Annotated in this window: 112 protein-coding genes, 1 tRNA gene and 1 riboswitch (1 of these 114 only partly in view); of the genes, 57 read left to right on the top strand and 56 right to left on the bottom strand. The window is 71.9% G+C overall.

Translation table 11 applies throughout. The features are described from left to right. The 4 genes from groL to thrC all read right to left on the bottom strand — a co-directional run. Positions 1–659, bottom strand: the start of a protein-coding gene (groL, locus tag SCWH03_RS14385) for a chaperonin GroEL (protein WP_017946010.1). Its footprint begins 964 nt before the window's first position; 659 of the gene's 1,623 nt are visible here — the first part of the coding sequence; its start codon is at positions 657–659; the stop codon falls past the left edge of the window. A gap of 432 nt (positions 660–1,091) precedes the next feature. Next, positions 1,092–1,295, bottom strand: coding sequence for a cold-shock protein (locus SCWH03_RS14380; protein WP_003986833.1), 204 nt, complete (start codon positions 1,293–1,295; stop codon positions 1,092–1,094). Positions 1,296–1,761: 466 nt separating this feature from the next. Further along, positions 1,762–2,037 (bottom strand): MoaD/ThiS family protein, encoded by a 276-nt coding sequence (locus SCWH03_RS14375; RefSeq protein ID WP_173264628.1) that lies wholly within the window; start codon positions 2,035–2,037, stop codon positions 1,762–1,764. Further along, positions 2,034–3,326 (bottom strand): threonine synthase, encoded by a 1,293-nt coding sequence (gene thrC, locus SCWH03_RS14370; RefSeq protein ID WP_173264627.1) that lies wholly within the window; start codon positions 3,324–3,326, stop codon positions 2,034–2,036. Before thrC ends, SCWH03_RS14375 begins: the two co-directional genes overlap by 4 nt. 17 nt (positions 3,327–3,343) lie before the next feature. Further along, positions 3,344–3,490: riboswitch (SAM riboswitch) on the bottom strand. Between the two features lie 118 nt (positions 3,491–3,608). Between thrC and SCWH03_RS14365 the strand changes: the two genes are divergently transcribed. The 3 genes from SCWH03_RS14365 to SCWH03_RS14355 all read left to right on the top strand — a co-directional run bounded on the left by SCWH03_RS14365 (position 3,609) and on the right by SCWH03_RS14355 (position 7,482). Further along, the gene (locus SCWH03_RS14365; protein WP_173264626.1) at positions 3,609–4,568 is read left to right on the top strand and encodes a glucosyl-3-phosphoglycerate synthase; all 960 of its coding nucleotides are present in this window, start codon (positions 3,609–3,611) and stop codon (positions 4,566–4,568) included. A gap of 152 nt (positions 4,569–4,720) precedes the next feature. Next, positions 4,721–5,605 (top strand): DUF7927 domain-containing protein, encoded by an 885-nt coding sequence (locus tag SCWH03_RS14360; RefSeq protein ID WP_173264625.1) that lies wholly within the window; start codon positions 4,721–4,723, stop codon positions 5,603–5,605. Positions 5,606–5,964: 359 nt separating this feature from the next. Continuing rightward, positions 5,965–7,482, top strand: coding sequence for an alpha,alpha-trehalose-phosphate synthase (UDP-forming) (locus SCWH03_RS14355; RefSeq protein WP_173264624.1), 1,518 nt, complete (start codon positions 5,965–5,967; stop codon positions 7,480–7,482). Positions 7,483–7,617: 135 nt separating this feature from the next. Here the strand turns inward: SCWH03_RS14355 and otsB are convergent, their stop codons facing one another. Beyond that, the gene (gene otsB / locus SCWH03_RS14350) at positions 7,618–8,469 is read right to left on the bottom strand and encodes a trehalose-phosphatase (protein WP_173264623.1); all 852 of its coding nucleotides are present in this window, start codon (positions 8,467–8,469) and stop codon (positions 7,618–7,620) included. Between the two features lie 61 nt (positions 8,470–8,530). Continuing rightward, the gene (locus SCWH03_RS14345; protein ID WP_173264622.1) at positions 8,531–8,797 is read right to left on the bottom strand and encodes a DUF3263 domain-containing protein; all 267 of its coding nucleotides are present in this window, start codon (positions 8,795–8,797) and stop codon (positions 8,531–8,533) included. Positions 8,798–9,424: 627 nt separating this feature from the next. Here SCWH03_RS14345 and SCWH03_RS14340 point away from each other — a divergent pair. The 3 genes from SCWH03_RS14340 to SCWH03_RS14330 all read left to right on the top strand — a co-directional run bounded on the left by SCWH03_RS14340 (position 9,425) and on the right by SCWH03_RS14330 (position 12,558). Beyond that, positions 9,425–10,375 (top strand): ROK family protein, encoded by a 951-nt coding sequence (locus SCWH03_RS14340; protein WP_173264621.1) that lies wholly within the window; start codon positions 9,425–9,427, stop codon positions 10,373–10,375. Next, entirely contained in the window at positions 10,375–11,511 is a 1,137-nt protein-coding gene (gene nagA, locus SCWH03_RS14335) for an N-acetylglucosamine-6-phosphate deacetylase (protein ID WP_173264620.1), read from the top strand. The genes SCWH03_RS14340 and nagA overlap by 1 nt, the downstream gene beginning before the upstream one ends. 120 nt (positions 11,512–11,631) lie before the next feature. After that, entirely contained in the window at positions 11,632–12,558 is a 927-nt protein-coding gene (locus SCWH03_RS14330) for a 1-phosphofructokinase family hexose kinase (RefSeq protein ID WP_173264741.1), read from the top strand. Between the two features lie 116 nt (positions 12,559–12,674). Here the strand turns inward: SCWH03_RS14330 and SCWH03_RS14325 are convergent, their stop codons facing one another. After that, positions 12,675–13,643, bottom strand: coding sequence for a carbohydrate-binding protein (locus SCWH03_RS14325; protein ID WP_173264619.1), 969 nt, complete (start codon positions 13,641–13,643; stop codon positions 12,675–12,677). A 111-nt stretch (positions 13,644–13,754) separates the two neighbouring features. Continuing rightward, on the bottom strand, positions 13,755–15,530 hold the full coding sequence (gene cdgB / locus SCWH03_RS14320; protein WP_173264618.1) for a diguanylate cyclase CdgB: 1,776 nt from the start codon (positions 15,528–15,530) through the stop codon (positions 13,755–13,757). 366 nt (positions 15,531–15,896) lie between these two features. Between cdgB and SCWH03_RS14315 the strand changes: the two genes are divergently transcribed. Continuing rightward, positions 15,897–16,496, top strand: coding sequence for a flavin reductase family protein (locus SCWH03_RS14315; protein ID WP_371872677.1), 600 nt, complete (start codon positions 15,897–15,899; stop codon positions 16,494–16,496). A 73-nt stretch (positions 16,497–16,569) separates the two neighbouring features. Here the strand turns inward: SCWH03_RS14315 and arfB are convergent, their stop codons facing one another. After that, positions 16,570–17,004 carry an alternative ribosome rescue aminoacyl-tRNA hydrolase ArfB gene (gene arfB, locus SCWH03_RS14310; RefSeq protein ID WP_173264616.1) on the bottom strand — a complete coding sequence of 145 codons (435 nt, stop codon included), beginning with the start codon at positions 17,002–17,004 and terminating at the stop codon, positions 16,570–16,572. A gap of 149 nt (positions 17,005–17,153) precedes the next feature. Between arfB and SCWH03_RS14305 the strand changes: the two genes are divergently transcribed. Beyond that, positions 17,154–17,729, top strand: coding sequence for a TerD family protein (locus SCWH03_RS14305; RefSeq protein ID WP_173264615.1), 576 nt, complete (start codon positions 17,154–17,156; stop codon positions 17,727–17,729). A 230-nt stretch (positions 17,730–17,959) separates the two neighbouring features. On the opposite strand, the gene SCWH03_RS14300 is transcribed toward SCWH03_RS14305, so the two are convergent. Further along, a complete protein-coding gene (locus SCWH03_RS14300; protein WP_173264614.1) occupies positions 17,960–19,363 on the bottom strand; it encodes a M1 family metallopeptidase in 1,404 nt (467 codons plus the stop codon). A 184-nt stretch (positions 19,364–19,547) separates the two neighbouring features. Here SCWH03_RS14300 and SCWH03_RS14295 point away from each other — a divergent pair, with 184 nt between their 5' ends. Beyond that, positions 19,548–20,048 carry a hypothetical protein gene (locus tag SCWH03_RS14295; protein WP_173264613.1) on the top strand — a complete coding sequence of 167 codons (501 nt, stop codon included), beginning with the start codon at positions 19,548–19,550 and terminating at the stop codon, positions 20,046–20,048. A gap of 299 nt (positions 20,049–20,347) precedes the next feature. Here SCWH03_RS14295 and SCWH03_RS14290 read toward each other — a convergent pair whose 3' ends face one another. After that, positions 20,348–21,184 carry an alpha/beta fold hydrolase gene (locus SCWH03_RS14290; protein ID WP_173264612.1) on the bottom strand — a complete coding sequence of 279 codons (837 nt, stop codon included), beginning with the start codon at positions 21,182–21,184 and terminating at the stop codon, positions 20,348–20,350. 511 nt (positions 21,185–21,695) lie between these two features. On the opposite strand from SCWH03_RS14290, the gene SCWH03_RS14285 reads away from it, so the two are divergent. Further along, complete coding sequence (locus SCWH03_RS14285; protein ID WP_173264611.1) at positions 21,696–22,064, top strand: hypothetical protein; 369 nt, start codon at positions 21,696–21,698, stop codon at positions 22,062–22,064. 490 nt (positions 22,065–22,554) lie between these two features. Here SCWH03_RS14285 and SCWH03_RS14280 read toward each other — a convergent pair whose 3' ends face one another. After that, positions 22,555–23,616, bottom strand: a complete 1,062-nt coding sequence (locus SCWH03_RS14280) for a transposase (protein WP_173264610.1) — start codon at positions 23,614–23,616, stop codon at positions 22,555–22,557. Between the two features lie 543 nt (positions 23,617–24,159). Between SCWH03_RS14280 and SCWH03_RS14275 the strand changes: the two genes are divergently transcribed. The 7 genes from SCWH03_RS14275 (at position 24,160) to SCWH03_RS14245 (ending at position 29,346) form a co-directional block, all read left to right on the top strand. Then, complete coding sequence (locus SCWH03_RS14275; RefSeq protein ID WP_173264609.1) at positions 24,160–25,014, top strand: helix-turn-helix domain-containing protein; 855 nt, start codon at positions 24,160–24,162, stop codon at positions 25,012–25,014. Between the two features lie 10 nt (positions 25,015–25,024). Continuing rightward, positions 25,025–25,225 (top strand): DUF397 domain-containing protein, encoded by a 201-nt coding sequence (locus SCWH03_RS14270; protein WP_173264608.1) that lies wholly within the window; start codon positions 25,025–25,027, stop codon positions 25,223–25,225. A 287-nt stretch (positions 25,226–25,512) separates the two neighbouring features. Continuing rightward, entirely contained in the window at positions 25,513–25,953 is a 441-nt protein-coding gene (locus tag SCWH03_RS14265) for a hypothetical protein (protein ID WP_173264607.1), read from the top strand. Positions 25,954–25,957: 4 nt separating this feature from the next. Beyond that, the gene (locus SCWH03_RS14260; protein ID WP_216854747.1) at positions 25,958–26,797 is read left to right on the top strand and encodes a DNA glycosylase family protein; all 840 of its coding nucleotides are present in this window, start codon (positions 25,958–25,960) and stop codon (positions 26,795–26,797) included. Next, positions 26,760–28,253: a B12-binding domain-containing radical SAM protein gene (locus tag SCWH03_RS14255; protein WP_173264606.1), complete on the top strand. Its 1,494-nt coding sequence runs from the start codon at positions 26,760–26,762 to the stop codon at positions 28,251–28,253. The genes SCWH03_RS14260 and SCWH03_RS14255 overlap by 38 nt, the downstream gene beginning before the upstream one ends. Beyond that, the gene (gene tmk, locus SCWH03_RS14250; RefSeq protein ID WP_173264605.1) at positions 28,250–28,906 is read left to right on the top strand and encodes a dTMP kinase; all 657 of its coding nucleotides are present in this window, start codon (positions 28,250–28,252) and stop codon (positions 28,904–28,906) included. The genes SCWH03_RS14255 and tmk overlap by 4 nt, the downstream gene beginning before the upstream one ends. Then, positions 28,903–29,346 (top strand): NUDIX hydrolase, encoded by a 444-nt coding sequence (locus SCWH03_RS14245; RefSeq protein WP_173264604.1) that lies wholly within the window; start codon positions 28,903–28,905, stop codon positions 29,344–29,346. Before tmk ends, SCWH03_RS14245 begins: the two co-directional genes overlap by 4 nt. 66 nt (positions 29,347–29,412) lie before the next feature. On the opposite strand, the gene SCWH03_RS14240 is transcribed toward SCWH03_RS14245, so the two are convergent. After that, the gene (locus SCWH03_RS14240) at positions 29,413–29,652 is read right to left on the bottom strand and encodes an integrase (RefSeq protein WP_173264603.1); all 240 of its coding nucleotides are present in this window, start codon (positions 29,650–29,652) and stop codon (positions 29,413–29,415) included. 118 nt (positions 29,653–29,770) lie between these two features. Here SCWH03_RS14240 and SCWH03_RS14235 point away from each other — a divergent pair, with 118 nt between their 5' ends. The 3 genes from SCWH03_RS14235 to SCWH03_RS14230 all read left to right on the top strand — a co-directional run bounded on the left by SCWH03_RS14235 (position 29,771) and on the right by SCWH03_RS14230 (position 32,109). Next, entirely contained in the window at positions 29,771–30,487 is a 717-nt protein-coding gene (locus tag SCWH03_RS14235) for a hypothetical protein (protein WP_173264602.1), read from the top strand. Continuing rightward, positions 30,488–30,844: a hypothetical protein gene (locus tag SCWH03_RS29045; protein WP_254076757.1), complete on the top strand. Its 357-nt coding sequence runs from the start codon at positions 30,488–30,490 to the stop codon at positions 30,842–30,844. A 146-nt stretch (positions 30,845–30,990) separates the two neighbouring features. Next, positions 30,991–32,109, top strand: coding sequence for a site-specific integrase (locus tag SCWH03_RS14230; RefSeq protein WP_254076756.1), 1,119 nt, complete (start codon positions 30,991–30,993; stop codon positions 32,107–32,109). A gap of 40 nt (positions 32,110–32,149) precedes the next feature. Here SCWH03_RS14230 and SCWH03_RS14225 read toward each other — a convergent pair. Then, a tRNA-Thr gene (locus SCWH03_RS14225) sits at positions 32,150–32,226 on the bottom strand. Positions 32,227–32,406: 180 nt separating this feature from the next. On the opposite strand from SCWH03_RS14225, the gene SCWH03_RS14220 reads away from it, so the two are divergent. From SCWH03_RS14220 to SCWH03_RS14210, 3 genes are all read left to right on the top strand, one after another. Then, positions 32,407–33,543: an ABC transporter ATP-binding protein gene (locus tag SCWH03_RS14220; protein ID WP_173264601.1), complete on the top strand. Its 1,137-nt coding sequence runs from the start codon at positions 32,407–32,409 to the stop codon at positions 33,541–33,543. 197 nt (positions 33,544–33,740) lie between these two features. Next, entirely contained in the window at positions 33,741–34,166 is a 426-nt protein-coding gene (locus SCWH03_RS14215) for a hypothetical protein (protein ID WP_173264600.1), read from the top strand. A gap of 193 nt (positions 34,167–34,359) precedes the next feature. Next, entirely contained in the window at positions 34,360–35,076 is a 717-nt protein-coding gene (locus tag SCWH03_RS14210) for a nucleotidyltransferase family protein (protein ID WP_173264599.1), read from the top strand. 307 nt (positions 35,077–35,383) lie between these two features. On the opposite strand, the gene SCWH03_RS14205 is transcribed toward SCWH03_RS14210, so the two are convergent. From SCWH03_RS14205 to SCWH03_RS14175, 7 genes are all read right to left on the bottom strand, one after another. Beyond that, positions 35,384–37,138: a DoxX family membrane protein gene (locus tag SCWH03_RS14205; RefSeq protein WP_173264598.1), complete on the bottom strand. Its 1,755-nt coding sequence runs from the start codon at positions 37,136–37,138 to the stop codon at positions 35,384–35,386. Positions 37,139–37,326: 188 nt separating this feature from the next. After that, a complete protein-coding gene (rlmB, locus tag SCWH03_RS14200; RefSeq protein ID WP_173264597.1) occupies positions 37,327–38,277 on the bottom strand; it encodes a 23S rRNA (guanosine(2251)-2'-O)-methyltransferase RlmB in 951 nt (316 codons plus the stop codon). 121 nt (positions 38,278–38,398) lie between these two features. Continuing rightward, positions 38,399–39,799, bottom strand: a complete 1,401-nt coding sequence (gene cysS, locus SCWH03_RS14195; RefSeq protein ID WP_173264596.1) for a cysteine--tRNA ligase — start codon at positions 39,797–39,799, stop codon at positions 38,399–38,401. Positions 39,800–39,968: 169 nt separating this feature from the next. After that, positions 39,969–40,373 carry a PPOX class F420-dependent oxidoreductase gene (locus SCWH03_RS14190; protein WP_173264595.1) on the bottom strand — a complete coding sequence of 135 codons (405 nt, stop codon included), beginning with the start codon at positions 40,371–40,373 and terminating at the stop codon, positions 39,969–39,971. A gap of 143 nt (positions 40,374–40,516) precedes the next feature. Then, positions 40,517–41,047, bottom strand: coding sequence for a 2-C-methyl-D-erythritol 2,4-cyclodiphosphate synthase (gene ispF / locus SCWH03_RS14185; protein WP_173264594.1), 531 nt, complete (start codon positions 41,045–41,047; stop codon positions 40,517–40,519). Continuing rightward, positions 41,037–41,783, bottom strand: a complete 747-nt coding sequence (gene ispD, locus SCWH03_RS14180) for a 2-C-methyl-D-erythritol 4-phosphate cytidylyltransferase (RefSeq protein WP_173264593.1) — start codon at positions 41,781–41,783, stop codon at positions 41,037–41,039. Before ispD ends, ispF begins: the two co-directional genes overlap by 11 nt. 509 nt (positions 41,784–42,292) lie before the next feature. Beyond that, positions 42,293–42,775 (bottom strand): CarD family transcriptional regulator, encoded by a 483-nt coding sequence (locus SCWH03_RS14175; RefSeq protein WP_017945956.1) that lies wholly within the window; start codon positions 42,773–42,775, stop codon positions 42,293–42,295. A gap of 983 nt (positions 42,776–43,758) precedes the next feature. Between SCWH03_RS14175 and SCWH03_RS14170 the strand changes: the two genes are divergently transcribed. Then, on the top strand, positions 43,759–44,403 hold the full coding sequence (locus tag SCWH03_RS14170; RefSeq protein ID WP_173264592.1) for a DUF461 domain-containing protein: 645 nt from the start codon (positions 43,759–43,761) through the stop codon (positions 44,401–44,403). Positions 44,404–44,624: 221 nt separating this feature from the next. On the opposite strand, the gene phoP is transcribed toward SCWH03_RS14170, so the two are convergent. Beyond that, positions 44,625–45,296: a two-component system response regulator PhoP gene (gene phoP / locus SCWH03_RS14165; RefSeq protein WP_503827451.1), complete on the bottom strand. Its 672-nt coding sequence runs from the start codon at positions 45,294–45,296 to the stop codon at positions 44,625–44,627. A 5-nt stretch (positions 45,297–45,301) separates the two neighbouring features. After that, complete coding sequence (locus SCWH03_RS14160) at positions 45,302–46,804, bottom strand: sensor histidine kinase (RefSeq protein ID WP_173264590.1); 1,503 nt, start codon at positions 46,802–46,804, stop codon at positions 45,302–45,304. Between the two features lie 197 nt (positions 46,805–47,001). Between SCWH03_RS14160 and phoU the strand changes: the two genes are divergently transcribed. Then, the gene (phoU, locus tag SCWH03_RS14155) at positions 47,002–47,679 is read left to right on the top strand and encodes a phosphate signaling complex protein PhoU (protein WP_173264589.1); all 678 of its coding nucleotides are present in this window, start codon (positions 47,002–47,004) and stop codon (positions 47,677–47,679) included. Between the two features lie 467 nt (positions 47,680–48,146). Here the strand turns inward: phoU and SCWH03_RS29035 are convergent, their stop codons facing one another. Together SCWH03_RS29035 and SCWH03_RS14145 are read right to left on the bottom strand one after the other, a co-directional pair. Continuing rightward, the gene (locus SCWH03_RS29035; protein WP_173264588.1) at positions 48,147–48,503 is read right to left on the bottom strand and encodes a hypothetical protein; all 357 of its coding nucleotides are present in this window, start codon (positions 48,501–48,503) and stop codon (positions 48,147–48,149) included. Between the two features lie 257 nt (positions 48,504–48,760). Continuing rightward, positions 48,761–49,522 carry a phosphoglyceromutase gene (locus SCWH03_RS14145; RefSeq protein ID WP_173264587.1) on the bottom strand — a complete coding sequence of 254 codons (762 nt, stop codon included), beginning with the start codon at positions 49,520–49,522 and terminating at the stop codon, positions 48,761–48,763. 134 nt (positions 49,523–49,656) lie between these two features. Here SCWH03_RS14145 and SCWH03_RS14140 point away from each other — a divergent pair, with 134 nt between their 5' ends. Next, positions 49,657–51,051, top strand: coding sequence for an MDR family MFS transporter (locus SCWH03_RS14140; RefSeq protein WP_254076755.1), 1,395 nt, complete (start codon positions 49,657–49,659; stop codon positions 51,049–51,051). 386 nt (positions 51,052–51,437) lie between these two features. Here SCWH03_RS14140 and SCWH03_RS14135 read toward each other — a convergent pair whose 3' ends face one another. Together SCWH03_RS14135 and mshA are read right to left on the bottom strand one after the other, a co-directional pair. Next, positions 51,438–51,929 (bottom strand): type III secretion system chaperone family protein, encoded by a 492-nt coding sequence (locus SCWH03_RS14135; protein ID WP_173264586.1) that lies wholly within the window; start codon positions 51,927–51,929, stop codon positions 51,438–51,440. Then, positions 51,922–53,265: a D-inositol-3-phosphate glycosyltransferase gene (gene mshA / locus SCWH03_RS14130; RefSeq protein ID WP_173264585.1), complete on the bottom strand. Its 1,344-nt coding sequence runs from the start codon at positions 53,263–53,265 to the stop codon at positions 51,922–51,924. The genes SCWH03_RS14135 and mshA overlap by 8 nt, the downstream gene beginning before the upstream one ends. A gap of 242 nt (positions 53,266–53,507) precedes the next feature. On the opposite strand from mshA, the gene SCWH03_RS14125 reads away from it, so the two are divergent. The 3 genes from SCWH03_RS14125 (at position 53,508) to SCWH03_RS14115 (ending at position 57,765) form a co-directional block, all read left to right on the top strand. Beyond that, entirely contained in the window at positions 53,508–54,350 is an 843-nt protein-coding gene (locus SCWH03_RS14125; RefSeq protein ID WP_173264584.1) for a class I SAM-dependent methyltransferase, read from the top strand. 660 nt (positions 54,351–55,010) lie between these two features. Next, positions 55,011–56,051, top strand: a complete 1,041-nt coding sequence (locus tag SCWH03_RS14120; protein ID WP_173264739.1) for a C40 family peptidase — start codon at positions 55,011–55,013, stop codon at positions 56,049–56,051. Between the two features lie 244 nt (positions 56,052–56,295). Then, on the top strand, positions 56,296–57,765 hold the full coding sequence (locus tag SCWH03_RS14115) for a PP2C family protein-serine/threonine phosphatase (RefSeq protein ID WP_173264583.1): 1,470 nt from the start codon (positions 56,296–56,298) through the stop codon (positions 57,763–57,765). Between the two features lie 156 nt (positions 57,766–57,921). Here SCWH03_RS14115 and SCWH03_RS14110 read toward each other — a convergent pair whose 3' ends face one another. The 9 genes from SCWH03_RS14110 to SCWH03_RS14070 form a co-directional block, all read right to left on the bottom strand. Next, positions 57,922–58,254 carry a DUF2516 family protein gene (locus tag SCWH03_RS14110; protein WP_173264582.1) on the bottom strand — a complete coding sequence of 111 codons (333 nt, stop codon included), beginning with the start codon at positions 58,252–58,254 and terminating at the stop codon, positions 57,922–57,924. A 157-nt stretch (positions 58,255–58,411) separates the two neighbouring features. Beyond that, positions 58,412–59,158, bottom strand: coding sequence for a hypothetical protein (locus SCWH03_RS14105; protein WP_173264581.1), 747 nt, complete (start codon positions 59,156–59,158; stop codon positions 58,412–58,414). Positions 59,159–59,192: 34 nt separating this feature from the next. Then, positions 59,193–59,627, bottom strand: a complete 435-nt coding sequence (locus SCWH03_RS14100; protein ID WP_173264580.1) for a helix-turn-helix domain-containing protein — start codon at positions 59,625–59,627, stop codon at positions 59,193–59,195. A 195-nt stretch (positions 59,628–59,822) separates the two neighbouring features. Continuing rightward, a complete protein-coding gene (locus SCWH03_RS14095) occupies positions 59,823–59,960 on the bottom strand; it encodes a hypothetical protein (protein WP_173264532.1) in 138 nt (45 codons plus the stop codon). A 14-nt stretch (positions 59,961–59,974) separates the two neighbouring features. Then, positions 59,975–60,394, bottom strand: a complete 420-nt coding sequence (locus SCWH03_RS14090) for a PIN domain-containing protein (RefSeq protein ID WP_173264579.1) — start codon at positions 60,392–60,394, stop codon at positions 59,975–59,977. Beyond that, on the bottom strand, positions 60,391–60,612 hold the full coding sequence (locus tag SCWH03_RS14085) for a type II toxin-antitoxin system VapB family antitoxin (RefSeq protein WP_173264578.1): 222 nt from the start codon (positions 60,610–60,612) through the stop codon (positions 60,391–60,393). Before SCWH03_RS14085 ends, SCWH03_RS14090 begins: the two co-directional genes overlap by 4 nt. 248 nt (positions 60,613–60,860) lie before the next feature. Beyond that, positions 60,861–61,709 carry a putative RNA methyltransferase gene (locus SCWH03_RS14080; protein WP_173264577.1) on the bottom strand — a complete coding sequence of 283 codons (849 nt, stop codon included), beginning with the start codon at positions 61,707–61,709 and terminating at the stop codon, positions 60,861–60,863. 252 nt (positions 61,710–61,961) lie between these two features. Continuing rightward, positions 61,962–62,555 (bottom strand): hypothetical protein, encoded by a 594-nt coding sequence (locus SCWH03_RS14075; protein WP_173264576.1) that lies wholly within the window; start codon positions 62,553–62,555, stop codon positions 61,962–61,964. 449 nt (positions 62,556–63,004) lie between these two features. Continuing rightward, the gene (locus SCWH03_RS14070; RefSeq protein ID WP_173264575.1) at positions 63,005–63,745 is read right to left on the bottom strand and encodes a helix-turn-helix domain-containing protein; all 741 of its coding nucleotides are present in this window, start codon (positions 63,743–63,745) and stop codon (positions 63,005–63,007) included. Positions 63,746–63,965: 220 nt separating this feature from the next. Here SCWH03_RS14070 and SCWH03_RS14065 point away from each other — a divergent pair, with 220 nt between their 5' ends. From SCWH03_RS14065 to SCWH03_RS14055, 3 genes are read left to right on the top strand one after another with little or no spacing between them, the layout of a single operon-like run. Beyond that, the gene (locus SCWH03_RS14065; RefSeq protein ID WP_173264574.1) at positions 63,966–64,634 is read left to right on the top strand and encodes a DUF4097 family beta strand repeat-containing protein; all 669 of its coding nucleotides are present in this window, start codon (positions 63,966–63,968) and stop codon (positions 64,632–64,634) included. 29 nt (positions 64,635–64,663) lie between these two features. After that, on the top strand, positions 64,664–65,620 hold the full coding sequence (locus SCWH03_RS14060; RefSeq protein WP_173264573.1) for an ATP-binding cassette domain-containing protein: 957 nt from the start codon (positions 64,664–64,666) through the stop codon (positions 65,618–65,620). Beyond that, positions 65,617–66,393: an ABC transporter permease gene (locus SCWH03_RS14055; protein WP_173264572.1), complete on the top strand. Its 777-nt coding sequence runs from the start codon at positions 65,617–65,619 to the stop codon at positions 66,391–66,393. Before SCWH03_RS14060 ends, SCWH03_RS14055 begins: the two co-directional genes overlap by 4 nt. Positions 66,394–66,498: 105 nt before the next feature. On the opposite strand, the gene SCWH03_RS29770 is transcribed toward SCWH03_RS14055, so the two are convergent. Further along, positions 66,499–66,645, bottom strand: coding sequence for a hypothetical protein (locus SCWH03_RS29770; RefSeq protein ID WP_308788872.1), 147 nt, complete (start codon positions 66,643–66,645; stop codon positions 66,499–66,501). A 438-nt stretch (positions 66,646–67,083) separates the two neighbouring features. Beyond that, on the bottom strand, positions 67,084–67,737 hold the full coding sequence (locus SCWH03_RS14045; protein WP_173264571.1) for an RsiG family protein: 654 nt from the start codon (positions 67,735–67,737) through the stop codon (positions 67,084–67,086). 146 nt (positions 67,738–67,883) lie between these two features. Between SCWH03_RS14045 and dtd the strand changes: the two genes are divergently transcribed. Next, positions 67,884–68,309 (top strand): D-aminoacyl-tRNA deacylase, encoded by a 426-nt coding sequence (gene dtd, locus SCWH03_RS14040; protein WP_173264570.1) that lies wholly within the window; start codon positions 67,884–67,886, stop codon positions 68,307–68,309. Positions 68,310–68,733: 424 nt separating this feature from the next. Here the strand turns inward: dtd and ygfZ are convergent, their stop codons facing one another. From ygfZ to SCWH03_RS14025, 3 genes are all read right to left on the bottom strand, one after another. Continuing rightward, entirely contained in the window at positions 68,734–69,699 is a 966-nt protein-coding gene (gene ygfZ / locus SCWH03_RS14035; RefSeq protein WP_173264569.1) for a CAF17-like 4Fe-4S cluster assembly/insertion protein YgfZ, read from the bottom strand. 10 nt (positions 69,700–69,709) lie between these two features. Then, positions 69,710–70,147: a Fur family transcriptional regulator gene (locus SCWH03_RS14030; RefSeq protein WP_173264568.1), complete on the bottom strand. Its 438-nt coding sequence runs from the start codon at positions 70,145–70,147 to the stop codon at positions 69,710–69,712. Positions 70,148–70,372: 225 nt separating this feature from the next. Further along, positions 70,373–70,945 carry a heme-binding beta-barrel domain-containing protein gene (locus tag SCWH03_RS14025; RefSeq protein WP_173264567.1) on the bottom strand — a complete coding sequence of 191 codons (573 nt, stop codon included), beginning with the start codon at positions 70,943–70,945 and terminating at the stop codon, positions 70,373–70,375. Between the two features lie 245 nt (positions 70,946–71,190). Between SCWH03_RS14025 and SCWH03_RS14020 the strand changes: the two genes are divergently transcribed. Further along, entirely contained in the window at positions 71,191–71,553 is a 363-nt protein-coding gene (locus SCWH03_RS14020; protein WP_173264566.1) for a DsrE family protein, read from the top strand. Positions 71,554–72,038: 485 nt separating this feature from the next. Here SCWH03_RS14020 and SCWH03_RS14015 read toward each other — a convergent pair whose 3' ends face one another. The 7 genes from SCWH03_RS14015 to SCWH03_RS13990 all read right to left on the bottom strand — a co-directional run bounded on the left by SCWH03_RS14015 (position 72,039) and on the right by SCWH03_RS13990 (position 76,911). Further along, positions 72,039–72,344, bottom strand: a complete 306-nt coding sequence (locus SCWH03_RS14015; RefSeq protein ID WP_173264565.1) for a DUF3099 domain-containing protein — start codon at positions 72,342–72,344, stop codon at positions 72,039–72,041. Between the two features lie 152 nt (positions 72,345–72,496). Beyond that, on the bottom strand, positions 72,497–72,784 hold the full coding sequence (locus SCWH03_RS14010; RefSeq protein WP_173264564.1) for a DUF1416 domain-containing protein: 288 nt from the start codon (positions 72,782–72,784) through the stop codon (positions 72,497–72,499). 116 nt (positions 72,785–72,900) lie between these two features. Continuing rightward, on the bottom strand, positions 72,901–73,746 hold the full coding sequence (locus SCWH03_RS14005; RefSeq protein ID WP_173264563.1) for a sulfurtransferase: 846 nt from the start codon (positions 73,744–73,746) through the stop codon (positions 72,901–72,903). 150 nt (positions 73,747–73,896) lie between these two features. After that, positions 73,897–73,977, bottom strand: a complete 81-nt coding sequence (locus SCWH03_RS29880; RefSeq protein ID WP_371872679.1) for a putative leader peptide — start codon at positions 73,975–73,977, stop codon at positions 73,897–73,899. A 402-nt stretch (positions 73,978–74,379) separates the two neighbouring features. Then, positions 74,380–75,069: an LmeA family phospholipid-binding protein gene (locus SCWH03_RS14000; protein ID WP_173264562.1), complete on the bottom strand. Its 690-nt coding sequence runs from the start codon at positions 75,067–75,069 to the stop codon at positions 74,380–74,382. A 206-nt stretch (positions 75,070–75,275) separates the two neighbouring features. Further along, positions 75,276–76,646, bottom strand: a complete 1,371-nt coding sequence (locus SCWH03_RS13995; protein WP_173264561.1) for a hypothetical protein — start codon at positions 76,644–76,646, stop codon at positions 75,276–75,278. A gap of 10 nt (positions 76,647–76,656) precedes the next feature. Then, positions 76,657–76,911, bottom strand: a complete 255-nt coding sequence (locus tag SCWH03_RS13990; protein ID WP_173264738.1) for a MoaD/ThiS family protein — start codon at positions 76,909–76,911, stop codon at positions 76,657–76,659. A gap of 721 nt (positions 76,912–77,632) precedes the next feature. On the opposite strand from SCWH03_RS13990, the gene SCWH03_RS13985 reads away from it, so the two are divergent. From SCWH03_RS13985 to SCWH03_RS13965, 5 genes are all read left to right on the top strand, one after another. Beyond that, on the top strand, positions 77,633–78,406 hold the full coding sequence (locus tag SCWH03_RS13985; RefSeq protein WP_173264560.1) for a response regulator transcription factor: 774 nt from the start codon (positions 77,633–77,635) through the stop codon (positions 78,404–78,406). A 136-nt stretch (positions 78,407–78,542) separates the two neighbouring features. Next, positions 78,543–79,568 (top strand): LacI family DNA-binding transcriptional regulator, encoded by a 1,026-nt coding sequence (locus SCWH03_RS13980; RefSeq protein WP_173264559.1) that lies wholly within the window; start codon positions 78,543–78,545, stop codon positions 79,566–79,568. 395 nt (positions 79,569–79,963) lie between these two features. Next, the gene (locus SCWH03_RS13975) at positions 79,964–81,115 is read left to right on the top strand and encodes a S1C family serine protease (protein ID WP_173264558.1); all 1,152 of its coding nucleotides are present in this window, start codon (positions 79,964–79,966) and stop codon (positions 81,113–81,115) included. Between the two features lie 20 nt (positions 81,116–81,135). Beyond that, the gene (locus SCWH03_RS13970) at positions 81,136–81,864 is read left to right on the top strand and encodes a response regulator transcription factor (RefSeq protein WP_173264557.1); all 729 of its coding nucleotides are present in this window, start codon (positions 81,136–81,138) and stop codon (positions 81,862–81,864) included. Further along, complete coding sequence (locus SCWH03_RS13965; protein ID WP_173264556.1) at positions 81,861–83,333, top strand: sensor histidine kinase; 1,473 nt, start codon at positions 81,861–81,863, stop codon at positions 83,331–83,333. Before SCWH03_RS13970 ends, SCWH03_RS13965 begins: the two co-directional genes overlap by 4 nt. A gap of 273 nt (positions 83,334–83,606) precedes the next feature. On the opposite strand, the gene SCWH03_RS13960 is transcribed toward SCWH03_RS13965, so the two are convergent. After that, entirely contained in the window at positions 83,607–85,433 is a 1,827-nt protein-coding gene (locus tag SCWH03_RS13960; RefSeq protein WP_173264555.1) for a bifunctional metallophosphatase/5'-nucleotidase, read from the bottom strand. A 137-nt stretch (positions 85,434–85,570) separates the two neighbouring features. Here SCWH03_RS13960 and mshD point away from each other — a divergent pair, with 137 nt between their 5' ends. From mshD to pstB, 9 genes are all read left to right on the top strand, one after another. Further along, on the top strand, positions 85,571–86,497 hold the full coding sequence (gene mshD, locus SCWH03_RS13955) for a mycothiol synthase (protein WP_173264554.1): 927 nt from the start codon (positions 85,571–85,573) through the stop codon (positions 86,495–86,497). Positions 86,498–86,619: 122 nt separating this feature from the next. Then, complete coding sequence (locus SCWH03_RS13950) at positions 86,620–87,243, top strand: hypothetical protein (protein WP_173264553.1); 624 nt, start codon at positions 86,620–86,622, stop codon at positions 87,241–87,243. Between the two features lie 186 nt (positions 87,244–87,429). After that, entirely contained in the window at positions 87,430–89,652 is a 2,223-nt protein-coding gene (locus SCWH03_RS13945) for an RNA degradosome polyphosphate kinase (RefSeq protein ID WP_173264552.1), read from the top strand. A 220-nt stretch (positions 89,653–89,872) separates the two neighbouring features. Continuing rightward, on the top strand, positions 89,873–91,174 hold the full coding sequence (locus SCWH03_RS13940) for a CHAD domain-containing protein (protein WP_173264551.1): 1,302 nt from the start codon (positions 89,873–89,875) through the stop codon (positions 91,172–91,174). Further along, positions 91,171–91,599, top strand: coding sequence for an NUDIX hydrolase (locus SCWH03_RS13935; protein ID WP_173264550.1), 429 nt, complete (start codon positions 91,171–91,173; stop codon positions 91,597–91,599). The genes SCWH03_RS13940 and SCWH03_RS13935 overlap by 4 nt, the downstream gene beginning before the upstream one ends. Before the next feature lie 473 nt (positions 91,600–92,072). Beyond that, entirely contained in the window at positions 92,073–93,206 is a 1,134-nt protein-coding gene (gene pstS, locus SCWH03_RS13930) for a phosphate ABC transporter substrate-binding protein PstS (RefSeq protein ID WP_173264549.1), read from the top strand. 136 nt (positions 93,207–93,342) lie between these two features. Continuing rightward, complete coding sequence (gene pstC / locus SCWH03_RS13925; RefSeq protein ID WP_173264548.1) at positions 93,343–94,335, top strand: phosphate ABC transporter permease subunit PstC; 993 nt, start codon at positions 93,343–93,345, stop codon at positions 94,333–94,335. Further along, positions 94,335–95,414, top strand: a complete 1,080-nt coding sequence (pstA, locus tag SCWH03_RS13920) for a phosphate ABC transporter permease PstA (RefSeq protein ID WP_173264547.1) — start codon at positions 94,335–94,337, stop codon at positions 95,412–95,414. Before pstC ends, pstA begins: the two co-directional genes overlap by 1 nt. 29 nt (positions 95,415–95,443) lie before the next feature. Further along, positions 95,444–96,220: a phosphate ABC transporter ATP-binding protein PstB gene (gene pstB / locus SCWH03_RS13915; protein WP_173264546.1), complete on the top strand. Its 777-nt coding sequence runs from the start codon at positions 95,444–95,446 to the stop codon at positions 96,218–96,220. Positions 96,221–96,637: 417 nt separating this feature from the next. Here the strand turns inward: pstB and SCWH03_RS13910 are convergent, their stop codons facing one another. Together SCWH03_RS13910 and SCWH03_RS13905 are read right to left on the bottom strand one after the other, a co-directional pair. After that, positions 96,638–97,636 (bottom strand): inorganic phosphate transporter, encoded by a 999-nt coding sequence (locus SCWH03_RS13910; RefSeq protein WP_173264545.1) that lies wholly within the window; start codon positions 97,634–97,636, stop codon positions 96,638–96,640. Positions 97,637–97,642: 6 nt separating this feature from the next. Beyond that, the gene (locus SCWH03_RS13905; RefSeq protein ID WP_173264544.1) at positions 97,643–98,263 is read right to left on the bottom strand and encodes a DUF47 domain-containing protein; all 621 of its coding nucleotides are present in this window, start codon (positions 98,261–98,263) and stop codon (positions 97,643–97,645) included. A gap of 188 nt (positions 98,264–98,451) precedes the next feature. On the opposite strand from SCWH03_RS13905, the gene SCWH03_RS13900 reads away from it, so the two are divergent. Further along, complete coding sequence (locus tag SCWH03_RS13900; protein ID WP_254076754.1) at positions 98,452–98,802, top strand: metal-sensitive transcriptional regulator; 351 nt, start codon at positions 98,452–98,454, stop codon at positions 98,800–98,802. 49 nt (positions 98,803–98,851) lie between these two features. Here the strand turns inward: SCWH03_RS13900 and SCWH03_RS13895 are convergent, their stop codons facing one another. Then, positions 98,852–99,019 carry a hypothetical protein gene (locus SCWH03_RS13895; protein ID WP_173264543.1) on the bottom strand — a complete coding sequence of 56 codons (168 nt, stop codon included), beginning with the start codon at positions 99,017–99,019 and terminating at the stop codon, positions 98,852–98,854. Between the two features lie 99 nt (positions 99,020–99,118). Further along, complete coding sequence (locus tag SCWH03_RS13890; RefSeq protein ID WP_173264542.1) at positions 99,119–99,946, bottom strand: SCO4651 family lipoprotein; 828 nt, start codon at positions 99,944–99,946, stop codon at positions 99,119–99,121. Positions 99,947–100,006: 60 nt separating this feature from the next. Here SCWH03_RS13890 and SCWH03_RS13885 point away from each other — a divergent pair, with 60 nt between their 5' ends. Further along, positions 100,007–100,162 (top strand): hypothetical protein, encoded by a 156-nt coding sequence (locus SCWH03_RS13885; RefSeq protein WP_173264541.1) that lies wholly within the window; start codon positions 100,007–100,009, stop codon positions 100,160–100,162. 140 nt (positions 100,163–100,302) lie between these two features. Here the strand turns inward: SCWH03_RS13885 and SCWH03_RS13880 are convergent, their stop codons facing one another. After that, a complete protein-coding gene (locus SCWH03_RS13880) occupies positions 100,303–101,013 on the bottom strand; it encodes a phosphatase PAP2 family protein (protein ID WP_173264540.1) in 711 nt (236 codons plus the stop codon). A 271-nt stretch (positions 101,014–101,284) separates the two neighbouring features. Beyond that, positions 101,285–102,295 carry a C40 family peptidase gene (locus SCWH03_RS13875; protein WP_173264539.1) on the bottom strand — a complete coding sequence of 337 codons (1,011 nt, stop codon included), beginning with the start codon at positions 102,293–102,295 and terminating at the stop codon, positions 101,285–101,287. Positions 102,296–102,683: 388 nt separating this feature from the next. Between SCWH03_RS13875 and SCWH03_RS13870 the strand changes: the two genes are divergently transcribed. The 7 genes from SCWH03_RS13870 (at position 102,684) to SCWH03_RS13840 (ending at position 111,586) form a co-directional block, all read left to right on the top strand. Continuing rightward, positions 102,684–103,475 (top strand): thioesterase family protein, encoded by a 792-nt coding sequence (locus SCWH03_RS13870; RefSeq protein ID WP_173264538.1) that lies wholly within the window; start codon positions 102,684–102,686, stop codon positions 103,473–103,475. Positions 103,476–104,034: 559 nt separating this feature from the next. Continuing rightward, positions 104,035–104,343 carry a DUF8827 family protein gene (locus tag SCWH03_RS13865; RefSeq protein ID WP_017945892.1) on the top strand — a complete coding sequence of 103 codons (309 nt, stop codon included), beginning with the start codon at positions 104,035–104,037 and terminating at the stop codon, positions 104,341–104,343. A gap of 178 nt (positions 104,344–104,521) precedes the next feature. Next, positions 104,522–105,352 (top strand): DUF8175 domain-containg protein, encoded by an 831-nt coding sequence (locus SCWH03_RS13860; RefSeq protein WP_173264537.1) that lies wholly within the window; start codon positions 104,522–104,524, stop codon positions 105,350–105,352. A gap of 133 nt (positions 105,353–105,485) precedes the next feature. After that, a complete protein-coding gene (locus SCWH03_RS13855; RefSeq protein ID WP_173264536.1) occupies positions 105,486–106,814 on the top strand; it encodes a hypothetical protein in 1,329 nt (442 codons plus the stop codon). Beyond that, the gene (locus tag SCWH03_RS13850; protein ID WP_173264535.1) at positions 106,811–108,364 is read left to right on the top strand and encodes an SCO6880 family protein; all 1,554 of its coding nucleotides are present in this window, start codon (positions 106,811–106,813) and stop codon (positions 108,362–108,364) included. Before SCWH03_RS13855 ends, SCWH03_RS13850 begins: the two co-directional genes overlap by 4 nt. A gap of 43 nt (positions 108,365–108,407) precedes the next feature. After that, entirely contained in the window at positions 108,408–109,829 is a 1,422-nt protein-coding gene (locus tag SCWH03_RS13845) for an ATP-binding protein (protein WP_173264534.1), read from the top strand. Positions 109,830–109,906: 77 nt separating this feature from the next. After that, a complete protein-coding gene (locus tag SCWH03_RS13840; protein WP_173264736.1) occupies positions 109,907–111,586 on the top strand; it encodes a type VI secretion protein in 1,680 nt (559 codons plus the stop codon). Positions 111,587–111,611: 25 nt separating this feature from the next. Here SCWH03_RS13840 and SCWH03_RS13835 read toward each other — a convergent pair whose 3' ends face one another. Beyond that, on the bottom strand, positions 111,612–112,163 hold the full coding sequence (locus tag SCWH03_RS13835; protein WP_173264533.1) for a GNAT family N-acetyltransferase: 552 nt from the start codon (positions 112,161–112,163) through the stop codon (positions 111,612–111,614). Positions 112,164–112,254: the final 91 nt, after the last annotated feature.

Genomic DNA, 112,254 nt, shown 5'->3' with positions numbered 1-112,254 from the left:
ATGAGGATGTACGGGTCCTCGAGGGCGGCCTCCATGCGCTCCATGTCGGTCGCGAAGTACGCCGAGATGTAGCCCTTGTCGAAGCGCATGCCCTCGGTGAGCTCCAGCTCGAGACCGAAGGTCTGGGACTCCTCGACGGTGATGACGCCTTCCTTGCCGACCTTGTCCATCGCCTCGGCGATGAGCTCGCCGATCTGGGTGTCGGCGGCGGAGATGGAGGCGGTGGAGGCGATCTGCTCCTTGGTCTCGACCTCCTTGGCCTGGTCGAGCAGCGCACCGGAGACGGCCTCGACGGCCTTCTCGATGCCGCGCTTCAGGGCCATCGGGTTGGCACCGGCCGCCACGTTGCGCAGGCCCTCGCGGACCAGCGCCTGGGCGAGGACGGTCGCGGTGGTCGTACCGTCACCGGCGACGTCGTCCGTCTTCTTGGCGACTTCCTTGACCAGCTCGGCGCCGATCTTCTCGTACGGGTCCTCGAGCTCGATCTCCTTGGCGATGGAGACACCGTCGTTGGTGATCGTGGGGGCGCCCCACTTCTTCTCGAGGACGACGTTCCGGCCCTTGGGGCCAAGGGTGACCTTGACGGCGTCGGCGAGCTGGTTCATCCCGCGCTCGAGACCGCGCCGTGCCTCCTCGTCGAACGCGATGATCTTGGCCATGTGAAGTGGTCCTCCCGGACTGGGGTGGATGCTCCGGACCGCGCTGGTGCCCGCGACGGACGGCCTGCGTGCCTTGTGGTTCCTTGCCCCACCCGGCCTGCGGACCTCACCGACCCGGTCCTTCGTTGTCACTCTCACTCGTAGAGTGCTAACGCCAATGATTAGCACTCGGACCCGGCGAGTGCAAGACGCGACCGCGACTCGGGCTTCCGTCCGAAGGCCGCGCCGCGTCGCCCCGGGGGCGCGTCGGCGCGTCCCCCCGGGGCGAGGGCGCACCGTCCATCCCGGCGGCAGGAGCCCCGACGCGGCCCTCGCACCCGGGCGCCCTCGCGGCGCGGGACGGGCACACCACGACGGAGGGTCCGTGCCCCTGGCACGGACCCTCCGTCGCTTGTGCTGCAGTCAGTCGGCTTTGCTGCAGTCAGTCGGCGCTCAGCCGGCTACGCGGACCATGTCCGCCTGCGGCCCCTTCTGGCCCTGCGAGATCTCGAACTCGACTCGCTGCCCCTCCTCCAGGGTGCGGTATCCGTCCATCTGGATCGCGCTGTAGTGGACGAAAACATCCGCACCACCGTCGACCGCGATGAAGCCATACCCCTTCTCCGCGTTGAACCACTTGACGGTGCCCTGAGCCATGCCTAACTCCCCTATTACTGGCCCTTGCACAGGACCGCACTTCGCGGACCCGGGTCAGACCTCACCCAGGGGCGGCTCCCCGTGCCCGGAGGGGCATGGGGACGACCCCATGGGCGTGCGCCGGAACGCGTCGACCGCGGCTGAATGTATCTGTCCAACTGCCGTCTGCAACAGGTCAATCGGACGAGAATTCCGGGCAGGGCCGAAAGAAGGATTCAGGAGAAATGCGAGCATTCCCGGGCAAGTCGGGCCGGACAAAGCGCACTTACGGCGCACAATGCTCAAGCACTTTGGCTGTTTCTTGTCGCGCGGGACGGCGTTCTCATATGCGCCCGGCACGCGCGGCGGGGAGGGTTTCCCCGATTCTATCGCGCTCAACCCTGCAGAAACGCCCCCTCCGCAGAGCTTGCGGAGGGGGCTCTTCTGCTGACTCTGTGTGGCGACCAGCCGCCGGCTCGGCGCGCGATCAGCCGCCGGCCACCGCGGGGATGATCGACACGCCGGCGCCGTCCGGGGTCGCCGTCCCCAGGCCCTGCTCGAAGCGCACGTCGTCGTCGTTGACGTACACGTTGACGAAACGGCGGAGCCGGCCCTGGTCGTCCAGGACCCGGGCCGCGATGCCCGTGTGGTTCTTCTCCAGATCGGCGATGACCTCCGCGAGGGTGGCGCCCTCGGCCGGGACCTCTGCCTGCCCGCCGGTGTAGGTGCGGAGGATGGTGGGGATGCGGACGTTGACGCTCATACGAGGCCAGCCTCTCGGAAGGAGTCCAGGTTGGGGCGGATGACTGCGGACATACCCGTGGTCGGGGCCACCGCGTCGAGGGTCTTGAGGCCGTCCCCCGTGTTGACGACCACCGTGGTGAGGGCCGGGTCGATCACCCCGGCCTCGATCAGCTTCCTCGCCACCCCGAGGGTCGTACCGCCCGCGGTCTCGGTGAAGATCCCCTCGGTGCGGGCCAGCAGCTTGATCGCGTCCACGATCTCCTCGTCGGTGACGTCCTCCACCGCGCCGCCGGTGCGCCGGCAGATGTCCAGCACATACGGGCCGTCCGCCGGGTTGCCGATCGCCAGCGACTTGGCGATGGTGTCCGGCTTCTGCGGCCTGACCACCTCGTGGCCGGCCTTGAAGGCCGCGGACACCGGTGAGCAGCCCTCGGCCTGGGCACCGAAGATCCGGTAGGGCCGGTCCTCGACCAGGCCCAGTGCGATCAGTTCCCGGAGCCCCTTGTCGATCTTGGTGAGCTGGGAACCGGAGGCGATGGGGATGACGATCTGGTCCGGGAGCCGCCAGCCGAGCTGCTCGCAGATCTCGTACGCCAGCGTCTTGGAACCCTCCGCGTAGTACGGGCGGAGATTGACGTTGACGAAGCCCCACCCCTCGCCCGCCGGGTCGCCGATGAGTTCGGAGCAGAAGCGGTTGACGTCGTCGTAGTTGCCCTCGATGCCGACCAGCTCGCCACCGTAGACGGCGGCCATCACGACCTTGCCCTGCTCCAGGTCGTGCGGGATGAACACGCAGGAGCGGAAGCCGGCGCGGGCGGCCGCGGCGCCGACCGCGCCGGCCAGGTTGCCCGTGGAGGAGCAGGAGAGCGTGGTGAAACCGAAGGCGCGGGCGGCCTCGATCGCCTGGGCCACGACCCGGTCCTTGAAGGAGTGCGTGGGGTTGCCCGAGTCGTCCTTGACCCAGAGTCCGCCGGTGACGCCCAGCTCACGGGCGAGGTTGTCGGCGCGGACGAGCCTGGTGAAACCCGGGTTCAGATTCGGCTTGCCCGCCACGTCCGCGGGCACGGGCAGCAGCGGCGCATAGCGCCAGATGTTGTCCGGACCGCTCTCGATGCGCGCGCGCAGCTCCTCGGGGTCGCCGCCCGGAAGGTCGTACGCGACCTCGAGCGGCCCGAAACACGCCTCGCAGGCGAAGACCGGACCGAGGGCGAAACGCTCACCGCATTCGCGGCAGGAGAGCCCGGAGGCGGGACCCAGGTCGACGGTGTCGGCAGAATCGGAAGTGGTGGCGACGGTCTGCACAGCCATGGAGGCGAGGCCCTTTCTCCTCATCTTCCCCGCGGCGCATCTCGCCGCGAGACGGAATTGGCACCTTCCCGAGCCGTGAGCCTCGGCCGCGATGCGCGACGAGATCGGCTGGAGGGTTGCCGGGGCTTCAGCGGGCCGTGTCCCTCTGCCCCTCTGGATGAGCGGTATTCGATTGTGTCCGCGCGGCGACCCCGACATGCATCGGCGGTCCGCGTTGTTCAAGACTGTAACCGAACCCCCGGACGCCTGAGACGGCCGTCCGATCCGCGAGATGGAGATCACGTGCTGGAAGAGGTGGAGCGCTGGCTGGCCCGGCGGTCCTGGTCGGTGGCGGACCGCCCACTGGACCGGCTGCTGTCCGCCAAGCAGGACACCACGGTCAGCGTGGTGCTCCCCGCACTGAACGAGGAGGCGACGGTCGGCGGGATCGTGGACGTGATCCGGCGCGAGCTGATGAGCGACACGGTGCCGCTCGTCGACGAGCTGGTCGTCGTCGACTCGGGGTCGACGGACCGCACCGCCGAGGCGGCCGCCCGGGCCGGCGCCCGGGTGGTGCACCGGGACGGGATACTCCCGCGCGTTCCGGCCGTACCGGGCAAGGGCGAGGTGCTGTGGCGCTCCCTGCTGGCGACCACCGGCGACATCGTCTGCTTCGTGGACGCCGACCTGAGGGAGTTCTCCCCCGGCTTCGTCTCCGGGATCGTCGGCCCGCTGCTGACCGACCCCGAGGTGCAGTTCGTCAAGGCGGTGTACGACAGGCCGCTCGGCGACACGCCCGGCCAGGGCGGCCGGGTGACCGAGTTGGTGGCGCGGCCGCTGCTCAATCTGCACTGGCCGCGGCTCGCCGGGTTCGTCCAGCCGCTCGGCGGGGAGTACGCGGCGCGCCGCTCGCTCCTGGAGCGGCTGCCGTTCCCGGTCGGCTACGGGGTGGAGCTGGGCCTGCTGGTGGACGCGCTGCACACGGTGGGTCTTGACGCGCTGGCCCAGGTGGACGTCGGCGTGCGGCTGCACCGCCACCAGGACGGCCAGGCGCTGGGCCGGATGGCGGCGGCGATCTACCGCACCGCTCAACTGCGCCTCTCGCGCGGGCACCTGGTGCGCCCGGTGCTGACCCAGTTCGACCGCGCCGAGGGGGGGTTCGTCCCGCGGACCCACACGGTGGACACGGAGGAACGCCCGCCGATGGGGGACATCCCCGAGTACGCGGCCCGGGCGGGACGGCGCAACACGGGCGCGGCGTAACCCGGGCGCGGCGCAACACGGGCGCGGCGCAACACGGGCGCGGCGCAACACGGCGCGGCGTAACCCGGCCCAGCCGGGATGATTGCCTACATTTCGTACTTATGGGCAATGTGAGATCACAGAGCGCTCGGGTCTCCCGTCCGGATCGGGCCGTGCCCGGCCGGGACCGGACGAGGGGCCGCGGACGCAGCAGAGGCAATCGGCCCCGGCTCCTCGGGGCCCTGGCGGTCGCCGCGGGTACCGCGGCCGCCGCGACGGGCTTCGCGCGAACGGCTCCCGCCCTGCCGGCACCGGCCCCCGACCTCCAGGTCACCAAGACGGCGTCGGCGCAGAGGGTCGCCCGCGGGGACACCCTCACCTTCACCATCCGGGCGACCAACAACGGCGAGCGGGACCTCCCCGACGTGCGGTTCACCGACGACCTCGGCGGCACCCTCGACGACGCCGTCTACGACCGCAACGCCCGGGCCACCCGCGGCCGGGTCGCGTACGACGAACCCGTGCTCTCCTACTCGGGCGCCCTCCCGGCAGGGATGTCGGCGACCGTCACCTACTCGGTCACCGTCGGCGGCGAGGACGGCGGCGACGGCGACGGCCGTCTCGGCGGCGGCCTGGAGGTCCAGTCCCCGCGGTCGAACTGCGCCGCCGGCACCACGGACACCCGGTGCTCGGCGGCCCCGGTGGCCGAGGAGCTCGGGGAGCTCGGAGCCCCCCGGACCGGCTTCGGCCACGAGGAGAGCCGCGCTCACAGCCTCGGGCAGGGGCACGAGGACGGCCGGGACGAGCCGGCCGCGGCGGACGCCCGCGGCAGGGAATCCGGCGGACAGCCCCCGGGCGTACCACCGGCCCCCGGCGGCCCCGGCAGCGCGGCCGGCGCCGATGCCCCGGGCCGGGACGGCGGGGAGCGGGCCGTCGGTGAGATCGCCGCGGCAGGCCACGACAGCGAGCGGCTGTGGCTGCTGGGCGGGATGGCCCTGGCGCTCTCGGCCGCCGGGGCGATCGCACTCGCGGCGACGCGCGGCCGGAGGAACCCCTGACCGGTCGAGTGCACGGCGGGCCGCAGGCCGGGGCGCCGGGCGGGCGCCGGGGTCCGGCGGCACGGCGCTCCGGCGGCACGGCGCTCCGGCGGCACGGCGCTCCGGCGGCGCAGCGGTCCGGCGGTCCGGCGGTCCGGCGGTCCGGCGGCACGGCGGCACGGCGGTCGGGCGGCGCAGCGGTCCGGCGGCACGGCGGCACGGCGGTCCGGCGGCACGGCGGCACGGCGGTCCGGCGGCACGGCGGCACGGCGGTCCGGCGGCACGGCGGTCCGGCGGCACGGCGGTCCCGGACGGGCGGTCTCCGGCCACCGCATCCGGCCGTACGTTTGAGCGGTTCCAGGAAGGGCTAGGTTCGCGACATGGTCTCTGAGCACCAGTACGAGCACGCGCACGCCGCACGAGTTCTCGTCGCCTCCAACCGGGGCCCCGTCTCGTACGTCTTCCGGGAGGACGGGACGCTCGACGCCAGGCGCGGCGGCGGCGGGCTGGTGTCCGGGCTGTCGGCCATCGGACCCGAGACGGACGCGCTGTGGGTGTGCTCGGCGCTCGGCGACGGGGACCGCGAGGCGGTGCGGCGCAAGATCGGCGAACCGGGCGTACGGATGCTGGACATCGACGCCGCCGTGCACTCCGACGCGTACAACGGGATCGCGAACTCGGTGCTGTGGTTCGTCCACCACATGCTGTACCAGACACCGCTGGAGCCCGTCTTCGACGCCGAGTTCCGCCGCCAGTGGGTGGCCTACGAGGCCTACAACCAGGCGTTCGCGCAGGCCCTGGCCGAGTCGGCGGCCCCGGCGGCGGTCGTGCTGGTGCAGGACTACCATCTCGCGCTCGTGCCGGGCATGCTCCGGGACCTGCGGCCAGACCTGCGCATCGGCCACTTCTCGCACACGCCGTGGGCCCCGCCGGAGTACTTCCGGATGCTCCCGGACGACATCGCCGAGCAGTTGCTGCTCGGGATGCTCGGGGCCAACCGGCTGGGCTTCCTCACCCAGCGCTGGCTCGAGGCGTTCCAGAGCTGCTGCCACCGGGTGCTGGCCGACCACGACGTGGACCCGCACCGGCCGAAGGACGGACCGCCGAGCCTCGAGTACCGGTTGCCGGGGCACCGCAGGCGGCGCACCGAACTCGGGGTGCACGGCCTCGGGGCGGACGCGGACTTCCTGCGGGAGCGTTCGCGGCGGACGGACGTGGACGAGCGGATGGCCGCGCTGCGCGAGCAGATCGGCGGCGGCGCACACGGCCCGGGCAGCCGCAAGACGATCGTGCGGGTGGACCGCACCGAGTTGTCGAAGAACATCGTCCGCGGACTCCTCGCGTACCGCACCCTGCTGGACGAGCACCCGGAGTGGCGCGAGCGGGTCGTGCACATCGCCTTCGCCTATCCCTCGCGCCAGGACCTCGCCGTCTACCGCGAGTACACGGCCGAGGTCTCACGGGTCGCCGAGGAGATCAACGCACGGTACGGCACACCCGGCTGGACCCCTGTGCTCCTGCACGTCAAGGACGACTTCGCCCGCTCGCTGGCGGCGTACCGGATGGCGGACGTGGCCCTCGTGAACCCCGTCCGGGACGGGATGAACCTCGTCGCCAAGGAGATCCCGGTCGTGTCGGAGGCCGGCTGCGCGCTGGTGCTGTCACGGGAGGCGGGGGCGTGCGCGGAACTCGGCGACGACGCGCTGGTGGTGAACCCGTACGACGTGACCGGGACGGCCGGCGCCCTTCACCGGGCCCTGTCCATGCCGGACACCGAGCGCGCGGAGCGCGGCAAGCGCCTGGCGGCCGCGGCGACCGCGCTGCCGCCGCAGCGGTGGTTCCTGGACCAGTTGAACGCGCTGGAGGCGCTGGACGAGGGCGTCGCGGAGCCGGGCTGACACGGGGCCGGGTGGGCACGGAGCCGGGTGGGCACGGAGCCGGGTGGGCACGGAGCCGGGTGGGCACGGAGCCGAGCCCGGACCGGGCTCCGGAGCGCGTCGCGACAGCCACGCCCCCGGCCGCCACGAGGGGCCTCAGGCGCGGTGCTCGATACGGTCCGCCAGGGCGGAGAGGAAGCCCACGACGGCAGCCGGGCCGGGCAGCGGGAGGTCGGCGCGCTCGGCGAGCTCGGGCACCTCGGCACCGCTGCAGAGGAGCAGTCCGGGGACCCCGTCCGAGCGGAGCTTCTCCACGGCGGCGAAGGCGGCCAGATCACCGAGGTCGTCGCCCGCGTAGACGACCGCGGAGGCGTTCACCTCGCGGACGTACTCGGCGAGCGCGATGCCCTTGTCGACGCCCGGCGGGCGGATCTCCAGAACGAGGCGGCCGGGCTCGACGATCAGCCCGTGACGCCCGGCCAGCGCGGCGATCGGCTCGCGCAGCGCCTCGAAGGCCGACTGCGGGTCCCCGGCGCGGCGGGTGTGCACGGCGACCGCGCGGCCCTTCTCCTCGATCCAGGTACCCCGCCAGACACCCATCGAGTCGAGGAGGCCGGGCAGCTCGGCCCGTACCGCGGCGACGCCCGGGTGCTCGGGCTGGGCCTGGACGTCGCCGCTGACGGCGTCCCACCGCTCCGCGCCGTAGTGCCCCAGGACGACGAGGTGCTCCAGCCCTTCGGCGCCGGCGAACCCGCCGTACCGGACGGCGACCCCGGCCGGCCTGCCGGTCACCACGACGACAGACCGCACCTGTGGCGCGAGCCGGGACAGCGCGGGAACCGTCGCGGGATGCGCCCTCGCCTGCTCGGGGTCCGGGACGATCTCCGCCAGCGTTCCGTCGAAATCCAGCGCGACCACACTCCCGGACGGCTGCCGGAGGACCGCGGCGAGCCCCTCACGGCCGGCGGCGGTGGTCGGTTCCGGCAGTGCGTGCGAGTAGCTGCCCATGTCGCGACCCTATCGACGCGGGCCCCGCTCAGCTACGGCGCGCGGCGAAGTCCCCGCCACGTCACCGGAGCGACCGCTGCGATTCCCGGACGCGCCGCAGGCGGTTCACCGTCACGGGGTCGTGGGCAAGCGCGCGCGGGTCGTCCAGGAGGGCGTTGAGGAGCTGGTAGTAGCGGGTGGGGGTGATAGCGAGCTCCTCACGTATCGCCCGCTCCTTGGTACCGGGTCCGGCCCACGACGCCCGCTCGAAGGCGAGCACGGCGCGGTCGCGCCGGGAGAGGCCGCCGGAGCCGTCAGGGGCGCTGAGGCGGTCGCGGTCGTCGGTCATACCAGCAACCTAGCCGTCCCCTCGGACAGCGCGGCGCCATCCGGAGCGAATGATTCCGGCCAAGTCTCTCCGCGCCGGGCGCACGCCCGCGCACCCGTCCGGGCGGGATGAACACGCCCGCCCACTCGCGCCACGGGGACCACCGGCGCACCACCCGTGGCCATGTCCACGGCCACCGCGACGGCCGCACGGCTGCACGACCGCACGGCTGCACGACCGCACCGCCACAACCGCCACAACCGCCACGTCCGCCCGGTCGACCGGAGTGCCGACCGGCGGACCGGAGTGCCGAAAGGCCGCCGGAGCACCACCGCAGCACCGCAGCGCCGAGAACCGCCAAGGGCGCAGGAGAGCGCCGGGGCGCCGGAGGACGCGACGCCGACGGGGCCCCACCGGGCATCCGCGGACCGCCGGGGGCCGATCAGAGCCCACCCGGGCTCAACCTGGCCCAACCGGGCTCAACCGGGCTCAACCGGGCTCAACCGGGCTCAACCGGAACGCCATTGGACGCCACGGCACGGGGACTTCCGGGCCGAGGGCGCGACGAACCGCCACCGCTGCGGCCCCCTGTTCAGCAACCCGAACAGTGGACTAGACCTTTTGCGGTCCGGCGGCGAGACTGTACACGTGAGACATGTCATCGCCCTCGATGTGGGCGGCACCGGGATCAAGGCCGCCCTCGTCGGGCCGGATGGCACGGTGCTGCACGACTCCCGCCGGGCGACCGGCAGGGAGCACGGTCCGGAGGCCGTCGTCGAGACCATCCTCGGCTTCGCCGCCGAACTGCGCGCCCACGGCGAGCAGCGGTACGGGCAGGGCGCCTCGGCCGCCGGCGTCGCGGTGCCCGGCATCGTCGACACCGCGAACGGCACCGCCGTCTACGCGGCCAACCTGGGCTGGCGCGACCTCCCCTTGCGCGCGCTGCTCGCCGCACGGCTCGGCGGGCTCCCGGTCGCCCTCGGCCACGACGTCCGCACCGGCGGGCTCGCCGAGGGCCGCGTCGGGGCGGGCCGCGGCACGGAGCGGTTCCTGTTCGTCCCACTCGGCACGGGCATCGCCGGGGCCATCGGCATCGGCGGCGCGATCGAGGAGGGCGCGCACGGCTGCGCGGGGGAGATCGGCCACATCGTCGTCCGGCCCGGCGGCCCGGAGTGCGGCTGCGGCCGGCGCGGCTGTCTGGAGACGCTGGCCTCCGCCTCCGCCGTCTCCCGCGCCTGGGCCGCCGCCAGCGGCGACCCGGAGGCGGACGCCGCCGACTGCGCGAAGGCGGTCGACTCCGGCGACGAGGCGGCCGCACGCGTCTGGCGGGAAGCCGTCGACGCCCTCGCCGACGGGCTGGTGACCGCGCTCACCCTGCTGGATCCAGGCACGCTGATCATCGGCGGCGGTCTCGCGGAGGCTGGGGAGACCCTGTTCGCACCGCTGCGGGCCGCGGTGGAGGCGCGCATCACCTTCCAGCAGCCGCCCTCGATCGTCCCGGCGGCCCTCGGGGACACCGCCGGCTGCCTCGGCGCCGGCCTCCTCGCCTGGGACCTGCTCGCCACGTCCGACTCACTCACCACGGAGGTAACCGGCTGATGGCCGACCGGATGGTTCTCGCGGGCGCCCGGGTGGTGCTGCCCACCGGGGTCGTCGAGCACGGGCGGGTGAGTGTCGAGGGGACCCTGATCGGCGGTCACGCCCCGGCCGACGCGCCGTCGGTCGACCTGTCCGGCCACTGGCTGGTCCCCGGCTTCGTGGACATGCACAACCACGGCGGCGGGGGGGCCTCGTTCACGTCCGGCACGGCCGAGGACGTGCTCACCGCAGTGCGCACCCACCACGAGCACGGCACCACCACGATGGTCGCCTCCACGGTGACCGGCGACATGGACTTCCTCACCCACCGCGCCGGGTTCCTCTCCGAGCTGGTGGAGCAGGGCGACCTGGCCGGCATCCACTTCGAGGGCCCGTTCCTCTCGCCCTGCCGCAAGGGCGCGCACAGCGGGGAACTGCTGCGCGACCCCGACCCGGCGGAGGTGCGCAAACTGCTCGACGCCGCCCGCGGCACCGCGCGGATGGTCACCCTCGCCACCGAACTGCCCGGGGGCATCGAGTCCGTACGGCTGCTCGCCGAGCACGGCGTGATCGCCGCGATCGGTCACACCGACGCCACCTACGAGCAGACCGTCCAGGCGATCGACGCGGGTGCCACGGTCGCCACGCACCTCTTCAACGCCATGCCCGCATTCGGCCACCGGGCCCCCGGGCCGATCGCCGCGCTGCTGGAGGACGAGCGGATCACCGTCGAACTGATCAACGACGGTACGCATCTGCACCCGGCCGCCCTGGAGCTGGCCTTCCACCACGCGGGCGCCGCCCGGGTCGCGTTCATCACGGACGCGATGGACGCGGCGGGCTTCGGCGACGGCGTGTACCACCTGGGCCCCCTGGCGGTCGAGGTCAGCGAAGGTGTGGCCCGGCTCGTGGAGGGCGGCTCGATCGCCGGCTCCACGCTCACCCTGGACACCGCCTTCCGCAGGGCGGCGACCGTCGACGCGCTGCCCGTCGAGGACATCGTCCAGGCGATCTCCACCAACCCGGCGAGGCTGCTGGGCCTCCAGGACAGGGTGGGCTCCATCGAGGCCGGCAAGGACGCCGATCTGGTCGTGCTCGACGCCGACTTCACGCTCAGGGGCGTGATGCGCAAGGGCGCGTGGGTGCTCGAGCCGTAGTGCGGCCGTAGTGCGGCGGGCCGGGGCGGTTGGCCTGCGGAGGACTGGGCCCCCGCCCGGTTCTTTGGCATGATCAGGACCCGTCCGTCGAAGGCCCACGCACGCTCAGGGGGTGTCACGGTGATCCTCACGGTCACGCTGAACACCGCCATCGATCTCACCTACCGCGTTCCCGCCCTCGTCCCGCACGGCTCCCACCGGGTCTCCGAGGTCGACGAACGCCCCGGCGGCAAGGGCCTGAACGTCGCCCGGGTGCTCGGGGCGCTGGGCCACGAGGCGGTCGTCACCGGTTTCGCGGGCGGCCCCAACGGCGAGACCCTGCGCGACCGGCTCGTCGGGTCCCCCGTGCGCGACGCGCTCGTGCCGGTCGCGGGGAACACCCGGCGCACCCTCGCGGTGGTCGACGCCACCACCGGCGACACCACCCAGTTCAACGAGCCCGGCCCGACCGTCGCACCGGAGGAATGGGCGGCGTTCCTCACCACGTACGAGTCGCTGCTGCGCGAGGCCCGAGCGGTCGCGCTGTGCGGCAGCCTCCCGCCGGGCATCCACGTCGGAGCCTATGCCGAACTGGTGCGCCGGGCACGGGCCGCCGGGGTGCCGGCGCTGCTGGACACCAGCGGCGAGCCGCTGCGCAGGGGCATCGCCGCCCGCCCCGACCTGGTCAAGCCGAACGCCGACGAGCTGGCCCAGCTCACCGGCTCCCGCGAGCCACTGCGCGCCACACACGCCGCCCGCCGCCGCGGCGCCCGCACGGTGGTCTCCTCCCTCGGTCCCGGCGGCATGCTCGCCGCCACACCCGAGGGCATCTGGCAGGCCACCCCGCCCCGCAAGGTCCTCGGCAACCCGACCGGCGCGGGCGACTCGGCCCTGGCCGGGCTGCTCTCGGGCCTCGTCGACGCCCTCCCCTGGCCGGACCGCCTCGTCCGCGCCACGGCCCTCGCCGCGGCGACCGTCCTCGCCCCGACGGCAGGCGACTTCGACCGCTCCTCCTACGAGGACCTGCTCCCCAGGATCACGGTGACGGAGCACGCCCCGGCGGCGTGACGACCCGCGCGGACCTCCCCGCCCCGGACGGCCCAGGACCCCGGAACCGCCTCTTCCCCTTCCCGGGCGGCCCAGGGCCTTGCGAGGCCGTTCGGGAGCCGCGGACCCGCTCCAGGTCAGCCCTTGGACTGACCGGCCTCCAGCCACACCTGGTCGAGCAGGGCGTCGCACGTGTCACCCTGCTCGCACGAGATCTTCAGCGTGTTCGACCCCTCTTCGAGGTTCACGTACGCGTAGGTCCGCGTCCAGCCCTTCTCCCAGTCGCCGTCCTCGGCCCGGGCGAAGTTGGACATGTTGACCGAGCGCGGCTGGGCGTCGTTGATCGTCAGCGAGGTCTTGGCGTCCTTGCCCGGCACGCTGTATGTGATGAACAGCGTGTAGGCACCGTCGGCCGGGATGTCCACGGTCCAGCTGGCCGAGCCGCCGACCCCGTTGAACACCACGTACGCGCCGTCCGCGCCCTTGGCTCCCGCGATGTCCTTCGCCAGCGCGGCGGGCGCGCCGAGGCGCAGCGTCGCGGCGTCCTGCCTGGGCAGCCCGGCCGGCTCCTCCTCGTCGTCCTCGGACGGCTCCCGACTCGGGCCGGCCTCTTCCGCGGGAGCGGTGCTGCTCCCGTCCGCCTGAGGGGTCTCGGTCGTGCCGTCGCCGCCCTTCACCAGCGCCACGGTGATGCCGATCACCACCACGGCCACCACCGCGACGGCGCCGATGAGCAGGCCCCTGGTGTTCGGTCCGCGACCCCGGCCGCCACCGCCGCCGGAGGGCGCGGGGGGCTGGTGGGGCGGGGCACCGCCCGGATGGGTCTCGGGCGCCGCGTACGGGGCGCCGGGCTGTCGGCCGTACTGCTGCTGGTGCGGGACCTGGCCGTACTGCTGGGCGGTCTGCTGCTGCCCGTACTGGCGCTGGCCGACCGTTCTGACCTGGTTGTACGACGTCCTGGGCACACCCGGCTGGGCGGCCGGACCCGGGTAGCCGTAACCGCCCTGACGGGGAGACGAGGCGCCCGCCCGCTGTCCGTCCGCGTACAGGTAGCCGAACGGATCGTCGTCCTCGGGCGTGCTCGCGCCGCTGTTCCCGGCCGTCATCCCTGGGTCACTCCTATCCTTGCCCGCCAGCCGTCGCCGACCGGCCGAGCCTACCCCTTCCGAGTTAACCCAAGGACGGTGTTCGGGGCCCGATCGGTTCCGCCGCCACCGCTATCCGGCGCGCCTGTGGACCTTGGCCCTGGAGCGCTTCTCGATGTACATCCGCTGGTCGGCGGACTGCAGTACCTCTTCGACGGACATGCCGCAGACCGCCCAGCCGATCCCGAAGCTCGCCCCTACCCGGACCGCCCGTCCGTCCACCCGGATCGGCGGAATGATCGCGTTCCGCAGGCGAACGGCCAGGTCGGCCGCGTCGGCGGCGCCGAGGCCGTCGGCGAGGACGACGAATTCGTCCCCTCCGAGCCGGGCGACGGTGTCCCCGTCCCGCACGCCGGTGGTGAGCCGGCGCGCGACCTCGATGAGGACGGCGTCGCCGGTGTTGTGCCCGAACCGGTCGTTGATCGACTTGAAGCCGTCGAGGTCGCAGAAGAGCACCGCGAGGCCCTTCGTACCGTCGTCGGGCGCACCGTCCGCGGCGGGCGCGACGGCATGGACGTGGTGGTCGTACGGGACGGCCGGCCGGTCGAAGCCGAAGCCCTCGGCGCCGAACCCCTCGGCGGGGAAGCCCCCCTCCGTGTCGCCGTCGTCGAATCCACCCGCGTAGCCGTTCCCGCCGTAGCCGCCGTTCCCGCCGTAGCCGTAGCCGTAGCCGCTCTCGCCGTAGCCCCCGTCGCGGTCGCCGTCGTACGGATAGTCCCGTGCGTCCAGGGGGCGGCCGGCGGCCTCCTCAGGCCGCCCGCCCTGGGGGCGCCCGCACAACCGGGCGCTGAGCCGGGCGCGTAGTTCCGCGTTGTTGGGCAGTCCGGTCAGCGCGTCGTGGCTGGCCCGGTGCGCGAGGTGGAGCTCGTGCCGCTTGCGCTCCTCGATGTCCTCCACGTGCGTGAGCAGGAAGCGGGGGCCGTCGGTGGTGTCGGCGACGACGGAGTTGCGCAGCGAGACCCAGACATAGGTGCCGTCGCGGCGGCCGAGGCGCAACTCGGCGCGGCCGCCCTCGGCTGACGTCCGCAGCAGTGTCCCGATGTCCTCCGGGTGGACGAGATCGGCGAAGGAGTAGCGGCGCATCGCCGACGCCGGGCGGCCGAGCAGCCGGCAGAGTGCGTCATTGGCACGGAGCAGGCGGCCGTGCTGGTCGCCGCCCAGCTCCGCGATCGCCATGCCGCTCGGCGCGTACTCGAACGCCTGCCGGAACGACTCCTCACTCGCACGCAGGGCCTGCTGCTCGCGCTCCAGCCGCACCAGCGCGCGCTGCATGTTTGCCCGGAGCCGGGCGTTGCTGATCGCAATCGCCGACTGCGACGCGTACATCTGGAGCGCTTCCTGGCCCCAGGCACCCGGAAGGCGTCCGTTGCGGGGCTTGTCGACGGATATGACGCCGAGCAGTTCGCGGTTCCCGCCCGAGGTGTACATCGGCGCGTAGAGCCGGTCCTGGGGGTGCCACTCGCCCTCGAAGCGCGGGTCGGGGCCCTCCGTGTACCACTGCGGAACGTCGTCCTCCAGCAGCACCCAGCCCTCGGTGTGCGGTATGAAGCGCAGTTCACCCCAGGCCTCGCCCATGCCGAGCCGGCGCTCCCAGGAGGCACGGGAGCCGACCCGCCCGGTGATCAGGGCCTCCGCCGCCGTGTTCCCGGCGAAGGCCGCGACGACGAGATCCCCGTCGGGGCGGACGAGGTTGACGCATGCCAGCTCGTACCCGAGCCCGGCCACGATGCCGTCGGCGACGGTCTGCAGCGTGTCCGCCAGACTGCGGGCCGTGTTGAGGTCCGCCACGACCTGATGCAGCTGCCTCAGGGTCGCAAGACGGACGTACGGCTCCGACTCGGTCTCCATCGCTCGCTCTCCCCGAGACCTCGAACAGCTGACTCCGGGTTCCTCGCCGACTCCACTGATTGCATCCGATTGACGCAGTGTTCCCGCCACTGAATCACAGCGAGCTGTCCACCCGGTACACAGGGTCAACAATTACCGTCCTCTGTGACTCAAGTCACATCAGATGATGATGGGGACGGCATGGCGGTGGGGGCGCCCCGGAGGGCGCGTTCCGCCCTTCCGGATCGCAAACCCGGTGGGACGAGCGGGAATCCCGCGGAACCGCACGGCGCCGGCGGGGAGCGGCCCGGGTGCCGACCTCGGCGGCCCCTGCCGACCTCGGCGGCCCCTGCCGGGGTCCTAGGCCCCGGCTGGTCCTCTGGCCCGATGCGGCCGGGCGCGGGACGCGGCTACCGTGCGGCCGTGTCCCAGACGAGTGCCGCCCCGAGTACCGCGACCGTCCTCCATGCTGAGGGGGTGAGCGACGACGAGTTCCGTGCCGCGATGTCCCGGCTGGCCGCCGGAGTGGTGCTGATCACGGCGCACGAACCGCCCCTGGCGGAGGACGGGCCGCGCGGGGAGGACGTCGGCATGACCGCGACGGCGTTCATGTCCGTCTCGCTCGACCCCCCGCTCGTGCTCGTGAGCCTGCGCAACGGCTCACGCATGGACGACCTGCTGGCCGAGCAGCCCATGTGGGGCGCGTCGCTGCTCTCCGAGAGCCAGCGGCACATCGCGGGCCGCTTCTCCATGAAGGGGCGCATCAGCGACCGGCTCCTCTTCGAGGACACCGCGTACACCCGCGGGGAGGTGTGCGGCGCACCGCTGATGGGCGGCGCACTGGCGGTCCTCGAGTGCAGGACCGAGCAGCGCGTCGAGGCCGGCGACCACACCCTGGTGATCGGCCGCGTCCTGAGGGCAAAAGTGCCCAGCGCGGACGGCGGCCCCCTGACGTACTTCCGCGGGCGCTACCGGCACCTGGGCTGAGGCCCGGTGTCCGGGCGCCGCCGTGCCGGGCCCGACCGGAACCCGCGGCGGTCGTTCCGGCCGCGGGCCCCGGCTACCAGTCGCGGGCGCTCCGTCCGCGCTTGGTCTCCCCCCGGCGCTTCTTCTCACGCAGACGGCGTTCGTTGATGCCGCGCGGCACCTTCGTGGGCCGGCGCCGCCTCGGCTCAGGCGCGGTGGCCTCCGCGAGGAGCGCCGCCAGACGGACCGCCGCCGCCTCCCGGTTGCGCCACTGGGAGCGGTGCTCCGACGAGCGGACGCTGAGCACACCGCCGTTCAGCCGGGACGCGAGGCGCTCCAGGGCCCGCGCCTGCCACACGGCCGGCAGTGCCTTCGTCGCCGCCAGGTCGAAGCGCAACTCCACCTGGGAGTCGCTCGTGTTGACATGCTGGCCTCCAGGGCCCGACGAGCGCGAGAAACGCCACATGAGCTCGGCCTCCGGCAGGGAGACCGAGCCGCGAACGACATAGGGCCCGGACATACGTCCCATGGTCGCCCCCGCGGGCGAGCACGTCACGTACTTTTCACCGGAGACGGGGAACCTGGTGGCACTCCGCCCGCGTTGGGGACGGTAACGGTAGCTTCGGAAACGCACGAAGCCCGACCGGCACTGCACTCGACGAGGAAAGGGACCTCCTCATGGCCGTAAGCCTGTCCAAGGGCGGCAACGTCTCGCTCACCAAGGAGGCACCGGGCCTGACCGCCGTCACGGTGGGCCTCGGCTGGGACGTCCGTACCACCACCGGCACCGACTTCGACCTCGACGCATCCGCGATCGCGGTCGACGGCGGCGGGAAGGTCGTCTCCGACGGCCACTTCGTCTTCTTCAACAACAAGTCGACGCCGGACCAGTCCATCGTCCACACCGGCGACAACCGCACCGGCGAGGGCGGCGGCGACGACGAGCAGATCAACGTCAACCTGTCCGGGCTCGCCCCGGACGTCGACAAGATCGTCTTCCCGGTGTCCATCTACGACGCCGAGAACCGCGGCCAGAACTTCGGCCAGGTGCGCAACGCCTACATCCGCGTCGTGAACCAGGCGGGCGGCACCGAGATCGCCCGTTACGACCTCAGCGAGGACGCCGCCACCGAGACCGCGATGGTCTTCGGCGAGCTGTACCGCAACGGCACGGAGTGGAAGTTCCGCGCGGTCGGCCAGGGTTACGCCTCGGGTCTGGTCGGCATCGCGCAGGACTTCGGCGTCAACGTCTGACGCACGCGCCCCCGGAGGTCCCGGCCGCCGTCCCGGCCGGGACCTCCGGCGTGTCCGCCCGCGGTCCGGGGTCTGCCCGCGGCAGCCGCCACGGATCACCGCGACGCCACCGGCCGGCGTGAACGGCGAGGGACGGACAGGACCAGACGGAGCAGAAGGACCAGACGGAGCAGACGGAGCAGACGGACCCGTCGGGGACCGGCCGGGGAGCAGCCGGGGACCGGCGGGTGCTACCGCTCCGCGGGCCTGCCGTCGCCATGGAGCCAGACGTCCCACAGCCCCGACAGGTCCTTGCCCGACCTCTCCTCCACATGGGCGGTGAAGTCCTCCGTGGACGCGTTGCCGTGACGGTGCTCCCGTGCCCAGCTCTTCAACAGGCCGAAGAAGGCATCCTCGCCGACGGCCTGCCGGACCTTGTGGAGGACCATCGCCCCGCGCCCGTACACCGGCGCGCCCAGGAGGTCGTCCTTCGGCGGTTCGGAGGGCGGGAAGGCCCAGTTTCCGTCGTCCTGGAACTCCTCCTCGAAACGCCTCTGCGCCGGGACGTCCCTGAACTCCTCGTCGTACAGCCACTCCGCGTAGGTCGCGAAGCCCTCGTTCAGCCACACGTCCTTCCACTGCTTCGGCGAGACCGAGTTGCCGTACCACTGGTGGGCCAGCTCGTGCACGAGGAACTCCTCGTTGAAGGCACCGGCCGGGTACACGGGCCGCGTCTGCGTCTCCAGTGCGTAGTCCACGTCGTCCGCGCGCTCGACGATCGCCCCGGTGGACGAGAAGGGGTAGGGGCCGAAGTTCCTCTGCGCCCACCGCAGCACCACGGGGATGCGGGTACGCACCTTCTCGCTCCGCGCCGCGACGGTCCTGTCGACGGCGGTGAACTCGGGGACGCCTCCCCCGGGACGTGAGGTCCTGACGTCGTACTCGCCGATACCCACGGTCGCGAGATAGCTCGACATGGGCTCGGGCGAGTGCCAGGCGAAGGTGGTCCTGCTGCCTCCGGCCGCCGGCCGCCGGGACCTGAGTTCCCCGTTGGAGACCGCGGTCAGCCCCTTCGGCACGGTGACGGTGATGTCGTAGGCGGCCTTGTCGCTGGGGTGGTGGTTGCCGGGGAACCATGCCATCGACCCCTGCGGCTCGCCCAGCGCGATGGCTCCGTCCTCGGTCCTCAGCCAGCCCTCCTCGGAGCCGTCCGGGCCCGTGACGCTCCGCGGGCTGCCCGAGTAGCGCACGACGGTCCGGAAGGTGCTGCCGTCGCCGACGACCCCGCGCGGACGGACGGTGAGTTCATCGCCGGCGCGGCCGACTCCGGCCGGGACGCCGTTCACGGTCACGCCGTCGACGGCCAGGCCGTGCAGATCGAGATTGAAGGCGCTGAGGTCCTGGGTGGCGCGGGCGGTGAGGGTGGCGGTGCCGCTGAGCCGGTTGGGCTTCGGCTCGTAGTCGAGGGCGAGGCCGTAGTGCTGTACGTCGTACCCGCCGTTGCCCTGCCCGGGGAAGTACGGATCGCGCAGCCCTCGGGCTCCGGGTGTGCCGCCGGTGCCGGTGCCCTCTCCGCTCCCCGTGCATGCCGATGCCGTCAGCAGGAGGAGGGCGGCGACGGGTGCCAGGGCGCGGAGGGAGGATCGCTGGTCCACGGGGCGATCCTAGGTGGGGAAAGTCCGATGAGGTCGGGCCCGGCGCACTGGGGAACGGGCGGCGCCCCGGCGGAGCTCCTTCGCGCGGGCGGCACTCCCGGCCCGGAGCGCGGGCCCCACCCGGAATCCACGGCCGTCCGCCCGCACATACGGGCGAGCCGCTGCGCCGTGGCACCATCGGAGCGTGCTCGACATCGGCTACTCCCTCTCCCGGCGCTTCCCGGACCCTCCGCAGACCGACTACCGGACCGCGGACGTCCACGCCCTGCGCCACGACCTCTTCTGCGGTGACGTCTACCTCGCGGACACCCGGGCGGACCTGGAGGTGTCCACGGCCTGGGGGTGGGTGCCGGTGCTCGACTTCGCCTGGGCGCTGTGCGACACCGTGGAGCGGCTGGACCGGGACCCGAAGGGCAGCCGGGCATCGCAACCGCAGTACGCGGAGATCGACTTCACCGAATCGACCGACCGCATGCTCTTCGAGCGCCGCTTCGGCTGGGTCGACGTGGAGGCCGAATGGAGGCCCGGCGACGAGGCACCGCTCACCGTCAACCACGGCGAACTGCGGCGGGAGGCACGGGACTTTCTGCACGATCTGGTCGCCGATCTCACCGACATGCACGAGGCGCTGGGCGGCAACCCCGTGCTCTGGGACCTCCAGGCACGCTTCCCGCGCCTGCCCTGAGCCGCATGGGCCGCCTTCCGCCCGCCCGCGTGCCCGGCCCCCCGTGGACGACGGACGGGAAGGGGTCCGACCGCCCCGCCCGCCGACGCGGCCGCCACGCCCCGGCCCGGGCGCGCCCACGGGAACCCCGTCCGGCACCCGGTGCGGGGCCGGCCGGCAGCCGTGCACGGAGCGAGGCCGGCCGGCAGCCGTGCACGGAGCGGGCCGATACCGGTACGCGCGGCGGGCGGACACCGGCGCGGGCGGCGGGCCGTCCGCACCGTGCGCCGCAGCGCGCCGCCCGCCCCGGGGGCACGGGGTCAGCTCCGCAGGAAGTCCACGAGACCCGGTGCGAGCTTCCCGGGAGCCATCACCACGGCACCGTGGTTGAGGCCGTCGAGCGTCCGATGCCCACCGTCGGGCAGCACGCCCGCCAGTGCCCGCGCGGCGCGCTGGAACCCCGCGGCGCTCTTGCCTCCGGTGAGAACGAGCGTCCGGGCCTTCACGGCCGACCACACGTCCGCTTCCAGCGGCTTGCCCTGCTGGGTGTCGCCCATGACCGCGATGTCGTACGGCAGCGTGTGGGCCAGCGCCTTGAGGTTCGGCCAGACACCCGGCACGAACCGCATGGAGGCCGCGACGAACCACGGCATCGCCTGGGCCCGGGTCATGAAGTACCTCACCGCGTCGCCTCGCCGGTCCTGGGCGATCAGTTCGTCGATGCGCCGTGCGAAGCCCGGGGGCGGTCCGAAACCGTCGTCGTCGACCACGAAGGGCGGCTCGTACAGTGCCAGCCGCCGGATCTCCAGCCCCGCCGCGGCCGCGCGCAGCGCCAGCACGGCGCCGGAGGAACTGCCGAACACCGAGACCGGGCCTTCGGCTTCGCCGATGAGCGCCGCGATGTCCTCCACCTCGCGCCCGACGGCGTAGTCCGCGCCGTCTCCGCTGGCACCCCGGCCGCGGCGGTCATAGTTGATCACGGTGAAGTGCTGTGACAGCAGGCCGGCGAGCTTCGCGGCATCGGACCGGTCGGCCAGCGCCGACGAGACCAGGATCACGGCCGGACCGCTGCCTGACCGCTCGAAGGCGATCTCCGTCCCGTCGCCCGAGACCGTCGTCGACTTCACGACCGCGGCTTTCGCGCCAATTTCCGGCATTCTCCCCGTCTCCGTTCCGTCGACCGCTCGTTCCGCTGTGCGATCAGACCGCGCCGGGCTGGAGAACTCATCGGTCCGCCCTCCGCGCGGCCTTCCTCTCGGTCCTCCCCTCAGCCGCCTCAGCCGCCTCGACCGCCTCAACCGCCTCGACCGCCTCAGCCGTCCCGGTCACCCCGGTCACCCCGGTCGCCTACCGGGTGCCGGGCGAAGCCTCGCAGCCGCCGGGAGCAGCAGCCGGCGGGCACGGTACGGCGCGACGCCGCGCGGGCTCGCCCCGTAGGCCCCCGTCTCCCCCTCCCGGACGGGTTCCTGCCTCGGTTGCGCCCCGCCGGTCGACGTGTCCGACGCACGCGGGGCGCTCGGGCATCCCATGTACGCGCCCCCCATGCCTCCTTGTCATTCATTTCGGGTGTTTGCCCTGATGAATGGCTTTTTGGGGTAGTTCGGGATGGCAGAGTGGCGGGCGCCGCGGGTCCCGGCAGGCGGGACCCCACAAGGCTTGAGGAGCAGGATGCGAGGCAAGAAGGCTCTCGGTGCGGGTGCGCTGGCGCTGGCCCTGGTGTCGGGTGTCGGCTGGGCACAGGCGGCGGACGGCAAGGCGCCTGCCGAGCCGAAGGCGGCCCCGGCCGCCCAGGCGGCGATCGACGGGTACCAGGTCATCAAGCTGCCGAACCAGAACGTGCCGAACTTCCAGCGGCGGGTGGCCTACTGCCCGGGCGGGAAGGTGGCCATCAGCGGCGGCGCGGAGGCCCAGGGCAGCGACGCGATCCTGGTCGGCTCGTTCCCGACCGACGACGGACGGGGCTGGATCGGCCTCGGCCGCCAGAACCGCTACGGCGACGTGGGCATCTCGGTGTACGTGATCTGCGCCAACCGCTGACCCGCAGCTTCGCCGCGCCCCGCCCCCGTCCTCACGGGTGCGGGGCGCGGTGCCGTGCGGCCCGACCGGAGGCACCGCCCCCCGCCGGGCACAGCAGCCGTGGGCCTCCTGCCCCTCCCCCGTCCGAGCCGCGGGGACCGGGGAATGCCGGATCGGGCCCACTGGGACCACGACTGGGACCATGGCTGGGACCGCCGACACCCGCGCGGCCCGCTCCCGCCGCCGTCGCCGCGTCCGCTCAATGCACGGTGTGGCGCCACCTCGAACGGCACTCCCCGGGCCGGATCGAGCACGGGCTCTATCAGGGGTCGGCCGAGAGCCTCGGCGTGCGGGTGCCGCTCACCGAGCACCCCGAGGTCGCCGCCCTCGCCGACTCGCTCGGCCCCGACGGCGACGCGATCGAGACCGGTATCGACCTGCTGACCGCCGCCTACTGCCCCAACATCCGGCCCCACCGCAAGCACCGCGGCTCGCCGTTCGGGCGCAGCGACTACAGCGCTCCCCTGTACGACTTGTTCGACGCGCTCGATACGACATGGACGTCATGGATTCGCGACCTGCGGCTCGCCCGCGCACGGCTGCTCGTCCCCGACGGGTACCTGCGCGACCACGGGCCCGGCCGCGGCGCAAGCTTTGACGACGACCGGGAAATCTGGACCCTTCTCAACATCCCGCCGACCGAGCAGGGCGGCGCCGGAATCACCCTGAACCAATTCGGGTCTTCGAATTTAGTGGGGGTGCGCCTCCCGTCGGCTCCGCCGAGTGGTTGCACAGCGTGAGCGCAGACGTTGGTTCTCTCGGTTCCTGAAGCCGAAGGCGTTACGCGCTTCGAGCTTGATGAGGCGGTTGTTGCCTTCGGAGGCAGCGTTGGTGAACCGGTGATCAGGTAGGTCTCGATGCCGTCCCACCACTGCTCGACGGTCTCGGCAAGGGTGACGAGTTCGGGCAGGTATGCGTGGTCGGCGACGTGGGCGAAGAAGCGGTGGCGGGCGACGGAGATCGTGGAGCGGTCGGGGGTGACGTAGGTACGGCTGACGGCCAGGCCGAGGAGGTCACGCAGCAGTTCCTTGGCCTTCCATGCCGCGTGGATCTGTCGGCCGTAGGTGCCCAAGTGGTCCAACTCGACCTTGCGGATGGTGCGTTGATCCTCGGTGAGGTCTTCCTTGTTGCGGCGCAGGAGTTTGCGGACGGTGTAGATGCTGTCGCCCTTGCGGGCCCGGCGGCCGTGCTGCTTCCAGGCGAGACGGCGGCGCAGGTCGGCGAGGTGGCGCTGGGCGAGCTGCACGACATGGAAGCAGTCCACGACCACGGCCGCGTGGGGCAGCGCCCGGTGGACGGCTGCGCGGAAGGTGGAGCACAGGTCGATGGCGACGTAGCGGACCTGCTCGCGCCAGGATGCGGGCTGGGAGGTGAGCCAGTCTGCGACGGAGGCGGAGTTGCGGCCCTCGACCTGGCCGAACAGACCGCGTCCGCCGATCGCGTCGACGAAGCCGATGTGCCAGGCGTCCGCGACGAGTTCCCACTTGCCGGTGGAGGGGTTCTGCTTCCACACCGGCTTGCCCCGCCGGGTGTTTACGTCCCGGGGCGCCATCGTGCACGCAGACGGTTACGCCCTCGGTCGAGAGCGACACCTCTACCGTCATCAGAGGCGAGGCGGTGTGCAGGTACGCGTTCGTGGCCACCTCGGACGTGCAGAGTTCGGCGCGCTCGGCGAGGTGCGCGCGCCCGCCGAAGCGCAGCAGGTCGGCGACCCGGTGCCGGGCGAGAGCGGGCGTGCTCGGCAATCGGGGCGCGGTGAACCTGTAGCTCGCGTTCTGCTCGGGCGGTTGTGCGGGAGGTGCTAAGGCTGCGGTCGTCATTTCGTCGTCTCCCAACGCTGTCTGAGCTCGCGCTCGCCATGCGTGGCTTGGCCGTCCCCGGGGCGCGCAAATGCGTGCGCAACGGCTGCACTTCGGGCTTACTGGCGTGGCGCGGTGCTGCCAGGACCATAGGGGAAAAGGTTGGACCGGTGCAACCCTGCACCCCCGACAGGTTGCGTGGGTGGACCCATGCCGCCGCAACCGGCAAACTCTGGTAGGACAAGGGGAAGGGACACATGCCGCCGAGGGACAATCCGACCGCCCGACAGGTTCGCTTGGGCGCCGAGCTGCGGAAGCTACGCGAGCGCGCCGGCATGACCGCACGAGATGCTGCGGGCTTGCTCTCTACCGATGCGGCCAGGATCAGCAACATCGAGGCCGGCCGACTCGGGATCAGCGACGAGCGAATCCGCAGGTTGTTCACGTTCTACCAGTGCGACGACGACGCCCTGCTCGCCGCGCTGTGCGTCATCTCTGCCGAGCGGCGAGGCACGCACTGGTGGGACGACTATCGCGGCATCCTCGCCCCGGGCTTTCTCGACATCGCCGAACTCGAACATCACGCGACCGGCCTTCAATGCCTCCAGCCCATGACGTTCCCCGGTGTCTTGCAGACCGAGGACTACGCACGAGCGCTGTTCGCAGGTGTCATCCCGCAGGTACCGGGGGAAGAAGTCGACGCCCGAGTCGAACATCGCATGAAGCGCCGAGCGATCTTCGACCGTGACACTCCGCCACGATTCGAGGCGACCGTGCATGAGGCCGCACTGCGTATGCGAGTCGGAGGCCGGAAGGTAACCCGAGCGCAGCTCGAACACCTTCTACAGGCATCCGAGCAGGAGTGGATCACGCTCCGCGTGATCCCCTTCACCGCCGACGACTTCATCGAGGTCACGCAGACCGTGATGTACGCGGCCGGTGCGGTCCCGCAACTGGACACCGTCCACATCGACACGCCGTTCGGCGGTCGCTTCCTGGACACCGCCGCGAACCTCGACCGGTACAGAGCCCTGCTCAAGTTCGCCGAGCAGACCTCACTCGACCCCGACGAGTCGCGAAGTTTCATTCACCACATCGCAAGAGAACTGTGAGAAATCAGGGATGAACAGCGAATTCAACTGGCAGAAGTCGAGTTTCTCCGGGGGCGGGGGCGAGCAGTGCCTGCACGTCGCCAAGCACGAGGGCGTGATCCTGCTGTGCGAGAGCGACGACCCGGCGAGCATCATCACCACGTCGCCCGAGAAGCTCGAAGCGTTCATCAAGGGCGTCAAGGCCGGCGAGTTCGACCACTTCGTCAACTAGCCAGCCGCTACCCCCCGACGCCGCAAGACCTCACACCCCCCGCCTGACCAGGGTCGGGGGGTTTTGCATAGGCCAGTCTGCATGATTGTACCGGTCCACCCTTGCAACCTCATTATGCGTGGCGCTACGGTCACTCTGCGACGCGGCGACGTCGCACCTGTATACGCCGAAAGCTCCCTATTCGCACGCCTGTTAGGGAGAACCTCCGAGGGTCCACCCTGGCCGGCGCACTTCCACCTCACTGCCGGACAGGGGCAACCATGTAACCGCGTCCGGAGGGTGAGGGAATGAGCGCGCCAGCCGGTGTGATCACCGTCAACGGGGCAAGGTTGTCCAGCCATCCCCAGCAGGCCGAGGCACTCGTCGAACACGGGTTTCTGTTCGAGGTGCTGCGGTACGACTCGCAGTACGCGCGCAGGGCCTCGCCGCTCGATCAGCCGCGCGTGTTTCCGACGCCGCGTGCCGCCATACGGGCATTGCGCGTTCAGATGTGCACGGCTCACATGCTCGGGATGACCCCGCACGAGGTCGAACGGGCGGTCGAGTGGGCCGAGTCGGGATGGCTGCACGCCCTCGCTCTGCTCAACTCGGGCACGCGCTGCGGGTTCACCGTGGTAGTGGGGAGTGGGGCGGTCGTCGAGTGGACGATTACCCCCGTGCGCTTCCTCGAACTGCGCACGCACGCCGTCATCGCGCCCTCTAACCCGCGGCCCCTCGACCGGAATTGAGCCCATGAGCACGAAGATCATCACTGAACACCCCGCATGGCAGACGACCGCCAAGGAGGAACGCGCCCGTCTCGTCGAGCATGGGGGCGCCGCATGGCTCGCCGTCTGGAACCACCGGAGCGAACACCTCGCCCTGTGGCCCGTTACGGGCGACCCCGCCGCCGAGCAGCCGCCAGTCGCCTACACATCACCGATCGAGCTACCCGCCGCCCCCGAGCAAGCCGCGCCACTGTTCGACGAGTTGGTGCGCCTCGGCACGGTTGCCCGTCTCACCAACCCGTCGTTGTGGGATGCGATCGTGACCGCCATTCTCCGCCAGGTCGTGACTGCAAAGCAGGCCGCGCGCAAGCACCGGGCGTTCTACACCGCCTACGGGCGCACGCTCGCCACGGCGGCCGGCGAGTTCGCAACCGTGCCCACTCCCGAGACCGTGCTCGGGATCTCCGACGACGGATTCGCCGCCGTCGGGGCGAAGTTCAACCGCAACGCCCTGCGTGCCGCCGCCGAGGCGTACCTCGACCGGGGCGAGCACTGGGCCACTCTCGACCCCGAAAGCCTGATCAAAGAGCTCGTCGAGGTGCGCCGCATCGGGCCATGGACCGCAGCAGCCGCCGCGGCCGACTTCACCGGCGACTTTTCGATCTACCCGCACGGCGACCTCGCCGTGCGCACGTGGGCCCGGAAAGCGGCCCCCGCACTCGATTTCCCGAGCTCTGACAGTGAGTTCGAGTCCATGTGGCGCCGATGGGCGCCCGCACGCACGCAACTGCACGCCCTGACCCTTTTCACTCTCACGTGGGGGAGCAATGACCTTAACGGCCACGGAGGACCGAGCAGCATCTGACCTGATCGCCGGCGCCGACCCGAACCGGGTGCTCGACGCCTTGTTCGTGAATGCGCCGCTCCGCGACTACGCCCTGCGGCCCCGAACGAACGACTACACCCTGCCCGTGCTCGGGATGGCGTACATCGCCACCTATGCGCAGCAGGCCGGTTTCAACGTGGGTGTACTGGACGCCGAGGCGCAGGGGCTCGGCGTCGACGAAACCGCGCGCCTGATCAACGGCGTCCGGCCCCGTTGGGTGGGGATGAACCTGCTCGCCCCCACGTACGAGATGTCGGCCCGGATCTCCGCCGGGCTCGACCCCGGTATCTCGCTCATGGTCGGTGGGCACCACGCCCGCGCGATGCCCGCCCGCATCCTCGACGATCCGCGTATGGGCAACCTGCGCGCCCTGGTGATCGGCGAGGGCGAGCCCCGAGTCGCCGCGCTACTGGCCGACGAGCGCCGCCGCGCCGAGTTGCCCGGGGTGATGTGGCGCGACCGGCTGCTCGGCACGCACGCCGCCGGCATCGCCCGCGACAGGGCCGCCGACTGGCTGAGCCCGGACATCGACGCGCTACCGCTCGTGAACCGCGCGTTCCTGCCGCAAGATCCGTACATCGCTGACGACGGCCGGACCGAGGCGAACATCGTCGGATCGCGCGGGTGCCCGTACGACTGCGGGTTCTGCGGTGCCGCCGTGTCGGCGAACCCCGACGTCAAGATCCGCCCCCGGTCGCCCGAGGGCATCGTCGACGAGCTCGACCACCTGCACGAGACCTACGGCACCACCGCGTACCGTTTCGTCGACGATCTGTTCCTCGGTGCGAAGCGGGTGATCGTGCCGCAGATGGAAGCGTTCACCCGACACCGGATCGGCGACCGGTACGTGTGGGACGCCACCGGACGGATCAACGTGTTCGACCGCCTCGACGACGCCATGCTCGACACCCTCAAGGCGAACGGGCTGCGCGAGGTCGCCCTCGGCATCGAGTCGGGCAGCGACCGCGTGCTCGCCGGCATGGACAAGCGGATTACCGCCAAGATGACCGAGCAGGTCGCCGCCCGGCTGCTCGCGCGCGGCATCGGTGTGAAGGGCTATTTCATCCTCGGGTACCCCGGGGAGGAGCAGGAAGACCTCGACGCCACGGTGCGCCACATCCACAACCTGTGGGCCATCGCCGACCGGTACGGAGCGGGCCGCTTTCGGGCGAGCGTGTTCGAGTTCCGGCCCTACCCCGGTACGCCGATCTGGAAGACGCTCACCGACGCCGGACACGAGCCCGACACACTGCTCGCGTACTCCGACGTCGACCTGACCGCCGACGGCGCCGACGAGTCGATGCGCGCCCGCGACGAGTTCAATTTCTCGGTCGGCGTCCAGTTCGGGACCGTCCCTCTCCCGAAGCTCCGCGCGACGCTCGCCGAGCTCACCCGCGAGCAGCACGACCGCAACCGTCTGGGGGTCGCCGCGTGACCGTCCACCCCGGCCTGTTCGTCACGGTCGACGGCCCGAGCGCGGTCGGGAAGTCGACCACGGTCGCCGAGCTCGGCCGCCTGCTCGTCGACCGCAGAAGACGTGTTCACACGACGACGGAGCCCTCGACGAGCGAGCTCGGCGAGTTCACCCGGGCCAAGGCGAACCACATTCACGGCCGCGCCCTCGCCTGTCTCGTCGCCGCGAACCGGTATGAGCACATCGAGGTCGAGCTCGATCCGCTGCTCAAGGCCGGCGAGACCGTGATCTGTGACCGCTACCTCGCGTCGAGTCTCGTTCTCCAGCAGCTCGACGGCGTACCCGAGCCGTTCGTGCTCGCCTTGAACCGGCACATCCTGCTGCCCGACCTGGCCGTGATCCTCACTGCGGACCCGGCAAGCATCGCGGCCCGTCTCGCTGAGCGCGGGAAGCGCCACCGCTTCCATGACGACCCCGACGGGCCCGCCCGCGAGGTCGCGCTCTACCGCGAGGCCGCACAGACTTTGATGACCCTCGGCGTCGAGGTGCTCGTGCTCGACTCGACCGACGCCACCCCTACGGATGTAGCGAAGCGAATCGCCGACGCGCTGCCCCCATCCGGGGGTAGCGTCGACAACCCCACCGACCCCGACGACCGCACGGTGAACTCATGAACGCAGCACTCGCAACCCCCGTGATCGACACGCACGTGATTCTGCGTGATGGCGACAAGGTGCTGTTGTCGCAGCGCGGGGGGCCGTACGGCTACGGCCGGTGGCACGCCCCCTCGGGCAAGCTCGACGCCGGCGAGCCGCTCACCTCGGGTGCCGCGCGTGAGCTGCTCGAAGAGACCGGCGTCGAGGTCGACCCCGAGCACCTGCGGCTCGTGCACGTCGTGCACCACAAGCAGGACGCCGACACCGAGCGAATCGGTCTGTTCTTCCTGGCCACCACGTGGACGGGCGAGCCGGTGAACCGCGAGCCCGAGAAGTGCCTCGACCTGCGATGGTGGTCCGTGCACGAGCTGCCCGAGGACATCATCGAGTACCCCGCCGCCGGGCTGCTCGGCTATCTCAAGGACGCCGAGCCGCTCACCGAGCACGGTTGGTCGTAGACCACGGTCAACCCGATGTCTCCGCCCGTCGCGCCCTCAAGGCCCGGCGGGCGGGGGCGTTCCTGCCTAGGCTCCCCCGTCGGCCGGTGTGTCCGCCTCGATGCCGAGGTTTCGGTGCAGGTCATAGCGCGACACCTTGTACGCCCGTCCGTGTCGCAGGACCCGCACGGGGTACCGGCCGGTCCGGGCGAGGTGATACCCGGTCGTGCGGCCGAGGTGCAGCGCACGGTTTGCGGTCTCCAGCGGGACGGCGACGGGTAGGTGCATCAGCTCGTCGTGTGTCATCCCCTGCTCTGTAGTCGTCATGGTCTACCCCCTGTGACATCGGTGTGCACTGCGGACCGATGGTGTCGAGCAGCAGTGCCAGACCAGAAACGTACGATTCCGACTGAATCTTTGCAAGCAACATAGCTAGCTTTGCAATATGCACAGTCACCAGACAGTGGGCGACGTCGTCGCCGCACAGATCCGCCGGCACCGCGAACGCCTCGGCATGAACCGAAACGACCTCGCCGCCGAGTGTGCCCGCCTCGGGCGCCCCGACATCACGTACGCCGTGATCGTCAGCATCGAGACCGGTCGATCAGGCGCCGCGGGCAAGAAACGCCGTCCGGTGACCGTCGACGACCTGCTCGTGCTCGGCCTGGCCCTCGCCACTCCCCCTCTGCTCCTGTTGCTCCCCCTCGGGAGCGAGGAGACCGTGCCCACCGTCCCGGCCGCCGATGCGCGCGGCCCCTACACGGTGTGGCAGTGGATGACCGGCGAGACGACACCGAAGCTCGACGGGCCCCTCGACGGGCGGTACGTCACCGACTCCCGGCGGATCGCCGGAACGGGCCAGACATGGGCCGCAGCGTGGGCTACGGCGGCGTATCCGGCTTCGCTGTACCCCGAGTTCGAGCGGCGCCTCGCGATCGTCCGCAGGGCCTGTCTCCGCACCGAGGCCAACCAAGCGAGGGGAGGTGATCCCGACGCCGAGACCGACTTTGTGCACCGCCTCGAAGAACTCGCCCGCCACATCGACGACATGGTGCGCGCAGGGCTCAAGGTCCCCGCCCTACCGCACCACCTGGTCGAGGACATGCGGGGGCTCGACATGCTCGACGCCCCCAACTCAGTCACACCCGAGGAGAACGACTAGATGAACGGAACGATCACCAAGCGCTGCGGATGCCGCGACCCGCAGACCGACAAGCAGCTCGGCGCAGCGTGCAAGAAGCTGACCCAGCGAACACACGGTGTGTGGAGCCTGGTTCAGGAACTGCCGCCCCGCGAGGACGGCACCCGGCGCCGCTTCCGGCGCAGCGGGTACAAGACCAAGACGGACGCGCAGACCGACATCACCGCGCTTGCCGCGCTGCTCGACATCGCCGACAAGAAGTCGGACCCCGACGGCCGCCGCCGCCTCGCCGACCTGCTCGAAACCGTGTCCGCGAGCGGCGAGGACATCCCCGATTACGACGAGACGAAGCGCCGTTTCGCGACCGGCAGTCTCTGACTCAGCACATGACGGTCGCCGAGTGGCTCGACGTGTAACTCGCCGGAAAGAAGGCACTCCGCAAGAGCGGAGAAACCCGGTACGAGGTCGACATCAGGTGCCACCTGAAACCCCGGATCGGGCACATCCGCCTCGACCGCCTCACGGTGCAGCACCTCGACGAGATGTTCGCCGGCATCGCCGAGACCAACGCCGACATTCACGAAGCGAACGTGCAACGCCGCGCCGCGCTCGACGAGCTGAAAACGATCCCGTGGAAGGGGATCGAGAACCGAGGCCGAAGGAAGTTCCTCAAGGACGCCATAGACGCGATGCCGCCGTTCCGCCGCATCACCGGACCGTCGACTCAGAAGCACATCCGCGACACGCTGCGGGCCGCGCTGAACACCGCCATCGCGCGCGGGGCGATCACCTTCAACCCCGCCTCATACATCGAGCTCACTCCGGCCAAGCGACCCAAAGCGATGGTCTGGACGCCCGAGCGGGTCGAGGCATGGGTGCGGACCGGCGAGCGGCCCTCGGCGGTCATGGTGTGGACCCCGGAGCAGGCCGGGCAGTTCCTCGACTACCTCGCCGAGACGAAACACCGACTGCTGCCGCTGTTCCACCTGATCACGTTCCGGGGTCTGCGCCGCGGCGAGGCGTGCGGCGTCCGGTGGGCCGACTACTCGGCACCGAGTCGCACGATGACCGTTGCCACTCAACTCGTACAGGATGGATGGGAGGTCATAGAGAGCCTGCCCAAGACCGACAGCGGCGAGCGCGTGTTCTCGATCGACGAGTACACCGCCGAGGTGCTCGACGCACACCGGACCAAGCAGGCTGCCGAGCGCTGCCAGTGGGGGCCCGCGTGGATCGAGTCGGGCCGGATGTTCACCCAAGAGGACGGCGACCGGATTCACCCCGGGTGGCTGACCGACCAGTTCGAGCGGCTCGTCGACCTCTCCGGACTGCCGCCGATCCGGCTGCACGACCTGCGGCACGTCGCCGCCTCGCTCATGCTCGCCGCCGGCGTCGACGTCAAGATCGTGTCCGAGACCCTCGGCCACAGTGACAGCCGGATCACGCGAGACATCTATCAGTCGGTCATGCCCAAGGCCGCCGCCGAGGCCGCCGAGGCAACCGCCGCCATGGTCCCGCGCGGAAGCGCTCGCCTGCCCCAGCAGCGGGCGGTCGAGCAGGCGAACGAGCAGGATGGCCTCACGTCGGCCTCACATGAGGGCGCGAAGATCATCGCGTTCCGACCCCGCACGGCCAGTGCATAAGAAAAAGCCCTGGTCACGGGCTAGGTGACCAGGACTTCTCTGGAGCCCCCTGTCGGATTCGAACCGACGACCTACGCATTACAAGTGCGTTGCTCTGGCCAACTGAGCTAAGGAGGCACTGCGCACGAGTCTAACCGGATCCGCGCCCCTGCCCGCCGCGAATCCCGCCGCTCGCGACTGCTGACAGAACCGCCGCCCCGGGGTAGCGTCACCGAGAGTCCACTTCGGTGGACCAGACCCATCCTTCCTTTACTCGGATCGTCCGGCACGTTCCTGCCGGTGAAGGGACGCATCACCATGGCCACTGTCACGTTCGACAAGGCGACCCGGCTCTACCCGGGCTCCACCAAGCCCGCAGTCGACGGTCTCGACATCGAGATCGCGGACGGCGAGTTCCTCGTCCTCGTGGGCCCCTCCGGCTGCGGCAAGTCGACCTCGCTGCGGATGCTCGCCGGGCTCGAGGACGTCAACGGCGGAGCGATCCGCATCGGTGACCGCGATGTCACCCACCTGCCGCCGAAGGACCGGGACATCGCCATGGTGTTCCAGAACTACGCGCTCTACCCGCATATGACCGTCGCCGACAACATGGGCTTCGCCCTCAAGATCGCCGGCGTCAAGAAGGCCGACATCCGGCAGAAGGTCGAGGAGGCCGCGAAGATCCTCGACCTGACCGAGTACCTGGACCGCAAGCCGAAGGCGCTGTCCGGCGGCCAGCGGCAGCGGGTGGCGATGGGCCGGGCCATCGTGCGCGAGCCGCAGGTGTTCCTCATGGACGAGCCGCTGTCGAACCTCGACGCCAAGCTCCGCGTCTCGACCCGCACACAGATCGCGAGCCTCCAGCGCCGCCTGGGGATCACCACGGTGTATGTGACGCACGACCAGGTCGAGGCCATGACGATGGGCGACCGGGTCGCCGTGCTCAAGGACGGCCTGCTGCAGCAGGTCGACTCGCCGCGCAATATGTACGACCGCCCGGCGAACCTCTTCGTCGCCGGCTTCATCGGCTCCCCGGCCATGAACCTGGTCGAGGTGCCGATCACCGACGGCGGCGTGAAGTTCGGCAACAGCGTCGTTCCGGTGGGCCGGGAGGCACTGTCGGCGGCCGCGGACCGCGGCGACCGCACCGTCACCGTCGGCGTGCGCCCCGAGCACTTCGACGTGGTGGAGCTGAACGGCGGTGCGACCGGGGCGCTCTCCAAGGACGCCGAGGACGCGCCGGCGGGCCTCGCCGTGATGGTGAACGTCGTCGAGGAGCTGGGCGCCGACGGCTATGTGTACGGCACCGCCGAGGTCGGCGGCCGGCACAAGGACCTGGTGGTCCGGGTCAACGGCCGGTCCGTCCCGCGGAAGGGCTCGGAGCTGCACGTGGTGCCGCGGCCGGGCGAGACCCACGTCTTCTCGACCTCCACGGGCGAGCGCCTGAGCGACTGACGTACGGCAGCGCACAGCGGCGGCCCCTCGACTGCACCGGCAGGAGAGGGGCCGCCCCCATATGCCGTCAAAAACCCCGCCAAACCGGGCAATTCACACACCGGCGTCAACCGGCGATTCGAATAATTCCCTCGAACCATCCCTCACGGGGGTGACTAAATGTCTTTACGTCGCTACTGGCCGCTACGCTCGCCTGCGTGACCCAGACAGCAGCCCGCCGTATCGGCCGTACCCTCGCTCTCGTCCTGCCCGTCGTCCTGGTGCTCTCCGGCACTCTGGCGGTCACCAGCGTCCCCTGGGCGAACCGCAGCACCGAATCCCAGATGCTCACCGCGTCCTCGGAGAACGTGTCGGTCCGCGCCACTCCCCGTGCCCCGCACGAGGTCCTTCGCGAGAAGCTCCTCGCGGACCTGCAGCAGAAGGACCCGGGGGTCGCGCTCACCAACCTCCAGCGCGCGGTCGAGAGCCGTCCCTCACTGGCGCGGCACTGCATGACGATCGCCCGCGACCTGGGCCGCGCCGCCGTCGCCCGCTACGGGCCCACACGCGCCCAGTCGTTCTCCCGCCCCGTCTGCGACACCTCCTTCGCGGCCGGCGTCTCGCAGCAGGCACAGGGCGCCTGAGGCCGTCTGCGTCCCCGGTCCTGCCCTGCGCCACCCGGCCCCACCCGCCGAAAGCGACAGACCGGGAGCGATAGACCGGGAGCGACAGACCGGGAGCGGTCCGGTGCCGTTCAGGCCCGCCGGACCCGCAGCAGCCGCACGGGCAGGGCGGAAGGGCTCGTGAGCGGGGCACGGCACGGCATATCGTGCCCCTATGCAGACCCTTCCGACCCAGGCCGTGGTCCTGGCGGGCGGCCAGGGCTCCCGGCTGCGCCCGTACACCGACGACCGCCCCAAGCCGATGGTCGAGATCCCCGGAACCGGGATCCCGATCATCGGCCACCAGCTCTCCTGGCTGGCTGCCGAGGGCGTGACGCACGCGGTCGTCTCGTGCGGGCACCTCGCCGAAGTCCTGCAGGACTGGCTCGGCTCCACCGTTCTCCCGCTGCGCGTCACGACCGTGGTGGAGGCGGAGCCCCTGGGCCGGGGCGGCGGCCTGAAGTACGCCGCGAAGGGCCTCCCCCGCCCGGACGAGCCGTGGTACGCCACCAACGGCGACATCTGGACCAGCTTCTCGCTGCGTGAGATGGCCGGGTTCCACGCCGAGCGCGACGCCGTCGCCACGCTGGCACTGGCCCGCCCTCGCATCCCGTGGGGTGCGGTGGAGACGGACGAGTTCGGCCATGTCCTCGACTTCATCGAGTCGCCGCCGTCGCCCTATCTGATCAACGCGGGCGTGTACGTGTTCTCGTCGGCCTTCACCGATCTGCTGCCCGACCGGGGCGACCATGAGCGGACCACGTTCCCCCGGCTGGCGCGAGAGCGCTCACTGGCCGGGTTTCCCCTGCCGCAGGGGGCGTACTGGCGGGCGATCGACACGGCAAAGGACCTCACCGAGGCAGCGAGGGAACTCGCCTCCCGGAGCCGCTGAGCGCCCGTCCGCCCGCCCGCCCGTCCACTCTCCCCCGCGCGGAGCGCCGCGGCCCGGCGCGCCGCACGTCGGGCCCGCCGGGCTCAGGAGCCCTGCGGGCCCGGCGTACGGCGCTGCCTGCTCCCCCGCCGCAGCGCGGGCCGCGGGCAGTCCGCCGCGCGCCCCCGTGCTCCTGCTCCCTCCACCGCGGGGCCGCACCCCGCCGCCGCGCCGCGCGGAGGACGTCGCGCACCCGACGCGCGGACCGGGCCTGCTCCGCCGGCGGGTGGCGGACCTGCGGGGCCCCTCGGGTCCCGCAGCAACACGCCTAGCCGAGAAGGCCGCCGATGGGGTTCCGGTTGCCACCGGTGCCGCCTCCGCTGCCCCCGCTACTGCCGCTGCCGGCGCTGTTGCCGCCACCCGCACCGGCGCTGCCGCCTCCGCCACCGGAGCCGCCGACCGGCCCGCCCGTACCGTCCCCCGCACCACTGCCCGTGGCACCCGGGTCGCCGGTCCCTGACGAGGAGGGGCCCGAGCTGCTGGACGGCGGGTTCACCGGCTCGGACCGGGCGGGGGCCTGCTGTCCGTCGGTGCCCCGGGACTCGCTCGGCCGGCCCGTCTCGTCCACGGCTCCAGTGCCGGTGCCGGTGGCCGCCTCGGACGGCTCGGCGCGCTCTGCGGCGGGGGTGCCCGACTCGCTCCTGGCGGGCTCGGCGGCCGGTTCGGTCTCAGGGGCCGGGCTGCTGCGCCGGCCGGCCTCGCTGGGGAGGGCGGTTCCCGGCAGGTGGTTGGTCGGGTCGACGTCCGGGCCGGGCACGGTCACCAGCTCCGTGGAGCGGACCGCACCCCCCAGCACGGAGCCGACCAGCAGCGTCATACCGACGACCACGGCGGCGACCATCCCGCCGCGCCGCAGCACCCGGCGGCGCAGCTCCCAGAGTTCGGAGCGGGGGCCGAGGGTGCGCCAGGCCTCGCCCGCGAGGCGGCCGTCGACGGAGTAGACCGGTGCGCCGGCGATGACGAGCGGGGACCACGCCGCGAGGTTCATGATGTCCGGCGCGTCGTACACCGGCGCGGTCCGCCAGCTCACGGTCATGATCAGCGCGGCGGACAGCGACGCACCGACGACGGCCGCGGCTCGCTGCCAGAGGCCGAGAACGGTCAGCACACCGACGACGACCTGGAGGAACGCGACGGTGAGCCCCGCACCGACGGGGTAGGCGAGGGCGAAGTCGCGCAGCGGCTCGGCGACGGCCCAGGGTTCCAGGGACGACAGCCACTTGATCATGGAGCCGCGCTCGCCGCCGTCGAAGTAGACCGGGTCGCAGAGCTTGCCCATGCCCGCGTAGATCGAGATGAAGCCGAGGAAGACGCGGAGCGGGAGCAGGACGACGCCGAGGTTCATCCGGCGGCCGGGGTAGTAGGCGTGCCGTACACCGCCGGGCGGCGCGATCGCGGCGATCGCGGCCCCCTGGCCGCGGGGCCCGTCGTACCGCGCGGAGCCGGTCTCCTCCTCCGCCTCCCGGTGGTACGGCTCGTAGGCGTCGTACGCGCCCTCCGCCGGCCGCATCGGGGGCAGCAGCGGCTCCCGGCGCTGGGCGCCGATGACGGGCGTGGGCAGGGTGTCAGGGGTGGCGTCCACGGCGACGCGGGGGATGAGCTGCGTGGCGCCGCCGGCGCCGAGACCCCGCCCGCCGTCGAGGCCCCGGGCGGCGTCGAAGCCGGGAGGGCCGTCGAACGCGGGACGGCCGTCGTGTCCGTGTGGGGGGCGGGTGACGGCTCCCGCGCTGCGCACTGCCTGCAGCAGCCCCGACGCCGCGGGGTCCCCGGGAGCCGACTTCCCGCTCCATACGACGGGTGCCCGCCGCCGCGCCACGGTACGCGCACCGGCACCGCCGAGGGCGGGGAACCTGGTGGTGTCGGCCATCCCCCTGACGGGGCGCCTGGTCTGACTCGGGCCGAGCTTCACCCGGAAGCTGGCGTGGTTCACGATGACCTGCGCCGGGTCGCAGTCCACCTTGGGGGTGTTCAGGGGGAGCTGATCGTCGAACCCGGGCCTGGGCGTTCTGGTGTCCACACTCATCTAACCGAGTGACCTGTGCTTAGGACACTGCCTTGACGGCCCCGGAATGTCCGAGACCCGTCAAGATCGTTACTGCTCCGAGGGGCCCGGCGCCCGCCGTGCGGAACGCGTCCGAGGCAGGCCCCCGGCGTACGAGGAAGCCCCCGGGGACCCCGGGCCCCGAGAATCGGAGGCGCCGCCCTTCTGCGTCAGCCCCGGCGGCGCACCGCCTCGTAGAGCACCACGCCCGCCGCGACGCCGGCGTTGAGGGACTCCGCGCCGCCCGGCATGGGAATCCGGACGCGGAAGTCGCAGGTCTCGCCGACCAGTCGGGACAGGCCCTTGCCCTCGCTGCCGACCACGATGACGACCGGGCCGTCGAGGGCCTCCAGCTCCCCGACCTCGACCTCGCCGTCCGCGGCCAGGCCGACCACGGTGATGCCGGCCTTCCGGTAGGCCTCCAGGGCCCTGGTCAGATTGGTGGCCCGGGCGACCGGGGTACGGGCGGCGGTACCCGCCGAGGTCTTCCAGGCGCCGGCGGTCATCCCGGCGGCGCGGCGCTCCGGTACGACCACGCCGTGGCCGCCGAACGCCGCGACGGAGCGGACGACCGCGCCCAGGTTGCGCGGATCGGTGACGCCGTCGAGGGCGACGATCAGCGGGTCCTCGCCGTCGTCGATGGCGGCGGCCGCGAGGTCCTCGGGGTGGGCGTACTCGTACGGCGGGACCTGCAGGACCAGGCCCTGGTGGTGGAGACCGTTCGTCATCCGGTCCAGCTCGGCGCGCGGCGCCTCCATCAGGTTGACGGTGCCGCGCTGCCCGGCGAGGTGCAGCGCCTCGCGCACCCGCTCGTCGTTGTCGATGAACTGCTGGACGTACAGGGTCGTCGCGGGGACGCCGTCGCGCAGCGCCTCGAAGACGGGGTTGCGGCCGACGACCATCTCGGACGACCCCTTGCCGCCGCGGCGGGCGACGGGGCGGCGCTGGGCCTGCTTGGCCTTGGCGTTGGCGATGCGGTTCTTCACATGGCCCTTGCGCGCGGACGCCGGAGGGGTCGGCCCCTTGCCCTCGAGGGAGCGGCGCCGCTTGCCACCGCTGCCGACCGTCGCGCCCTTCTTGTTGGACGTGCGGCGGTTCCTGCGCTGGCTGTTCCCGGCCATGACTACCTGTTTCCCTGAATGCCCACGGGCCCCGGACGCTGCCGTCCGGGATCCGACTGTGCGTGTGTACGTACGAGGGAAAGTGTGCCGTCCGGACGGCCGGACGGCACACTTTCGCTGGTCAGCGGGGCGCGAGTGACCAGCGGGGGCCATCGGGACCGTCCTCGACGGCCAGCCCGGACTGGTTGAGCCGGTCACGGATCGCGTCCGCGGTGGCCCAGTCCTTGCGGGCCCGCGCGGACTCGCGCTGCTGGAGCACCAGCCCGACGAGGGAGTCGACCACGCCGTGCAGGTCCTCGCCGCGGTCGGCCCCGCCCGCCCAATGCGGATCGAGCGGGTCGAGGCCGAGGACGCCGAGCATGGCGCGCACCTCGGCGAGCCGGGCGACGGCCTCCTCCTTGTCGTCGGCGGCCAGGGCCGAGTTGCCCTGGCGGACGGTGGTGTGGATGATCGCGAGCGCCTGCGGGACACCCAGGTCGTCGTCCATGGCTTCGGCGAAGTCCTGCGGCACCTCGGCGGCGGGCGCCACCGTCCTCCCCGCCTTCTCGGTGACCCGCTGGACGAAGCCCTCGATCCGCGCGAAAGCCGACTCGGCCTCACGCAGGGCCTCCTCGCTGTACTCGATCATCGAGCGGTAGTGCGGGGTCCCCAGGTAGTAGCGCAGCACGACGGGCCGCCACTTCGCCACCATCTCGCTCACCAGGACCGAGTTGCCGAGCGACTTCGCCATCTTCTCGCCGCTCATGGTCACCCAGGCGTTGTGCACCCAGAAGGAGGCGAAGTCGTCGCCGAAGGCCCTGGCCTGCGCGATCTCGTTCTCGTGGTGGGGGAAGACCAGGTCGAGTCCGCCGCCGTGGATGTCGAACGCGGAGCCCAGGTACTTGTGGGCCATGGCCGAGCACTCGAGGTGCCATCCGGGCCGTCCGGGTCCCCACGGGGTCTCCCAGGACGGCTCGCCGGGACGCTCCGCCTTCCACATGGCGAAGTCGCGCGGGTCGCGCTTGCCGGTCTCGTTCTCTCCGGACGGCTGGCGCAGATCGTCGATGTCCTGGTGGGAGAGTCCGAGGTAGTCCGGGAAGGAGCGCACGTCGAAGTAGACGTTGCCGTCGGCCTCGTAGGCGTGGCCGCGCTCGATCAGACCGCGCATCATCTCGATCATCTCGGGGATGTGGCCGGTGGCACGCGGCTCGTAGGTGGGGGGCAGGCAGCCGAGGGCGTGGTAGCCCGTGGAGAACGCGCGCTCGTTCTCGTACCCGATGGCCCACCAGGGGCGCCCCTGCTCGGCGGACTTGGTGATGATCTTGTCGTCGATGTCCGTCACATTGCGGACGAATGTGACGTCGTAGCCGCGGTACGCGAACCAGCGGCGCATGATGTCGAAGTTGAGTCCGGACCTGATGTGCCCGATGTGCGGGGCGGACTGCACGGTCGCGCCGCAGAGGTAGATCGAGACACAGCCCGGCACGAGCGGGACGAAGTCGCGGATCTGCCGGGCGCTGGTGTCGTACAGCCGAATAGTCACGCGTCAAGAGTAGTGGTCCGGTGGCGGTGCGCCCGCGCCCTTGCGGAAACAAGGGCACCCGATGCGGCCGGCGAGGCGCGTCGCGGCCCGCGCGCCACGGCGCCCGGGCCGCCGTCCCCCCGGCCGATACTCCGCGGCCCGGGGGCCGGCGCCTCAACGGCCGATGCGGTCAGAGCCCGCCGACGATCTTCCGCGGGGTGAGCCTGACCACCACGCGCGGTGCGTCCCGGCCCGCCTCCGGGTTGAACTCCGCGTACCGCTTGCCGGTGTATTTCACCGACAGCTCGTCGATCAGCTCCTGCCCGCCCTCCTCGCTGATGGTGACGGTGCCGCGGACCTCGGCGTAGACGTACGGCGCGTCGAAGGGCTGTACGACCACGCTCGCACGCGGGTCGCGCCGGAGGTTGCGCTCCTTGCGGCGGCCGAGGGTCGTGGACATCAGCAGTTCGTCGCCGTCGCGTTTGACCCACACGGGGGACACCTGGGGGCTGCCGTCGGGCTGGATGGTGGCGAGATCGACGAACACGGGGCCGTCGAGGATCTCCTTGAGCTGCTCGCTGAGTACGGCGTTCACAGTGCGGACCTCCAGGGCTTCGGCACGCTGGGGTGCGTGCGCGGGGTTTCGTCGACGCCACGACCGCGTCTACCGGCCTGCCGGGAACGGAGGTGGCGTCTCCGCCTCGGCCGGTCCCTACCCGGACGGGCGTCCGATACCACTCAGGACGCGCGGAAGACGAGTGCCGTGGCGACCGCGGCCAGTCCTTCGGCCCTGCCGGTCAACCCGAGGCCGTCGGTCGTCGTGCCCGATACGGAGACCGGTGCGCCGACCGCGGCGCTCAGTGCCTTCCGCGCCTCGTCGCGGCGCCTGCCGATCTTAGGGCGTACGCCGATGACCTGGACCGCGACATTGCCGATGTCGAAGCCCTCGGCGCGCACGATCCTGGCCGCCTCGGCGAGCAGGGTGACGCCGGAGGCGCCGGACCACTCGGGCCTGCCGGTGCCGAAGTGCGCACCGAGATCGCCCACGCCGGCGGCGGAGAACAGGGCGTCGCAGGCGGCGTGGGCGGCCACGTCCCCGTCGGAGTGGCCGGCGAGGCCCCAGCCGCCGGAGTCCTCCCAGAGGAGTCCCGCGCACCACAGTTCGCGGCCGCGCTCGAAGGCGTGGACGTCGGTGCCGATGCCCACGAGCGGCAGCAGGGGCGGCTGCGCGGCCGGTGGCCGGGGCGGGGCGGACGGGTCAGAAGCCATCGTTGGCCCTCCTGCGGGCGAGCACGGCCTCGGCGAGGACCAGGTCGATCGGACGGGTCACCTTGAACGCCTCCTCGTGGCCCGGCACCACCACGACCGGGGTACCGAGGCGCTCGACCATCCCCGCGTCGTCGGTGGCGCCGTCACCGGAGACGGCGACGGTCCGGTGGGCGCGCAGGAGCGTGTCGCGGTCGAAGCCCTGCGGTGTCTGCACCGCCCGCAGCCTGGCGCGCTCGGGTGTGGCGACGACGGGCTCGGGCAGGCCCTTCTCCCCCGGCTCGACCTCCTTGACGGTGTCGGCGAGCGACAGGGCGGGGACGACCGCGGGTGCCCCGTCGCGGACCGCCGCGATCACGGCGTCCACGGTGTCGACGGGCACGAGCGGGCGGGCCGCGTCGTGGACGAGGACGGTGCCGATGGTCCCGGGCAGGGCCTCGAGGCCTGCGTGAACGGACTGCTGGCGGGTGTCGCCGCCCGGCACGACCAGATAGTCGGTCCGTTCGGGCAGGGAGTGCGCGTCGAGGAGGTTCTTCACCTCGGGGGCGCCGTCCTGCGGGGCCACCACGACGACGAGCGAGACGGCGCGCGAAGCGGCCATGGCACGCACCGCGTGGATCAGCATGGGGGTGCCGCCCAGCGCCCGGAGCGCCTTGGGCGCACCGGGCCCGAGCCGTACGCCCCGGCCGGCAGCGGGAATCACCGCGGCGGTGCGACCCGCGCGCGTCTGTTCTGACATCGGTTCCACTCCGGAGATCAATCGCGGGAATCCACCGGAAGCCGCCGGAAGCCGGAGAGGAGGGCCCCGTTTTCGGCACGCCCGGGGAGATTTGACATGGCCAGGTTTGTTCCCTCGGCCGAGATGGGTATGGCCTGGGCGTACCCCCGGCCGAGGGCCGGGGACCGCCGGGCGCGGCGCCCTCGACCGGACCCTTCCGTGACAACCGGTCGAGCGGGCGGTCCGCCCGGCGCGGCACACCGGGAGGGCGGCCGGGAGCACGGGGAACAACGCAGCGAGCGGTCGGGGACACACAGCGGGGGACGGCATGGCGGCATGGTGAGGAACTCCCAGCGGTGCGATGAACGCGCCGCCGTACGATGAACACGCCGCGGCGCCCGGCGACACAACCTTCCGGCTGGGTCAGCGGGCACCACCGCATGCGGTTCCGCACCGTAGAACGGCCCGGTGTGGAACGGGCCCGGTGCCGTGCGACCGGCCTCGGACCCCGCTTCACAGCGGGACACGCGTCAGGACGCCAGGACCTCGTCGAGCAGTGCCTCGGCCTTGTCCTCGTTGGTGTTCTCCGCGAGAGCCAGCTCGCTCACCAGGATCTGGCGGGCCTTGGCCAGCATGCGCTTCTCACCGGCGGAGAGGCCGCGCTCCCGCTCGCGGCGCCACAGGTCACGCACCACTTCGGCGACCTTGATGACGTCGCCGGATGCAAGCTTCTCGAGATTTGCCTTGTAGCGACGGGACCAGTTCGTCGGCTCCTCGGCGTACGGCGCGCGCAGCACGTCGAAGACCCGGTCCAGTCCGTCTTGACCGACCACATCGCGCACGCCAACGAGGTCCGCATTGTCCGCCGGCACACGAACCGTCAAGTCGCCCTGGGCGACCTTGAGCACCAAGTAGGTCTTGTCCACGCCTTTGATCTGGCGAGTTTCGATGGCCTCGATCAGCGCGGCCCCGTGATGGGGATAGACCACGGTGTCGCCAACCTTGAACGTCATGTGACAGGTACCCCTTCCGTGGCTATCCAGGGTAACACGAGAACCGCTTCTTCTGAATGGCGTTTTCGCAGGTCAGGGCATATCTCGGGGCTTGACAACAGCAACACGAACGTGCTGCGGGCAGCGCCCGGATCAGGGTATTCGCAGGTCGGAGCGGCTGCAGCGATGCCTGGAAACCCGGGCGTTACGCGCCTCACAACCCCCACCGAAGTGGGCGAAAATCCCGATTTGCCGGGTTCTGAACAGTCTACTTCGCCTACTCCGTTCGAGGCTCGGTCACCCGTCCGGCGGGATGCCGGAGAAGGAATCGCGAATTGACCTCCGGGGAGGGCCGAAGGCCCCCGCCGGCCGAGGCGGCTTTCCGGGGGAATGCACAGGACCCCGGAATTGATCACGACGGCTTATCCGAACGGCCGATCACATCCGGCCGGGCAAGGGGGTTCGCATCCGGCCACCGGAGGGCGCTGGGGGGCGTGCAGGGACTTGGGGGGACTTGGGGACTTGCTTGAGGGGACTTGGGGACGTGAGGGGCGCCGAGAAGAGGGGGCGCTGACGGACACCGGCGGGCGCTGGAGGCGCTGGGGGCGCTGGGGGCGCTGACACGGGCGTGAAGGGGCCATGAGTGTGCGGAGCACCCTGGGGCGCCGGGCCCGACCCTGGACCAGGACACACCAGGAACCCCCTCGTCCCGCGCCGGGGGCGCCTCGGCCCCCCGGCGCGGGACGGGCCGGACGACCCGGGCGCGGGGCGGGGCAGCCCGGGTCACGTCGGGCGCGCGCGGGGCCGGTCGGGCCGGGCGCGGGCCGGGGCAGGGCAGCGCAGGGCAGGGCAGCGCAGGGCAGGCCGGGTGTACGGCGAGTCTGAGGTAGCCGGGACAACCGGGACGCGGGGCGGGTCGGGTGCGGGGCGCCGACGAGGGGTCGGTAGCCTAAGCCCGCTGACCGATCTTCACCCGTCCGTACGTCCTAGGAGATGCCGCCGCCGTGAGCAGCAGCCTTCGACGCGGCGCCCTCGCCGCCACCGCCCTCCTGATCCCGCTCGCTTCACTCTCCGCATGCGCCGCGGGCAACAACGCGCAGACGCTCGGCGTCAGGCCGGACAACGCCGAGACCTCGGTGGGCGACATCAAGATCCAGAACGCGACGGTGATCGCACCGCAGTCCGGCGTCCAGGGCGAGGCCGCGGTGTCGGCGACGCTGTTCAACGACGGCACCGAGGAGCAGACGCTGGACTCCGTGAGCCTCCCGGGCAGCCAGACCGAGGTCAAGCTGTCCCCCGCCGCCGGTTCCGGAGCGATCACCGTCGCTCCCGGCGGTTCGGTCGTCCTGGGGGGCCAGGGCAACCCCTCGGGCATCATCGAGGACAGCAGCCAGGCCGGCGGTCTCGGCGACGTCCAGCGGATCGTGTTCCGCTTCAGCGAGACCGGCGATGTCCCGATCGACGCGTTCGTCGTCGCCGCCGCCGGCTTCTACCGGGACTTCGGGCCGTCCAACCTGCCCGAGGCCCCGACCGCCAGCCCGACGGGCTCCGCCACGGCCGAGGACGGCGGACACGGCGACGAGGCCGAGAGCGGTGGCGAGCCGGCCCCGTCGGGCTCCGCGTCCGCGTCCCAGGGCGCGGGCCACTGACGCCTCCGGCCGGGCACGGCGTGCGCCCGCCGCGCGACGTTAAGCCCGCGCGTACGGCGTCCTGGTACCGGTCCGCCGGGCGCCGCCCTCCCTGCCGCACCGTCAGACGAAAGCGGCCCCTCCGGGATCACCTGGCGGGGCCGCTTTCGGGTGTGCTCGGCGCGACCGGGGTTCGAAGCCGCTCCGCGGGCGGCGGCGCCTGTCCGCAGCCGGAACCCTGTCTACGGTTCGAACTTGTAGCCCAGACCACGCACGGTCACCAGATAGCGCGGGGCGCCCGGATCGGGTTCGATCTTGGCCCGGAGGCGTTTGACGTGCACGTCGAGGGTCTTGGTGTCGCCGACGTAGTCCGCCCCCCAGACCCGGTCGATCAGCTGCATCCGGGTCAGGACGCGACCCGCGTTGCGCAGGAGCATCTCCAGGAGATCGAACTCCTTCAGCGGAAGGTCGACCTTCCCGCCCGACACCGTGACGACATGGCGGTCGACGTCCATCCGCACCGGTCCGGCCTCAAGGGCCACCGGCGCGACCTCCTCGGGCTCCCCGCGGCGGCGCAGCACCGCGCGGATGCGGGCGACCAGCTCCCGCGAGGAGAACGGCTTCGTCACGTAGTCGTCGGCTCCTATCTCCAGGCCGACGACCTTGTCGATCTCGCTGTCCTTGGCCGTGACCATGATCACTGGGACGTTGGACCGGCCACGCAGCTGACGGCAGACCTCCGTACCGGGCAGTCCGGGCAGCATCAGGTCGAGCAGGACGAGGTCGGCCCCGTTGCGCTCGAACTCGTCGAGCCCCTCGGGCCCGGTGGTCGCGACGGCGACCTCGAAGCCCTCTTTGCGGAGCATGTAGGAAAGAGCGTCGCTGAAGGATTCCTCGTCCTCGACGACAAGCACTCGGGTCACGGAAGGACCTCCGGGGCAGGCAGTGGTTCGCGTGGGGTGGTCCGAGGATCAGGACCGTAGGGGAAGTCGGGGCCCGGCTCCGGCTGGTGGCCCGCCTCGGCACCGGGGTCTCCGCGGTGACGGAACGCGGCCCCGCGGCCAGAGCCGGATCCGGAGCCAGGACCGGGGCCGGAATCAGGACCCGGGTCGCGGTCTCGGTCGGGGTCTCGGTCGGGGTCTGGGGCGGAGTCGGAAGCGGAGTCGGAAGGGGAGTCGGAAGCCGGATCGGAGTCCCGCGGTCCATGGCCGGCCTGGTCGCCGCTCCGGACCCGGCCACGGTCCCTGACCGAGCCGGCCTCCGGCAACCGCAGGGTGAAGGTGGACCCCTGGCCCTCGGTGCTCCACACCGTGACCTCCCCGTCGTGCGAGGCGGCCACGTGCTTGACGATGGCCAGGCCCAGGCCGGTGCCGCCGGTCGCACGGGAGCGGGCGGGGTCGACGCGGTAGAAGCGTTCGAAGATCCGCTCGCGGTCCTTCTCGGAGATGCCGATGCCCTGGTCGGTCACGGCGATCTCGATCTGGTCCCCGCCGGGTGCCGTGACGCGGCGCGCAGCGATTCCGACGCGGGTACGGGCCGGGGAGTAGTTGACCGCGTTCTCGACGAGATTGCCGAGAGCCGCCGCCAGCTGCCCGCGATGACCCCACACGTGCAGACCGGCGGTACCGGAGCCGTCGGCCGCGGCGGTGCTGCCGACGGCCATGGTGATCTGCTTGGTCGACGCCGCGTGGCGGGACCGGTCGATGGCCTCGGCCACCAGTTCGTCCACACGTACGGGCTCGGCGTCCTCCAGCGGGTCGTCGTTCTGCACCCGGGAGAGGTCGATCAGCTCCTGTACGAGGTTGGTGAGCCGGGTCGCCTCGATCTGCATCCGGCCCGCGAAGCGGGTGACGGCACCGGGGTCGTCGGAGGCGTCCATGACGGCTTCGGAGAGCAGCGAGAGCGCGCCGACCGGGGTCTTGAGCTCATGGCTCACATTGGCCACGAAGTCACGCCGTACCGCTTCTATGCGCCGGGCCTCGGTCAGGTCCTCGACGAGGAGCAGTACCAGACGCGAGCCGAGCGGGGCGACCCGGGCGGAGACTGCCAGGGCCTCCCCGCGTCCGGTGCCGCGCCGCGGCAGGTCGAGTTCGACTTGCCGTATCTCGCCGTCGCGGCGGGTGTCGCGGGCCATGCGCAGCATGGGGTCGACCGCCAGTTTCCCGCCTCTGACCAGCCCCAGTGCATAGGCGGCCGAGCTGGCCTTGACGACGGAGTCGCTCTCGTCGAGGACGACCGCCGACGAGCGCAGCACGGAGAGCACGGTGTCCACTCCGGGCGGCAGCACGGCGTCCGTGTGCAGGGAGCTTCGGGTGGGTCTTGCCTGGTCGCGCTCGCTCCAGCGGAACGCCAGCATGGCGATCACGCCGGTGCAGACCCCGGCGATCGCGGCCAATGCGGCGACCGCCGCGTTCACGTCCATGCATCCAGGTTATGCACGCTCGGCAAGGCTCTCCCAGCCATCCGAGTGGCGGCTCGAACAGTCGTCGCTCAGAGTTCACCAGGGGGAAGGGATCGGTTCACCTGGGAAGGTGGATCCGGACGCGTTGGGGACGGAACGTGGGAGCGTGGGGGTTCAGCCCCACCCGGACCCCTGACGCATCCAAGAGAGGGAGCCCCATGCGGGACGCGTACCACGAGGAACTGGACTCCATCGGCGAGGGTCTCGTCGAGATGGCCAGGCTGGTCGGCTCGGCGATCGGGCGCGCCACCACGGCCATGCTCGACGCCGATCTCAAGCTCGCGGAGAGCGTGATCGCCGCGGACCAGAAGGTCGACGACCTGCAGCACGACCTCGAGGCCCGGGCGATAGCCCTGCTGGCCCGCCAGCAGCCGGTCGCGACGGACCTCCGCATCGTGGTGACCTCGCTGCGGATGAGCGCGGACCTCGAACGCTCCGGCGACCTGGCCCAGCACGTGGCCAAGCTGGCCCGGCTGCGCTTCCCGGACTCGGCGGTACCGCAAGACCTGCACGCGACCATCCTGGAGATGGGGCAGCTCGCGCAGCGCCTGATGGCGAAGGCCGCCGAGGTCATCATCACCAAGGACGTCGACCTGGCGCTCCAGCTGGAGAACGACGACGACGAGATGGACCTGCTGCACCGCACGCTCTTCACCCACCTGATCGACGACCGCTGGAAGCACGGCATCGAGACCGCGGTCGATGTCACCCTGCTCGGGCGCTACTACGAGCGGTACGCCGACCACGCGGTCGCCGTGGCCAAACGAGTCGTCTACCTGGTCACCGGTGAGCACGCGGACGAGATCCAGCCGGAAACGCGGGTCGAGGGCGCGTAGTCGGCCCGTCCGGGCAGGGGAAGAGGGAGGGGCGGGGCGGGGGGAAGGCGACCGGGAACGGGGCAGCAAGGATCGCGTAGCCGGCACAGACCGCACGGGATGAGGCAACGGCCCGGGCCCAGCCGGGGATTGAGTCGGGTACGGCCTCCTGCCTCCCGCGCAGGCCCCGGTCTCGCGGGGCGGCCACCCCGGTCCCGGAGGCGCACGAGTCCCGAGGGGCACGGCTCGGGAAGCGCACAGCTCGGGGTGTGGACTGACCCGGCGGGAGTGAAACCGCGACCGGCCCGACGTGCCTCTGCTGCTCCGGTCGTACCCGGATCCGCAGTGCGGCCTCCACGTTGTCCGGTGTGATCATCGCCAGGCGCACCGTCATGCAGGCACGCCGGCACCGAACACCCCCGCCGCGGCGGCGCTTCCTGCGGCGCTGCTCGCGCTCGCTACCCCGCCCGCCTGCCCTGCGACGGCGGTCACCAGGCGTGGAAGCTCCTGTAGGAGCCGTCGTGGTGGTACCGATCGCCTGAGTACCCCCCGCCTTCGTACCCGTCGTGGTAGTAACGGTTGTCGTAGTACCCGTTGTCGTAGTACCCGTTGTCGTAGTACCCGTTGTCGTAGTACCCGTTGTCGTAGTACCCGTTGTCGTAGTACCGATCGTGGTGCCGGTAGTCGCGGTGGTTGTCGTAGTGACCGCAGCCCCCGCCCCTCCAATCGGAACAGCCACGGTCAGCTGTGACCTGGCTCGCGGCGTACGACCCTGTCGCCGGCATCACACCGAGTGCGAGCCCCGCGACCCCTGCCGACAAGGCGGCTACGATCCTGCGACGCATTCCCCTGCACCTCCGACCATGGAGAACTCATCGGACATTAAGGGCATTTCCAGGGTGCTCCCGCTACGGGGACCTGTCAAAGAGAGCGGATGTCCGCCCCGCAGGGCCCGGCATCCGCTACCCGTGTGCGCCTTCCGGGTGGGTGTCCGACCGACGCGCCGCATCACCCGAGTCCGACGGCCCGGGGACGCCCCGGGCACAGCAGCAGGCCCCCTACCGGCGAGAAGATCGCAGACAGGGGGCCCGGGGAGGGAAGACTACTTCTTCCTGCCCTGGTTCCTGACCGCTTCGATCGCCGCCGCGGCGGCCTCCGGGTCGAGGTAGGTGCCGCCAGGGTTGACCGGCTTGAAGTCGGCGTCCAGGTCGTAGGCGAGCGGGATGCCCGTGGGGATGTTCAGGGCCGCGATGTCTGCGTCGGAGACGCCGTCCAGGTGCTTGACCAGGGCACGCAGGCTGTTTCCGTGGGCGGCGACGAGGACCGTGCGACCGGTCAGCAGGTCGGGGACGACGGCGTCGTACCAGTACGGCAGCATCCGGGCGCCGACGTCCTTGAGGCACTCCGTGCGCGGGCGCAGCTCCGGGGGAATCGCCGCGTAGCGGGCGTCGTGCGCCTGGGAGAACTCGTTGTCGTCGTCGATCGGCGGCGGCGGCACGTCGTAGGAGCGCCGCCACAGCATGAACTGCTCCTGGCCGAACTCCGCGAGCGTCTGGGCCTTGTCCTTGCCCTGCAGGGCGCCGTAGTGGCGCTCGTTCAGGCGCCAGGAGCGGTGTACCGGGATCCAGTGGCGGTCCGCGGCCTCCAGCGCGAGCTGGGCGGTGCGGATGGCTCGCTTCTGGAGCGAGGTGTGCACCACGTCGGGGAGCAGACCGGCGTCCTCGAGCAGTTCGCCGCCCCGGACGGCCTCTTTCTCGCCCTTCTCGGTGAGGTTGACGTCCACCCACCCGGTGAACAGGTTCTTCGCGTTCCACTCGCTCTCGCCGTGGCGGAGGAGGATCAGCTTGTACGTCGCGTCGGCCATACGGCCGAGCCTAATCGACGCCCCGCGCGGCGGCTGACGGACGTCCGCCGACAATTCGCTGGCCGTCCGGGGAGACCTAACTGTAAGTTGCCACTCAACAAGGTGCCACTTACATAATCCCGGGGGATGCCCGTATGTCCGTAGTCGCGCTCAAACGGGCCGCCAAGGAGAGCGTCTCGGGTCTGCCCCGGGCGTTCTGGTGGTTGTGGACCAGCACACTGGTCAACCGGCTCGGCGCCTTCGTCGCCACCTACACGGCCCTGTACCTCACGCTGGAGCGCGGCTACTCGGCGTCGTACGCCGGACTCGTGGCAGCCCTGCACGGGCTCGGCGGTGTCGTGTCGTCGCTTGGCGCGGGTGTCATGGCCGACCGGCTGGGACGACGGCCGACGCTGCTGATCGCCCAGACCTCGACAGCCGGCTCCGTGGCCCTGCTCGGCTTCATGGAGCACCCGGTGGCGATCGCCGCCGTCGCCGGTCTGGTCGGGATGACGAGCAACGCCTCACGTCCGGCCGTACAGGCGATGATGGCCGACATCGTCCGGCCCGAGGACCGGGTGCGCGCCTTCTCGCTCAACTACTGGGCCATCAACCTCGGGTTCGCGATCTCCTCCGCGTGCGCCGGGCTCGTCGCCGAGTACAGCTATCTCGCCGGCTTCCTCGGCGAGGCCGTGCTCACCCTCGTCTGCGCGGTCGTCGTCTTCGCCAAACTGCCGGAGTCCCGGCCGTCGCGCGTCACCACGGGCGGCACGGCCGAGCCGGAGATCGGCCTCGGCACCGTGCTGCGCGACGGGCGGTACATGGGCGTCGTCGGGCTGTCCTTCCTGCTCGCCCTGATCTTCATGCAGAGTTCGGTCGCCCTGCCGGTCGCCATGGGCATGGACGGCTGGTCACCCTCGGACTACGGCCTCGTCATCGCCCTGAACGGCGTGCTCATCGTCGCCCTCCAGATCCCGGTCACCCGTCTGATAGAGCACCGTGATCCGCAGCGCCTGCTCGTCGTCTCCGCCCTGCTCGCCGGATACGGCTTCGGGCTGACCGCGTTCGCCGGCTCGCTGGGGGTCTACGCCCTGACGGTCGTCGTCTGGACACTGGCCGAGATCGTCAACTCCCCCACCCAGATGGGCCTGGTGGTCAGGCTGTCGCCGGTGCACGGCCGCGGCCGCTACCAGGGTGTCCACACCCTCTCCTGGTCGGCTGCCGCACTGCTCGCCCCGCTGATGGCCGGATATGTGATCGACCACTTCGGCGCCGCCTGGCTGTGGGCGTCCTGCGCGCTCATCGGGACCGTGGCGGCGCTCGGCTACTGGCTCCTCATGCGCGGGCTGCCGGCCGGCCCGGCGGAACCCGGACAGCACGGCCCCGCCGGGGTCCCGGCCCAGCGTACCGAACCAGCACCAGCACCAGCACCAGCACCAGCCGAGCTTGTACCGGCCGGGCCCGTGCCTGCGGGCTCGCCGACGGCGGACCCCCACGGGGGAGGGACGAGCACGGCCGGGAGCGGCACCGGGGCGGACCCGGAGGCATGATCGAGGCCGGGACCGGCGGCAGGACCGGAAGACCTGGCCGCATCCGGAACCGGGACGGGAGGCGGGACAGAAGCTGGTACGGGAGTTGGGATGCGAACCGGGACGGGAGTTGGGACGGGAACCGGAACCGGGAGGGGCCCGCGGCCGTCGCTGCCGACGGGCAGAAGCACCCGACCCACGCGACGGCTCGCCGCCGCCGGTCGGCTCGGGGACATCCGGTCGGTGCGGGGGCATCCGATCGACGCGGAGTGCCGGGCCTGACCGGGGGCGAGGGACCGGCCGCGGTCGGCAGGTCCCGGTCCGGCGACGCCGGGCGGCCGGTTCGGACGCCCGCTCGGCCGGAGGGGCGAGGGGACGGACGCCCGCTCGGCCGGAGGGGACGCCGGTCAGTCCGTGGCCCGCTGGGTGAGATGCGTGAACGCGTCAAGGTTCCGGGTGGATTCGCCGCGCGCGACCCGCCAGGCGTACTCCTTGCGGATGGCGGCGGCGAACCCGAGCTCCAGCAGGGAGTTGAACGCGCCGTCCGCGGCCTCCAGCACCGTCCCGAGCAGCCGGTCGAGCTCCTCGGGACCGACCGCCGACAGCGGCAACCGGCCGACGAGGTAGACGTCGCCGAGCCTATCGACCGCGTAGCTCACGCCGTACAACTTGAGGTTGCGTTCCAGCAGCCAGCGGTGGACACGGTCGTCGTTCTCGTCGGGGTGGCGGATGACGAAGGCGTTGACGGACAGCGTGTGCCGGCCGACGCGCAGGGAGCAGGTCGTGGCGAGCTTGCGCGTGCCGGGGAGGGTGACGACGTAGGCACCCGGTTCCGGGCACTCCCACTCCAGCTCCGCGCCCCTGAGATATGTCTCGATGATCTGCCGCGGATCAGCCATGGTGGGAGCGTACGCGACGGCGGTACTCGTGTATGGCGGCCGTGTAGACCTCCGCGGTGGCCGAGGCCGACATGTCCCAGCCGAAGCGGCGGGCGTGCGCGGCGGCCGCCCCGCCCATCCGGGCCGCGAGGTGAGGGGCGTCGACGAAGCGGCGCAGTGCGCGGGCGTAGTCCGCGGGGTCGTGGCCGGTCACCAGGAAGCCGGTCCGGCCGTCCTGCACGGCCACCGGCAGCCCGCCGACCGATGCTGCGACGACGGGCGTGCCGGCCGCCTGCGCCTCTATGGCGACCAGCCCGAACGACTCGCTGTGCGAGGGCATGACCAGCACCGAAGCCGCACGGAACCAGTCCGCGAGCCGGTCCTGCGCGACCGGCGGCCGGAACTGTACGACATCGGCGATGCCCAGACCGGCCGCCAGTTTCTGCAGGCCCTCCGGCTTGGACAGTCCGCTGCCGCTCGGGCCGCCCACGATCGGCACCACCATCCGGGACCGCAGCGAAGGGTCCTCGTCCAGTAGCAGTGCGACGGCCCTCAGCAGCACGTCGGGAGCCTTCAGTGGCTGGATGCGCCCGGCGAACAGCGGGATCACGGCGTCCCCCGGCAGCCCCAGACGGGCGCGTGCGGCCGATCGGCCGTCGGCGACGCGGAAGCGGTCGAGGTTCACACCGGGGTGGACGACGGCGACCTTCGCGGGACGGGCGCCGTAATGGCGGACCAGCTCACCTGCCTCCTCGGCGGTGTTGGCGATCAGCCGGTCGGCGGCCTCGACGATCTGAGTCTCGCCGATCACCCGGGCCGCGGGCTCCGGAGTGTCCCCGTCGGCGAGTGCGGCGTTCTTGACCTTGGCCATGGTGTGCATGGCGTGCACCAGGGGGACTCCCCAGCGCTCGGCGGCCAGCCATCCGACATGACCGGACAGCCAGTAGTGGGAGTGGACGAGGTCGTAGTGGCCGGGCCGGTGACCGGCCCAGGCCCGCATCACCCCGTGGGTGAAGGCGCACAGCTGCGCCGCCAGGTCCTCCTTGGCCAGTCCCTCGTACGGACCGGCGTCCACGTGCCGGACCAGCACGCCCGGCGCCAGCTCGACCGCGGGCGGCAGTCCGCCGGCCGTGGCGCGGGTGAAGATCTCGACCTCCACACCGATGGCCGCGAGCCGCCGGGCCAGCTCCACGATGTAGACGTTCATCCCGCCCGCGTCGCCGGTGCCCGGCTGGTGCAGGGGCGAGGTGTGCACGCTGAGCATGGCCACCCGGCGCGGTCTGCGGTGGTGGCCGGGAAACCGCAGCCGGGGCGGCGCCGCCAGGGTGCCGGCGAGCCTGGACACGTACTGGCTCACGGGGGACAGTCCTCTCGGCTCTCGTGCACGGGCATGGCGAACAAGGGGCGATCACAAGCCTCCGGAGCCGGTCAACAGTGGAATCGACTCTTTCATTTCCGCTCGCCCTTCCCTTTGCCCAATCGTTGCCAAGTGCGGGTCGGCGGGAGACGGCGACCGGGCACGGGCGGGCGGGCGCTCGTCGCCGGCACCCCCGCGGAGCCGGCACCTGCGCCGTTTCCCACCGGTCTACCCTCGTGTCCATGTCCCCGCGCTCCGTCACGCCCCCGACCCGCCCCGTGGGCACGGTGACGCGCGGCACCACCCATCCGAACCGGCTGCGTCGCATGGACCGCTGGATCGCCGCCGTACACGGCCCGACGCTGCGCCGTTCGGCAGCCGCGCCCGTCGCTGTCGACCTCGGATACGGGGCCGCTCCCTGGACCGCCGTGGAACTGCTGGAGAGGTTGCGGGCCGCCGAACCGCGCACCCGGGTCGTGGGCGTCGAGATCGAGCCGGCCCGCGTGGAGGCCGCCCGTGCATATGCGCGGGACGGGCTCAGCTTCGTCCACGGCGGCTTCGAGGTCCCACTGCCGGAACCCGTCCGCCCGCTGGTCATCAGGGCGGCCAACGTACTCCGCCAGTACGACGAGGAAGAGGTCGCCGAGGTCTGGCGCCGACTGCGCGAGCGGCTCGCGCCCGGTGGTCTGCTGGTCGAGGGGACCTGCGACGAGATCGGGCGCCGGCACGTGTGGGTGGCGCTCGGCCCGGAGGGACCGAGGACCGTCACCTTCGCCACGCGCCTCGGCTCGCTGGACCGCCCCTCAGATCTCGCCGAACGCCTGCCCAAGGCACTCATCCACCGCAATGTGCCGGGCCAACCGGTCCACGCGTTCCTACGGGACTTCGACCGGGCGTGGGCGGCCGCGGCCCCCTACACCTCGCTGGGCGTGCGGCAGCGCTGGATCAGGGCGGTACGCCTGCTCGCCGCGGACTGGCCGCTGGCCGACGCCCATACGGACGGGCGGCGAAGGTGGCGGCAGGGCGAGGTGACCGTCAAGTGGTCGGCGCTGGCACCCGGTTCGCCCGACGGGGGCCGCTGCTGACAGGCCGCAGGGCGGCGCGCGAAACCGGGTGCGGCAGTGCGTGCGGAGTGCGCGGTGCGGCGTGCGAAACGGGGCAGGGGGCGTGCAGCGCGGGGCATACGGCACTCCGGGTGCGGTGGGTGCGGTCGGTGCGGTCGGTGCGGTCGGTGTGCAGGGGCGAGCGACGGGGAGGGGACGGGGAAAGGGGGGAACGACAGCCACCGGGGGACGGCCGGTGTGGGGCAGCGGCCGCGCAGACCCGGGGAGCGCGGCCTCCGGCGAGCGGTGAGCGGGGGCGAAGGAGGCGGCCAGGGCGGAGGGCGCACACTCCGGCGCGGAAGCGGAGGCATGAGCCTCTGCACCCCGGCGGGGGAGGCGAATCGGGAACGCGAGCCGGCGTCCGTTCGTCGGAAGTGCGGTGATCGGCGATCGGCAACCGGGAACGGCAGCCGGCAGTCAGAAGTCCGTCATCGGTGCTCGGCGGCTGGTCCATCCGTAGGAACGGGTGAGTGTGGAGGGTGACGGACCGGAGCGCGGACGGGTGACAGAAGTGACCGGGGTGGACTTGCTCTGTCGCTTTGGCTCACGCCATGGCACCATCACGTCGCAAGCCATACGTTACTGACGGTAAATCATATGTACATGGCCAAGAATCGCCTGGCGTTGTCCGGAGGGGGACTTGTGAACCGACGCCGCCGTGCCGCCGCCCTCATGGTGGTGGGCGCCGTGACGCTGCTGGCCGCCCCTGGCCAGGCCCTTGCCGTACCCCAGCCGCCCGAACCGCCCCGAAAGAGCCTCGAAGAGGTACGCGAGGAACTCGACGAGCTCTACCGCAGGGCCGCTTCGGCCACGGATGCCTACAACCTGGCGGAGGATCAGGCCGAACGGCAGTCGGCGCAGATCGTGAGGCTGGCCAAGGAGATCGCCCAGGGGCGGGCCAGGATCGACGACCTCAGGGACCGGGCCGGCGCGACGGCGCGGGCCCAGTACCGGGGCGGTGGCCTGCCGCCGGAGGCTCAGCTGATCCTCACCGACGACCCGCACCTCTTCCTCGACGCCGCCGGACGCATCAAGGCAGGCGGCAAGGCGACCAGGGACCTTCTCGGCGAACTGAACCGGACACAGGCCGATTTGGAGACCTATAGCAGGGAGGCCGGCGCTCAGTGGGAGCTGCTGGAGGAGAACCGGGTCGAGAAGGAGAAGCACAAGAAGGAGATCAACGAGCAGATCGCCGCGGCGAGGAGGATAGAGGCCCAGCTCCAAGAGGAGGAGCTGGCGCGGCTGCGGAAGCTGGAGCAGGAGGCCGCGGACGAGGCCCAGACGGCCTGGCTGGGCTCCGGCGTCCTCGAGGAGATCAACGGCCGTGCCAGCGAGCGGGGCAAGGACGCGGTCGCGTTCGCGACCGCGCAGATCGGCAAGCCCTATGTATGGGGGGCCGAGGGGCCGGGCTCCTATGACTGCTCCGGACTGACCTCGCAGGCCTGGGCGGCGGCCGGACGCGGTATTCCGCGCACCTCGCAGGAGCAGTGGCGGCTGCTGCCCCGCATCGCCGTCAAGGACATGCGGCCGGGCGACTTGATCATCTACCACTCGGACGCCAGCCACGTGGGGATGTACGTGGGCGACGGCGCGATCATCCACGCGCCCCGCCCCGGGCGGAACGTGACACTGGCGGGCGCGGGCTCAATGGCGATCCTCGGGGTCGTCCGCCCGGACAAGTGAGGGAAAACACACCGAAAGGCATGCAGTGAGCCGGGTCACACGAAAGGGCGTGACCCGGCTCACCTGCGACGGGTGACCTTCGTCATCACCCGGACGGCAACTGCGCCCCGAGGTACGGCATATGCCATTACTCTTCCCCGGAACGCCATTCCCCCGCACCCCCCGCTACCGCTATGGTCCCCGTCGGGTGGGACGTCGTTCGACGACCCGCCGCGCCCTCGGGGGGAGGGAAGGAAGCACACCGATGCCCGTACCCGTTCCGCGCCAGCGGGCCGGCTCAGCAGTCGCCACAGGTGCCGTCACCACAGGTCCCGTCGCCACAGGGCTGGACCCCACAGGTCCCGTCGCCACAGGTCCCGTCGCCACAGGGCTGGACCCCACAGGTCCCGTCGCCACGGGGCCGCACCCCACGGGCCCTGTCGCCGTCGAGCCGACGCCGGAGTCCGCCGCCCGCCCCGTGCCGGGGCCCGCCGCCTATCCCGAACCGGGGCCTGCCGCCCCCGCCTCGGAGCCCCTGGGGGGCGATCTCACACTCCTCGTCGTCGAGGACGACCCGACGGGCACCTTCACCGTCCCCGAGCTGCTCGGGGCCGCCGGTACCCGGGTCCGTATCCGAACCGCCCGCAACCTCACCGAGGCCGAGCGGCTCCTCACCGACGACATCCACTGCATCCTCGTGGACCTCGCGCTGCCCGGCTCCGCCCGCGAGCGCGCGCAAGGCGACGACCTGGCCGTGCTGCGGCATGTTCTGCGCATCGCGCCGAAGCACGCCGTGCTGGCACTCGCCGCCGACGCCGACTCCGACTCCGAGCGCGCCGCCGAGGCCGTCCGGGTCGGGGCTCAGGACTTCCTGCACCGCGACGAGCTGGACGGGAGGGTCCTCAGCCGGGCCATCCGCTACGCGGTGGAACGCAAGCGCGCCGACAGCGCGCAGGTGAAGCTGGCCGAGTCCCGTCTGCGGGCTCAGGAGAACGCCCGGCTCGAACGGGGACTCCTGCCCACTCCCCTGCTGCAGGGCAGCGATCTGCGGTTCGCCGCCCGCTACCGCCCAGGGCGCTCCCGCGCCCTGCTCGGCGGTGACTTCTACGACACGGTCCGCACCCCGGACGGCACGGTCCACGCGATGATCGGCGATGTCTGCGGGCACGGCCCGGACGAGGCCGCTCTCGGCGTGGAGCTGCGCATCGCCTGGCGTGCGCTGACGTTCGCCGGGATGTGCGGGGACGAGTTGCTCTCCACGCTCCAGCAGGTGCTGGAGCACGAACGCGAGAGCGACGAGATCTTCGCGACCCTCTGCACGGTCGACATCGCCCCGGACGGCCGACGCGCGGGCCTGTGCCTGGCCGGCCACCCGTCGCCGCTCGTCGTCCGCCGGGGGCGGCCCGCACAGCTGCTCCCGTACGAGAGCGGCGGCCCGGCCCTGGGCCTGCTGCCGAGCGCCCGCTGGCCGCGCCGGCAGGTGGAGCTGGGTGCCGCGTGGAGCCTGATGATGTACACGGACGGTCTGATCGAGGGCCGGATCGCACCTGGCGGCGACCGGCTGGGCCAGGACGGCATGGTCGACATGGTCAACCGCCAGCTGACGGCCGGGCTCGGCGGCGAGGCGCTGCTGGAGGCGGCGGTGGCGGAAGTGCGCGAGATGAACGGCGGCGATCTCACCGACGACGTGGCGGTGCTGCTGCTGGACCGCGATCGGGCGCACCCGGGCGGCTGAGGGCCCGCCGCAGCCGGTCTGCGGTGTGTGCCCGATGCGCTGCGCGCCACAGCCGGCGGCGCGTGCGACGGGTAAGGAGCGCATGACATGAGAGGGGGCGCGGGGCGCATGGCCTGCGCGCGCCCCGCGGCGGCACAACCGTCAGCCGTCGGAGCCCTACCGCCCGCCGTTGTACGGCCCGTAGGGCCCGTCACTGCTGGAACCGCCCCGCCGACCGCCGCCGGACACCTGCTGGAGCGCGGGGCGGACGTCGACCAGGAAGACGATCGTCGCGATCAGCCCGGCGATCTGCAGGAACAGCATCGGAATGATCAGGTTCACGGCGACCGTGACGCCGAGCAGGATCAGCCAGAACGTCTTCGACTGCTTGCCTGCCGCCCGGTAGGCGTCCTCACGGGCGAGGGCGGCGAAACCCAGCGCGACCACCGCGAGGACGAGCATGGCCAGGTTGAGCAGCCAGAGAATCGTGCCGAATCCCTCGAGCAACATGGTGTGCACCGCCTAGTGGGTTGAAACGCGTCCCGACCACGGTACGGCCGGGACAAGGCCAACGTACCCGCAGAACGGGCCGGGAACCCGAAAGGTGCCCGGCCCGTGGGGGATGCGCCCCGGCCGCGGCCGCCCGGCCGCTCACGGGGCGTCACCGCTACTTGCCGGCCCCCGGGCCGGTGGCCTTCTTCGCCACGGGCTTGCGGGGCGCGGGCTTGCGGGCGGCCGGCGGCGCCGGCTTCCTGTCCTCGCCCCCCGCCGCGGGCTTCGGCGTGGCCGGGCTCTTCGCCGCACCGTTCGCAGCCTTCGCCCCCTTCGCCCCAGCCCCAGCCCCAGTCCCAGGCTTCGGCGCGGTGGGGCTCTTCGCCGCACCGTTCGCAGCCTTCGACGCCGGCGCCCCGGCCCCTGCCCCGGGCCTGGGCGCGGACTTCGGCGCGGACTTCGGCTGCGCCTTGGGCTCCACGGCCACGGCGATCTCGGCGATCTCCTCCGCGGCCTCGCCGCGCCACGTCTTCACGGCCTGCTCGCCGTGCTCGGCCACCTTCTCGTAGGTCTCCCGGGCCCGTACCGCGTACTCCGCCGCCATGCCCACACTCCGCAGCGCCAGATCCTGCGCGTTCTCACCGAGCTTCTTCAGATCGGTGTCCAGGCTCCCGAGCACCTCGGTCACCCTGGCCTGCACGGTGGCCTGGGCTTCCCGGGCCTGCGCCGCCATCTTCGCCTGCACGGCCTTCGGGTCGGTCTCGCGCACGGCCTCGATGCGGGCCGGCGCCTCGGCACGCAGCTGCTCGATCAGCGTGGGCACCTTCTTCGCCTGCTGCACCGCGAGGTCGGCCGTGCCGGCCGCGAAGTAGAGGGGCGTCGGGTCGGTGAGGGTCTTGCGCAGGTCATCGGTGATGGCCATGACTGTGGTCCTCCCGGATCGGGGATTCGTCTGTTCAGACGTCGGGTGATGAGGGTTTGTCGGCACCACTTCCTGCGGCCGTGCGGGGGCCGTCCTCAGTGGTGTCCTTATCCGTATCGGCGTCGAAGCCGTTCTCCTTGCGGAACGACTCGTAGATCTGCAGCAGCACCTGCTTCTGCTTCTCGTTGATCGAGGGATCGGCCAGGATGACGGCCCGCGTCTCCAGCTCGTCCCGCTCGCGCTCGTCGAGGATCCCGGCCCGTACATACAGCGTCTCGGCGGAGATCCGCAGCGCCTTGGCGACCTGCTGCAGCACCTCGGCGCTCGGCTTGCGCAGCCCGCGCTCGATCTGACTCAGGTACGGGTTGGACACGCCGGCGGCGTCGGCGAGCTGCCGCAGCGACAGCTGCGCGCTGCGCCGCTGCTCGCGGAGGTAGTCACCGAGGCTGCCGACGTTGAGAGATGCCATGCCGTCGATGGTGCGCCACCGACGCTAACAATTGCAAGCACTCGCTTGCAAAAGTGTGCTCCATCACCCGGGCGGCGGAATGCGCAGACGCAGTCCCTGTCCGTTCCCTGTGTTTGTGCGGACTCCCGCGGGATCTGCTCGGTGACGTGATCGGGTCCCGGTCGACCTGCGCAGCGAGGTCTCTCTCAGGTTTTCCTACAGGCGCCGCGCGACGAAGACGAACTCCGTGCCTGGCCTGTCAGCAGCGTCGTCCACGTCTTCCAGGACGTACCCCGCTGTCGGCTGGGCCGGGTGCGTGATGAAGGCGGGGCTCCGGTGTACTCGTGTGTCCACGACGGCCGAGGATGCTAGAGGCCTGGAGCGTTGCGCACATTCCGCTCGCCGACGTCGGGCAGGAAGCGGGCCACGGTGACGAAATCAGCGTCGTCGTGCAGTACAACCAGTCCATGATGCACAGCGGTCGCGCAGATCATCAGGTCGAGCGGCCCGGCCGCACCGAGCGCCCCCTTCTCCGCGAGCGCGTACTGGGCTGTTTCAATCCAGTCCCACAACCTCTTCGGGAGAGGTACGTCGGGGTACAGATCCATGAACATTTCCCCCATGGCCTCGTACTCCACGGAGTTACGCGCTGAGCGCCGGAACTCGGCCCGCTGGGGAGCGCACGAACCGATGGCCCGGAGGGTGCTGGTCTCCAGCCACGCGTCCCTCAGCTGCTCCTCGCGCAGGAGGCGCCACAGACCCGAGGAGTCAAGCAGGTAGTGGATCACGCGCCACCCTGCTTGTCCTCGACGCGGCGCTGCAGCCAGCCCTCGTAGTCCCACTGCTGGGCGGCCTGGAAGTGCTTGGCTACGAGAGCGGCCCGCTCATGGCGTTCGGCGTACTCGCGAAGGGCGGCATTGACCACGTCCTTCTTGGTGCCACCACCGGCGACACGCATGGCCTTCTCCAGCGCATCGTCATCAAGGTCGATCGTCGTCACGCTCATACTGGACTCCTCTATTCAAGGACAATATTCAGTATATGTATCCGCGGGGTGCACGTCTGTCACCGGCGCATTCCGCCCCCAGACCTCCTGTCGTGGTTCGCTGAACGCCGACAGACGAGGTCGCGGCTTCGCCCCGGGCGGGCTGCATACCTTCATTCGGACGCCCCACCCTCCCAGAGTTGCCGAAAAGGGTGGGGCGCCAAGCGCTCAATGGTTCATCGGTCAGTAGGCGTGTCCGCCTCTCCTGGTCACCGAGGCTGGTAGGAGGTGGCCAGGACGGAGACGGTGACCTGGCCGGGTAGGGGACCGTGATCGCTCAGGTCCGCGGGGGTCAGGTGGCGTGCGCTCGGTGTCATCCCCACCAGGTCGATGGCTTCTTGCCTGGTCAGGGGTGCGGTGTATTCGACCTGCTGGGTACCGGCGGCCTGGAAGTAGGGGCCCAATGCCTGGTGCAGGCGCTGTTCCTTGTCCGGGTCGATCGTGACCATCGCGGGGACCTGCCCCCGTAGCTCAGCCAGGTGCCGCTCGACGGGGCGCACCACGATCAACCGGCCGGTCGGACGGAGCACTCGGTGGAACTCGGCCGGGTTGCGCGGGGCGAACACGTCCAGCATCACATCGACCGTCTGGTCGACCAAGGGGAACGGGCGGAAGACGTCCCAGCTCGCTGCAGCGGCTCGCGGATGGGCTCGGGCCGCCGAACGCAGGGCGCGTACTGACGCGTCCAGCCCCAGGCCACGGGCGCCGGGCAGTTGATCGAGCACGCCGGCCAGGTAGTAGCCGGTGCCGCATCCGATGTCCACGACCGTGCCTTGACCAGGCAGGACGTCGGCTGTCATACGGGTCAGGGTCCGGCGAATAGGCGCGTACCTGCCGGTGGACAAGAACTGGTTTCGGGCCTGGACCATGGCTGCGTCGTCACCGCTGGTGGCGCGGGCGCCCGTCAGGAGGCTGACGTAACCCTGACGGGCGATGTCGAAGGTGTGGCCCGACGGGCAGCGCAGTGAGCCGCGGTCGGATCGGAGACTGGCGCGGCACAGCGGGCAGCGCAGCGAGTCGAGGAACGGTTCGAGGGCAGGGGGAAGCAACGCAGGCACAAGGCACTCCTGGCAGCGGTGGAGGAAAGGGACCGTGCCTGTACGCGCTCTCAGAGGCCTCCGTCGCAAGAAGAACAAGGCCCGGCATCCCGCCGCCTCGGTGCGGGCGGCGCAAGGAAGATGGATCACGTGGCAGGCACGCCGAGGAGGGCGACGCCCTACGGCATCGCCCTCAATACCTCGTGATCACAGAGCCTGGGTGTGCTGGGTCCACATGTCCACACCTTACGAGGCTCGCCGAAGGCAGCTCACTCAGTCGTCCACGCGGGGTTCGGGCCTGGTCCAGAGCGTGAGGTCGCTGCTGGTGGCGACCGCCAGGGTTCGGCCGGAAGGAGAGAATCCGGCTGCACGAAGTTCTGAGGATGCGGAGTGGAAGACGTGCCACCAGGTCCCTCCGGCCGGTCCTCGGTGGGACCCGCCGTCGGTGGAGAGGATGATGCGGTCGTGGGGCCATTCGGGGCTGACGACGTCCAGAGTCCAGCCGTCCGGTGTGGTGCTGTGCAGGCCGCCGCCGAAGAGACCGGCGACACGCACCGGGACGCCCGCGATCGGGCCGAGCCCGGGGCAGGCGAGATCCGGGTGGGCGTCGGGGGTGCTCGTTTCCGGGGCAGGGTCCCGATCGCGGGCGATCTTCTCGCCGGTGACCGCGTCGAAGAGCCCGTGCCCGTCGCCGGACACGACCATGACGAGGTCATGGCCGCTGTCGGGATGGGCGGCGAATCCGATGCCGAGCAGACCCCCCACGGGGGTCCCGCGGTCCAGCACCGGCCGCCACGGCTCCGGGGCCGGCATGAGGGTGGCGGCGATGTAGCGCTCACGCAGCTTCTGCTGGTACGCCGTGATCAATCGGTCTCCTCGGTACGGTCCGCGCCGAGGGTCTCTCGCGCCGCGGCCCGCGCCCTCTCGGATTCTCGGATTCTCGGATTCTCGGCGGGTGATCCCGCCGGCTCCTTCCGCTTCGCGCCAGCCGTGCAGGGGGCCTTCCGCGAGGACGCCGCACTGCCGATCATAGGCGGCCATGGCCGCGAGGCCGCCGCGGTCGCGGATCCCGACGACCCGACGGCCTCCGCGAGCGAGGCCGCGGTCACGGGCCCGCGCCCGGGTCCTCGCAGGCCCACGTGCCGCGTGCGCCCGGTGTCCTCCCCGCCGGGCCGGACGGCCTCCCCCGGACGCCGTCCGGCCCACCCCGCCGGGGTCGTGTCCGCCCACGAGACGCGCGCCCCTTCCGAGGGCTTCGGAGCTGCCCTGCCCGGGAGCCGTCGAGCAGCCGACGGCGGCGGTCCCAACCGTTCCGGTCAGGTACGGGCGGTGTCGTCCGACGCCGGTTCGGGTCGCGCATGGAGGACCTCGCGGGCCTGCTCCGCGGCGCGGGCGATGCTCTCGGCCACGAAGTCGACGAAGCGGGCGACGTTCTCCAGGCGGACTGCGGCCGGGGTGCCGGGACCGAGGACGGCGACACCCTGGCGTGCGGCCTTTGCGAGCTGGAAGTTGGAGCGGGCGGCGGCGAACATCGACTGGTACCAGACGTCGTCGTCGACGGCGTAGCGCTCGCGGCGGCGCTCGTCGCGTTCCCGGCGGATGAGCTCCTGGCTCTCGAGGAATGCGACCGCCTTGGAGACGGACGCCGGGCTGACCTGGAGGCGCTGGACGAGTTCGGACGCCGTGAGGCTGCCCGCGTCGGTGGTGAAGAGGCAGGTCAGCACCCGGGCCATCATCTTGGGCAGGCCCTGTTGCATAAGGAGCGTGGTGAACTCCTCCTCGTACTCGCGCACCGCTTCGGCGTCGCGCCCGTGCGCCTGCGGGGGTGCCTCCGCCCCCCGGGGCGCGGTCGGTCGGCGCTTGCGGGCGCGGCGTTCGGTGGCGCGGTGGGCCAGATCGGCGCGGTAGGCGGTGGGACCGCCGTTGCGCATCACCTCACGCGTGATCGTCGAGGTCGGCCGGTCGAGGCGTCTGGCGATCTCCGCATAGGCGAGGCCGTCGGCGAGCCCTGTCGCGATCTGCTGGCGTTCCGGCTGGGTCAGCCTGCCTCCCGGCATCGTCGCCCTCCTTCGTGGTCCGTGGCGCCTTCAGCATAGCGTTCATTTTCCATCTAGTGCAACGCGCCAAGGATCTCCATTGCATTAAATTCACCTGCATTGCAACGATTAAACGGGCTTGAACTGCGATAACAAGGATCATGCGCAACGTTATGATTGCCAACCTTTCGAACGCAACGTAGCGTTTCGCTTGAACGAAAGAACGAGCCGAGGAGCACCCATGCAGAAGTTCGCCACCCCCACCCCCATCACGACCGTCCTGAACATCCCCGCCGGCCACATACGCTTCATCGCCACCGACCGGACCGACACCACCGTCGAAGTCCTACCCGCCGACCCCGCCAAGAGCCGCGACGTCAAGGCCCTCGGGAGGATCGCGGTCGGATACGGCGAAGGCGTCCTGCGCATCGAGGCCCCTGAGGCGGCCAACCGGACCCTCGGCCACTTCGGATCCGTCGAGGTCACCGTCCAACTGCCCGCCGGCTCCCGGATCGAGGCGAAGACCGCCGCCGCCGAGTTCCGCGGCGTCGGGCGCTTCGGTGACGTCTCCTTCGAGGGCGGCTACCGCTCGGTCAAGCTCGACGAGGCCTCCGGCGCCCGCCTCACCGCCCACCACGGCGACATCACCGTCGGCCGCCTGGGCGGCCCCGCTGAGGTCACCACCCAGAAAGGCGACATCCGGATCACCGAGGCCGTGCGCGGCGCCGCGACGCTGCGCACCCGGCACGGTGACATCACGGTCGGTGCCGCCCGCGGCGTATCCGCCTGTCTGGACGCGGGCACCGGCTACGGCCGCATCCGCAACTCCCTCGCGAACGCCGGCGGCACACCCGCTCTGACCATCCGCGCCACCACCGGCCACGGCGACATCACCGCCCGCAGCCTCTGACCACGGGCACCCCGGGAGGAACACCCCTCATGAGTACTTCGGCCATCGCGGCGAACGGGCTCCGCAAGTCATACGGCGACCAGGTCGTGCTCGACGGCATCGACCTGGCCGTCCCGGAAGGAACGGTCTTCTCCCTGCTCGGGCCCAACGGCGCCGGCAAGACCACCGCCGTGAAGATCCTCTCCACGCTGACCTCCGCCGACGCCGGCGATATCCGCATCGGCGGCCACGACCCGGCCGCCGACCCCCGGGCGGTGCGGGCCGCGATCGGGGTGACCGGGCAGTTCTCCGCCGTAGACGGCCTGATCACCGGCGAGGAGAACATGCGGCTGATGGCGGACCTGCACCACTTGTCCCGGCGGGAGGGACGGCGGGTGGCCGCCGAACTCCTCGAACGCTTCGGCCTCGTCGAGGCCGCGAAGAAACCCGCCGCCGGCTACTCCGGCGGCATGAGGCGCCGCCTCGACATCGCCATGACCCTCGTCGGCAACCCCCGGATCATCTTCCTCGACGAACCGACCACCGGCCTCGACCCCCGCTCCCGCCACAGCATGTGGGGGGTCATCCGCGAGCTCGTCGCCGGCGGCGTCACCGTCTTCCTCACCACCCAGTACCTCGAGGAGGCCGACCAGCTCGCCGACCGTATCGCCGTCCTCGACAACGGCACGATCGCCGCCGAGGGCAGTGCCGAGGAACTCAAGCGGCTCGTCCCCGGCGGACACGTACGGCTCCGCTTCACCGACCCGAACACCTACCGTTCCGCCGCCACCGCACTGCCCGGCGCCACCCGGGACGACGAGGCGCTGACGCTGCAGATCCCCGGCGACGGCACCCAGCGCGAGCTCCACTCCCTCCTCGGCGCACTCCACTCGGCCGGCGTCGAAGCCGACGAACTGACCGTGCACACCCCCGACCTCGACGACGTCTTCTTCGCCCTCACCGAGGGCGGCACCATCCCCGGCCGGCCCGAGGAGGCCCTGCGATGAACAACCTCCCCCTCGCCCTCCGCGACTCGTCGACGCTGCTGCGCCGCAACCTCCTGCACGCCAGGCGCTACCCCTCCCTCACTCTCAACCTGCTGCTCACCCCGGTCATGCTGCTACTGCTCTTCGTCTACATCTTCGGCGACGCGATGAGCGGCGGCACGGGCCGCACGGCCTACATCGCCTACATCGTGCCCGGCATCCTGCTGATGACCGTCGGCTCCACCACGATCGGCGCCGCCGTGTCCGTCTCCACCGACATGAGCGAAGGCATCACCGCCCGCTTCCGCACCATGGCCATCCACCGAGGCTCCATCCTCATCGGTCACGTCGTCGGCAGCGTGCTCCGGTCGGTCCTGAGCGTGGTCCTGGTCGGCGCCGTCGCCGTGGCCATCGGCTTCCGCTCCGCCGACGCCACCGTCCTGGAATGGCTCGCGTCGTGCGGACTGGTCGCGCTGTTCGCGCTGGCGCTCACCTGGATCGCGGTCGGCATGGGCCTGGTCAGCCCGAACGCCGAGGCGGCCAGCAACAACGCCATGCCGCTCATCCTGCTGCCGCTGCTCTCCAGCGCCTTCGTCCCGCTGGACTCCATGCCGGGCTGGTTCCAACCGATCGCCCGGTACCAGCCGTTCACCCCCGGCATCGAGACCCTGCGCGGGCTCCTCCTGGGCACCGAGATCGGCCACAACGGATGGATCGCCATCGCCTGGTGCGTCGGCCTGACGGCGCTCGGCTACTTCTGGTCGACGTCCACGTTCGACCGGGACACCAGTTGACTTCTCCCCCTCGTAAACGAGAAGGATTCCTAGCTCACTCTGCCTGACCGTCAGCGACGGATTGACGGGCCGCAGACCTCGGTGGCACTCGCCGGGACGCCACCGTCAGTCGTGGGGAACGCCCGGCAGCAGGGCCATGTCCTCATCGGCCAGCCGCAGCGCGCCCGCCGCCACGTTCTCCTCCAGTTGCGCGGGATCCCCCGTGCCCGGGATCGCGAGCGAGCGCTCCCCGAGTCCCAGCGTCCACGCCACGCGGACCTGGGCCGGGCTTGCGCCGTGCGCTCGGGCGACGGTGCGGAGGGGGTCGTGCTCGGTACCGGTGGCTCCCGGCACCCGGCCCCGCCCCGCCCCGCGATGGCGAAGAACGGTACGTACGCGATGCCCTGGCCACCGCGACCGGCTGGGCGGATGATCGAGCAGGGCGGTCGGCGGCCCCGAGCCGAGTCGCCACCCGGCCCGCCGGCGCCGCACCCGGCCGCGAACCGGGTGCGGGTCCGGCGGTGCCGTTCGAACGCTTCGGGCGCTTCGCGCACTTGGGGCGCTTCTCACGCTTCTCACGCTTCAGGCGCTTCAGGCGCTTCAGCCGCTTCGGGCCCGCGGGCTCCGTACGCGGGCCCCAGACGCAAGCCGGCACGCTCCGCCACACCGAGCCGAGGACCCGCGGGCGGGGCGCGCAGGCCGCGCGGCACCTCACATGAGCAGGTCGTCCACCTGCGCTTCGCCCTCGCGGTACCGGCGGGCGATCTCCGCGCTGCAGTCGTCCGCGGTGCGCTGCAACCGCTGCCGCTGCCCGGACACTTCCTGCTCGTAGCCCGCGAGCCGCCCCATCGCCGCGCGCAGTTCGTCGTCCGTGCGCGCGTCCAGGTCGGACAGCTCGACCTCGGAGAGCATCTCCGCGGCCAGCAGCCGGTACTCCTCACCGTGCGGCTCGGACAGCGTGACATGCCGGGCCGAACTTCCGCGCCTGGACGGCGGGTCGGCGAGGATACGGGAGAGCCGGTCGACCACGTCGGCGTCCGGTCCGAGCCGCTCCGGTCCGGACGCCGCGCCGGGGAGCAGCGGGGACGGCGGTGCCGCACGCCGGGACAGCTCCGCACGCAGGATGTCGATCCGGCCCTGCAGCAGCCGCCGCACATAGCTCAGATCGGCCTCGTCCCGCTGGGACTCCTTGCGCAGGGCCCGCAGCTCCGGCAGCCGCAGCGCGGCGAGATCGGGCGCACCGGCGGAGTCGGGACGGCTCTCACCGGTGCGCTGCGCGGGCGGGCGGGCGGTGGCGGCTCCCGTCCAGGCGCCGCGGGTCGTCTGTACGGGACCGGGCGACTGCCCGGTGCCAGGTGTGCTCATGCGTGAATCAGTCCCCTCGACCGGTGCCTGAGGTCTCCCCCGTGCCCGGAGGGCCGAAGGGATGCACCGGCTCCGTGCATCGTGCCACTACGAACGGTGCCCATGCAGGCGCTCTGCACCCGTTCAGCCCCGATAGGTTGGTCTGTATGCGTGCAGTGGTGCAAAGGGTCGACGGTGCGAGCGTCGAGGTGGCCGATGAGACCGTGGGAGAGATCGTCGGCGAGGGGCTGTGCGTCCTGGTGGGGGTGACGCACGGCGACACGTCCGAGCAGGCGGCGCAGCTGGCCCGCAAGCTGTGGTCGGTGCGGATCCTCGAAGGCGAGAAGTCCTGCTCGGATGTGAACGCCCCGTTGCTGGTGATCTCGCAGTTCACTCTCTACGGGGACGCCCGCAAGGGCCGCCGGCCTACCTGGAACGCCGCGGCGCCCGGCGAGATCGCCGAGCCGCTTGTCGACGAGGTGGTGGCGCGGCTGCGGGAGCTGGGAGCGCGGGTGGAGACGGGCCGGTTCGGGGCACGTATGAGGGTGTCGCTCACCAACAGCGGCCCGTTCACGGTACTGATCGAGGTGTAGGCGCTGCCGCCACCCCGCTCCGGGGCCACACGGGGTGGGGCGGCATATACGGGCCGACGCGGAGCGAGCCGGCATATGCCGGGTCGGCACCCGACGGGCCCGCCCGCGCCGGGCCGGCGCGGCCAGGTGAACCGGCGGTGGCCGGGTACGGGTGATCCGCGCTTTCCGCAGCAGGCTCCCGGGGCGCTGCGGTACCTCGGGACCCGCGCCCCTCCCGGGGCCCGGGGTGCCCGGGCGCCGTACTCCCGGGGCACCCACGGTGTCCGGCCCGCAGGAGCAGTACGGCAGCGGGACGCGACGGGACCGCCGAAGCTCCCGCCCTGGATGCCCGGTTCACGGCTCGCCCCGGAATGCGCGCGGGGGTGAAGGCCAACGGTGGGAAACCGGGCACGGCGGAAGCGATTTCACGATCTTGAGGGCACCGCTACGGCTCGACCACGACCTCCTGGGCCGCCGCCGTGCTCCCGGCCATCAGTTCCGCGTCCACCGGTACGTTCCGCTTCACCAGGGCCAGGGCGATCGGGCCCAGCTCGTGGTGGCGTGCCGACGTCGTGACGAAGCCGAGCCGGCGGCCGTCCGCACCGTCCGCGGCCAGCCGGACCGGCGTACCGTGCCCCGGGAGATGCACCTCGCTGCCGTCGAGGTGCAGGAACACCAGCCGGCGCGGCGGTTTCCCCAGGTTGTGGACGCGTGCCACGGTCTCCTGCCCCCGGTAGCAGCCCTTCTGCAGGTGCACGGCGGCGCCGATCAGCCCGAGTTCGTGCGGAATGGTGCGGTGGTCGGTCTCGAAGCCCAGCCGCGGGCGGTGCGTCTCCACCCGCAGGGCCTCGTACGCCAGGACACCGATCGCCGGGCCGTTGGCCGCGGCGTACGACTCCAGCGCGGCACGCGGGAGGAACAAGTCGCGGCCCTGCGGGGTCTCCCGTACGACCACGCCTTCGGGGGCCTCCGCGATCGAACCGGCCGGCAGGAACACCACGGCGAACTCGTCCGTACGGTCACCGATGTCCACCTGGTAGAAGAACTTCATCGACTCCAGGTACGCGAGGAGCGCCTCCCGGGTCCCCGGTTCGACATGGGCCCACACCGTCTCGCCGTCGTCCACGAGGTACAGCGCGTGCTCGATGTGGCCGTGCGCGGAGAGGATCAGCGCCTCGGCGGCCTCCCCGGGGGGCAGCCCGCTGACGTGCTGGGTGAGCAGCAGATGCAGCCAGGCGAGCCGGTCCTTCCCGGAGACGGTGATCACACCCCGGTGCGAGAGGTCGACGAAACCGGTGCCGCCGGCGAGGGCACGCTGCTCGCGGAACAGGTCGCCGTAATGCGCGGCGACACCTTCGTCGCGCCCCTCGGCCGGGACGGCGCCGGGCAGGGACAGCAGAGGGCTCTTCATGGGCCCAAGCCTACGACCGGCCGTCCGCGACCCGTCCCTCGCACTTCACGCACCGGCCGAAGATCGCGAAATGCTTCATATCGGTGGCGAAGCCGAACTTCTCCCGGAGTTCCGCGGTGAACCCGGCGGCCACGTCGACGTCCGCCTCGATCACGTCCCCGCAGTCGCGGCAGACCAGGTGGAGGTGGTGGTGCCGGTCCGCCAGGTGGTAGGTGGGGGCGCCGTGCCCGAGGTGGGCGTGCGAGACCAGGCCAAGCTCCTCCAGCAGCTCCAAGGTCCGGTAGACCGTCGAGATGTTCACCCCGGACGCGGTCTTGCGCACCTCGACGAGGATGTCGTCGGGCGTCGCGTGCTCCAGGGCGTCAACGGCCTCGAGGACGAGCTGGCGCTGCGGGGTCAGACGGTAACCGCGCCGCCGCAGATCACTCTTCCAGTCGGTGCTCACCACACGTCCAGTGTAGGCAGCCGGGGCCGGGGCCGGGACCGCGTCGGGACGCGGTCCCGCCCGCGCCCCCGTTCGCCGTGCGGGAGCCGCGGCCGGTCCCCGGGAACTGCGCCTGCGGTCCGGTCCGTACCGCGCGCGGTACGGACGGCCGAGGGCACGCAGGGCGCGCACGGCACGCACGGCACGGACCGCTGCGCGAGCCGGGGCAGGCGCAGGGGCCACTTCAGGTCACTTGAAGAAGGCGATGCCGTCGTCCGGCAGATCACCGAGGTCCTTGGCCCATGCCTCGACCTGCTCGGGCGTGACGGTCTTCTTCAGGTGAGCCGACATATAGGGCCGCAGCGGCACCTCGGGGGTGGACTTCTCACCGACCCACATCAGGTCGCCCTTCACATAGCCGTAGAGCCGTTTGCCGGCGGCGTACGGCGGGGCGGAGACGGTGCGCGCGACCGCGTCCGTGGCCAGGTCGATCTGCGGCTTCTTGTCCGCGAGGTCGCCGTACCAGACCTCCACGACGCCCTGGTCGCGCACCATCACGACCTCGACCTTCCGGTCCTTGTCGATCCTCCAGTAGCCGGACTCGCTCTCCAGGGGGCGGACCTTCCTGCCCTCGGAGTCCAGCACCCAGCTGTGCGAGACGTACTCGATGAAGTCCCGGCCGTCGTGGCTGAAGGTCACGGACTGGCCGAAGTTGCACTTCTCCGAGCCGGGGAAGTCGGACACGCCGACGCCTTCCCAGGTGCCGAGGAGAAACGCGAGCGGCACGAGCTCGGGGTTGAGGTCTGACGGGATCTCGATCATGGCTGGCTCTGTCGGTCAGTGGGATAAGGACTAGCGCTGGCCCTGGTACAGCTTCTTCACGGCCAGGCCGGTGAAGGCGAGGACGCCCACACACACCAGGACCAGCAGCAGTTCGAAGAAAACAATCACAGGTGCTCCTCGGATGAGCGCGAAGGCAGATCGGGCCGCACCCCAGCTTAGTCGGCGGGGGCGCGGCGCTCTCCGCGAGGGCGGCCGGACAGCCTCCCCCCGTTACAGTGCGTCCCATGGCCAAGAAGCTCGTGATCAAGGTGACCGCCGGGGCCGACGCCCCCGAACGCTGCTCGCAGGCCTTCACGGTCGCCGCCGTCGCGGTGGCGAGCGGAGTGGAGGTCTCGCTCTGGCTGACGGGCGAGTCGTCGTGGTTCGCCCTGCCGGGCCGGGCCGCGGAATTCGAACTCCCGCACGCGGCACCGCTGCCGGATCTCATCGAGTCGGTCCTGGCGGCCGGGCGAGTCACGCTCTGCACGCAGTGCGCGGCACGGCGCGAGATCACACAGAAGGACGTGATCGGAGGCGTACGGATCGCGGGCGCGCAGGTCTTCGTGAGCGAGGCGATGGCCGACGGCACCCAGGCACTCGTCTACTAGTGCCGCATCAGGCGAATGTGCCCCGTCGCGGCGGGACCGGGTCGGCGGCGAGGCCGGGGCCGCCGGTGTCGAACCGCGCCCCGTCCGGGCTTGGGGCAGCCCGTAAGCGGACACCCTGTCAGTCGTGAGCGCGTGAGCGCGTGAGCGCCCGTACCGGTCACGCGGATCGGCGGCGTAACTGAGGGCCTCCGCCGTGGACGCGGCCCGGTTGGTTGAGGCCGTGTCCGTCCTCGCGATGCGTCGCCGGCGTCGAATCCCTCGGCCGGCGTGGGCAGGGGGAGGGCGCCCGCGAAAAGCGCTCCGCGACCTCGGCGAGGTCGCGGCGGGCACGCTGCGGCGGCAGGTGACACCGGGCGGCAGCTTCAGCACCAGGCCGGCACCCCTGCGCGAGGTGGCCGGCGACCGGGCCGCACCCGGAGATCGCCGACGCGATCCCGGGTGATCCGGCTCGCCGGGCACCACACCACGGAGACGAACCCGAAGCGTCACGGAGACGAACCCGAACCCGGGCCCTGATCGGGCCCCTGGTCCTGACCCGGCTTCCGCCTGCCGTCCAGTTCGTCCCACCACTCGTCGGACTGCGGATCACCCGATGGGTCGTCCCACCAGCGGTCCTCCGGCCCCCGCCGGTTCGCCACCACCGCCGCGAGCGGCGGGATCACCATGGCGACGACGCACATGGCCACGGCGACCGGCACCGACCACAGACGTACGAAGGCCCAGGCGGAGACGAAGAGGACGAGGCATCCGCCCATCAGCAGGAAGTAGGCGTGACGGCGCCGCGCGTACATGCCTCCAGCGTAGGACGCGGCGCATCCGGCGGCAGCCAGGGCCACGCCGCCTGCGGGAAGGGCACCGCCGACGGCACGAAGGGCCGCACCCGTGTCCAGGAAAGCGTCCAACCCCCTGGGGTGCGGCCCTTCGGCCGGTCCGGACCGGGCCGTCAGACGGCGATGGCCACCTCGGAGAGGCCGCCCGTCTGCGCGACGACCGTACGGTCCGCCGTGCCGCCAGGGACGAGGGCCCGCACGGTCCACGTCCCTTCCGCCGCGTAGAAGCGGAACTGCCCGGTCGCCGAGGTCGGGACCTCGGCGGTGAATTCGCCGGTCGCGTCCAGCAGGCGCACATAGCCGGTGACCGGCTCGCCGTCGCGGGTCACCTGGCCCTGGATAGTGGTCTCACCGGGCTTGATCGTCGAGGCGTCGGGGCCGCCGGCCTTCGCTCCACACATGCTTTTCCGTCCTTACGGTCGAGGGGTCGGGGTCCGGAGGCCCGGGAGTTCCGGGAGTTCCGGGAGTTCCGGGAGTTCCGGGGAGACCGGAACGTGCCTTCCGGAGGGTCCGGGACTCACGCGTTGGCGCCGAGCTCGATCGGGACGCCGACGAGCGAGCCGTACTCGGTCCAGGAACCGTCGTAGTTCTTGACGTTCTCCACATCGAGCAGCTCGTGCAGGACGAACCAGGTCAGGGCGGAGCGCTCACCGATGCGGCAGTAGGCGATGGTGTCCTTCGCCAGGTCGACCTGCTCCCCGGCGTAGAGGGCCTTGAGCTCGTCGTCCGACTTGAAGGTGCCGTCGTCGTTGGCGTTCTTCGACCAGGGGATGTTACGGGCGGTCGGCACGTGGCCGGGGCGCTGCGACTGCTCCTGCGGCAGATGGGCCGGGGCGAGCAGCTTGCCGCTGAACTCGTCGGGCGAACGGACGTCCACCAGGTTCAGGCTGCCGATCGCGGCCACCACGTCGTCGCGGAACGCGCGGATGGACGCGTCCTGGGCCTTGGCCTTGTACTCGGTGGCGGGGCGCTCCGGGACCTCGGAACCGTCGACGAGGTCGCGGGAGTCGAGCTCCCACTTCTTGCGCCCGCCGTCGAGGAGCTTCACGTCCTGGTGGCCGTAGAGCTTGAAGTACCAGTACGCGTACGAGGCGAACCAGTTGTTGTTGCCTCCGTAGAGGACGACGGTGTCGTCGTTGCCGATCCCCTTCTCCGACAGGAGCTTCTCGAAGCCGGCCTGGTCCACGAAGTCACGGCGGACCGGGTCCTGGAGGTCCTTCTGCCAGTCGATCCGGACGGCGTTCTTGATGTGGTTCTTGTCGTAGGCCGAGGTGTCCTCGTCGACCTCGACGACGACGACCTTCGGGTCGTCGAGGCGGGCCTCGACCCAGTCGGCGTCTACCAGAACGTCGCTGCGGCTCATGCTGTCTCTCCTCCGGGGCAGTGTGCGGCGAGTGTGCGCTGGGGTCTCGCGCGGGATGTGCGGTACGCCGCGAGGGCGTCGGGCACGGGGTTGGCCCTGATCCATGGCAGGTCAGAAGGGCCCGGGGAATACGGAAGCCGACGCTTCCGCTCAGATGCCGCGACAGAGCATGGCGGCGACACGGCACAGGTCGACTGCCCGCCGCTTCGTGAGTTCCGCCTGTCGCTTCATGTGTCCGATCGTAGGGACGAGTCGGCGGCCGTGTCACCGGCATGTCGTATCGTGAGACACGATCGTCCGAATTATGGAATGATCGACCACCACCCGGCCCACCGGGCAGGACGGCGGGACGGTCGCCGGGCGCACCATCTGCGGAGCGGACAGAAACGTCTCAGCATCCGACCGGGCAACAACCGGGGCGCGGAAGCGGCCCCGTCGCCGAGCCGCCCGGCACAGCAGCAGGGCACCCGGGCGCCCGGCGGCAGGACGGCAGGCGGCAGGCGGCAGGCGCGAACCGGCGAACCCGTCCAGTAGCGCGAACAGCGCGGGCGCGCCACGGGCGGCAGGCGGCAGGCGGCAGGCGGCAGGCGGCAGGCGGCAGGCGGCAGGCGAACGGATACCCGGCGGGCGGCTTCAGCCGGTCAGCGGAACGTTTCTGCCCGTGACGGTGATGACGAAGCCGCCCTCCTCCACCTGTACCTTCTCCAGTTCCATCCCCTGCGGCAGACCGCTGATCTCCCGGTCGAAGTCGGTCTTCTGCCGGATGAGGTTCTCGAGCATCGGTATGCCCTCCCCGGGCACCTCGTCGGCCCGCACCCGGATCGTGCCCCCGTCGACCAGGCTGACCGTGGAGACCACGCTGCGGGACAGCGTCCGGCCGCCGATGTCGACCGTGCCGGTGACCTTCACCTTGCCGTTTCCGCCGTACGCCACCGTGACGTCCTCTTCGACCGCCTTGGCGAGGTCGGCGTACGAAATGCGGGCGGTACCGGTCGCGGTCGTCGCCGTGGCACTGGAGAAGCCGCCGCCGAGACGCACATCGCGCAGCGCGGCAGACATCTCGCTGATGACCATCCTGCGCCCGCCGGCGCTCGCCTCGACGCCCCGGACGGTGACGTCGACACGCTCCAGTTCCTTCCCCGCGACCTGGGTCAGGAAGGGGAAGCCCGCGATCGACACCTCTGTCGTGCCGGAAGCACCCTGGCGAGCCCTGACCTTCTCGGCGGCCTCCTGCTCCGCGTAGGAGAGCAGCAGCCGGTCCGCGGCGACGAAGAGGCCGCCCAGGACCACCGCGGTGATCAGCAGTATTCGCAGTGCGCGCACGCGTGTTTCTCCCACCCCTGTCGACACCGCTCCCGGACGGAAGCGGACTCAGTGATCGACGTTCCTGGCACGTCGGTGGTTCCCGGACCGGACCGGCCCGGACCGGGGGACCACGACCGGGGGGCCAGGACCGGCACCAGCCCGGCACGGTCCGGTCCGGTCCGGTCCGGGCGAGGCCGATCCGGTACGGGCCGGCCTCGCCGAGGTCAGCCGATCGCCCGTCCGAGCAGCAGCACGATCGGCGCCGCGGCGGTGAGCGGCAGTGCGACACCGGCCGTCATGTGCACGAACCGGGAGGGGTAGTCGTAGCTCGCCACCCGCAGGCCCACCAGAGCACACATCCCGGCCCCCATGGCCGGCAGCACCGCGGCCGTACCGACACCGCTCACCGCACCCGCCACGGCACCGGCGGCAGCGGCTCCCAGCAGGGCCACCGCCGCGGAAGCGGCTCCGGGGAGCGGCAGCGCCCGGGCCAGCGCCGCGGCGGCGACCGCTGCACCACCTGCCGTGACCGCCCCCGGGGCGGCTGCGAGGAACCCGGCCGCGACGATCGTCAGCGCGGCGGAGGCGATCGTCGCCATCAGTCCGTACATCCGCTCGTCCGCCGACGCACGGCTGCGCAGCTGCAGCACGAGCGTGAGGAGAACCCACACGCCGAGGGTGCCGATGAGCGCGGCCGGGGCGTGCTCCCGGCCCGCGGCCAGCAGCACGGCATCGGCGGCGAGACCGCCGGCGAAGGCGAGCGCGATGCCCTGGCGTGCGGGCCACATCCCGTTCAGCCTGAACCAACCGGCCGCGGTGAGTCCCTGCAGCGCGATCAGCGGGAACAGCAGCAGGTACGGGGAGGCGCCGGCGGTCGCCGCGAGCAGCAGACCGAGGAGGGCCGTGAGGCCGGCGGGCCGCACACCGGGCGGGATGATCGGCGAACGGCCCTCGGCGCGGGCGCGCTGGGCATCGGTGACCCGGGTGTTGCCCAGGGTGGTGGGTGCGCCGTACGCGGGCGCGGCACCCGCGGGGGATCCGCCCGCCGCCGGGGGTTCCGGCACCGGGCCGTAGGAGGCGCCCTGCGGTCCGTACCCCGCGGGCGCGCCCGGCCGCCCCTCCGGCGGCAGCGGGTGCGCCGTACGGGGCGACGGGGACGCCCCCACCGGCGGCGGATACGCGGTATCCGCGGCGGCTGCGCCCACGCGGTGACCGCCGCCCGGCGCGGGGTGACCGCCGTCGGGTGCGTACGCGGCGCCCTGCGGATGCGGACCACCCTGCGCATACGGGCCGCCCTGCGCATACGGGTTGCCCTGCGCGTACGGAACACCCTGGGGCCCCAGGGCGCCCGGCGCGTGGTGACCGTCGCCCGGCGCGTACGCGGCGCCCTGCGCATACGGGCCGCCCTGCGCATACGGGGCGTGCTGCGCGTGGTCGACCACCGGCTGGTACTGGGTGTCCCAGGTCTGCCCTTCCCAGGTCTGGGTCACGTGGTGGTCCGGCGGATTGTGCCAGGTCCCGGCGGCATGCGGTTCCGGTGGATTCTGTCCGTAGGGGTCGTGGGCACCGTACGGATTCTGCTGGTCGCTGCTCATGCTCTGCGGTTCACCCTCCTGCGAACGGCGGGAGCACCTCGACCGTGCCGCCCTCGGCCAGCCGTACGGTCTCATGCCCGCGGGTCCCCACGGGCGCGCCGTCGACGAGGAAGGAGCACCGCCTGAGTACCCGGACGAGTTCGCCCGGATGCCTCTCACGGACGGCCTCCAGCGCCTCGGCAAGGTTCTCCGCGGCGTACGGCTCCTCGGCCACCCCGGCTGCGGCCTTGGCCGCAGCCCAGTAGCGGATGGTCCCCGCTGCCATCGCGGCACTCCTCTCCCCGTCGTCTTCTTCCGTCTGTCCGCTCATCGACTGCCCATCATGGGCTATGCGCGGACGGGCCAGTCCCCGAGGCGCTCAAGCAGCGCGTCGCCGGCCGTGTTCCCGCACTGGCCCCGCCGACCCCACCCGACGCGCCACCCGCACCGGCCCTGTCGACCCCACCAAGCTCACCGGCCCCACCGCACTCACCCGCCCCACCGAACCGGTTGAACCCGCCGAACCCACCGAACCGGTCGAACCCGCCGAACCGGCCCACCGGACGGCGCCCCGGCTCCCCTCGTACCCGGCCGCGCGGGGCTCCTGGCGGGCCCCGACGCACACCCCGTCGAAGGTCCTCGAAGTTGCGCGCACCGATCCCGGGGTGATCGAGGAAACATCCACACGGTGGAATCGGCCCTCCGACCCGGCGGTCATGTGGGCTATTCTGCTGGGCAGAGGATCCGGGCGACGCAGCCCCCGGGTCCTTTTGTGTTTGCAGGCCGTTGTTACAGACAGGTGAACGAGGCGATCGCGGAACCCCTGGGCGCGGGAGGCCGCGACCGGGCAAGAAGCAGGTGCCGCACAGTCCCCGCGCGGCCTTCGGGTGTCGCGGGGACCCCCTCTCGCAGGGACGAGGAGGAACCGACGTCATGGGCGAGCGAACCGTGCACGACCGACCAACGACCACCCGGACAGGGGCGGCGGCCGGGGCAGGTGGGGCGCGATGAGTTCCCTGCTGCTCCTCACCAACGCCCTCCAGCCGTCCACGGAGGTGCTTCCCGCACTCGGCCTCCTGCTCCACAACGTGCGGGTCGCCCCTGCGGAGGGCCCGGCCCTCGTCGACACCCCGGGCGCCGACGTGATCCTGGTCGACGGGCGGCGGGACCTGCCCCAGGTGCGCAGCCTCTGCCAGCTGCTCCGCTCCACCGGGCCCGGCTGCCCGCTGATCCTCGTCGTCACGGAGGGCGGTCTCGCGGCCGTCACCGCCGACTGGGGCATCGACGACGTGCTGCTGGACACCGCCGGGCCCGCCGAGGTGGAGGCCCGGCTGCGGCTGGCGACGGGCCGCCGGCAGCTCACATCCGACGACTCCCCCCTGGAGATCCGCAACGGTGATCTGTCCGTCGACGAGGCGACGTACAGCGCGAAGCTGAAGGGCAGGGTCCTGGACCTGACCTTCAAGGAGTTCGAACTGCTGAAGTACCTGGCCCAGCACCCCGGCCGGGTCTTCACCCGGGCCCAGCTGCTCCAGGAGGTCTGGGGCTACGACTACTTCGGCGGCACGCGCACGGTCGACGTGCATGTGCGGCGGCTGCGCGCCAAGCTCGGCCCCGAGCACGAGTCCCTCATCGGGACCGTGCGCAACGTGGGCTACCGCTTCGTCAGCCCCGAGAAGCCGGAGAAGGCCGAGCGCCCGGCGGAGGGGGCGGCCGCCGCGAAGGCGAAGCGGGCGCCGGCCGGATCCACCGCCCCGAGCGCCGACGTGATCGAGGCGTGACCGACGGCGTGACCGACGGCGTGACCGACGGCGTGACCGAGGGCGTGACCGACGACGCGGACGGGGGCGCGGCCGGGGGTGTCGAAGCCGCCGTACGCCCTGCCCGGAGGTAGGTCACCACGCGTAGACTGCGCGCGTGGCCAAGGTGACGCGGGACGATGTGGCGCGACTGGCGGGTACTTCGACCGCGGTCGTCAGCTATGTCATCAACAACGGACCCCGGCCGGTCGCACCGGCCACGCGCGAGCGGGTACTCGCCGCGATCAAGGAGCTGGGCTACCGGCCCGACCGGGTGGCGCAGGCGATGGCCTCCCGGCGCACCGACCTCATAGGCATGATCGTGCCGGACGCCAGGCAGCCGTTCTTCGCGGAGATGGCCCACGCGGTGGAGCGGGCCGCGGCCGACCGCGGAAAGATGGTCCTGGTCGGCAACTCGGACTACCGCGACGAGCGCGAGGTCCACTATCTGCGGGCCTTTCTCGGTATGCGGGTCGCCGGGCTGATCCTGGTCAGCCAGGGCCCGAGCGACCGGGCCGCGGCGGAGATCGAGGCCTGGGACGCCCGTGTGGTGCTGCTCCACGAACGCCCCGAAGCGATCGACGACGTCGCCGTCGTGACGGACGACATCGGCGGTGCGCAGCTCGCCACGCGGCATCTGCTGGAGCACGGTCACCCGTATGTGGCGTGCCTCGGCGGGGTCGAGGAGACCCCGTCGGTGGGCGACCCGGTGGCCGACCACGTCGAGGGCTGGCGGCGGGCGATGCTGGAGTCCGGGCGGTCCACGGAGGGCCGTCTGTTCTCGGCGCCGTACAACCGGTACGACGCCTATCGCCTGGCCCTGGAGCTGCTGTCGGGCGCCCAGCGGCCTCCGGCGATCTTCTGCGCGACGGACGACCAGGCGATCGGGGTGCTGAGGGCGGCCCGGGAGCTGCGGATCGACGTTCCCGGTGAACTCGCCGTGGCGGGCTTCGACGACGTCAAGGAGGCCGCGCTGACCGATCCGCCGCTGACGACGATCGCATCCGACCGGCCGGCGATGGCCCGCGCGGCGGTCGACCTGGTGCTGGACGACGGTCTGCGGGTGGTCGGATCGCGGCGGGAGCGGGTCAGGCTGTTCCCCTCGGCGCTGATCGTGCGCCGCTCCTGCGGCTGCGACGGCTGACCCGAGGCGAGGGGGGCCTTCCGGGCGACCGGAGGGCACGGGCACCCGAAGCGGCCGACCGGAGGGCACGGGCACCCGAACCGGGCGGGCACGGGCCGCCGGGCCGGACGAGTGCGGACACCCGGGCCGCGCCGCACGGACACCCGCACCGGATGGGCACGGACACCCGGGCCGCGCGAGCGGGACCCCCGGCCCCCGGGCGCCGCCGATGCCCCGCAGGGGCGGCACGCAGCCCTGGCAAGGGCGGGCAGGGCCTACGGGGCCGGGCCACGGATTGTCCCGCAGGGGACTTCGGGACCGCGGGGACGTCGATTTTACATGGCGCATACACGCTTCTGTCGGGCTTCTCAGGGCGTCCTCAGCGCTCTTTCATGTACGGGCCCGACAGTCGTCATATGACGGACCACCACCACCACCGCAGCGGCGACGACGGCACCCCCTCCGGCCCCGCGTACCCGCACTCGGACCCGCACGCTCCCTCGCAAGCGCAGGCACAAGCGCAGGCTCAAGCGCCGGCACAAGCGCACGGGGACGGGTACGGGGACGCGTACCCGCCCGCCTCCCCGTACCCGTACCCGTACCCGGACCCCGGCGACGGGACGTACCCACCGCCGCCACCGCACGCCCCCGAGGCGTCCGCAGCCACCGGCCACCGGGCCCGCGCCAAGCGGCCCGTCGCGCTGATCGCGGCCGTGGCCATCGCGGCCGCTGCCGTCGGCGGCGGGGCCGCGGCGCTCGTGGAGCAGTTCACCACCACGACCGCGACCGCAGCCTCAGCGGCCGTCAACGGAACGACGGTGTCCCAGAGCGCCAAGGGCACCGTCGCGGGTGTCGCACAGGCCGTCTCCCCCAGCATCGTGGAGATCAACGCCACGTCCGGCGCGGGCGAGTCCACCGGCTCGGGCGTGATCATCACCTCGGACGGCGAGATCGTGACCAACAACCACGTGGTCGCCGGAGCCGACACGGTCAAGGTCACACTCAGCGACGGCAGCACGTACACCGCGGACGTCGTCGGTACCGACCCCGACAAGGATCTGGCGCTGATCGAGGTGCAGGGGGCCGAGGGCCTGACAGCGGCCACCCTCGGCGACTCGAGCAGTGTGGAGGTCGGCGACGAGGTCGTCGCGATCGGCTCCCCCGAGGGCCTCACCGGTACCGTGACCAGCGGCATCGTCTCGGCCCTCGACCGGGACGTGACCGTCGCCAAGGACGAGGGGGACGCCGGCGGCGCGGGGCAAGGGCAGGGGCGGCAGAGCCCGCGGGAGATCTGGCCCTTCGAGTTCGGCGGCCGGCAGTTCAACGGCGACACCGGCGACACCAAGACCACCTACAAGGCCATCCAGACCGACGCCTCGCTCAACCCGGGCAACTCCGGCGGCGCGCTGATCAACATGAACGGTGAGATCATCGGCATCAACTCCGCCATGTACTCGCCCAGTTCCGCAACCGGTTCGACCGCGGGCAGCGTCGGTCTCGGGTTCGCCATCCCCATCGACACCGTCAAGGCCGACCTGGACACCCTCCGCGCGGGCGGCGACGCCTGAGAGCGTGCGACGCTGGGGCCATGACCTCCACACCGGACGACGGCGGGCGCATCCTCGTCGTCGACGACGAGCCCGCAGTACGCGAGGCGCTCCAGCGCAGCCTCGCCTTCGAGGGGTACACCGCCGATATCGCCGTCGACGGCGCCGATGCGCTCGCCAAGGTGGAGTCCTGCCGGCCGGACCTGGTCGTCCTGGACGTCCAGATGCCGCGCATGGACGGACTGACCGCGGCGCGCAGGCTGCGGTCGGCCGGCTCCACCCTGCCGATCCTGATGCTGACCGCCCGGGACACCGTCGGCGACCGCGTCACCGGCCTCGACGCCGGGGCCGACGACTACCTGGTGAAGCCGTTCGAGCTGGACGAGCTGCTGGCGCGGATCAGGGCACTGCTGCGGCGCAGTTCGTATGCGGCCGCCGGGCCCGGCGGCGGGGACCCCGGCGAGGTGCTGTCGTTCGCCGACCTCCGGATGGACCTGGTCACCCGCGAGGTCACCCGCGGCGCGCGCCGGGTCGGGCTGACCCGTACCGAGTTCACCCTGCTGGAGCTGTTCCTGGCGCACCCGAGGCAGGTACTGACCCGCGAGCAGATCCTCAAGACCGTCTGGGGCTTCGACTTCGAGCCGAGCTCCAACTCACTTGACGTCTATGTGATGTATCTGCGCCGCAAGACCGAGGCGGGCGGGGAGCCGCGGCTGGTCCACACCGTCCGGGGAGTGGGCTACGCACTGCGGGAGGGTTCGCCGGAGTGATCCGCAGATTCCGCGCCCTGCCGCTGCGGTCACGACTGGCGCTGCTGACGGCGACCGCCGTGGCGGCCGCGGTCGCCGCGGTCGCCGTCGCCTGCTGGCTGCTGGCACGGGCGCAGCTGCGCGACGAACTCGACAACTCGCTGCGCAACACCAGTGCGCCGCCCGACTCGGTCGCGACCGCGCTGGCCGCGTGCGGGACAACACCTGCGAGGACAACCGACGACGCGCGGGCCTTCGCGTACGTCCAGGTCCTCCTCCCCGACGGCACCCGGTGCGCCACCCCGTACACGGAGCCGGTGAAGGTGAAGCCCGACGACCTCGCCGTGGCGCAGGGGCTGCGGAAGGACGCACTGCACGGCAGCGTCACGGACGACGGCGACGAGGTGCGGGTCCACACCGTGTCCCGGCCGGTGCGGGGCCAGCAGGTCGCCGTCATGGTCGCCCGGCCCCTCAACGAGATCGACACCGCCCTGAGCCGCCTCGCCCTCCTCCTCACCTTCCTCGCCGGCGCCGGGGTCGTCGCCGCCGGTGCCGCCGGCCTGTGGGTCGCCCGCACCGGTCTGAAGCCCGTCGACCGGCTCACCGACGCCGTCGAGCACGTGGCCCGCACCGAGGACCTGACCGTGCGGATCCCGGTGGAGGGCGAGGACGAGATCGCACGGCTCTCGCGCTCCTTCAACCAGATGACCGCGGCGCTGGCGTCCTCCCGGGACCGGCAGGCGCAGCTCATCGCGGACGCCGGCCACGAGCTGCGCACCCCGCTGACCTCGCTGCGGACGAACATCGACCTGCTGGTCCGCAGCGAGCAGACCGGCCGGGCCCTGCCGCCGGGGGACCGGACGGCGCTGCTGGCCTCCGTGCGGGCGCAGATGTCCGAGCTCGCCGCGCTGATCGGCGATCTCCAGGAGCTGTCCCGGCCGGACAGCGCGGCGCCCGGCCAAGTCCGGGTCGTCGCGCTGCACGAGATCACCCGGAGCGCGCTGGAGCGGGCGCGGCTGCGCGGCCCCGAGCTCAGGATGGAGGCCGGGCTGCGGCCCTGGTACGTGCGGGCCGAGCCCGCGGCTCTGGAGCGGGCCGTCGTGAACGTGCTGGACAACGCGGTGAAGTTCTCGCCGCGGCGCGGGACGGTCGAGGTGGGGCTCGACCGCGGGGTGCTGACGGTGCGCGATCACGGCCCCGGGGTGCCGCCGGAGGAACTCCCCCATGTCTTCGAGCGGTTCTGGCGCTCGCCGTCGGCCCGTGCGCTGCCCGGCTCGGGACTGGGGCTGTCGATCGTGGCCAGAACCGTGCGGCAGGCGGGCGGGGAGGTGGAGCTGCGTCCGGCGGAGGGCGGCGGCACCGTGGCGGTGATCCGGCTGCCGGGGGCGCCGACCCCTCCGCCGGGGGCGCCGGACGTCTCGCCGGAAGTGCCGGACGTCTCGCCGGAGGTGCGGTCGGTCGTGCCGGATGCGGGCTCCGACCGGCCCTGACCGGGTGTTCGCGGTACGGGGACCGCGCGAAGCGACGGGCCCTGACAGGAGCCGCGGGGAAACCGGCGAACCGGCGGCCGGAACGCCGGCGGGAGGCGAACCGGCGGCCCGAACACCCGGCGGAAGGCGAACCGGCGGCCCGAACACCCGGCGGAAGGCGAACCGGCGGATCGGAAAGCCACCGGGAGGCCGGCCGGCGGAGACCGCGGGGAGTACGGCAGGGGGCGGCGGACCCGCGGTCCGCCGCCCCCTGCCTTCGCCCGGCTCAGCAGGTCACTCGACGACCGTGATCCGGCCCGTGGCCGGCGGCGCCAGCGGGGCGTCCGGGCTGGAGTGCGCGGCGAAGTAGGCGTTGAGCATGTCCAGGTCGGACGCGCCCACCAGCTTGTTCCCGTGCTCCTTGAGCACGGCGAAGCCGTCGCCGCCGCCCGCGAGGAACTCGTTCATCGCGACACGGTACGTCCTGGCCAGGTCGATCGGCTCGCCGTTCAGCCGCACCGAGTCCGTGACGATCCGGTCGGCGCCGCTCTTCGTCATGTCCAGGGTGTAGGTGAAGCCGCTCGACACCTGGAGGATCTTCGGTGCGGCCTGGTTGGCGCCGCTGACCTGCTGCTGCAGAGCCGTGATCAGCTGCGCGCCGGTCAGGTCGACCGCCGTCACCATGTTGGTGAACGGCTGTACGGTGAACGCCTCGCCGTAGGTCACGACGCCGTCGCCCTCGCTGCCGGACGCCTGGTGGACCAGGCCGGCGCGGATGCCGCCCGGGTTCATCAGCGCGAGCTGCGCGCCGCCCTTGTCGGCCGGGGCCATGCCCTCCAGCTGCGCGTCGGCGATCAGGTTGCCGGCCGGGCGCTCGGGCGCGCCGGAGGGGTTCTCGATGTCCGCGGAGATGTAGCCGACCGGCCTGCCGGCGATCGGCGCGGCCAGCGCGTCCCAGCGGTCGATCAGCCGCGTCATGTCCGCGGCCTTGGGCACGTCACGGGTGACGACGTGGTTGGCGGAGGCCACGGACGTGCGCACGATGTCGCCGGTGCGGCGGTCGTAGGTGAGCGTCGTGTCCGTGTAGAGCCTGCCGAACGAGGCGGCCGAGGTGACCGTGCGCGGCGTGCCGGACGGGTCCGGGATCGTACACGCGTACGCCTGATGGGTGTGACCGGTGATCAGCGCGTCGACCTGGGGGCTGACGTTCTTGGCGATGTCGACGATCGGGCCGGAGATGCCGTCGCCCGGGCCGGGGCTGTCGCAGTCGTAGTTGTACGAGCCGGAGGCCGGCGCGCCGCCCTCGTGCAGCAGCGCGACGATCGACTTCACGCCCTTGCGCTCGAGCACCTTGGCGTACTTGTTGATCGTCTCTATCTCGTCGCCGAACTTCAGGCCCTTGATGCCCTCGGCGCTGACGATGTCCGGGGTGCCCTCCAGGGTGACGCCGATGAAGCCGATCCTCACCCCGTCCTTCTCCCAGACGAAGTAGGGGTCCAGCAGCGGGCGGCCGGACTTCTCGTCGGTGACGTTGGCCGCGAGGTACGGGAAGTCAGCCCCGCGGAAGGTCTTCGGCTTGCCGTTGGCCTTCTTCTCGTAGCAGCCCTCGACCGGGTGGCAGCCGCCGTTTTGGAGCCGGGCGAGCTCCCTGGCACCCTCGTCGAACTCGTGGTTGCCGACCGAGGTCACATCGAGCTTCAGCTTGTTCAGCGCCTCGATGGTCGGCTCGTCGTGGAAGAGGCCGGAGAGCATCGGCGAGGCGCCGACCATGTCGCCGGCGGCGGCCGTGATGGAGTAGCGGTTGCCCTTGCGGGCCTCGCGCAGATGCGTGGCGAGGTACTCGACGCCGCCCGCGTCGATGGTGTGGGTGGTGCCGTCCTCGTCGGCGTGGGTGACGCGGCCCGCCGAGCCGGCGGGCGGCTGCAGGTTGCCGTGCAGGTCGTTGAAGGACAGCAGTTGGACGTCGACGGTGCGGCCGTAGCCGTATCCGTGGTCCTGGCCGTGCCTCTCGCCGCGGTCGTGAGCCCCCGCGGGCATCGCGGCGACGAGTGCGCCGACAGTGGTCAGTCCGGCGGCGGCCGCGATGATGCGGCGGCGCCTCTGGTGCGATGTGGCTGACATCTGTCCCCTTGTCCGTTCAGCGTGAAATGACTGTCCTCAGCCGGGCAGCCTAGAGTCAACGCGCGTAGCGCGACAGGGGGTAGCGGGTTACGAGCTGGTATCCGATCGGGTTCGGGCGGGCGCCGTACCCTCGTCGTATGACTGACGCAGCTCCCGCCGCCATCGAGCCCGGCCGGCAGATCACGACGCTTGACGAGCTCACCCCCGAGCTGGCCGACGACGTACTCGGCATGCTGTCCGCAGCCGCCGACGCCGACGGGGTCCAGGCCGTCTCGGAACAGGGCCGGCTGTATCTGCGCCACGGCCGGCGCGAGGGCGTACGGCACTTCGTGCTCACCGTGGCCGGGGACCTCCGCGGGTACGCGCAACTGGAAGGCACCGACCCGGTGGAGGCCCCCGCCGCCGAACTGGTCGTCCACCCGGCACACCGCGGCCGCGGCCACGGCCGGGCCCTGGGCAACGCGGTGCTCGGCGCCTCCGGCAAGCGGCTGCGGATGTGGGCGCACGGCGGCAAGTCCGCGGCCCGCCATCTCGCCCAGGTGCTCGGCCTGAGCCTGTTCCGTGAACTGCGGCAGCTGCGCCGCCCGTTGGCTCCGCTCGACATTCCGGAACCCGCCCTTCCGGACGGTGTCACGGTCCGCGCCTTCGCGCCCGGCCGGGACGACACCGCCTGGCTCGCGGTCAACGCGGCCGCCTTCGCCCACCACCCCGAACAGGGCTCGATCACCCAGCGCGACCTCGACGACCGCAAGGAGGAGGCCTGGTTCGACCCCAAGGGCTTCTTCCTCGCCGAGCGCGACGGCGAGATCGTGGGCTTCCACTGGACGAAGCTGCACGCCGAGGACCAGCTCGGCGAGGTGTATGTACTGGGCATCCGCCCCGACACCCAGGGCACCGGCCTCGGCGGGGCCCTGACCGCGATCGGGCTGCGCCACCTCGCGGCCCAGGGGGTGCCCACGGCCATGCTGTACGTCGACGCCGACAACCCGGCGGCCCTGCGGGTGTACGAGCGGCTCGGGTTCACCACGCACGAGGTGGACCTGATGTACCGCACGGAGACGTGAACCGCCCGCAGCGGCAGGGGCGAGCCCCGGGGGCGCACCGCGCGGGCCGGCCGACAGCTCACGGACGACCGGCCCGGACGCGGACGCCGCGGCGGGCAGCTCCTGCCGCACTCTCCTCACTCGTGGCGAAGTGGAACCGGGCAGCGGCGGCCGCCTTCTGGTCGGTGGACCGTGCTCTCGGGGGTCAGCGGGCTCCGACCCGGGTGCAGATATGGGCGGCGGGTCACCCGATCGGTGCCGGTCTGTGCATGTTCGCACCCTCCGCCCTCTTCTTCCTGGCAACGTCCCCGGGCGAGGAACCCCCGGACGCGGCGCTGTTCCTGGGGGCGGTCGTGGGCCTGCTCTTCTCCCTCACCGCGCTGGCCGAGCGAGGCCGGCAGCGCAGACTGGCGCGCCTGGGCGTGTGGAACGGGCCCGGGCGGCGTGCGCCCTCCGTCCGGCGCGGCACGGCGCACGCGGCCCGCCGTGAGGCGACAGCCGGAGTCCGCTGGTCCGTTCTCGGCGCGTGGACGGCGTGGTGGGCCTTCCTCACCGCCGCGCTGTGGCTGCTCGGCCGGGCAGCCGGTCAGCCACCGGCCCTCCTGGGATGCGCGGCCTCGGCACTGTTCGTGATCGTTCTTGGTGAGGCCGGCGACCATCTGCGGCGCCGCTGTGCCGCGAGACGCACCCGTGCCCGGCCGGACGCCGGCGGACAGACCGGGCCGCTCACGGGTGCCACACCGCCGGACGGTGGGCACGACGCATGACACGACGCATGAGGCGCCCGGGGGCCACCCCGGACGTCATGTTCTCGTTACCGGCCATTCAGGCACTCTTGCGACCCTCGCGGAATGCAGACCGCTGTGCCCACCGCCCCGCGGAACGGGCGCCCCCACCCCGCCGGGGCCCGCTCCGGCGCGCCCGGTCACCCCTTTGCGCGGAACAATGGGTCCATGAGCCAGCAGCCCGCCGAGGTACCGGTCCACAGCCCCCAGCCGTCCGTCGGCTCCATCGCCGCGCACCGCCCGCGCGCGATGTCCGCCGCGGTCTCCGGCCTGGAGCCCGACATCGACGCCGACCTCGACGCCTACGACGGCGACGCCGAGGGCGCCGAGCTGCCCCAGGGCCGCTTCCTGGACCGCGAGCGCAGCTGGCTCGCGTTCAACGAGAGGGTCCTGGAGCTCGCCGAGGACCCCGGCACACCGCTCCTGGAGCGGGCGAACTTCCTCGCGATCTTCGCCTCGAACCTGGACGAGTTCTTCATGGTCCGGGTGGCCGGACTCAAGCGCCGCATCGCGACCGGCGTCGCGACCCGCTCCGCCTCAGGGCTGCAGCCCCGCGAGGTGCTGGAGCTGATCTGGAACCGCTCCCGCGAGCTCATGGCCCGGCACGCCGCCTGCTTCCAGCAGGAGGTCGGCCCGGCCCTCGCCGACGAGGGCATCCACCTCATACGGTGGCCCGAACTCACGGACAAGGAGCAGGCCCGCCTGTTCACCCTGTTCCGCCAGCAGATCTTCCCGGTCCTCACCCCGCTGGCCGTGGACCCCGCCCACCCCTTCCCGTATATCTCGGGCCTGTCGCTGAACCTCGCCGTGGTCGTCCGCAACCCGGTCAGCGGCCACCGCCACTTTGCCCGGGTGAAGGTGCCACCGCTGCTGACCCGCTTCCTGGAAGCCTCCCCGCAGCGCTATGTGCCGCTCGAGGACGTCATCGCGGCCCATCTCGAGGAGCTCTTCCCCGGCATGGAGGTGCTCGCGCACCACATGTTCCGGGTGACCAGGAACGAGGATCTCGAGGTCGAGGAGGACGACGCGGAGAACCTGCTCCAGGCCCTGGAGAAGGAGCTGCTGCGCCGCCGGTTCGGCCCACCGGTCCGGCTGGAGGTCGAGGAGTCCATCGACCCGTACGTGCTGGACCTGCTGGTCCGGGAGCTGAAGATCTCCGAGGCCGAGGTCTACCCGCTGCCGGGTCCGCTGGACCTGACCGGCCTGTTCGGGATCGTCTCGCTCGACCGGCCCGAGCTGAAGTACCCGAAGTTCATCGCCGGCACCCACCGCGACCTCTCGGAGGTCGAGTCGGCGTCGGCCCCCGACATCTTCGCCGCGCTGCGCGAGCGGGACGTGCTCCTGCACCACCCGTACGACTCGTTCTCCACCTCCGTCCAGGCCTTCCTGGAGCAGGCGGCCGGCGACCCCGACGTCCTGGCGATCAAGCAGACGCTGTACCGGACCTCCGGCAAGTCGCCGATCGTGGACGCGCTGATCGACGCGGCCGAGTCCGGCAAGCAGGTCCTCGTCCTGGTCGAGATCAAGGCGCGCTTCGACGAGCAGGCCAACATCAAGTGGGCCCGCAAGCTGGAGGAGGCCGGCTGCCACGTGGTCTACGGGCTCGTCGGCCTGAAGACCCACTGCAAGCTGTCGCTCGTGGTCCGGCAGGAAGGGGACACGCTGCGCCGCTACTCGCACGTCGGAACCGGCAACTACCACCCCAAGACCGCCCGGCTGTACGAGGACCTCGGCCTGCTCACCGCGGACCCGCAGGTCGGCGCCGACCTGTCCGACCTGTTCAACCGGCTCTCCGGCTACTCGCGCCGCGAGACCTACCGGCGGCTGCTCGTCGCCCCCAAGTCGCTGCGCGACGGGCTGGTCGCCCGGATCAACAAGGAGATCGTCCACCACCGGGCCGGGCGCCCCGCCTACGTCCGTATCAAGGTCAACTCGATGGTCGACGAGACGGTCATCGACGCGCTCTACCGCGCGTCCCGGGCCGGCGTGCCGGTCGACGTCTGGGTCCGCGGGATCTGCGCGATCCGGCCGGGTGTGCCGGGCCTGTCCGAGAACATACGGGTCCGCTCCGTGCTCGGGCGCTTCCTGGAGCACTCACGGATCTTCGCCTTCGGCAACGGCGGCGAGCCCGAGGTGTGGTTCGGCAGCGCCGACATGATGCACCGCAACCTCGACCGCCGGATCGAGGCACTCGTCCGGGTCACCGACCCGGCCCACCGCGCGGCCCTGACCCGGCTCATGGAATCCGGCATGTCCGACTCCACCTCGTCCTGGCACCTCGGCGCCGACGGCGAGTGGACCCGCCACGCGACCGACGGGGACGGGCACCCGCTGCGGCACGTCCAGGAGATGCTCATAGACGCCCGGAGGCGCCGGCGTGCACAACCGTGACCTCCCCCCGGGGCCGCCAGGGCATGCCGCGAAAGCCCCTCCCGACCTGCGACGCCAGGCAGGCACTCCCGCAGCGTTGCCGGATTCGCCCGAGTATGCCCCGTACGACGGGCACGGGGGGCACGACGGGCACGGGGGGCACGACGGGCACGGGGGCGACCCCCCGCCCGGAGAGCGCACGCACCAGACGCCGCAGGCCCCGCCCTGCGGGCGGACGGGGTTGCTTCCCCCACACGGCCCAGGGGCCGGTGCCGACCAGATCCTGGCCGGCTATCTGCGGAAACAGGCCGGCGACTTCCTCCGCGGCCTGCGACTGCACGGCCGGAGCGGGGCGGACACCCACCGTACGGCGGAGGCCACCAGAGCTCTGCGGGAAGCCGCGCACCGCATCCGCGGGGCACTCCACACCTTCCGGCCCCTGCTCGATCCGGCCTGGGCGGACCAGCTGCGCACCGAGCTCGCCTGGCTCTCCGGCGTGCTCGCCGAGGAGCACGCCTGCACGGCCCGGCTGAACCGGCTGCTCGACGCCCTGGCCCGGCTCTCGGGCACCCAGCCGGTGCCTGCGGCCAGGACCGGGGCCGGCGCGACCGGACCGACCGGACCGACCGGACCGACCGGACCGACCGAGGGCAGACCGCAGTCAGAGGTGCCGGAACCGCACAGGCCGGAAGCAGGCGTGCCGGAGGCGGACAGGCCGGAGCGGGGCAGGTGGGCCGGGGGAACACCGGCTGAGGACGGGCGCGCCGAGGGCACACGGGTCGAGAACGGGCCCGCGCCGGAGGAAGCCCCGGCCACCCCGCGCCCGGCGGCCACCCCGCGCCCGGCGGCCACCCCGGTCCCGGCCGCCGGGGCGCCCGGCGCCCTCACCGTCGGCGGCGCCCGCGCCGGGGCACTGCTGGAACGGCGGCTGACCCTCGGCCGCACCCGGGCCCACTCCGCGGCCCTCCAGGCACTGGGATCCTCACGGTTCCACGCGGTCGCTGACGCCGTCGCGCTGCTGGCCTCCGATGTGCCGCTGGCCGCGACCCCCGCCGCGACCGGCGCCGCCCTCGCGGCCCACGCGGAGGTCGCCGAGCGCAGACTGCTCGCCGCGGTCACCGCACTGCCGCTGGCCCGCGCGGCCCACCCGTACAACGCCGAAGCCCTGGTCCTGGGCCTCGCCGCCGCCCCCGCCGGCGAGGCCCAGGACGCCCCCTGGCACCAGGTACGGGAGCTGCTGCGGCTGCATGTCTACGCCCAGGAGGTGCTGGGGGCCGGATGCGGCACCGGACCCGACCGGCGGCTCACCGCCGCGGGCCGCACCCTGGACCGGCACCGCGACGCCGCTGCGGCGGCCGCGGCCGCCGCAGCGGCCGCCCGTACCCCCCGTATCGCGCCGGCCACCGCGTACGCCCTCGGTGTGCTCCACGCCGACCAGCGCCACGAGGTCGAAGCCGCCCGCTTCGCCTTCCAGCAGGCATGGCAGGAAGCATGCCGCGCACCCGGCGGGCCCCGTGACCGGTACGCACCGGCGGCGCCATGAGCGGCGCCTCGGACGGCACCGTCCTCGCGGCCGGCTGCGTACTGTGGCGCCGCTCCCCGCGGGCGGCCGGGGAAATCGAGATCTGCCTGGTCCACCGCCCCCGGTACGACGACTGGTCGCACCCGAAGGGCAAGCTCAAGCAGGGCGAGCCCGCACTGGACGGAGCACTGCGCGAGGTGCGTGAGGAGACCGGCCACCAGGGGGTGCCGGGCCCGGCCCTGCCGACGGTCCGCTACCTCGTGGACGGCCGCCCCAAGCAGGTCAGCTACTGGGCGGCCGAGGCCCCGGCGCCGGGTCGCTTCACCCCGGGCCGGGAGGTCGACCGCATCGCCTGGCTGCCCCCCGACGCCGCCCGGCGCCGGATCACCGAGCCCCGCGACCGGACCCTCGTCGACGCACTGCTGAAGTCCCTCGGCACCCGCTGACCACCGACCCCCGCCCCGCTCCACGGCCGGCCCCGGGCCCCGAACCACCGCAGGCCCCGGTCCCCGGGTGACGGGCCCGGCCCCGATCACCGCGGGAACCCCTCACCGCCCGCGGCACCACGCCCCCGCGCACACCACTCCCGCAGGACCGGGCACCCCGCCCCCCCCAGGGCGCCCCGCGACCCCCGGGCCGGGTCCCCCGGCGCCGCACCAGCCGGACCGCCGGGAGGTCGCGCCCCCGCCGGACCGCCGGGAGGTCACGCCCCGATAAAGGGGGAACTTCTTTGTCCGGCAGGGTTCACCTCCCGTTCACCACCCCCCGTCGGCGGCTTCACCTGTTCTGCCTAATTTCGGACCTACCCGGTGCCCGGCCGAGTGCCGCACCACCCACCCCGACACGCGCCGCCGTAGAACGACGGGGACTGACGAGTCCCCGAGCGCGACCCGGCGGCTTCTGGAAGGAACAGCCGAAAGTGAAGCTTCAGCGCAAGAACGGGCTTCGCGCCACCGCGCTCGGTGCCCTCGCCCTGTCCGGCGCCCTGGTCCTCACGGCGTGTGGCTCGGACGACAACACCGGCGGCACCGACAGCGCGGGCGGGCCGAAGACCGCCGCGTCGGACATCGACTGCGAGGGCGCCGGGGGACAGCTGATGGCCTCCGGCTCCAGCGCCCAGAAGAACGCCATGGACCTGTGGGTGAAGAACTACATGGCCGCCTGCACCGGCGTGGAGGTCAACTACAAGTCCTCCTCCTCCGGCGAGGGCATCGTCGCCTTCAACCAGGGCACCGTCGGCTTCGCCGGCTCCGACTCCGCGCTGAAGCCCGACGAGGTCGAGGAGTCCAGGAAGGTGTGCGGGTCCGGCCAGGGCATCAACCTCCCCATGGTCGGCGGCCCGATCGCCATCGGCTACCACCTGCCCGGCGTCGAGGGCCTGGTCCTGGACGCCCCGACCGTCGCCAAGATCTTCGACACGAAGATCAAGAAGTGGAACGACCCCGCGATCGCCGCGCTCAACCCGGGCGTCGAGCTGCCCGACACCGCCATCCAGGCCTTCCACCGCTCCGAGGACTCCGGCACCACCCAGAATCTGGGCAAGTACCTCGGCAAGGCCGCCCCGGACGACTGGAAGTACGAGGCAGAGAAGAAGTGGCCCGCCCCGGGCGGCCAGGCGGCGCAGGGCTCCTCCGGTGTCGCGGCCCAGGTCAAGCAGGTCCCGGGCGCCATCGGCTACTTCGAGCTCTCCTACGCGAAGTCCCAGGACATCCCGGCGGTCTCGATCGACACCGGTGCCTCCGCGCCGGCCGAGGCCACCTCGGAGAACGCGTCCAAGGCCATCGCCGCCGCCAAGATCAAGGGCACCGGCAAGGACCTGGCGCTCGACCTCGACTACACCACCAAGGCCGAGGGCGCCTACCCGCTCGTCCTGGTCACCTACGAGGTCGTCTGCGACACCGGCAACAAGGCCGAGTCCCTCGCCACGGTCAAGTCCTTCCTCAGCTACACGGCCTCGGACGAGGGCCAGAAGATCCTCACCGACGCCGGCTACGCCCCGATCCCGACCGAGATCAACGCCAAGGTCCGCGAGACCGTCGACGGCCTCTCGTAACCGGCCGGCTTCCGCGACGGCCGAGGCCGGCCCGGACCACCACTCCGGGCCGGCCTCCCCGCCGTCCACCCTCCGGTGCACCGCCGCCAGGGGAACCGCGTCCCGCGGGCCCTTCCCCCACCAGACCGGAAAGATCATGGCTTCCACCACACCCACAGAGACACCGCCGGCACCCCCGGCCGCCTCGCGCCGCGCCGCGTCCACCGGCCGCGTGGGGGACAAGGTCTTCCTTGGCCTCTCCCGTGGATCGGGCATCCTGCTCCTCGCGATCATGGCGTCGATCGCCGTGTTCCTCGGCTACCGCGCCGCCCTCGCCATCTCCGAGAACGAAGGCGACTTCCTCACCACCTTCGACTGGAACCCGGCCGGCGACCCGCCCGTCTTCGGCATCGCGGTCCTCCTCTTCGGCACCGTCGTGAGCTCGATCATCGCCATGGCCATCGCGGTCCCCGTCGCGGTCGGCATCGCCCTCTTCATCTCCCACTACGCGCCCCGCCGCATAGCCGCCCCGCTCGCCTACGTCGTCGACCTGCTGGCCGCCGTCCCGTCGATCATCTACGGCATCTGGGGAGCCCTCTTCCTCGTCCCGTACCTGGGCGGGCTGAACCTCTGGCTGGACGAGTACCTGGGCTGGACGTACGTCTTCGACAAGACCGAGGTCGGCGTCGCCCGCTCGCTCTTCACCGTCGGCATCCTGCTCGCCATCATGATCCTGCCGATCGTGACCAGCGTGAGCCGCGAGGTCTTCCTCCAGGTCCCGCGGATGAACGAGGAGGCCGCACTCGCCCTCGGCGCGACCCGCTGGGAGGTCATCCGGATGTCGGTGCTCCCCTTCGGCCGCTCCGGCGTCATCTCCGCCTCGATGCTCGGCCTCGGCCGCGCGCTCGGCGAGACCATGGCCGTGGCCACGGTGCTGTCCCCGAGCTTCGTCATCTCGCTCCACATCCTCGACCCGGGCGGCGGGACGTTCGCCCAGAACATCGCCGCGAAGTTCGACGAGGCCGACCAGTTCGGCCGGGACGCCCTGATCGCCTCCGGTCTGGTCCTCTTCGTGCTCACCCTGCTGGTCAACGGCGCCGCACGGCTGATCATCGCGCGCCGCAAGGAGTACTCGGGGGCGAACGCCTGATGAGCCACGCACCCGTGAGGGACGTCCGCGCCGGCGCCCCCGCCCCGCGCCGGGGGAACACGTTGAGCCGCCGCGGGCTGCCCCGCTGGGCCCAGCCCGCCCTCGCGCTCGTCTCCGTCGCGCTCGGCTGCGGCATCGGCCTGGCCGCCGGCTGGGAGAGCCGCGTCCAGTGGGGCCTGGTCGCCGCCCTGCTGTTCGTGGCCGTCTCGTACACGACCACCTCGATCGTCGAGAACCGCCGCCAGGCCAGGGACCGCCTCGCCACCAGCGTCGTCTGGGTGTGCTTCGTCCTCGCCGTGCTTCCGCTGCTCTCCCTGATCTGGGTGACGGTCAGCCGGGGCATGAAGGCCCTCGACGGATACTTCCTCACCCACTCGATGGCCGGAGTCCCCGGTTTCGAGACCGGCGGCGGCGTCTACCACGCCCTGGTCGGCACCCTGGAGCAGGTCGGTCTCGCGACCCTGATCTCCGTGCCCGTCGGCCTGCTGACCGCCGTCTACCTGGTCGAGTACGGGAAGGGCAACCTGGCCAGGGCCGTGACCTTCTTCGTCGACGTCATGACCGGCATCCCGTCGATCGTCGCCGGGCTCTTCATCCTGTCGATCATGCTGATGGCCGGCTGGTCCCCGTCCGGGTTCATGGGCTCGCTCGCCCTCACCATCCTGATGATCCCGGTGGTGGTCCGGTCCACCGAGGAGATGCTCAAGCTGGTCCCGAACGAGCTGCGCGAGGCCTCCCTCGCCCTCGGCGTCCCCAAGTGGCGGACGATCACCAAGGTCGTCATCCCGACCGCCGTCGGCGGCATCTCGACCGGTGTGATGCTGGCCGTCGCCCGGATCGCGGGTGAGACCGCTCCGATCATGCTGCTCGTCTTCGGCAGCCAGCTGATCAACGCCAACCCCTTCGAAGGCGCCCAGTCCTCGCTCCCCTTCTACATCTGGGAGCAGTACCGGGTCGGCAGCGAGGCGTCCTACGACCGCGCCTGGGCCGCCGCCCTCGTACTGATCGCCTTCGTCATGATCCTCAACCTGGTGGCCCGCGGCATCGCCCGCTGGAAGGCACCGAAGACCGGCCGCTGAGCGCGCGGCGATTGGGAAGTGACTGAGTAATGGCCAAGCGAATCGACATCAGCGGACTGTCCGCCTTCTACGGCTCCCACAAGGCGATCGAGGACATCTCGATGACCGTGGAGCCCCGCTCGGTGACGGCCTTCATCGGCCCGTCCGGCTGCGGCAAGTCGACGTTTCTGCGCACCCTGAACCGCATGCACGAGGTCACCCCCGGCGGCCGCGTCGAGGGCAAGGTGATGCTGGACGACGAGAACCTGTACGCCAGGGAGGTCGACCCGGTGGCGGTACGGCGCACGGTCGGCATGGTGTTCCAGCGGCCCAACCCGTTCCCCACCATGTCGATCTTCGACAATGTGGCGGCGGGCCTGCGGCTGAACGGCTCCTACAAGAAGACCGAACTCAACGCCGTCGTCGAGCGCTCGCTGCGCGGCGCGAACCTCTGGAACGAGGTCAAGGACCGCCTGAACAAGCCCGGCTCCGGCCTCTCCGGCGGCCAGCAGCAGCGCCTGTGCATCGCCCGGGCGATCGCGGTCGAGCCCGACGTGCTGCTGATGGACGAGCCCTGCTCGGCGCTCGACCCCATTTCCACGCTGGCGATCGAGGACCTGATCGGCGAGCTCAAGGAGCGCTTCACGATCGTCATCGTGACGCACAACATGCAGCAGGCGGCGCGCGTCTCCGACCGCACCGCGTTCTTCAACCTCTCGGCGGTCGGGCAGCCGGGCAGGCTGATCGAGATAGACGAGACGGAGCGGATCTTCTCCAACCCGTCCGTCCAGGCGACCGAGGACTACATCTCGGGCCGCTTCGGCTGAGCACCCCCTACTGCCCCGCGGTGCTGCATGGCGGTGCCACCGCGGGGTGAACGGTCGGCCCCCTCTCCTCGCGAGCGGGGGCCGACGTCGTACCGCGCCCCGCTGCGCGGGGGCGCGTCCGAGTGCCACGCCGGGCACCGGGGCACCGGGCGTCTGCCCGCGCGCCCGCCCCGCCCCGGCCCCGGCCGGGACCACGACCGGGACCGGGGAGCGCAGCGCCCGCGCGGCCCGCCCGGGCGACCCCTCGGGCCCGCGCTGCCCCTGACGGGGCGGTCCCGCGGGCGGAGCGCAGCGCCCGCGCGGCCCCCCGGGCCGAGGGCCCCGGGGTTCGCCGGAAGGCCGCCCCCACGCGGCAGGCGGACGCCCCGGCCCGGAAGCGGGGTGCGGCGTACGCGCGCGGCCGTGCCGCGGTACGGGCTAGCCGAACGCCAGGTCCACGATCCAGAAGCTCAGCGCCGCCACCAGCGCCGCGGCCGGCATGGTGATGAACCAGCCCATCACGATGTTCTTCGCGACGCCCCAGCGCACCGCGCTCACCCGCTTGGTCGCCCCGACACCCATGATCGCGGAGGTGATCACATGCGTGGTGGAGATCGGCGCGTGGAAGAGGAACGCCGAGCCGAACATGATCGACGCACCGGTCGTCTCCGCCGCGAAGCCCTGCGGCGGGTCAAGTTCGATGATCTTGCGTCCGAGCGTCCGCATGATCCGCCAGCCGCCCGCGTAGGTACCGAGCGACAGCATCACCGCACAGACGATCTTCACCCATACCGGAATGGGGTCGCCGTAGTCCTCGGCACCGGCGATGACCAGGGCCATCACCACGATGCCCATCGTCTTCTGCGCGTCCTGGAGGCCGTGTCCCAGGGCCATTCCCGCCGCGGACACGGTCTGGGCTATGCGGAAGCCGCGCTTCGCCTTCGCCGGGTTGGCCCGCCGGAAGATCCACATGATCGCGCACATCACGAGGTAGCCGGCGACGAGGCCGACGAGCGGCGAGACGAACATCGGAATGACGACCTTGTCGAGCACCCCGCCCCAGATGACCTCGGTGCCGCCGGCCAGCGCCGCTCCCACCATGCCGCCGAAGAGGGCGTGCGAGGACGACGAGGGCAGGCCGAAATACCAGGTGACCAGGTTCCAGATGATCGCGCCGACCAGCGCGGCGAACAGGATGCCCATGCCCCTGTCGCCGCTGGGCGTCGCGATCAGGCCCTCGCTCACCGTCCTGGCGACCCCGCTGCCCAGGAAGGCGCCGGCGAGATTCATCACGGCGGCCATGACCAGCGCGGCACGCGGCGTCAGGGCACGCGTCGACACGGAGGTGGCGATCGCGTTCGCGGAGTCGTGGAAGCCGTTGGTGTAGGTGAAGAAGAGCGCGACCCCGATGGTCACGACCAGTGCAAAGGTGTCCACGTCCGCTCAGGACTCCTTGACCGCGATGGTCTCCACCGTGTTCGCCACGTGCTCGAACGCGTCCGCGGCCTCCTCGAGCACATCGACGATCTGCTTGAGCTTCAGCACCTCGATGGCGTCGTACTTGCCGTTGAAGAGGTGCGCGAGGAGTCTGCGGTGGATCTGGTCCGCCTGGTTCTCCAGGCGGTTCACCTCGATCCAGTACTCGGTGAGGTTGTCCATCGTCCGCAGGTGCGGCATCGCCTCCGCGGTCAGCTCCGCGGCCCGCGCCAGTACCTCGATCTGCTGCTCGACGCCCTTGGGCAGCTCGTCGATGCTGTAGAGGACGACCAGGTCGACGGCCTCCTCCATGAAGTCCATGATGTCGTCGAGCGACGAGGCGAGGGCGTAGATGTCCTCGCGGTCGAAGGGCGTGATGAACGAGGAGTTCAGCTGATGGAAGATCGCGTGCGTGGCGTCGTCCCCGGCGTGCTCCGCCGCACGCATCCGTTCCGCGATCTCGGCCCGGGCGGGACCGTCCGCGCCGAGCAGTTCCATCAGGAGTTTCGAGCCCGTCACGATGTTGTCCGCGGACGCGGCGAACATGTCGTAGAAGCTCGTCTCCCTGGGGGTCAGACGAAATCGCACGTGGGGTCCTCGGGGTACTGGGTCTGGGCCGGGCTGATGCCGGGCGGCATCAGCCGGACACGGCTTGCCGGCGCCTCCTCAGTGTCGCCCATGGACGGGAGAGAGCGGCACGGGGCCCTGACCGAACCGCCAGGGATCGGTACCATATACCCATGAGGGGTATACCGGACAGGTCTGCGGGAGGACCGATGACGACCACGGAGACAGCCGACGGACTGCCGGTGAGGGCCCACCGGGAATCCGGCCACGAACAGGGCGTCCACGGCTACCACAAGCAGAAGGACGAGCATCTCAAGCGGCTGCGCCGGATCGAGGGCCAGATCCGCGGGCTGCAGCGCATGGTCGGGGAGGACACGTACTGCATCGACATCCTCACGCAGGTCTCCGCCTCCACGAAGGCGCTGCAGTCCTTCGCGCTGCAGCTGCTGGAGGAGCATCTGCGGCACTGCGTCGCCGACGCCGCACTCAAGGGCGGCGACGAGATCGACACCAAGGTCGAGGAGGCCACCAGGGCGATCGCCCGCATGCTGCGGACCTGATCCCCGCCCACCGGGGGGCCGGCCGCGACCGCCGCGGCGGCGGCCGGCCTCACTGGGCGTCGATCGCGCTCACATGGACGTTGAGCACCTCGTCGATACGGGCGGGGCTGAGCCGCTCCCCGTCCGCGGCCGAGGCGGCGATCATCAGCTCGCCGCACAACTCGATCTCGGCGAGGGCGACGCGGTCCTGGACCGTCGGCGTACTGGCGGGAGCCACGTGCGTTCACCTCTTCCGGCCGGTGTCGGCTTCCCAGCGTAGGGAGCGGGTACCCACCGCGCATGGCACGTCCGGACCATTTACCGACCCCCCCGGTACCTACATCCGGACGCGTCCCGTGAAGATGTCCCTGCGGTCGGGAAGCCGCACCACGACGGGGACGCCGAACTCGTACAGCAGGGTGGTGGACGCGACGGCGACCGTTCTGCCCTGGTTCGCGAAGCTGAACTGATGGCGCACCTTGCGCAGCCGCCCCTCGGAGTCGAGGTAGGCGTCGAAGGCCACGGCGTCCTGGTCGAAGCCCTTCGCCGCGGCGGTGAGCGCCCCCCGGGCATGGGCGGACGCGGCCCTCGCCGCGTGCCCGATGTCGGTGACTCCGCGGTAGTGCGCGACCTGAACCCCCGCCAGCTCCACATGCCCGACGAACGTCGCGCTCCGCGCCCCGCGCAGCAGCTCCGCCGCGGCGGCCGGGTCCGTGGCACCGCCGGTGACCAGATTGCCGTCCGTCAGCACCGTCGTATCCACCCTGACCCATTTGTCCGCCGGCACCCCGGCGCCGCGGTCCTTCATATACAGGGCTCCCGGAGCGAGCAGTTCGGTGATCGGCTGCCGACCGCTGGAGCCGGCCGGATCACTGGGCAGAACCACGCGGAGCCGGCCCATGGCCCGCCGGAAGTCGTACCCGCCCTCGCCCCGGATGGTGACCCGGGTCCCGCCGGCGGCCGTCTCCATGGCGGTGCGCGCCTTCGCCGTACCGGCCTCGGCCAGCACGTCCGCCGCCCTGCGCACGCTGAGCAGGGGATCCGTAACCGCACGGGCGTCGGCGACGGCGTCCCCGCCTCCGGAGCAGCCGGCGGTACCGGACACACCCATCACGGCGGCGGCGGCACACGCGCCGCGCCTGAGCCAGTGCTGCTGCACCACCATCGCCTGTCAACCCCCAACACGCTCGCCGCTGCCCCGCATAACGACCGGTACCGTGGAAGGGTGCGCCCCGCTCACCACCACACCACGACCGTCGAGCGGGGCTCGTTCGCGCTGGCCCGCTGCTCCTGCGGCTGGACGGGCCCTGCCCGCCGCTCCCGGGAGCGCGCCCGTACGGATGCCGAGGCGCACGAGTCGGCGACGCCCGGCGGGGCCTGAGGATCCCCCCGGCGCGCCGCCTGCCCTGTTGCCCTGTGCTCCGCGGGGCTCCCGTTCCCCGGGCCCCACACCCGCCGGGCCGGGGTGCGGGAGCTCCCTCCGCGGGCCGGCGCGGCCCGCGGGGCTCGTGCCGCCGGCGCTCAGGCCGCCAGGTCGCTGCGCCCCGGCCGCACGTCCGGCTCGGGTATGTCGAGGATCTCGTGCGGTCGTTCAGACGCGGCCGCCCGCCGCGACCGCACGAGCCGGCCCGCGCTCCCCGAGCGGGACACCGCCGACACCAGCGGGGTGAGCAGGGCCTGCGCCAGGGGGGCGAGAAGCAGCACCACCGCCGTGCCGAGCGCGAAACCGCCGAGGACGTCGGTCGGGTAGTGGACGCCCATGTAGACGCGGCAGAAGCCCTCGGCGAGCGCGAGTCCGATCGCCGCGAACCCGAAGGCGCGGTGGGCGACGAACACCCCGACGCCGATGGCCATCGCCATCGTCGAGTGGTCGCTGACGAAGGAGAAGTCGGTCTTCCCGGCCACCAGGACCTCAAGGCCCCGGTGGTCGAGGAACGGCCTGGGCCGTTCGACGAAACCGCGGATCGGCACATTGATCAGCAGGGCGATGCCCGCCGCGAGCGGCGCCCAGACCAGCGCGGCGACCGCGCTGATCGAATCCTCGGCGGTACCGCTCCGGCGCACGCGCCACCAGCACCACAGCGCCACGAGGACGAGGGCGAGCATGATTCCGAACTCGCCGACGAACCCCATGACGCGGTCGAACCACGTCGGAGCCGCCCGGGCCAGCCCGTTGATGTCGTAGAGCAGGCCGACATCCGGATTCACGCCGTCGAGTGCGAGTCCAGCCATCTGCTGCGGCCCCTTGCCTGTGTGTCACCAGTCGCGGCGCGCACACCCGTGCGCGCCGCGTTCCGAGACCCCGTGTCCGGTGCGGTCTGTACGTACTGCTCCGGTCCAGGGAACGACCCGTTCCGCGGGTGCGTTCCACTCTCCACGAAACGATCACCATGACGTTATCGAAGAGTGATGCGCCGCCGCGATTCGGGCCAGGGGCGTACGGAGGGTTCCGGCCATGCCCGATGCCCCGCCGGCCCACCACCGGACGGCGGTCGGCCGGGCGTCAGGCGGCGGTCGGCGGTGGGCTCGGCAGCGCCTCGGCACCGCTCCTGGTCACCCGTGTCGCACCGAAGTAGTCCGGGGTGTCGATCCTGTCGAACCGGATCACCGCCCCGGTGTACGGCGCGTTGATCATATAGCCCCCGCCGACATACAACCCGACGTGCCTGATGGCTCGTGAGTCGGTCAGGTCGTCGGAGAAGAACACCAGGTCCCCGGGGAGCAGTTCGTCCCTCGAGGGGTGCGGTCCCGCGTTGTACTGGTCGTTGGCCACCCGCGGGAGCTCGATCCCGACGGTGCGGTACGCGGCCTGCGTCAGCCCCGAGCAGTCGAACCGGCCGCCCTGCTCCGGTGTCCCGTTCCCGCCCCAGAGGTACTTCGTGCCGAGCTTCTGCTGGGCGAAGTGGATCGCCCCGGCCGCCTGCCGCGACGGCTCCACCCGCCCGGCCGGCCGCGCGAAGCTCTTCTCCAGCGTCCGGATGACCTTCACGTAGTTCTGCGTCTCCCGGTAAGGCGGCACCCCGCCGTACTTGATCACGGCGTACGCTCCCGCGTTGTACGCGGCGAGCATGTTGTCCGTCGGGTCGCCCGGGGCCTTCTTCACATACCCCGCGAGCTTGCAGTCGTACGAGGCCGCCGAGGGGATCGCGTCGGCCGGGTCCCACACGTCGCGGTCCCCGTCACCGTCCCCGTCGACGCCGTGCGCAGCCCAGGTGCCGGGGATGAACTGGGCGATGCCCTGCGCGGCGGCATGGCTCTGGGCCCGCGGGTTCCAGCCGGACTCCTGGTACAGCTGCGCGGCGAGCAGCGCCGGGTTGATGGCCGGGCAGAGGTTGCCCCACTTCTGCACCAGCGGCTGGTACCGGGCGGGGACGGCCCCCTTGGCCAGCGCCACGGCCCCCTTGGCGCCGCCTGAGAGCCCCGCGGCGGCGGAGAAGGTCCCGACGACGAGCAGGGCGACGAAGCCCAGGCAGAGCCCGACGGCCCCGCCCGCGACGAGCCACGCCTTACGCACCGTCAATCACCCTTCGCCACACGGCAGTCCATAGCCCGCCAGTGTAGATGTGGAACACCCGGTTCAGGGGGCGCACAAGGGGCCCTGCGAAGCACGGCGGCGGCCACCGGACGGGGGCGGGCCGCCGGGACGGCGCGCCAGGACCGGAGGGAAAGCGGAACGGAACGCACCGGCCGGGACGGGACGGGCGCCCTGCACCTCGAAGCCGGGACGGGACGGGCGCCCTGCACCTCGAAGCCGGGACCGAGGCCGGGCGCAGGCCCCTGTCCAGGGACCGGGGCGGTGGCCAGGGGCCCGGCTCGACGGCGGTCCCAAGGGACTGTTCCGCCGGGTTACCCGCAGGTAGCGTGTGGGCGGTACACCCGTCCGCGGCGAGAGGCGGCTCCTCATGACGGAACACCCGGCGTTCTACGAGCGGATCTCCGAGGACCGCTTCTCGCCGACCGAGCACACCCGCGGCCCCTGGGACGCCGGATCGCAGCACGCCGGACCACCCGCGGCACTGCTCGGCCGCGCCGTGGAGGAGCGGCCGGGCGCCCGTCCCGGCATGCGTCTGGCACGCGTGACGTACGAGATCGTCCGCCCCGTGCCGATCCGCCCCCTGGAGGTGACGACGGCCGTCCTGCGGAGCGGGCGCGGCGTGGAGATCGTCGAGGCGGCGCTCACCCCCGAGGGCGGAACGCCGGTGATGTACGCCCGCGCCCTGCGCGTCCGCACGCTGACCGAGCCGGGACCGGCCGTCTCCGAGGGCCCGCGGGTGGCGGCGCCCGGCGAGACACCCGAGACGCCCTTCCTGGACGTGCCCTGGGACGTCGGGTACCACACCTCCATGGACTCCCGGTTCACCGAGGGGACCTTCCGGGAGCGGGGCCCCGGAACCTGCTGGATGCGGATGCGGATGCCGCTCGTCGCGGGCGAGGCGATCCGCCCGCTGGACCGCGTCCTGGTCGCCGCCGACTCCGGCAATGGCATCAGCAACGTCCTGGACTTCGAGCGCCATGTGTTCGTCAACGCCGACCTGACGGTCCATCTGCACCGCCACCCGGCGGGCGAGTGGGTCTGCGTCGAGGCCCGCACCAGCGTCGATCCGGCCGGCATCGGCCTGGCGGACGCCCGGCTGCACGACGAGAAGGGCCCGATCGGCCGCAGCGCCCAGAGCCTCTTCGTCGCCCCGCGCTGAGAACCTCCGCCGCGACGCCGCGCACGGTCAAGGCCGCCGCCTCCGGGAGGCGGCACGGGCCGGACCCGGTTGCGCCGCGCCACACGTCGGGCCGGGCCGCGCGGCACCCCCGGCCTCGGCAGCGGCGGCCGCCCGGCTACCCGGCTGCCCGGCCGCTCCACCGCACGGTCGCCGGCCGCGCGGTCGCCGGCCGTCGGCCGTCCCGGCGTCGCGGTTGCGGAGCCGCACTCCGGCTCCGCCCCGCGTTCACGGCCTTCCGCCGGACGCTTCCGGCCTGCTCCGGTGGGCGCCCCCGTGCCCGATTCACGCCCTGAGTGCCACAACGACAGTCATTGCCCGAAGTCACGCACCGTGATACACAGAGTGACGAAACGTGTCTTGACGCCCGTCCCTCCGCACGGGCAACCGCAGGTCAGAGCGACCGAACCGGCATCCATGCGCGGATCGGGTAAAGAGAGCCGCCAAGTCGGCGCACGCGGACGGTTTCATCAGCGAAGATAGAGGCGGCCTGTGCCGTGCGGCAGGGGCGTACAACTACCCAACAGGGGCGGTGAGTTATATGTACCTGGCGGCTGAGAAGGGCGACATCACCACCATCATCGGCGGAATCGCCCCGAACTGGGGGCCCTTCGGCAGCCTCGGGAACGAGGCACGCGTGATGATCGAGGTCGTGATGGCCGTCGCCATCCTGCTCTGCCTGGGCATCGCGATCTGGGGGGCCGCGAAGCAGCGCATCGGCGCCACGGCCCTCCGCGACACGTTCAGCGCGGAACAGGGCAAGGGCCTGATCGTCGCCGGCCTGACCGGCGTCTTCATCATCGGGTCACTGGGGACCCTGTTCACCATCGTGTACGGAATGGCCGTCTGACACCCCCGCACCCCCGCACCCCTTCATGTCCGCCCCGACACCACCCGTCCGTCGCGCCCACCGGCAGAGGTTGCGTCCCCCTGATGTCGAGTCACCACACTCCGCCCGCATCGCGTGCAGCAGGGCTACCGTCGTACTACGGCACGGCAACGCACACGGCTGAGGGGGCGCCCGCGGTATGAGCTACGACGACGAGACCGACGGCTTCGGCAGCGGCGCCGGCGGCGCGGGCCAGACCCGCACCCGCCTCCCCGGGGGCGGCACCGGCGACGTCTACGGCGGCGCCCGCAGGCCCGCCCGCACCTCCCGCTCGCTGGTCACGGTCGTGGGCGTGGTCGTCCTCCTCGTCTCCGCCATCGCCTTCGCCAACCGCGGCGACGGCGCCGTCCCGCCCGGAACCACCGGCACGGCCAAGGCCACCACCCCCACCGCGGCGACCGGCGTCCGCCCGGTGGCGGGCAGGCACGCGGGCATCCCCGCGGGGTACGCGAAGGACGAGCAGGGGGCGCAGAGCGCGGCGGCGAACTACGCGGTCGCCCTCGGCTCCGTCGGCATGTTCCAGCGGGACAGCCGCCACACGATCGTGGACAGGATCTACACACCCGAGGCCGCGGCGAAGCTGAAGGGACCCCAGGACTCCGCCTACTCCGCCGCGTTCCTCAAGAGGCTCGGACTCGACCCGGAGGGGAACGCCCCGGCGGGGAGCACCTTCGTCTCCCGCACGATCCCCGTGGGCACCCAGGTGGAGGCGTTCTCGGGCGACACCGCGAGGATCTCCGTCTGGTACACGGGGCTCATCGGGATGTCGGGCGAGGGCTCGACCGACCCGGTGCGCACCACGTGGAAGACCTGGACGTTCGACCTGCGGTGGACCGGCAACGACTGGAAGGTCGTCCAGGACTCCGAGAAGGACGGGCCCGCCCCGGTGCCCGGCGACATCACCGCCTCGACCTCGGACGAGATCAGCCAGGCCGTGCAGGAGTTCGGAGGGTTCACATATGCCCGGTAGCTCTCGGTTCCGCACCCGCGCCCGGGCCCGTACCCGGGCCGACGCCCGAACCCGTACGCGTATCCGAACCCGGTCCCACGCCCGTACCCGAACCCGAACCCGGGCCGGCTCGGTCCCGGCCCTGCTGGGGGGCGTGCAGGCCGCCGCCTTCCTGTTCGCGGGACGGGCCGCCGCCGCGCCCACCCCGGCACCGTCCCCGGAACCGGAACCCTCGCCGTCGCCCAGCGGGGACGCCGAAGCGTGCCGCTACCTCAGCGGCCACGCCAAGCGCTACTGCGAGGAGGGCGAACGCGCGGACGGCGCGGGTTCCTCCGTCTCCCCCGACCCGGCCGCCGCCCTCGACCCCCTCTCCTCACTCGCCCGCGGCTGCGCCGACGCCGCCGCCTGGGTGGTGGACACGCTCTCCAAGGCCGTGAAGTCCACCGCCGAGGTGGACTTCACCAACACCACCTTCCTCGGCCAGTACGCCGTCGTCTTCGCCGCCGCCACCTTCCTCACCCTCGTGCTGTGGCTGCTGGCCGTCGCCAAGCGCGCCATCCGCGGCGTCCCCCTCACCACCGCGATCTCCGAGGCCGTCGGCTTCCTCTGGCTCACCGTCCTCGCCTGCGCCTTCACCCCGCTGATCCTCTACACACTCGTCTCCGCGACCGACTCGATCACCGATGTGATCGCCCAGGGCACCGGTGGCCAGACCGACGTGTTCTTCGGCAGCTTCAAGGAGGCGCTGCAGAAGGGCGACGACATCGGCGGCGGGCCGATCATGCTCATCGTGGTCTCGCTGGTGACGATCGTCGCCGCCGGCATCCTCTACCTGGAGCTGTTCCTGCGCGCCGTCCTGCTGTACGTGGGCGCCCTGCTCGGCGTCGTCGTGTACTCGGGGCTCGTGGACAAGAACATGTGGGGCCACGTCCGCCGCTGGGCCGGAATCATGATCGCGGTGATCCTCGTCAAACCGGTCATCGTCATCGTGCTCGGCCTCGCCGGGGCGCTGTCCGCCGAGGACGGGCCGGACTCGTTCTCCGCGGTCGTCACGGGACTCGCCATCATCCTGCTTGCGATCTTCGCCTCCGCGATGATCTACCGTTTCGTCCCCGGGTTCGGCGACGAGATCGCCGCGTCCCGCAACAACCGGATCCAGAACGGCGCGGAGAGCAAGGCCGCCGCCGTCATCAGTTCGCCCGCCGCCCTCGTCTCGCAGGGCATCAAGACCCACAGCAGCCGCACCCACCAGCAGGGCGGGGGCGGCTCACCGGGCGGCAGCGCCCCGAGCCCCGTCGCCGGCGGAGTCGCCGCCCACAGCACACGCGGAGCCGGATCAGCCACCGCGAGCGGGAGCGGCGGAACCGCCGCCGCGCCCCCGCCCCGCAGCCCGGGCCCGGGCGGCACCCCGCACAGCCACCGCCGGAACTCCGCCAGCACCACCGGCACAAGCACAGGAAGCACAGGAGGTGGAGGGCGTTGACGACGCAGTCCCCGGCCATCGCGCCCCGCCGCACCTATCTGGTCGGCCGGGCCCGGCCGAACGCGATCATCGGCAAGAACCGCGAGACCGGCGAGATCGCCCTGATCATCGCCGGGGCCTTCCTCGGCATGATGAGCGGGCTGCTGGTCCCCGTACTCTCCCTGCGCATCGTGCTGCTCACCGGCTTCCCGCTGCTCGCCCTGGCCGCCGTGTACGTGCCGTACAAGCAGCGCACCTTCTACCGCTGGTACGAGATCAACCGCAGTTACAAGCGCACCCTGCGCCGGGGCACCGTCTACCGCTCCGGCGCCATGGAGGCGGGCACCCGCGCCGACGGCCGCGAGGTCGAGATCGGCCCGCCGCCCGGAATCGGCCGCATCAGCTGGCTCGCCGCCCCCTTCGGCCCGGACGAGATCGCCGTACTGCTGCACGCGGACCGGCGCACCGTCACCGCCGCCATCGAGATCGAGGGCCCCGGCGTCGGACTGCGCGACAGCGAGGACCAGGAAGCCCTGGTGGACCGTTTCGGCACCCTGCTGAAGCACGTCGCCAACGGCGACGGCTTCGTGACCCGCCTCCAGATGCTGGCCCGTACGCTGCCCGCCGACCCCGACGCACACGCCAAGGACGTCGCCCAGCGCGGCGACCCGGGCGCCCCCGGCTGGCTCCGGCAGTCCTACGACCAGCTCCAGTCGATGGTCTCCACCTCAAGCGAGCAGCACCGCGCCTACCTGGTCGCCTGCATGCACTACTCCAGGGAACTCGCCGCCGAGGCCCACGCCATGGCCCGCGCCGCCCGCCAGGCCACCGGCGCCAGGCGACTCGACAAGGACGCCGGACTCGCCGTCGTGATGGCGCGCGAACTCACCGACATCTGCGCCCGCCTCGCCGAGGCCGACATCCGGGTACGCCAGCCGCTCGGCCAGGCCCGGCTCGCCTCCCTCGTACACTCCATGTACGACCCGGACCACCCCATCGACCACATCCAGGCCATGACCAAGCGCAACGCGTGGCCCGCCGAACTCGACGCCGTGGAGCCCGGCTACCTCCAGGCCAAGACCCGCGAGTCCGCCACACGCGCACCCTGGTGCCACGCCACGGCCTGGGTGAAGGAGTGGCCGCTGACCCCCGTCGGCGTCAACTTCCTCGCCCCGCTGCTCGTCCACACCCCGGACGTGATCCGCACCGTCGCGGTCTGCATGGACCTGGAGCCCACCGAGGTCGCCATCGAGCGCATGCTCACGGAGAAGACCAACGACGAGGCCGAGGCCAGCCGGGCGGCGAAGATGAACCGCACCGTCGACCCCCGCGACATCGCCGCACACGGCCGGCTCGACCAGCGGGGTGAAGATCTCGCCAGCGGCGCGGCAGGCGTCAACCTCGTCGGGTACATCACTGTGTCGTCGCGTACGCCCGAGGCCCTGGCCAGGGACAAGCGCACGATCAGGGCCTCGGCCGGCAAGTCGTACCTGAAGCTGGAGTGGTGCGACCGCGAGCACCACCGGGCCTTTGTCAACACGCTGCCGTTCGCCACCGGCATCCGCCGATAGCGGCTGACACGCACCGACACGCGCCGATAGGGGCCCTCATCCGATGCGAGACCCGCTGTCCGTCCTCACCGAGTCCTTCACGTCCTTCCTCTTCGGAAAGGTCGAGACGACCCGCTCCCCCGTGCGCACCTCCACGGGCCAGGCGCAGGCCGTCTACCTGCCGACCGCGGCGCCGGGCCTCGGCGACTCGGGCGTGATCATCGGCCGCGAGGTCTACAGCGGCAAGGGCTACGTCTACGACCCGTTCCAGCTGTACGGGCAGCAGCTCCCCGCCCCCCACTGGCTGGTCCTCGGCGAGTCCGGCAACGGCAAGTCGGCGCTGGAGAAGACCTACGTCCTGCGGCAGCTCCGCTTCCGCGACCGCCAGGTCGTCGTCCTGGACGCGCAGGGCGAGGACGGCGTCGGCGAGTGGAACCTCATCGCCCAGGAGCTGGGGATAACCCCCATCCGGCTCGACCCGAGAGCAGCCCTGGACGACGGTATCCGCCTCAACCCGCTCGACCCGTCGATCACCACCACCGGGCAGCTCGCGCTGCTGCGCACCATCATCGAGGTCGCCCTGGGGCACGGCCTCGACGAGCGGGCGGGCTTCGCGCTCAAGGTGGCGCACGCGTACGTCAACGAGACCATCGGCGACCGGCAGCCGGTCCTCACCGACATCGTGGACCAACTGCGCCATCCGAAACCCGCATCGGCGGCGGCGATGAACGTCGACATCGACGACGTGCGGGCCTGGGGTCTCGACGTCGCCCTGGTACTCGACCGGCTCGTCGACGGCGACCTGCGCGGCATGTTCGACGGCCCGACCACCATCGGCATCGATCTGGACGCCCCCCTCATCGTCTTCGACCTGTCGCACATCGACCGCAACTCCATCGCCATGCCGATCCTGATGGCCATCGTCGGCGTCTGGCTGGAGCACACCTGGATCCGCCCCGACCGGAAGAAGCGCATCTTCCTCGTGGAGGAGGCCTGGCACATCATCAACAGCCCCTTCGTCGCACAGCTCTTCCAGCGGCTGCTGAAATTCGGCCGGCGACTCGGCCTGTCCTTCGTCGCCGTCGTCCACCACCTCAGCGACGTGGTCGACGGCGCCGCGGCCCGGGAGGCCGCCGCCATCCTCAAGATGGCGTCGACGCGCACGATCTACGCCCAGAAGGCGGACGAGGCCCGGGCGACGGGCAGGGTACTCGGACTGCCCCGGTGGGCTGTGGAGATCATCCCCACCCTGACGCCCGGCATCGCGGTCTGGGACGTCAACGGCAACGTCCAGGTCGTCAAGCACCTGGTGACGGAGGCCGAGCGCCCGCTGGTCTACACGGACCGGGCGATGACCGAGTCCGCGCTGCCGGAGTCCGCACTGCCGGAGGACGTGCGCGCCGCGGAACAGGAGGCGGAGGAGCGCGCGGCCTTCATCGAACGGCAGCAGCGACGGCTGGACTCCTCCGAGTCGACGGTGGCCTGACGGTGACGCGCGACCCGGGACACGGCCCGGGAGGGGAACGGCCGCGCCAGGGGCGGGGCGTCCCCGACGGCCTGCTCGTGGGTGTCCTCGGCCTGCTCGTGGGGCTGACCCTGCTGGTCTGGACGGCGACGGGGCTGGCCGGCCTGTTCGCGCACGGCTCCTGGCCGGAGGGCGTGACGTTCACCAACACCCCGCTCGCCATACGCAGCCTGGTGTCCGAGCCCAGGAACCTGCCCGCAGCCTGGCCCGCCACACCCCCCGACCGGCTGTCCGGCTACGGACTGTTCTGGGGGCTGCTCATCGGGCTGCTGATGACGCTCGTGGTGCTGACGGTCTTCGTCCTGGGAACCCTGTCCCGGTGGCGCGCGGTGCGGTCGCGCCGCGCGGCGGGCGGGGCGACGCGGGACGGGGGGACCCAGGACGGGGGGACGGACCAGGAGACGGACGGCCAGGGTGGGGACAGGGGCGGCCGGGAGACGGGCGGCCGGAAGGCAGGCGATGACGTCCCGGCCGGGGCGGGCACGTTCCTGGAGCGGGGGGTCTCCCGTCCGGGCCCGGGCGCCGGCGAGAAGCGCCCCGTCCCCGCGGGATCCGTGGTCCGCGCCGGCGCGGGCTCTCCCGTGGAGAACGCACAGGACTCGACCCCGACCGGCCACGCCACGGCTGCGGCTCCCGCCGCGCCCTCGGCCCCGGCCGCCCACCCGGCCGCAGCGCACCCGCACCCGCAGCCGCACCCGCACCCGCACCCGCACCCGCACCCGCACCCGCACCCGCACCCACCGCAGCAGACCGGTGGCCCGGCCCACCGCAGACCGCAGGTCCTCTACGGAGCCCCGTCCGCCCGGCGCCCTTCCGCGGTCCAGGCGATTGAGGAAGCCACCGGCCCCGCCCTCGTCGTCACATCCGATCCGACCCTCTGGTCGGAGACCAAGGACGCCAGGGCCGCACTCGGCCCGGTCCTCGTCTACGACCCCGGCCATCTCTGCGACACGCCCGCACGGCTCCACTGGTCCCCGACGGCCGGCTGCGCGGATCCGGCCACCGCGGCGAGCCGGGCGGCGGCTCTCTTCGCTCCCGTACGCCCCCACTCCCGACTCGACGAAGCCGTCGCGGACACCGCCGAATCGCTGCTGCGCTGCTGGCTGCACGCCGCAGCCGTGGACGGACGCCCGTTCAAACAGGTCCACCGCTGGGCCCAGGGAAGTGGCGCACATGAGCCCGTACGGATCCTCCGCACCCACCCGAAGGCCGCCTCCGGCCTCGCGGGGCTGCTCGAGTCGGCCCTCACCGCGCACAGTGAACGCCGGCAGATGGCCCTGGAGCTGACGGCCCGTACGCTGGGGGCCCTCTCCTCCGTCCACATCCGTCAGGTCTGCACGGCGAACCGAGCGGATTCGCTCACTCTGGAATCATTTGCGCACGAGGGGGGCACGCTCTATGTGGTGGGTGAATCCATCGAGGGTCCGCGCTCCCGTCCGGGGGCCATGCCACTCCTGACCGCACTCACCTCCAGCGTGGTCGAGCACGGCCGCCGCATGGCCGCACGGTCATCCGACGGTCGGCTCGACCCACCATTCACCCTCGTCCTGGACGACATCGCGGCCGTCGCCCCGCTGCCGCTCCTCCCGGAACTGCTGGCCACGGGTCCGGCCCTGGGCATGCCGACGCTTGCGCTGCTGCGTTCCCGCGAGCAGGGCCGTGCCCGCTGGCGCCGGCCGCCGATGCCCGACGCCGCTCCCGGGCCCGCCACTTCGTGACTACCCAAGCCGTCATGACCCCGCCTCAGGAACGGCGCAGTTCGTACGCGAGCTCCCGGGCCGAGGGATCGGACGGCAACGGTGCGGAGTCACCGCTCGGTACGAACCCGAACCGCCGGTAGAAAGCCCTCGCCCGGCCGTTTCCCTCATGCACATACAGCCGGATCCGCTCGACCGGAGGCTCGGACAGCGCCCACGACCAGGCGACGGCAGCCCGGAACAGCCCCTCGGTGACGCCGGTTCCCCGAGCCTCCGGCCGTACGAACACCCCGACGAGATGCGTCTGGTCGACCTGGGCCGACTGCCCGAACCCCGCATCGTGCGAGGGGCCCTCGACCCTCACCGTCACCGTCCCGACCCACCGCTCTTCGGAGTCCTCCGCGACGAACTGACGGAGGCGCGCCCCGTGAGCGGCCGCGTCGGTGTGGTCCCTCCAGTACTCCTCGGGCCGGCCCTCCGCCTGCTCGTAGGTATCCAGAAAGGCGATGTGTGCCACGGGATCCCGGAGGGCGGCCAGCCGGATCTCACGTGCCTTCTCCCACTCGCCGGCCCGTATGGCGCGAATGCTGTGTTCCATGCCCGGATACTCCCCGTGGCAACACCGGCTGTCCAGGCGATTTCTGCGCCTCACAGCCGCTCACAGCTCCGGCTTTGCCACCGACCGGCTC

Source organism: Streptomyces pacificus (genome assembly GCF_011766325.1).
Classification (GTDB): domain Bacteria; phylum Actinomycetota; class Actinomycetes; order Streptomycetales; family Streptomycetaceae; genus Streptomyces; species Streptomyces pacificus.
This window is presented reverse-complemented; position numbering and strand designations above follow the sequence as displayed.

Excerpts from the sequence above, each read along its gene's own strand:
- SCWH03_RS14380 (WP_003986833.1), bottom strand. The coding sequence starts at position 1,295 with ATGGCTCAGGGCACCGTCAAGTGGTTCAACGCGGAGAAGGGGTATGGC.
- SCWH03_RS14375 (WP_173264628.1), bottom strand. The coding sequence starts at position 2,037 with ATGAGCGTCAACGTCCGCATCCCCACCATCCTCCGCACCTACACCGGC.
- thrC (WP_173264627.1), bottom strand. The coding sequence starts at position 3,326 with ATGGCTGTGCAGACCGTCGCCACCACTTCCGATTCTGCCGACACCGTC.
- SCWH03_RS14355 (WP_173264624.1), top strand. The coding sequence starts at position 5,965 with ATGGTCTCTGAGCACCAGTACGAGCACGCGCACGCCGCACGAGTTCTC.
- otsB (WP_173264623.1), bottom strand. The coding sequence starts at position 8,469 with ATGGGCAGCTACTCGCACGCACTGCCGGAACCGACCACCGCCGCCGGC.
- SCWH03_RS14345 (WP_173264622.1), bottom strand. The coding sequence starts at position 8,797 with ATGACCGACGACCGCGACCGCCTCAGCGCCCCTGACGGCTCCGGCGGC.
- nagA (WP_173264620.1), top strand. The coding sequence starts at position 10,375 with ATGGCCGACCGGATGGTTCTCGCGGGCGCCCGGGTGGTGCTGCCCACC.
- SCWH03_RS14325 (WP_173264619.1), bottom strand. The coding sequence starts at position 13,643 with ATGACGGCCGGGAACAGCGGCGCGAGCACGCCCGAGGACGACGATCCG.
- cdgB (WP_173264618.1), bottom strand. The coding sequence starts at position 15,530 with ATGGAGACCGAGTCGGAGCCGTACGTCCGTCTTGCGACCCTGAGGCAG.
- SCWH03_RS14315 (WP_371872677.1), top strand. The coding sequence starts at position 15,897 with ATGCGGCCGGGCGCGGGACGCGGCTACCGTGCGGCCGTGTCCCAGACG.
- arfB (WP_173264616.1), bottom strand. The coding sequence starts at position 17,004 with ATGGGACGTATGTCCGGGCCCTATGTCGTTCGCGGCTCGGTCTCCCTG.
- SCWH03_RS14305 (WP_173264615.1), top strand. The coding sequence starts at position 17,154 with ATGGCCGTAAGCCTGTCCAAGGGCGGCAACGTCTCGCTCACCAAGGAG.
- SCWH03_RS14290 (WP_173264612.1), bottom strand. The coding sequence starts at position 21,184 with ATGCCGGAAATTGGCGCGAAAGCCGCGGTCGTGAAGTCGACGACGGTC.
- SCWH03_RS14285 (WP_173264611.1), top strand. The coding sequence starts at position 21,696 with ATGCGAGGCAAGAAGGCTCTCGGTGCGGGTGCGCTGGCGCTGGCCCTG.
- SCWH03_RS14275 (WP_173264609.1), top strand. The coding sequence starts at position 24,160 with ATGCCGCCGAGGGACAATCCGACCGCCCGACAGGTTCGCTTGGGCGCC.
- SCWH03_RS14270 (WP_173264608.1), top strand. The coding sequence starts at position 25,025 with ATGAACAGCGAATTCAACTGGCAGAAGTCGAGTTTCTCCGGGGGCGGG.
- SCWH03_RS14265 (WP_173264607.1), top strand. The coding sequence starts at position 25,513 with ATGAGCGCGCCAGCCGGTGTGATCACCGTCAACGGGGCAAGGTTGTCC.
- SCWH03_RS14260 (WP_216854747.1), top strand. The coding sequence starts at position 25,958 with ATGAGCACGAAGATCATCACTGAACACCCCGCATGGCAGACGACCGCC.
- SCWH03_RS14255 (WP_173264606.1), top strand. The coding sequence starts at position 26,760 with ATGACCTTAACGGCCACGGAGGACCGAGCAGCATCTGACCTGATCGCC.
- SCWH03_RS14245 (WP_173264604.1), top strand. The coding sequence starts at position 28,903 with ATGAACGCAGCACTCGCAACCCCCGTGATCGACACGCACGTGATTCTG.
- SCWH03_RS14240 (WP_173264603.1), bottom strand. The coding sequence starts at position 29,652 with ATGACGACTACAGAGCAGGGGATGACACACGACGAGCTGATGCACCTA.
- SCWH03_RS14235 (WP_173264602.1), top strand. The coding sequence starts at position 29,771 with ATGCACAGTCACCAGACAGTGGGCGACGTCGTCGCCGCACAGATCCGC.
- SCWH03_RS29045 (WP_254076757.1), top strand. The coding sequence starts at position 30,488 with ATGAACGGAACGATCACCAAGCGCTGCGGATGCCGCGACCCGCAGACC.
- SCWH03_RS14220 (WP_173264601.1), top strand. The coding sequence starts at position 32,407 with ATGGCCACTGTCACGTTCGACAAGGCGACCCGGCTCTACCCGGGCTCC.
- SCWH03_RS14210 (WP_173264599.1), top strand. The coding sequence starts at position 34,360 with ATGCAGACCCTTCCGACCCAGGCCGTGGTCCTGGCGGGCGGCCAGGGC.
- SCWH03_RS14205 (WP_173264598.1), bottom strand. The coding sequence starts at position 37,138 with ATGAGTGTGGACACCAGAACGCCCAGGCCCGGGTTCGACGATCAGCTC.
- rlmB (WP_173264597.1), bottom strand. The coding sequence starts at position 38,277 with ATGGCCGGGAACAGCCAGCGCAGGAACCGCCGCACGTCCAACAAGAAG.
- ispF (WP_173264594.1), bottom strand. The coding sequence starts at position 41,047 with ATGGCTTCTGACCCGTCCGCCCCGCCCCGGCCACCGGCCGCGCAGCCG.
- ispD (WP_173264593.1), bottom strand. The coding sequence starts at position 41,783 with ATGTCAGAACAGACGCGCGCGGGTCGCACCGCCGCGGTGATTCCCGCT.
- SCWH03_RS14175 (WP_017945956.1), bottom strand. The coding sequence starts at position 42,775 with ATGACGTTCAAGGTTGGCGACACCGTGGTCTATCCCCATCACGGGGCC.
- SCWH03_RS14160 (WP_173264590.1), bottom strand. The coding sequence starts at position 46,804 with ATGGACGTGAACGCGGCGGTCGCCGCATTGGCCGCGATCGCCGGGGTC.
- phoU (WP_173264589.1), top strand. The coding sequence starts at position 47,002 with ATGCGGGACGCGTACCACGAGGAACTGGACTCCATCGGCGAGGGTCTC.
- SCWH03_RS29035 (WP_173264588.1), bottom strand. The coding sequence starts at position 48,503 with ATGCGTCGCAGGATCGTAGCCGCCTTGTCGGCAGGGGTCGCGGGGCTC.
- SCWH03_RS14145 (WP_173264587.1), bottom strand. The coding sequence starts at position 49,522 with ATGGCCGACGCGACGTACAAGCTGATCCTCCTCCGCCACGGCGAGAGC.
- SCWH03_RS14140 (WP_254076755.1), top strand. The coding sequence starts at position 49,657 with ATGTCCGTAGTCGCGCTCAAACGGGCCGCCAAGGAGAGCGTCTCGGGT.
- SCWH03_RS14135 (WP_173264586.1), bottom strand. The coding sequence starts at position 51,929 with ATGGCTGATCCGCGGCAGATCATCGAGACATATCTCAGGGGCGCGGAG.
- SCWH03_RS14125 (WP_173264584.1), top strand. The coding sequence starts at position 53,508 with ATGTCCCCGCGCTCCGTCACGCCCCCGACCCGCCCCGTGGGCACGGTG.
- SCWH03_RS14115 (WP_173264583.1), top strand. The coding sequence starts at position 56,296 with ATGCCCGTACCCGTTCCGCGCCAGCGGGCCGGCTCAGCAGTCGCCACA.
- SCWH03_RS14110 (WP_173264582.1), bottom strand. The coding sequence starts at position 58,254 with ATGTTGCTCGAGGGATTCGGCACGATTCTCTGGCTGCTCAACCTGGCC.
- SCWH03_RS14105 (WP_173264581.1), bottom strand. The coding sequence starts at position 59,158 with ATGGCCATCACCGATGACCTGCGCAAGACCCTCACCGACCCGACGCCC.
- SCWH03_RS14100 (WP_173264580.1), bottom strand. The coding sequence starts at position 59,627 with ATGGCATCTCTCAACGTCGGCAGCCTCGGTGACTACCTCCGCGAGCAG.
- SCWH03_RS14085 (WP_173264578.1), bottom strand. The coding sequence starts at position 60,612 with ATGAGCGTGACGACGATCGACCTTGATGACGATGCGCTGGAGAAGGCC.
- SCWH03_RS14070 (WP_173264575.1), bottom strand. The coding sequence starts at position 63,745 with ATGCCGGGAGGCAGGCTGACCCAGCCGGAACGCCAGCAGATCGCGACA.
- SCWH03_RS14065 (WP_173264574.1), top strand. The coding sequence starts at position 63,966 with ATGCAGAAGTTCGCCACCCCCACCCCCATCACGACCGTCCTGAACATC.
- SCWH03_RS14060 (WP_173264573.1), top strand. The coding sequence starts at position 64,664 with ATGAGTACTTCGGCCATCGCGGCGAACGGGCTCCGCAAGTCATACGGC.
- SCWH03_RS14055 (WP_173264572.1), top strand. The coding sequence starts at position 65,617 with ATGAACAACCTCCCCCTCGCCCTCCGCGACTCGTCGACGCTGCTGCGC.
- SCWH03_RS14045 (WP_173264571.1), bottom strand. The coding sequence starts at position 67,737 with ATGAGCACACCTGGCACCGGGCAGTCGCCCGGTCCCGTACAGACGACC.
- dtd (WP_173264570.1), top strand. The coding sequence starts at position 67,884 with ATGCGTGCAGTGGTGCAAAGGGTCGACGGTGCGAGCGTCGAGGTGGCC.
- ygfZ (WP_173264569.1), bottom strand. The coding sequence starts at position 69,699 with ATGAAGAGCCCTCTGCTGTCCCTGCCCGGCGCCGTCCCGGCCGAGGGG.
- SCWH03_RS14025 (WP_173264567.1), bottom strand. The coding sequence starts at position 70,945 with ATGATCGAGATCCCGTCAGACCTCAACCCCGAGCTCGTGCCGCTCGCG.
- SCWH03_RS14020 (WP_173264566.1), top strand. The coding sequence starts at position 71,191 with ATGGCCAAGAAGCTCGTGATCAAGGTGACCGCCGGGGCCGACGCCCCC.
- SCWH03_RS14015 (WP_173264565.1), bottom strand. The coding sequence starts at position 72,344 with ATGTACGCGCGGCGCCGTCACGCCTACTTCCTGCTGATGGGCGGATGC.
- SCWH03_RS14010 (WP_173264564.1), bottom strand. The coding sequence starts at position 72,784 with ATGTGTGGAGCGAAGGCCGGCGGCCCCGACGCCTCGACGATCAAGCCC.
- SCWH03_RS14005 (WP_173264563.1), bottom strand. The coding sequence starts at position 73,746 with ATGAGCCGCAGCGACGTTCTGGTAGACGCCGACTGGGTCGAGGCCCGC.
- SCWH03_RS29880 (WP_371872679.1), bottom strand. The coding sequence starts at position 73,977 with ATGAAGCGACAGGCGGAACTCACGAAGCGGCGGGCAGTCGACCTGTGC.
- SCWH03_RS13995 (WP_173264561.1), bottom strand. The coding sequence starts at position 76,646 with ATGAGCAGCGACCAGCAGAATCCGTACGGTGCCCACGACCCCTACGGA.
- SCWH03_RS13990 (WP_173264738.1), bottom strand. The coding sequence starts at position 76,911 with ATGGCAGCGGGGACCATCCGCTACTGGGCTGCGGCCAAGGCCGCAGCC.
- SCWH03_RS13985 (WP_173264560.1), top strand. The coding sequence starts at position 77,633 with ATGAGTTCCCTGCTGCTCCTCACCAACGCCCTCCAGCCGTCCACGGAG.
- SCWH03_RS13975 (WP_173264558.1), top strand. The coding sequence starts at position 79,964 with ATGACGGACCACCACCACCACCGCAGCGGCGACGACGGCACCCCCTCC.
- SCWH03_RS13970 (WP_173264557.1), top strand. The coding sequence starts at position 81,136 with ATGACCTCCACACCGGACGACGGCGGGCGCATCCTCGTCGTCGACGAC.
- SCWH03_RS13960 (WP_173264555.1), bottom strand. The coding sequence starts at position 85,433 with ATGTCAGCCACATCGCACCAGAGGCGCCGCCGCATCATCGCGGCCGCC.
- mshD (WP_173264554.1), top strand. The coding sequence starts at position 85,571 with ATGACTGACGCAGCTCCCGCCGCCATCGAGCCCGGCCGGCAGATCACG.
- SCWH03_RS13945 (WP_173264552.1), top strand. The coding sequence starts at position 87,430 with ATGAGCCAGCAGCCCGCCGAGGTACCGGTCCACAGCCCCCAGCCGTCC.
- SCWH03_RS13935 (WP_173264550.1), top strand. The coding sequence starts at position 91,171 with ATGAGCGGCGCCTCGGACGGCACCGTCCTCGCGGCCGGCTGCGTACTG.
- pstC (WP_173264548.1), top strand. The coding sequence starts at position 93,343 with ATGGCTTCCACCACACCCACAGAGACACCGCCGGCACCCCCGGCCGCC.
- pstA (WP_173264547.1), top strand. The coding sequence starts at position 94,335 with ATGAGCCACGCACCCGTGAGGGACGTCCGCGCCGGCGCCCCCGCCCCG.
- pstB (WP_173264546.1), top strand. The coding sequence starts at position 95,444 with ATGGCCAAGCGAATCGACATCAGCGGACTGTCCGCCTTCTACGGCTCC.
- SCWH03_RS13900 (WP_254076754.1), top strand. The coding sequence starts at position 98,452 with ATGACGACCACGGAGACAGCCGACGGACTGCCGGTGAGGGCCCACCGG.
- SCWH03_RS13890 (WP_173264542.1), bottom strand. The coding sequence starts at position 99,946 with ATGGTGGTGCAGCAGCACTGGCTCAGGCGCGGCGCGTGTGCCGCCGCC.
- SCWH03_RS13880 (WP_173264540.1), bottom strand. The coding sequence starts at position 101,013 with ATGGCTGGACTCGCACTCGACGGCGTGAATCCGGATGTCGGCCTGCTC.
- SCWH03_RS13870 (WP_173264538.1), top strand. The coding sequence starts at position 102,684 with ATGACGGAACACCCGGCGTTCTACGAGCGGATCTCCGAGGACCGCTTC.
- SCWH03_RS13865 (WP_017945892.1), top strand. The coding sequence starts at position 104,035 with ATGTACCTGGCGGCTGAGAAGGGCGACATCACCACCATCATCGGCGGA.
- SCWH03_RS13860 (WP_173264537.1), top strand. The coding sequence starts at position 104,522 with ATGAGCTACGACGACGAGACCGACGGCTTCGGCAGCGGCGCCGGCGGC.
- SCWH03_RS13845 (WP_173264534.1), top strand. The coding sequence starts at position 108,408 with ATGCGAGACCCGCTGTCCGTCCTCACCGAGTCCTTCACGTCCTTCCTC.
- SCWH03_RS13835 (WP_173264533.1), bottom strand. The coding sequence starts at position 112,163 with ATGGAACACAGCATTCGCGCCATACGGGCCGGCGAGTGGGAGAAGGCA.